We start from the raw sequence: 114,448 nt of genomic DNA, 5'->3' as shown, positions 1-114,448 counted from the left end.
CGGGTGCGCACGTCGAGCAGCCCGGTCGTGGAGGCGTTCGTGCGCTCGGCGACACGCTGCCCGGTGAGCAGCCAGCCGACGAGGTCGGGGATCAGCAGCATCCCGTCCGCGAGCCCCAGCGCGTCGCCCTCGGCCGCGAGCTGGTAGAGCGTGTTGAACGGCAGGAACTGCAGGCCGTTGCGCCGGTACAGCTCGGCGAACGGCGCCTCCGCGTGCACCCGTTCGACGCCGGCCGCGGTGCGCTCGTCCCGGTAGTGGTAGGGCACGCCGAGCATGCGGTCGCCCCGCGTGAGCGCGTAGTCGACGGCCCAGGAGTCCACCCCGATCGAGGCCAGACGCGGCTCGGCACGGAACGCCGTCCGCAGCCCGTCGAGAGCCCCGCGGTACAGGCCCAGCAGGTCCCAGTGCAGGCCGTCCGGCGTGCGGACGGGCGTGTTCGCGAAGCGACCGACGGTCTCCATCCCGATCCGGCCGCCGTCGAACCTGCCGACGATGACCCGACCGCTGGTCGCCCCGAGGTCGACGGCGGCGACGGAGCCGACGCCGCTCATCCGCTCCTCCGCGCACGACGCAGGAGCGGACCCGCCGAACCCCCGCGGCACGCCGTCACGGGACCCACGGCATCCTGCGTTGCGCGCCCGCCGGACGCCGGCCGCCGGCGGCTCATCGCAGGAACGCCTGTGCGACGCCGGAGTCGACGGGGATGTGCAGACCGGTGGTGCGGCTGAGCTCCGGGCCGGTCAGCACGTACACCGCGTCGGCGACGTTCTCGGGCACGACCTCGCGCTTGAGGATCGTGCGGTTCGCGTAGAACTGGCCGAGCTCCTCCTCCTTGATCCCGTAGGTCGCGGCGCGGTTGGCGCCCCACCCGGAGGCGAAGATGCCGGAGCCGCGCACGACGCCGTCGGGGTTGATGCCGTTGACGCGCACGCCGTGCTCGCCGAGCTCGACCGCGAGCAGACGCACCTGGTGGGCCTGGTCGGCCTTCGTCGCCGAGTAGGCGATGTTGTTCGGGCCGGCGAACACGCTGTTCTTGGACGAGATGTAGACGATGTCGCCGCCCAGCCCCTGCTGGATCAGCGCACGCGCGGCGGCCTTCGAGACGAGGAAGGACCCCTTGGCCATGACGTCGTGCTGCAGGTCCCAGTCCTTCTCGGTCGTCTCCAGCAGCGGCTTCGACAGCGACAGGCCCGCGTTGTTCACGACGAGGTCGATGCCGCCGAAGGCGAGCAGGGTCGCGTCGATCGCTGCCTGCACGCCGTCGGCGTCGGCGACGTTGGCGGCGACGCCGATCGCGACGTCGGTGCCGCCGAGCTCGGCGGCGGCGGCCTGGGCCTTCTCGAGGTCGAGGTCGGCGACCACGACGCAGGCGCCCTCGGCGGCCAGGCGCGTCGCGATGGCCTTGCCGATGCCGCTGGCGGCGCCCGTGACGAACGCGATGCGCCCCTGGTGGGTCTTGGGCTTCGGCATCCGCTGCAGCTTGGCCTCTTCGAGGGCCCAGTACTCGATGCGGAACTTCTCCGACTCGGCGATCGGCGTGTAGGTCGACAGCGCCTCCGCGCCGCGCATCACGTTGATCGCGTTGACGTAGAACTCCCCCGCGACGCGGGCGGTCTGCTTGTTGGCGCCGTACGAGAACATGCCGACGCCGGGAACGAGGACGATCAGCGGGTCGGCGCCGCGGATCGCGGGGCTGTCGTCGGTCGCGTAGCGCTCGTAGTACGCCGTGTAGTCGGCGCGGTACTGCTCGTGCAGCTCCGTGAGACGTGCGATCTGCTCGTCGGCCGACGCCGTGGCGGGCAGGTCGAGGATCAGCGGCTTCACCTTGGTGCGCAGGAAGTGGTCGGGGCAGCTCGTGCCGAGCTCGGCAAGCGCGGGCGCCTTCTCGGAGGCGAGGAAGTCGAGCACCACGTCGCTGTCGGTGAAGTGGCCGGCCATCGGCCTGTCGTGCGAGGCGATGCCGCGGATGGTCGCGGCGAGCGCGGCGGCCCGCGACCGGCGCTCGGCCTCGGGCAGCGCCTCGTAGCCGGCGCGCACCGCCCCGAACGGCTGAGCGGCGCCGTTCTCGTCGATGTAGCGCTGGGCGGTCTCGATGATCCACAGCGAGTTGCGCTCGGACTCCTCGCTGGTCTCGCCCCAGGCGGTGATGCCGTGGCCGCCGAGGATCGTGCCCACGGCCTGCGGGTTCGCCCGCTTGATCTCGGCGATGTCGAGGCCGAGCTGGAAGCCCGGGCGGCGCCAGGGCACCCAGACGACCTTGTCGCCGAAGATCTTGCGGGTCAGCTCTTCGCCGTCGGCCGCGGTCGCGATCGCGATGCCGCTGTCGGGGTGCAGGTGGTCGACGTGCGCGGCGTCGACGAGGCCGTGCATGGCCGTGTCGATGGAGGGCGCGGCGCCGCCCTTGCCGTGGAGCGTGTAGTCGAATGCGGCGACCATCTCGTCCTCGCGGTCGATGCCCGGGTAGACGTCGACGAGCGCGCGCATCCGGTCGAGGCGGAGCGCTGCCAGCCCCTTCTCGGTCAGCGTGCCGAGGTCGCCGCCCGAGCCCTTGACCCACAGCAGCTCGACCGGCTCGCCCGTGACGGGGTCGATGTCGGTGCCCTTCGCGGACGTGTTGCCGCCGGCGTAGTTCGTGTTCCTCGGGTCGGCCCCGAGGCGGTTGCTGCGCGAGATGAGGGCGGCGGCGGTGGGGTTGGTCATGGAGTCTCCCTGACGTGACGCAGCACAGACGGCCGGATGCCGTGATGTGATTTTATGTGAAATCTAACATTAGTCGACAAGAAGTGGAAGAGGCATCAGAGGATCTGCCGGCCCGACCTGCGGAACGGGGCGAGCGCCTCGTCGTCCGGATCGAGCTCGGTGATCAGGACGGAGTAGTCGGCCGACTCCAGCGCCCGCGCCACGGACCTGCGGCCGAGCTTGCTCGAGTCCGCGCACAGGACGACCGTGGTGGCGTTCGCCGCCATCGCGAGCTTCGGCTCGGCCTCCTCCGGCGACACCTCGGAGGTGCCATCCTCGGCGTCCAGCCCGTCCGCCGAGGCGAAGAAGACGTCGAAGTAGATCGAGCCCAGGCTGCGCCGGGCGATCGGGCCGACGAAGCTGCCGGTGGTCGGCTCGGCCGATCCCCCGGAGAGCACGGCGCTGACCCCGTCCACCCGGTGCAGGATCTGGAACGTCTCGACGGAGTTCGTGTAGACGGCGAGCCCGCCTCGAGGGCCGATCATCGAGGCGAGCATGCTGATCGTGGTCGACGCGTCCAGCGCGATCGTGCCGGAGTGCGGGACGAGGCGCAGGGCCTTCTCCGCGATCGCGCGCTTAGCGGAGGCGCGGATCGCGCGACGGGCGTCGAAGGGACGGGCGCGCGGCGACGCGGTGGCCCCGCCCCGCACGCGACGGATGAGACCCTCGGCCTCGAGCTCGAGCAGGTCGCGGCGGATGGTCATGCTCGAGACGCCGAACCGCTCGGCGGCCGCCTCGATCATGACGCCCTCGGGCGCGCCCGCGAGTTCGACCAGCTCTTCGCGACGACGCTGAGCGTCGAGGTTGCCCGTGAGACCCATGAGAGGAAATCTATCCAGAGCGCGAGACCCACCGATGTGAGATCGTGTGAGATATGGCGATCTTCGTATACTGACCGTGTGAAGTCCCTGGCGGCGGAAGAGCGGTGGAACTGGCTTCTTGCGCGCCTCAAGGAGTCGAAGGCGATCTCTCTCACGGATGCCGCGCAGTCGCTCGGCGTCAGCGAGATGACCGTGCGCCGCGACTTCACCGCGATGGAGGAGCGCGGGATCGCCCGCCGGGTGCGGGGCGGCGCCGTGTACAGCGGACCAGTGAGCTTCCACGGCCGAGAGCGTTCGCACGCGGAGGAGAAGTCGCTGATCGCGGCGAAGCTGCTGCCGCTCGTGCCGGCGAGCGGCGTCATCGCCATGGACTCCTCGACCACGATGAACCGGCTCGCGCAGGAGATCGTGGGGACCGACGACCTCACGGTGGTGACGAACGGCCTCTCCACCTTCCAGGTACTGCAGGACAGGCCGGGAGTGACGGCGATCCTCACGGGCGGGGCGGCCGACCGCCGATCGGATTCACTCGTCGGCCCCGTGGCCACGGCGTTCCTGGAGAGCATGCGGTTCACCAGCTTCTTCGCCTCCGCCGCGGCCGTCGACGACCGCGCCTGCTACGAGGACACCCTGGAGGAGGCCGAGCTCAAGCGGGCCTTCGCGCGCTCGTCGGCGCACATCGTGATCGGGGTGCACGCCGAGAAGCTCGACGGCACGGCCACGGCCGCCTCCGTGCCGCTCGCCAGGGTCGCCGCCCTCGCGACCGAGCTGGATGCCGGCTCTCCCGAGCTCGCGCCGTACGCGCTCGCGGTTCCGACGCTCCTCTGAGCGGCGTCGATCCGGACGTCGCGACGTCGACGCCCCCTCGCGTGGTTGTTTTCACACACCAGTTGACACGATCTAACTTTATCGAACATTCTTGATCCGAACCAATCGGCACGAAGGAGTGTTCATATGGCCGCGCGGAGCCCGAATCCGACCCACACCGTGGTCACCCGATGAGCGTCAGGGAAGACGCTCTCCCCGAGAGCTCGCCGATCGACGTCACGCTGTCGGACATCACGAAGCTCTATCCCGGCGTCACCGCGCTCGGCGGGGTCTCGCTCGACCTCCGCGCCGGCGAGGTCCACGCCATCGTCGGCGAGAACGGCGCAGGCAAGTCGACGCTCATCAAGGTGCTCGCCGGGGCCGTCGAGCCCAGCGCCGGCTCGATCGTCGTCGACGGCGAGTCCCACGACAGGCTCACCCCCGCGCTCGCGCAGGACCTCGGCATCGCCGTGATCTACCAGGAGTTCACGCTCGTGCCCACCCTCAACGCGGCGGAGAACGTCTTCCTCGGGCACTATCTGCTGCGCGGTCCGGTGCTCGACCGCAAGCGCATGTATGCGAAGGCGGAGCAGCTGTTCGCCCGCCTCGGCGTGACCATCGACCCGCGCGAGCTCGTCGGCGACCTCACCACCGGCTATCAGCAGATCGTCGAGATCGCGAAGGCCCTGTCGCGCAACGCGCGGCTGCTCATCATGGACGAGCCCTCGGCCCCGCTCACCGCCGCCGAGGTCGAGGCCATGTACAAGGTGGTCGACGCCCTGCGCGCCGAAGGGATGACGATCGTCTACATCTCGCACCGCATGGAGGAGATCTTCCGACTCTCCGACCGGGTGTCCGTCCTGCGCGACGGCCGTCACATCGCCACGAAGCAGACCTCCGAGACCACCCGGCGCGAGCTCATCGGCCTCATGGTCGGCCGCGAGCTGACCGAGGGGTACCCCACGAGGGACTTCGAGCCGGGCGAGGTCACGCTGCGCGTCGACGGCGTCTCCGGCAACGGCGTGCGCGGCATCCGCTTCGAGGCGAGGGCGGGAGAGATCCTCGGCTTCGCGGGGCTCATCGGCGCAGGGCGCACCGAGCTCATGGAGCTGCTGTTCGGCGCGAAGCGCATCGAGGCGGGCGAGGTGACGCTGCATGGACGCTCGGTCGTCTCGCGCTCGCCGATCCAGGCGATCGGCAACCGCATCGCGCTGGTGCCGGAGGACCGCAAGCGCCACGGCCTGGTGCTTCCCTTCAGCATCGCGGAGAACATCACGCTGCCGCTGCTGAAGAAGAGGCTGTCGCGCGGCACCGTCGTCTCGCCGAAGGCCGAGCGCGACCTCACCGCCGCGTACATGGCCGACCTGCGCATCAAAGCGCCGAGCGGCGCCGAGATCGTCGGCAACCTCAGCGGCGGCAACCAGCAGAAGGTCGTGCTCGCGAAGTGGCTCGCGACCGACCCCGAGGTGCTGATCTTCGACGAGCCGACCCGCGGCATCGACGTCGGAGCCCGGGCCGAGATCTACCTGATCATGAACCGGCTCGCGGCGGCGGGCAAGACGATCCTGATGATCTCGTCCGACATGGAGGAGCTGATCGGCATGTCCGACCGCGTCGTCGTGCTCCGAGAAGGCAACCAGGAGGGGATCCTCCGCAAGACCGAGATCACCCAGGAGACCGTCATGGCCCTGGCCGCGCAAGGAGAGCCCGAATGAAAATCGCACTGCCCAGGATCAAGGACATCGGCATCGTCCTGGTGCTCGTCGTCCTCATCATCGCGTTCAGCCTGCTGACCCCGAACTTCCTGGATCCGAGCAACATCTTCAACATCGCGCGCCAGGTGGCGACGCTCGGCATCGTCGCGGTCGGCTTCTCGTTCGTGCTGATCACCGGTGGCATCGATCTGTCGGTCGGCTACCAGATCTCCCTCAACGTGGTCGTCACCGGGACGCTCATGGCCCAGGTCGGCCTCCCCTGGTACGTGGCATGTCTCGCCGCCCTCGCGCTGGGCACGCTGATCGGTGTCGTCAACGGCCTCATCATCACCCTCACCGGCGTCGCGCCCCTCATCGTGACCCTGTCGATGATGATGATGCTCAACGGACTGAGCTATCTGATCTCCAAGGGGCTGCCGATCTTCGGGTTCCCGGCGGAGTTCTCGCTGCTCGGCCAGGGCGCGGTGTTCGGCATCATCCCCATCTCGCTGTTCTTCCTCATCGCGGTCTGGGGCGTCGGCCTCTTCATCCTCAACAAGACGTACATCGGTCGCTACTTCTACGCGATCGGCAACAACGTCGAGGCGGCGCGGCTCTCGGGCGTGAACACCCGGCGCACCCTGATCCTCGTCTACGCGCTGTGCGGCTTCTTCACGGCGATCGGCGCGATCCTGCTCCTCTCTCGGCTCAACTCGGCCCAGTCCGCCACCGGCGCCGGGTTCGAGTTCAGCGTGCTGACCGCGTGCGTGCTCGGCGGCATCAGCGTGATGGGCGGGCGAGGTCGTCTGTTCGGCGCGTTCATCGGCGTCCTCATCGTCGGCGTCCTCGACAACGGGCTCGTGCTGATCAACGTGAGCGAGTACGTGCAGCTCCTCATCAAGGGCGCCATCCTCCTCATCGCCGTGATCTACGACGCGATGTCGAAGAGCTCCTCCGGGCGGCGCAAGCAGATCGGCGGCGTGCCGATCACCGTGCCGACCGTGCCCGCCCCCACCTCCTGACATCCCTCCGGCGGTCGCACCAAGGACGGGCGACCGCACCCGACACAGTAAGGAACCACCATGAACAAGCTCGGCAAGATCGCCGCGGCCGCCGGCGTCGTCGCTGCGCTGCTGCTCTCCGGCTGCAGCGCCGTCTCCCCCACCGGTCCGGGCGGCGGCGACGCCGTCTCGACGGAAGGCGACCGGAGCGTCGGCATCACGTTCTCCGACCTGAGCAACCCCGTGTGGGCCGAGCTCGTGCAGGAGGCGGAGTCGTACGGCGCGGACGAGGGCCTCAGCGTCACGTACGTCGACGCCCGCAACGACGCCGCCGCGCAGGTGACCCAGATCGAGAACTTCATCCAGCAGGGCGTCTCGACGATCATCATCTGCGCGGTCGACGCCAACGCCCTCGTCAACGTCACCAAGAAGGCGCAGGACGCCGGCATCAAGGTCGTCGGCTACACGCAGGTGCTCGAGAACTACGACGCCCAGTACCTGGTCGACGCCTACAACACCGGCTACGCGAACGGGGAGGCGGCCGCCACCTGGATCAACGACAACTTCGACGCTGACGAGACCGTGCAGTGGGCGCTGATGGACCTGCCCCGCTTCCCCGAGATCATCGACCGGGCGAACGGCATCAAGGAGGCCATCGCCGAGCTCGCGCCCAACGCCGAGCTCGTCGCGACGGCCCCGGCGCTGACCGCCGAGGACGGCGTCGCGAACGCGGAGAACTTCCTGCAGGCCAACCCCGACCTCAAGGTCATCGCCACGATCGGCGGCGGCGGCGCCGTCGGCGGCAACGAGGGCGTGAAGTCCGCGGGCATCACCGACTTCGACTCGTTCGGCCTGTTCGGCATCGACGCGACCGAGAACGAGATCCAGAACATCATCAACGGCGACCCGCAGAAGACGTCGATCAGCCTCGGCGGCGGCAAGGCCCACGGCCGCGCCCTGGTCGACATCACGGTCGACCTGCTCGCAGGCGAGGACGTGGAGAAGGACCAGTACATGCCGATCGAGGTCATCGACAGCTCCAACGCACAGGACTACTACGACGAGATCTACGGCGGCTGACGCTGCGGTGGCCATCCGCACGAGCGGGTGGCCACCCCGTCGTCCCCCATGAATGCCGCGGCACCCGCCGCGACGGAAAAGGACCTGCACCATCATGATCCGAGTGCTCGCCGCGGGCGACCGCTTCATCCGCGCCTCTCTCTTCCGGGCAGAGCTCGAGCAGGCCCTGCCCGAGGGCATCGAGGTCGTCGAGACCGAGTTCGGCTGGCCCGACGTCCCGTTCGGACGGGTGGCCGAGGTGGACGAGGCCTCGGGCACGGAGGACGAGCTCATCGACGCCCTGCGGGGCTCGACCGCGATCGTCACCCAGCTCGCGCCGCTCACCGAACGGGTGATGGATGCCGTGCCCGAGCTGCGGTTCATCGGCGTCTCGCGCGGCGGGCCCACCAACGTCAACGTCGAGGCGGCGCGTCGGCGCGGCATCCAGGTCGCGAACGTGCCGGGACGCAACGGCGTCGCCACCGCCGAGATGACGATCGGCCTGTCGCTCGCCCTGATGCGCCGCATCCCGCTGGCCCAGGCGAGCATGATGGCGGCGACCTGGCGCGGCGACCTCTATCGCTCGGACGCCGTCGGCCGCGAGGTCGCGGGCTCCGTGATCGGCCTGCTCGGGGCGGGCGCCGTCGGCTCCCACGTCGCGAAGACCTTCGCGGCGATGGGCGCGCACGTGCTGGTGTTCGATCCGTATCTCCCCGCCGGGCGCCTGGATGCGAGCATCGAGCAGGTGGCGACCGCCGACGAGGTCTTCCGCCGCAGCGACCTCTTGTCGGTGCACGCCCGCCTGACGCCCGAGACCGCCCGCATGGTGAATACCGATACGCTCGCGCTCATGAAGCCGGGCGCCCTCCTCGTCAACGCCGCCCGCGGCGGGCTGGTCGACTACGACGCCGTCGCCGCCTCGATCGAGGCCGGCCGACTCGGCGGCGCCGCCTTCGACGTCTATCCGGAGGAGCCGGTCGACTTCGGCCACGCCCTGTTCCGCCTCGCGAAGGACGGCCGCGACGTGGTCGTCACCCCGCACATCGCGGGTGCCAGCCAGGAGACCGCGGTCCGCGCGGCGCGCGGCGTCGCCGAGGAGCTGCGTCGCTTCCTGCGCGGCGAGCCGGCGATGAGCCCGCTCACCGACGGCGCCCGAGCGGCGCAGCCGTGAGAACAGCGCTCCTGGGCATCGACGCGGGCACGAGCTCGGTCAAGGTCGTCGCGATCGATCTCGAAGGGCACCGCATCGCCGACCGCTCGGTGGCGTATCCGACGAAGACCGACGGCGCCGGCGCCGAGCAGGACGCGACCCTCTGGTGGCAGGCGCTGGGCACCGCGCTCGCGGCCGTCGTGCCCGGTCTCGACGTGCTCGCGGTCGCCGTGACCTCGCAGGCGCCGACGCTCGTCCCCGTCGACGCCGCCGGGCAGCCGACGGGGCCGGCGCTCACCTGGCTCGATCGCCGTGCCGCGGACGAGGCCGCCGGGATCGCCGCGATCGTGCCGGGCTCCCGGAACGGCGCCGACCCCTTCTTCGGCACGGCGAAGCTGCTGTGGCTGGCCGAGCATCGCGCGGAGTCGCTCGACCGGGCCGATGCGGTGCTGTCCGCCAACGGCTTCCTCGTGCGGCGTCTGTCCGGGGCGTCGGTTCTCGACGACACGACCGCGTCCCTCATGCAGGGCTTCGACGAGGAGTCGGCGGACTTCCCGGCGGCGCTGCGCGACGCGGTCCCCGCGCTGTCGCTGCTGCCGACGCTGGTGCGACCCGGCGACGTCGTCGGCGCGGTGACCCGCGCGGCGTCCGCGGAGACCGGGCTCCCCGTCGGGACGCCGGTCGTCGCGGGAGGCATCGACGCGATCGGCTCGGCGCTCGAGGCCGGACTGCTCGCCCCGGGGGACCCGCTCGTCGACATGACCGGGTTCTCCAGCGTGACAATGCTCGCCGTGCCGCGCGGTGCGACGGTGCCCGGCTTCATCCATTCCCGCCACTGCGTGCCCGACGTCGACCTGCTCATCACGGCTCAGGTCACCGCCGGCGCCACGATCGACTGGGTCAACGGCCTCGACCCCGCCCACGACCTCCGCGCGGCCGACCGCATCCTCGCCCGCCCCCGCCCCGGTCGCGTGACCATGGTCCCGAGTCTCGCCGGAGAGCGCACGCCGACATGGAACGCCTCGGCCCGCGGCGTCCTCGCCGGCATCGACCTGTCGACCGACGGCACCGACCTCATGCTGGCGGCGATGGAGGGCAACGCGCTCGCCCTCGCCCGAGACGTGGACGCCATGCGCACAGCCGGCTTCACGATCGATCGCCTCATCAGCACCGGAGGCGGCGCATCCTCCGACGCCTGGTTGCAGATCAAGGCCGATGTCCTCGGGATCCCCGTGTTCCGGCCGGCGAGCGGACACGGCGCCGCGCAAGGCGCGGCGATGCTCGCCGGTGTCGCGACCGGGCGGATCGACACGTTCGCGTCGCTGCGCGGCACGTCGTCGTCCATCGAGGCCGAGTTCCGACCCGACCCCCGCACGCACGAGGCCTACGCCGCCGCCCGCATCCGCTTCGAGGAGCTCGTCGTCGTGAGCTGACGGCGACCGCTCGGGAGGAGAGCCGGGTCGGTCCGCGCCGTGCAGGCCGCTCGCGTCGTCCGCGGACGAACGGCGGACGGGGCCGGCGCACGCGCGCCGGCCCCGTCCGATCCCGCGGGTGAGGGTCCGCGGATCAGAGGTTCGCGGGCACCTCGGTCGCGGGCGGCACCCGGCCCCCGTATCGCTCGTGCTCGATCTCCTCGAGGGTGCGCCCCTCGGTCTTCGGCGCCCAGATGGTGCCGATGAGCATGGCGGCGACCAGAAGGCCGAGGATGATCAGCCCGAGCACCGCGAGGCCGGTGCTGTCGAGCAGGATCGGGAAGACCAGGCTGAGCAGGCCCACCATGACGCGCGCCAGCATGAACAGCATGCCCTGGGCGCTCGCGCGGTAGCGCGTGGCGAACAGCTCGGCCGTCCAGAGCCCGTAGAACGCCTGCGCGCCGACACCCGCCGAGATGCCCCACGCGATCGCGAAGAACAGGGCCGTGCCGAGGCCGGCCGGGCCGTAGATCATGACGACCCAGGCGATGACTCCCAGCAGCGCTCCGCCGAAGTACAGCCAGCGACGGCTGACGCGGTCGCCGTATCGCATGAAGCCGAAGTAGGTCGCGAGCGCGGTCAAGGACCACAGCAGCACCTGCAGCAGGTTCTGCTCGGTCGCGTCGGTGAGACCCGCGGCTTCGTACACGCGCGGCTGGAAGATGCCCGCCTGCCCGGCCACCGTGTTCCACAGGCCGTAGACGCCGAGGAGGAACAGCAGCGCCGTCCAGTTCTTCGGCTCCTTGAGCAGCCCGACGATCCCGGAGAAGAACGACGGACGCGCGCCCGTGGCGGCCGCGGCCTCGCGGTCCTCCTTCCAGCGACGGGACTCGGGCAGCCCGCGCCGCACCCACCAGGTGATGGCGGCGATGACGAAGAGGTGGGCGAAGATCAGGCGCGATCCGACGAGCCCCAACGGCTCGACCAGCACGGCCAGCAGGAAGCCCACCGCGGGACCGACCGACCACGCGAGCTGCGCGGTGCCGACGTGCGCCGCACGGTGCTCCGTCGGCGCCTCCTCGGCGATGTACGTCCACGCGGCGGGCACGCCGGCGCCGACCGCGATGCCCATCAGGATCACGCCCGCCAGGAGCACGCCGACGTTGCCGGAGAAGGTCACGAGCAGCGCGCCGACCATGAACACGATGAGGTCGTACGTGTAGATGAACTTGCGCCCGTAGCGGTCGCACAGCGGGCCGCCGATCGCGGCGCCGATGGCCGAGCCGAAGGCGTTGGCCGACAGCGCGGCGATCACGCCGACGATGCCGCTGTCGAAGCCGAAGGCCTCCTGCCACAGCGTCAGGCTGGTGGCGAGGGCGATGATGGCGCCCGCCTCGATGTAGTTGGACATGGCGACGGCGATCGTCGCCTTCCAGGCGCTGAGAGTGCGCCTCTGCGTCGTCTGGCTGCTCATCGGGTCAGGCACCCCATCCTGCCTGCGTGCCGCCGACGCGCTCCGACGCGATCCGCGCCTGGTAGCCCGACTCGAGCTGGGCCCGCATCGGATCGGCGGGCAGGCCGCGTCCCTCGCGCCACTCGGCGAGGGCGGGGCGGACGTCGGTGTAGAAGGCGTCCATGAACACGGCGTTGGCGGCGAGGACGTCGCCCGAGGTCTGGGCGGCGCGCAGCGCGTCGGCGTCGACCAGCAGCGCGCGGGCGGTCATCTCCTGCACGTTGAGCACCGAGCGGATCTGGCCGAGGATCTTGTCCTCGACGTTGTGGCACTGGTCGAGCATGAACGCCACGTCGGGGTTGTTCAGGCCGCCCCCGCGGATCACCTCGAAGACGATCCGGAAGAGCTGGAACGGGTCGGCGGCTCCCACGATCAGGTCGTCGTCGGCGTAGAAGCGCGAGTTGAAGTCGAACGAGCCGAGCTTCCCGAGGCGCAGCAGCTGCATCACGATGAACTCGATGTTCGTGCCGGGCGCGTGGTGGCCGGTGTCGAGGCAGACCATCGCGCGGTCGCCGAGGGCGCTCACCTGGGCGTAGGAGGTGCCCCAGTCCGGGACGTCCGTGTGGTAGAAAGCCGGCTCGAAGAACTTGTACTCGAGGACGAGGCGCTGCTCGCCCGACAGACGCTCGTAGATCTTCGCGAGCGACTCGTGGAGGCGGTCCTGGCGGCCGCGCAGGTCGGCCTGGCCGGGGTAGTTGGATCCCTCGGCGAGCCAGATCTTGAGGTCGCGCGAGCCGGTCGCGTCCATCACGTCGATGCACGCGAGGTGGTGGTCGATCGCCTTCCGGCGCACCTGCGGATCCTCGTGTGTCAGGGCGCCGAACTTGTAGTCGTCGTCCTGGAAGGTGTTGGAGTTGACCGTTCCGAGGCTCACGCCGAGGTCCTCGGCGTGAGCGCGCAGGGTCCCGAAGTCGTCGACGAGGTCCCACGGGATGTGCAGCGCGACCGACGGGGCGAGCCCGGTGAGCTCGTTCACGCGCGCGGCGTCGGCGATCTTCTCGAACGGATCGCGGGGGGTGCCGGGCGTGCCGAACACCTTGAAGCGGGTGCCGGAGTTGCCGAACGCCCAGGAGGGCAGCTCGATCGCCTGCTTCTCGAGGGCGGACAGGACGTCTGCTGACAGGATGCTCACGGTGAGGCCTTTCTCACAGCGGGGCGGCGTGCCCCGGTCGGTGCGGTCGGTGCGAAGCGGATCAGGACGCCGCGCGGGCGGCGGCGAGCTGGGTCTCCAGGTGGAAGACCTCGGGATGGGTCTGCGCGGCCTGGTCGGGCCGGCCGTCGAGGCCGATGAAGAACGGGGCCATGGACGCCTCCCAGCGGGCGGCGACCTCCGAGCGGGCGAGGTAGGCCTGAGAGGCCGCGTCGTCGTCGGTCTCGTAGGTCCCGACCAGCAGGCCGTCGCCGAGGTGGAAGATCGAGTACCCGCGTCGGCCCGAGGCGGCGATCTCCTCCAGCATCTCGGGCCAGATCGGATCGTGGCGCTCGAGGTACCCGTCGAGCGATTCGGGCTTCACGCGCAGGGTGAAGCACACGCGCTGGCTCATCGTCGACTCCTCCTCGGGTGTGGAATGAATCGTTTCATATGACTCGCGACTCCGCAACACCGCCCCCCGCACGACCTCAGAGCGGGACGACGACCTGACGCTGCAGGTGCGCACGCACGCGCGCGGCCATGTCGAACGCTCCGCCGGACAGCAGCCACTGCACCTGCAGCCCGTCCATGAGCGCCGTCACATCGCGGGCGGCCTCCGCCGGCTCGGCGGCTTCGGCGGCGAGCTCGCCGGCGGCGCCCGCGTCTCGGAAGGCGGTCTCGAGCATCCCCAGGACCGACGCGTAGCGGTCGACGAAGTAGGCGTGCGCAGGGTGATCCGCGCCCGTCGCCTCGGCGGACAGGGTGCAGTGCAGCTCGACCAGGCCCGGCACCGTCTGGTTGTACGCGGTCAGCTCGACGAGACCCCGGAGCAGCTCGACGCCCTTCCGCGTCTCGGCGTCGAGGAAGTCGCGCGACAGGTCGTCGCGCCTCTCGAGGATCGCCGCGAGCAGCGCCGCCTTGGAGTCGAAGTGGTGCAGCAGACCGCTCATGCTGATGCCGACCTCGTCCGCGATCCGCTGGATCGAGCCGGCCCGGTAGCCGTGCGACGCGAAGACGCGGACGCCCGCCTCGAGGATGCGGCGTCGCCGCTCCTCTCCCTTGGCATACCTGCCTCGCACCGCGGTGGACATGAGGTCGACCGTATCGCGGAGCCGTCCCGGCGGAGGAAATGAAACGTTCCACGAAAACAGTGCAGCTACTCTGTTTTCGTGCTAGCGTCGGCGCCGCACCATCGCCGGCGGAGCCGCCGGCTCTCACCGCTGGAGGACGCAGATGTCGCTTGCACACCCACGGATCGCCACGCTGCGCGTGGGCGGTCGCGGCGCCCCGCGTCATGTCGCCGACGCCGCGCCGCGCGTCACCTGGACCGTCGAGACGACCGCCCCCGGGTGGCTGCAGGCCTCCGCGTCGCTCGAGCTGCGGCGCCCCGACGGCCGCATCGAGCACGCCGAGCTGCCGGACGGGCGCAGCGCGCTGGTGGCATGGCCCTTCTCGCCGCTCGGCGCCTACGACGCGGCGCAGCTGCGTGTGACGGTCACCGGGCAGGACGGCGAGCGCATCGGTCCGAGCGGGTGGCTGTCCGTCGAGACCGGCCCGCTGTCCGGGGCCGACTGGCACGCCCCCTTCATCGCCGCCGCCGACGACCTCTCGGACGGCGAAGACGCGGACGTCTCCGTCGCCCGTGGCGCGAGCGGGCCCGACGTGCGCGCCGACCTCCTGGAGGAGGACGCCGACCGCCGCGTGAGCCGCTTCCGACGCGAGTTCGCCGTCCCGTCGCCGATCGTCCGCGCCCTGCTCTCGTACACGGCGCACGGCATCGTCGAGATGCTGATCGACGGGCACGTCGTCGTCGACGACCAGCTCGCCCCGGGCTGGACCTCGTACGCGGACCGCCTGCTTTTCCGCACCGTCGACGTGACGGACCGCCTGGGCGCCGGCGAGCACGTGCTCGGAGCGCAGGTCGGGCCGGGCTGGCACGCCGAGCACTTCGGCTTCGACGGCGACTTCCGCCGCACATGGCACGGCAGACGCGCCCTGAGCGCGCAGCTGCGCCTCGAGTACGCGGACGGCAGGCACGAGACCCTCGTCACCGACGACCGCTGGGACGCGACGATCGCCGGCCCCACCCGGTTCGCCAGCATCTACCAGGGCGAGCGCTACGACGCACGGCTCGCGGACGACGGCCTGCAGCCGGGCGCGGCCCTTCCGGCGGCGAGCCGGGCGGTCGTGGTCGGGGCAGATCCCTCCCGCCTGCGGCCGGCCGGGCTGCCTCCCGTGCGGGTCACCGAGACCCGCACGGTGGAAGCGGTGATCCCCGACGCGTCGGGTGCGCCGATCCTCGACTTCGGACAGAACCTCGTCGGCCGGCTGCGACTGCGCCTTCGCGGTGCGGCCGGCACCGAGGTCGCGATCCGTCATGCGGAGGTGCTCGAGGACGGGCGTCTGGGCGTCCGACCGCTGCGCTTCGCCGCCGCGACCGACCGGTACGTCCTGCGGGGCGACCCGGACGGCGAGGAGTGGGCTCCGCGTTTCACGTTCCACGGCTTCCGCTACGCGCAGATCACGGGCCTCGACGCGGATTCCGTCGACGCCGTCGCCGAGGTCCTCCACACGGATCTGCAGCGGACGGGCTGGCTCGCCACCGGCGTGCCCGCCCTCGACCGGCTGCACGAGAACGTCGTGTGGGGCGCGCGGGGCAACTTCGTGTCGATCCCGACGGACTGCCCGCAACGCGACGAGCGGCTCGGCTGGACCGGCGACATCCAGGTCTTCGCCCCCACGGCCGGCTACCTCTTCGACACGAACGCGTTCCTGTCCTCGTGGCTCGAGGACCTCGCCGCCGACCAGGCCCGCATCGGCGGCGTCGGGCCGCTGTACGTGCCGCTGATCGATCAGGACCTCTTCCCTCCGACGCCGATCGCCGCCTGGGGCGATGCGGCGACCATCGTCCCGTGGTCGATGTGGCAGCAGTTCGCCGACGACGCCACCGTGGAGCGCCAGTACGAGAGCATGCGCGCGTGGGTCGATGTGGTGCACGAGCAGGCCCCCGACGGCCTCTGGGAGGAGGGCATGCAGCTCGGCGACTGGCTCGATCCGTCCGCCCCGCCGGACCGCCCCTTCGAGGCGCAGACCGATCCTCACCTCGTCGCCACGGCCTACCTCTTCCACTCGGCCTCGCTCGTCGCCGAGGCCGCGGTGCTCCTGGGACGCTCGGAGGACGCGTCGGCATACGGTGAGCTGGCCGCCCGCGTGCGCGACGCGTTCCTCGACCGGTACGTCGACGGCGAGGGACGGATGACCTCCGACAGCCAGACCGCCTACGCCCTCGCGATCGTCTTCGGCCTGCTGCCGGACGGGCTGGTGCCGGCGGCCGGACACCGGCTGGCGGCGATCGTCGAGCGGGGTGCGCACCGCATCGGCACCGGGTTCGTCGGGACCCCGATCGTCTGCGACGCCCTGACGCTGTCGGGCCACCGCGCCACCGCACAGCGCATGCTGCAGACCGATGAGGCGCCGAGCTGGCTGTACCCCGTGTCCATGGGCGCGACGACCGTCTGGGAGCGCTGGGACTCGATGCTGCCCGACGGGACGATCAACCCCGGCGACATGACGTCCTTCAACCACTACGCGCTCGGAGCGGTCGCCGACTGGCTGCACCGCGACGTCGGCGGCATCGCGCCGCTCGCCCCCGGTTACCGCCGGGTGCTCGTACGGCCCCGCGCGGGCCTCACCTCGGCCGCCTCGGCGCGCTACGACTCCGTGCACGGCACGTTCCGAGTCGAGTGGGAGGCGATCGAGCCCGCTGCCGGCGAGCTGAGCGCTCTGCGCGCGACCGTCACCGTGCCGCCCAACACCACCGCCGTGATCGACCTGCCGGGGTCCGACCCCGTCGAGGTCGGGTCCGGCACCCATCGCTTCGGCGCCTGACGCGCCGCCGCTTTCCCGTTCGAAGGAGAACCCGATGTCCCCCAGCCCTCGCACGGCCCGCCACGCCTGGTGGGTCGCCTTCCTCGCCGGCATGGTGTCGTACCTCGACGCCGGCGCCATCGTCACGACCGGCACGGCCCTGGTGATCTACAAAGAGGCCTTCGGGTTCTCCCCGGACCAGTACGGGCAGCTGTCGGCGCTGCTGACGTTCTCGATCGCCATCGGCGCGGTCGTCGGCGGAAACCTCGGCGACCGCTTCGGCCGTCGGCGCATCTTCGTGCTGACGCTGTCGCTGTTCATCGTGGGCGCGGGCCTGCTGGTGGGCGCCCAGGGCACGGAGTGGCTGTACCCGGGCATCGTCCTGCTGGGCTTCGCCGCCGGCGCCGACCTGCCCGTGTCGCTGGCGATGATCGCCGAGGTCGCGCGCGACTCCAACCGCGGCAAGCTCGTCTCGTTCTCGCACCTCCTGTGGATGGTCGGGATCGTGGCGGTCCTGGGCCTCGGCACGGCGTTCGGCGACCTCGGCACCGTCGGCGCCCGCATCCTCTACGGGCACCTCTTGGTCGTCGCGGCGATCGTGCTGGTGCTGCGCCTGCGCCTGCCGGAGTCGCAGGCCTGGCAGCAGAGCCAGACGCTGGCCGTCATCGAGCCCGGCTCGCGCGGCGCGGGCGCCTTCCGGGCCCTGCTCACGCCGCGCTACCTCGCCGCGCTCGCGGCGACGGCGCTCTTCTACTCGCTGGTCAACATCGCCGCGAACATCAACGGACAGTTCGGCGCCTACCTGTACGTCAACGTCGCGGGCGTCTCCGTGTCCACGTCGTCCGCGGTGAGCCTCGTGACCGTGTTCGTCAGCCTCGTCGCGGTCTTCTTCATGATGAGGGTCGTGGACGGGCGCAACAGGCTCCGGTGGTTCGCCGTCATGGCGGTGGTGAGCCTCGTGGCCTTCCTCGTCCCGGCGCTCGCGGGCGTGTCGCTCGCGACCCTCGTCGTCTTCGGGGTCCTGTATGCGATTGCGGGGGCCGTCGCGGGCGAGCCGATGTACAAGGTGTGGTCGCAGGAGCTCTTCCCCACGGCCCATCGCGCGACCGCCCAGGGCATCACCATCGCCTTCACGCGCATCGTCGCGGCGATCGTGGCGCTGTACACGCCGGGGCTGATCGACGCGGGCGCGTCCATCATCTTCTACGTCATGGCCGCCACCAGCGCGGTGGCCTTCGCGATCGGCCTGCTCTGGATCGCGCGCCTGCCGAAGGCCACCGACGACGATCCGGCTCTGCGGGACGACGACGAGGAAGACGACGAGCTGGCCGCTCCCGCGGCCCGCTAGGAGACGAGGACCCACCATGACCCGACCCGCCGATTCCATCCCCGCCGCCGTCGCCGCACGCGCGGTCGCCCCGATCGACGCCGCACGCCTCGGCGAGCTCGTCGGCCGTCTCTCGCTCGACGAGAAGGTCCGCCTGGTCACCGGGCGCGACTTCTGGACGACCTGGCCGATCGAGCACATCGGCCTGCGGGCGATGACGCTGTCCGACGGCCCGAGCGGGGTGCGCGGCCCCGTATGGGACGAACGATCCCCCTCCCTCAACCTGCCGTCGGCGACCGCGCTGTCCGCGACATGGGACCTCGACGTCGCGTGGCGCTACGGCGCGGCCGCCGCTGCAGAGGCCCGGCGCAAGGGCGTCGACGTCGTCCTCGGCCCGACCATCAACCTGCACCGCACGCCGACGAACGGGCGCCACTTCGAGGCGTTCAGCGAGGACCCTCTGCTGACCGCCCACCTCGCCGCGGCGTATGTCCGGGGCGTCCAGCAGAACGGCGTCGCCGCGACCCCCAAGCACTACGTCGCCAACGACTTCGAGCGCGAGCGCTTCACGGCCGACGTCCGCGTCGACGAGCGCCCGCTCCGCGAGCTGTATCTGCGCGCGTTCGAGGACGCCGTGCGGAACGCTCGCGCGTGGGCGCTGATGAGCGCGTACAACTCGATCAACGGCTCCACCGCCACCGAGAGCCCGCTCCTGCACGCGCCGCTCAACACGGAGTGGGGCTTCGACGGCGTCGTGGTCAGCGACTGGACGGCCGTGCGGTCGGTGGAGGCCTCGGCCGCAGCGGACCAAGACCTCGAGATGCCCGCACCCGGTGTCTGGGGCGACGCCCTGGCCGCCGCCGTCCGGGAGGGTCGCGTCGCCGAGTCGGCGATCGACCGCAAGGTCACGCGCATCCTCGGGCTCGCCGCGCGCGTCGGCGCCCTGGAGGGCTTCGAGCCGGTCTCCGTCGCGCCGACGTGGCGCGAGGACGGCGTCGGCTTCGCCCGCGAGGCAGCCGCCGAGGGCATGGTGCTGCTGCGCAACGACGGCGTCCTGCCCCTGGCGGCGCCGCTCGCACGCGTCGCGGTGATCGGCGACAACGCCGTGCGTGCGCGCACGCAGGGCGGCGGCAGCGCCACCGTGCTGCCCGAGTCGGTCACGACCCCCCTCGACGGGCTGCGCCGCGCGCTGCCGGACGCGGAGGTGGACTACCGGGTGGGCGCGCTGGCGCAGAGCGGTGTCGCGGAGTTCCCACTCGCGCAGATCCGCAATCCCGCGACCGGCGAGCCCGGGGCGCGCGTGCGCCTGTTCGACGCGGCCGGCACGGAGATCCACCACGAGGATCGCCGGGCGACGTCGCTCGTCTGGTTCGGCGGGGAGGCGCCGGTGGCGCGAACCGCGTCGATCGAGCTGCACACCGTCTATACCCCTGTGGAGACGGGCGCGGTGCGGATCGGCTTCGGCTCGGTCGGTCTCGGCCGCGTGCACCTGGACGGCGCGCTGGTGCACGAGGCGGACGTGTCCGCGGAGGGCGACGACCTCGGCGCCGCGCTGCTGCAGCCGCCGAGCTCCACGGTGGAGGTCGACGTCGTCGCAGGTCGCCCGATCGACGTGCGCGTCACCCTCGCCCGGCATGCCCCCGGGACGGGAGACCTGGACGGCGCCATGGGCCTCGACATCGGCTGGGAGCCCGCGGGCGTCGACGCCGACGCCCTGATCGCCGAGGCCGTCGACGCGGCCGCCGCCGCCGACGTCGCCGTGGTCGTGGTCGGCACGGGCGCGAAGGTCGAGTCGGAGGGCTTCGACCGCGAGTCGCTGGCGCTGCCCGGCCGTCAGGACGACCTCGTGGCGGCGGTCACCGCGGCGAACCCGCGCACCGTCGTCGTGGTCAATGCGGGGGCGCCGGTGCTGATGCCCTGGCGCGACGACGTCGCCGCCGTCCTCGTGGGATGGTTCGGCGGCCAAGAGTTCGGCAGTGCCCTCGCGGACGTCCTCGTCGGCCACGCCGAGCCCGGCGGGCGTCTGCCGACCACCTGGCCGGTCTCGGAGGCCGACGTCCCGATCCTCCACGCGGACGTCGTCGGCGGACGCGTGCGGTACGACGAGGGCGTGCACATCGGGTACCGCGCCTGGCAGCGCGCCGGCTCGCGGCCCGCTTACGCCTTCGGCTCGGGGCTCGGCTACACCACCTGGCAGGTCGAGGACGCACGGCTGAGCGATGCGTCCGTCGCGCTGGACGGCGAGGTCGCCCTTGAGGTCACGGTGACCAACACCGGTGATCGCGCCGGGAAGCACGTGCTCCAGGTCTACGCGCGACGAGAGGCCTCCGTGGTCGATCGTCCCGCGTCGTGGCTCGTCGGCTTCGCGACGGTCCGAGCGGAGCCCGGTGAGAGCGCGACGGCGAGGATCGTCGTCGCCGGCCGCGACCTCGCCCATTGGGACGACGGATGGCGCCTCGAGGCCGGGGAGTTCGTGCTGGCGGTCGGCTCCTCCGTCGAGGTGACCGTGCGCGACCTCGTGGTCACGGCGCGCGCCTGAGCATCCGGCCGGCCGGCCGCGCGGTTCAGATCCGTGCGGCCAGCCAGTCGAGCTGGGCGCGACGCTGGAACGCGCCGCCGCCCTCATGGTCGTTGAAGGGGTAGACCTCGATCGCGCGGTCCTCGCCGCCCCATGAGTTGTAGGCCGAGAACACGGTCGACGGCGGGCAGATCACGTCCATCAGGGCGACCGAGAACAGAGCCGGCACGGTGATGCGTCGCGCGAAGTTCACGCCGTCGACGTAGCTCAGCGTGCGGTACACCCGCTCCTGCAGGCCGCGATGGGTCGCGAGATGGTTGGCGATCTCGCGATACGGCATGGCATCGGTGATCGTCGTCGCGCGCGGGAACGCGCAGAGGAACGGCACGTCGGGCATCACCCCGGCCACCGGCACGCCGGCCGAGGTGGCGAGGGCGGTCGCCGCGATCGCGATGCCGCCTCCCTGGCTGGCCCCGGTGACGTACAGCGGGACGTCCGGGGCGAGCGCGGCCCCGAGCTCCCGAGCCGTCTCGATCGCGCGGAACGCGTCGGCGAACACCCGCCGGTAGTAATACGACGCCGGGTCGTCGATCCCCTGCGTCATCTTCCCCGGCGCGGACGGTCCGGAGCCGTGCGGGTCGGCCGTCGCTCCGGGGCGGCTGTGATGCCAGCCCTGGCCGCGGGTGTCGACGTACAGGTGCGCGTAGCCGGCCAGCGGCCAGGCGCCGACCTCGTGGGGCAGGCCCCGACCGCCGCTGTAGCCGAGGAACTCGACCACCACGGCTCGCGGCGCCGTGCCCGAGGGGACGTGCCACCAGGCCCGGATCTCGTCGCCCGCGAAGCCCGAGAAGACGACGTCGCTCGTCTCGACCAGGCTGAGCCCCGTGTCGGTGCGCTCGACGCGCGGCTCCCATGCCGCCGCACGGGTCTGCGCGATCGTGTCCGCCCAGAACGCGTCGAAGTCGGAGGGCTCGGCCACGTCGGCGCGGTACTCGCGCAGCTGGTCGAGGGGCAGGTCGAACAGGGCCATGGGTGCGGGCGCTCCTTCCGGGCGGCTCGTGCCGCTCCATGGACGAACGTAGCGTGCGGCGGGGCACGGGGCGCGCCCGCCCCGCTGACGGCCGCGGACGCGACCCGCGGCTCGCCGTCGGCGGCACGCGCGCCCCCGACCGTCGGACGCCGGTAACGTCGAGCGCATGGGCGTGAGCATTCGCGATGTGGCGACGCGGGCCGGCGTCTCCGTGGGCACGGTGTCGAACGTCCTCAACCGCCCGGAGTCGGTTCCCGTCGCGACGCTCGACCGGGTGCGCTCGGCGATCGCCGAGCTCGGCTACGTGCGCAACGAGGCGGCAAGGCAGCTGCGGGCGGGCAGGTCTACCACCGTCGGACTCGTCGTGCTCGACGCCCGCAACCCGTTCTTCACCGACGTCGCCCGCGGCGCTGACGACGCGGCGGCCGAACGCGGTCTCTCCGTGCTGCTCGGCAACAGCGACGAGAGTCCCGAGCGCGAGCTGCGTCTGCTGTCGCACTTCGAGGAGCAGCGGGCGCACGGCGTCCTGATCTCGCCCATCGCCGACGACGTGCGGCGCCTCCACGAGCTGCGGGACCGCGGGATCCCGGTGGTCCTCGTCGACCGCGCCGTCTCCGGCAGCGGCTTCTCGTCCGTGGCGGTCGACGACGTGCTCGGCGGCGAGCTGGCGGCTCGGCATCTCGTGCAGACGGGCCGCAGACGGATCGCGTACGTGGGAGGCCCCGCCGGCCTGCGGCAGGTCGACGACCGCGAGCAGGGCGCACGGCGCGCCCTCGACGGCGCCGACGCGGCGTTCGAGGTGATCCCGGTCGGATCGCTGACGGTGGCGGACGGCCGCGCCGCGGGCGAGCTGATCGCCGGGCGGGCCGAGGCGCACCGCCCCGACGCGGTGTTCGCCGCCAACGACCTGATCGCGCTCGGCGTGCTGCAGGCCCTCACGATCGCCGGCGTCGCGGTGCCCGGCGACATCGCGCTGATCGGCTACGACGACATCGACTTCGCCGCCGCGGCGGCCGTGCCGCTGTCGTCCATCCGTCAGCCCAGCCACGAGATCGGCGCGACGGCGCTGTCGATCCTCGCGGAGGAGGCGGACGATCCGACCCTGCCGACGCGCGAGGTCGCGTTCGACCCCGAGTTGGTCGTGCGCGCCTCGACCGCGTCCTGAGCGGCTCGGCGGCCGGCGTCAGAACACGGGCGCGACGAACTCGACGCCGCCGCGCGAGACGATCGTCGTCCCGTCGAGCTCGACGCGCTCGTTCGGCACGAGCTCGAGATCCACCGACCCCGTGGGCAGGTCGAGCGAGCCCCGCACGGGCCCCGCGCCGACCCCCACGACGGCCCGCACGACGCCGGATGGGTCGCACACCGCCCGCCAGCCGCGCGGGAACGCGCACGCCGGCCGCCCGCCGCGGAGCACCTCGACGCGCTCGTCGTCGGCCACGAGCTCCCACTCGACGCCGTCGATCACGCGTCCGTACGCCACCGCGTCCGCCGCGGCGCCGTGGTCGAGCCGCGTGGGCGCGAGCCCGGTCGCCCAGACCTCGCCGTCGGGCCGGGGAAGAAGCCCCGCGTACCGCTCGATCGCGTCGAGGAACCACAGGATCGACGGCGAGTAGACCTCCGTGAAGCCCGCGTCGCCCGACCACGGGTCGAGGCACTGCGGGAAGCGCTCGGCCACGCCCAGCGCCGCGAGGACGGGCTGGGACACCGTGGCGAGCTCGGCGACGTGCCCGTGATGCTCGAAGGCGTGCGGCGCGCGCAGCTGGGCGAGGAAGTTCACCGGACCGCCCCACGAGTTGCGGGACGCGTCGTGATCGAAGCGCGGGTCGTCCATCGCGATCGTCGTGAAGCCGTAGTGCGCGAGGAACTTGCGGGTGTTCATGAGGTATCGCCGCAGGCTCTCGGCGAAGAACGGCTCGTCGCCGACCTCGTCGGCGAGCACCCGGGCCAGGACGTCCCCCTGCACGCGCACGAGCCGGCCGTGCCGGTCGCGGTCGTAGAAGAAGCCGTCCTCGTCGTCGAAGCACTGGGCGTAGAGGGCGTCTCGCGACCGCCGTGCCGCCTCGCGCCACGGCTCGGGGTCTCCCCCGAGCTCGGCGTCGATCAGCGCGAGGTAGTCGCGCTGGCAGGCCACGTTCGCCGTGAGGTCGGGGGCCACGTAAGGCAGCAGCGGCGCCTCCGGATCGCAGAGGCGGGCATCTCCCCGGAACGCGCGGTCGGGGGCGAACCAGAACCGCGGCGAGAGGTCGTGGCCGGTGTCGAAGGTGCAGAACGCCTCCACGCCGCCCGTCCCGCGGGTGTCGCGGTACTCCCCCAGCCACGCGTCGTAGCGCGCCATGGCGTCGCGCATCGTCTCGAGGAACCCGGGGTCCCTCCGGCCGGTGAGCAGATGGTGGTTCCACACCACGCGCGCCAGCGGCGTGACGATCTGGATCTGGCTGAAGGCCGGTCCGTCCGCCGTGACCTTGTAGGGGATCATGCCGTCCTCGCGCTGATGCCGCGCGAACAGCAGCAGGGTGTCGCGCGCGATCTGCGGCGCGAAGCGGCTCAGCACCTCGGCGTTGATCGTGCCGGTCGACTCGATCCAGGCACCCCAGTACACGCCGCCCTCGTTGAGCACCGGCCGCCCGCCGGCCGCCGGGTCGTCGAGGGCGCGGACGCACTGGCTCAGCTCGGCGAGCGCCGTGTGCCAGCGCTCCTCGAGCGGGCCGCCGACGGCCGCGAAGCGCACGCCCGTCGAGGCGAGCTCGCCCCCCAGCGCCGTGTCGGACAGCCCCGCCCTCTCGACCGGGTCGCCCTCTCGCAGGCGCTTCAGAGCCTCTTCGGTCGCGGTCATCGCGTCCTCTCCTCTCAGGGAAGCGGGCGGCCCCAGGAGGGGCTGCCCGCGCGCTCGTCACCGAGCGATTCGAGATCCGAGCAGGTTACTGGAGCGCCGCGCCCAGCTCGGACACCCACTGCTCGCCGGCCTGCTCGGGGGTGAGCCGCCCGAACAGCACCTCGGACTCCATCCGCTGCGACAGCTCGTTCATGCTGGCGCCGCCGGCGGGCTGCGGCGGCGCGACGACCCCCTCCTCGAGCACGACGTCGACGTACTCCGCCGCCGTCTTGCTCGGTCCGTCGAGGGCCGGCTCGACCACCGCGAGGGCGTCGGGGTTGAACGGGACGCCTCGTGTGTCCAGGATCAGCTCGAGCGCGGACGGCTCGTGCAGGAACCAGTCGACCAGCATGGCCGCCTCGGCCGGGTGCTCGGTCGCGGCGTTGATCGCCCAGAACGCGGAGGGCAGCAGCGCCACTCCGGAGATCTCGGTCGACGTCGGGGGCAGCATCATCTGGACGTCCCCCGCGTCGGCGTACGCGCTCATAAGATTCGAGTAGCCGAAGGTGATGGCCGCCTGGCCGAGCGTGAAGGGCTGCTGGTCCGGCGGCAGCTGCCAGTTGGCGGTCACGACCGAGGCGTCGGGCAGGCCGCCGCCGTCCTGCAGCTGCTTCTCGATCTCGTACCAGCCCGCCATCTGCTCGGCGTCGACCCCCAGCTGGCCGTCCCAGTCGTACATGCCGACCTCGCTCACCTGGCTGGCGTACGTGCCGATGATGTCCTGGATGCGCAGGTCGAGACCGTAGATCTGCTGACCCCCGTCGGTGGTCAGGCCCGCGCTGCCGATCGTGTTGGCAGCCTCGATGAGGTCCTCCCACGTCCAGCCGGCCTCGGGGACCGGCACGCCGGCCTGCTCGAAGACGTCGAGGTTGACGAAGGCGGCGGTCGCGTTGCCGCCCGTCGGCAGACCGTAGAGCGTGTCGTCGACGACGGCGTTGGTCAGCGAGAAGTCGGGGTACTCGGACGTGTCGAGGTAGTCGCTCACGGTCGAGAGGTCGAGCAGCGCGCCGAGCGAGCCGTACTCCTGCGGCTTGGCGCCGCCGAGGGCGAACACGTCGGGCGCGGTGTCGCCGCCCGCGCCGAAGTCGGTCGCGAGCCGGTTGAACAGGTCGTCGGGGGCGCCGACGGGCGTGGTGGTGACGGTGATGTTCGTGTGCTCGGCCTCGAACGCGTCGATGATCTCGCCGAACAGGGCGGCGCGCGAGTCGTCGCCCCACCACGACATCTCGAGCGTGACCTCCTCGTTCGGGTCGGCGGTCTGCGCCGTGCCGCCGCCGTTGGAGCAGCCGCTCAGGATCAGCGCGCCGGCGGCGAGCGAGCCGAACGCCATCAGGGACACGCGGGTGCGGGAGCTACGCATCATTGCGCCTCGTTTCGGGTCGTGGCGGCCGGCATCGGCCGCCGTTGTTCCGGTTGCAGGACGGAAGGGACGCCGCCCGGCGCGGTCGCCCCCGGGTTCGGAGAAACCGCTTTCACGGAAAGTAGCATCGCGGGTCCGACGATGTCAACGACGCACCCTCCGCCTCACGCGCGCGGCGCGGCGGAGGAGTCGCGGAGCTCCAGCCGGGGCTGGAACACCACGTCGTGGCCCGGCTCCTCGCCGCGCAGCAGCGCATGCATGCGACGCCATGCGACCACGCCGAGATCGGCGTGCGGCACAGAGGCCGTCGTCAGGGCGGGCGCCACATACTGCGCCAGCGGGATGTCGTCGAAGCCCGTCACCGAGATGTCGTCCGGCACGCTCACGCCGAGCTCGCGCAGGCCGCCGATCAGCCCGATCGCGACGAGGTCGTTGAACGCGAGGGCGGCCGTCGCGCCGCTCTGCCTCACGTCCCCCGCCGCAGCGCGACCGTCGTCGGATCCGGCGCCGGCGGGCACGCGGTCGACCCGCACGTCCGGGTGCTCGTCCGAGAAGTCGCTCAGCCCCGCCTCGCGGTAGGCGTTCGACGCGCTGCGCTCGGGGCCGTACACGTAGGCCAGGTGTCGGTGCCCCAGCTCGTACAGGTGCCGGGCGATGGCGTAGATGCCCGTGCGGTAGTCGATGGACAGCGACGGCGACGCCACCTGCGTGGCCACGCGGTTGATGAGCACGAGGGGCTGCAGGCGGTCGGCCAGGTCGAGCAGCTGCTCCTCGGGCATTCGCGGCGCGCACAGCACGATCGCGTCGGTGCGGCGGCGGATCTCGGCCGCCAGCAGCGGCTCGTCGCTCGGCGACTCTCCCGAGTCGGCGACGAGCACGCGATAGCCGTCGCGCGCGGCGGTCTTGCTGAGACCCGCGAGCACCGACTGGAAGGCGGGGTTGGCGAGATCGGGCACGACGAAGGCGATCGCCTGCGTCTGCCCCAGGGCGAGGCTGCGCGCCAGCGGGCTGGGGGCGTAGGACAGCGCGGTCGCCGCGTCCCGCACCCGTTCGGCCACCTCGGGGTCGCCGGCGAAGCGGCCGTTCATCACGCGGGAGACGGTCGCGGGGGACACGCCGGCACGCCGCGCGACATCGGCGATCGTCACGCTCGCGCGATTCGCGGCCATCCGAGTCCCCTCCCCCGCCGCGTGATGACGCGGCACAGCCCACCATATCCACGATCATTTGACGGATCGGGTGCGACGTGCTGATAATCGGATCATCCGTGAAACCGCTTTCACGACATTGACGAGGAGGTCACGTGAGCAGTCTCGGCGAACTGCGCAGCATCGCGCTGTCGCGGCGCAAGGGCGCGCCACGCGTCCGGGAGAAGCACCCGGACAGCAAGGCGGCCCTGATCTTCCTGCTGCCCTGGATCATCGGCGTGCTCGGCCTGACCATCGGCCCGATCGTCGCGTCCCTGTACCTGTCCTTCACCGACTACAACCTGCTGCAGCCGCCGGTGTGGTCGGGGTTCGACAACTTCACGAGGATGTTCGCGGACGCACGCTTCTGGAACTCGTTCCGGGTGACGGTCGTCTACGTGATCGTCGGCGTCCCGCTGCAGCTCGCCCTCGCCCTCGGACTGGCGATCCTGCTCGACAAGGGGATGCGCGGACTGTCCTTCTACCGCTCGATCTTCTACCTGCCGTCGCTGCTCGGCGGCTCGGTCGCCATCGCGATCCTGTGGCGCCAGGTGTTCGGCAAGGAAGGCATCGTCAACGGCTTCCTCGCGTGGTTCGGCATCGAGGGCCCCGGCTGGATCGGGCACCCCGACTTCGCGCTCGGCACGCTGATCATCCTGCACGTGTGGACCTTCGGCTCGCCCATGGTGATCTTCCTGGCCGGACTGCGGCAGATCCCCGACATGTACTACGAGGCCGCCTCGATGGACGGCGCCGGTCGCGTGCGCCAGTTCTTCTCCATCACGTTCCCGCTGCTGACGCCGGTGATCTTCTTCAACCTCGTGCTGCAGATCATCTTCGCCTTCCAGTCGTTCACACAGGCCTACGTCGTCTCCGGCGGCACCGGCGGGCCGAGCGACTCGACCATGTTCTTCACCCTCCTGCTCTACAAGGAGGCCTTCACGGAGCTCGACATGGGCTATGCGTCGGCGATGGCATGGTTCCTCGTGATCGTGATCGCCGCCTTCACCGCGTTCAACTTCTGGCTTTCCAAGTTCTGGGTGTTCTATGACGACTGAGACCGAGACCCTGCTCCGCCCGGACGCCCGCCCGCTGCGGCGACGCGCCGGCACGGACGACGCCCTGCGGATCCTGCGCTCGATCGGCAAGCACGCGCTGCTGATCGCGGTGTCGATCCTCATGATCTACCCGCTGCTCTGGCTGGTGGTGTCGAGCTTCAAGCCGAACGCGGACATCTTCCGCGACCTCAGCCTGTTCGCCACGAACCTCACCACGGAGAACTACGTCAACGGGTGGAACGACCTGCAGCACCCCTTCGGGCAGTTCCTGCTGAACTCGGCGATCATCGCCTTCGGCGCGATCGTCGGGAACCTGCTGTCGTGCTCCATGGCGGCGTACGCGTTCGCCCGGCTGCGGTTCCGCTTCAAGGGACTCGCGTTCGCGCTCATGCTCGGCTCGATCATGCTGCCCTTCCAGGTGCTGCTCGTGCCGCAGTTCATCATCTTCAAGGAGCTGGGCTGGCTGAACACGTTCCTGCCGCTCATCGCGCCGAAGTTCCTGGCGACCGAGGCGTTCTTCATCTTCCTGATGGTGCAGTTCATCCGCGGCCTGCCGAAGGAGCTCTTCGAGGCGGCGCGCATCGACGGCGCCGGTCACTTCCGCAGCTACTTCCAGATCACGCTGCCGATGATCGTCCCCTCGCTCGCGACCACGGCGATCTTCACGTTCATCTGGACATGGGGCGACTTCTTCGGTCCGCTGATCTACGTGCGACTGCCCGAGCTGTTCCCCGCCTCGCTGGCGCTGAAGGGCTTCCTCGACGCGCAGTCCGCCTCGGACTACGGCTCGATGTTCGCGATGAGCGTCGTCTCGCTCGTGCCCCTGTTCCTCGTGTTCCTGTTCGGCCAGCGGTTCCTGATCAGGGGCTCCGCGACGTCCGGCATCAAGTGATCACCCCTCACCCGATCGGAAGCCCTCCCGCATGACCCGCCTCCGCTACGCCCTCGTCGGCGCCGGATCCCGCGCCCAGATGTACCTGAACGCGATCGCGACCACCCACGCCGACGCCGCAGAGCTCGTCGCCTGGACGGACACGAACCCCGGTCGCCAGGAGTGGTCGCTCGCGCAGCACGTCGGCCTCGGCCGGCCCGTCCGTTTCGAGCCCGACGGCCTGGGCGACGCGATCCGGGACCACCGGGTGGACCGCGTCGTCATCACGTCGCCCGACTTCACGCACGCCGACTACATCGTCGAGGCGCTCGAGGCCGGAGCCGACGTGGTGGTGGAGAAGCCCCTCACCACCAGCGAGGAAGGCGTGCGCCGCATCGCCGAGGCCGCCGAGCGCACCGGCCGTGACGTCACCATCACGTTCAACTACCGGTACTCGCCCCGCAACAGCGAGCTGAAGCGCGTGATCGCGTCGGGTGAGATCGGCGAGGTCACGAGCGTCCACTTCGAGTGGGTGCTCGACACCGCTCACGGCGCGGACTACTTCCGTCGCTGGCACCGCCTCAAGGAGATGTCCGGCGGCCTCCTGATCCACAAGTCGAGCCACCACTTCGACCTCGTGGGCTGGTGGATCGCGGACGTCCCGACCCGCGTGTACGCGTCGGGCGGGCTGCGCTTCTACGGCGCGGAGAACGCCGCGCGCCGCGGCATCGGCCCGCGTCCCGAACGCGGCACGACCGACTCGCCGCTGCGGGACCGGTTCAGCCTCGACCTGCGCACCGACCCCACGTGGAAGGGCCTGTACCTCGACCAGGAGCAGCACGACGGCTATCTCCGCGACCGCGACGTGTTCGACGAGGGCATCACGATCGAGGACAACCTCGCGCTCGTCGTCGACTACGCACGCGGCAGCACGATGTCCTACTCGCTCAACGCCCACTCGCCCTGGGAGGGCTACACGGTCGCGGTCAACGGCACGCTCGGCCGGGCCGAGCTCACCGTGATCGAGCGCGGGTCTGTGCTCGTCGACGAGGAGGGCCGCACGGTCGTCGACCCGAGCGCCCGCCCCGACCTGGTGGCCGACGACTCGCAGCGGCCGGTCGGCGAGCGGCTCGTGGTCCAGCGGCACTTCGAGGCCGCCCGCGAGGTGCCGATCCCCGAGGGCACCGGCGGTCACGGCGGCGGCGACGCCGTCCTGCTGCGGGACGTCTTCGAGGGCGGCGCGGGCGGGTCGGACGCCGATCCGCTCGGGCGGACGGCCGACTGGTCCGACGGCGTGCGGTCGATGGTCGTGGGGCTCGCCGGGAACCGCTCGCTGGCCACGGGGCAGGCGGTGAGCATCGCCGATCTCGACCTCGGTGCGGCGGGCGCCGCGCTGGTCGCCCCCGCCGGCGAGGCGTCGTCGTGAGCACGATCGTCGTCACGGGCGGTTCCGGCCGTCTCGGCCGCAGCGTGGTCCAGGTGCTCGCGGATGTCGGGCACGACGTGGTCTCGCTCGACCGCGTCGCCTCCCCCGGCCTTCCGTCGCGACAGGTCGAGCTCGACCTGCTCGACGCCGAGGCGACGCGCGAGGCCGTCGTCGAGATCGCGCCCGACGCGGTGGTCCACCTGGCGGCGATCGCGGTGCCGGGGTCGCGCCCGGACGCCGAGATCTTCGACGTGAACACGCGGCTCGCCTGGAGCGTGCTGGAGGCGGCGCTCGCAGCCGGCGCCGCACGATTCCTGGTCTCGTCCAGCCCCACCGTGCTCGGCTACGGCTCCCCCGGCTGGCGGCCCGAGTCGCTGCCGCTCGACGAGACGCACCCCGCCGCCCCGTGGAACGGCTATGCGGCGTCGAAGCTCGCGATCGAGGAGATCGTGCAGATGGCCGTGCGGCGGCACCCGGAGGTCCGCTTCGGCGTCTTCCGGCCCTGCTACGTGATCGCGCCCGAGGAGTGGCACGGGGCCCCGACCCAGCAGGGGCACACGGTGGCCGAGCGGCTCGCCGACCCCGCGCTGTCCGCCGTCGCGCTCTTCAACTACGTCGATGCCCGGGACGCGGGCGAGTTCGTGCGCGCCTGGCTGGAGCACGCGTCGGAGCTGCCGAGCGGAGAGACGTTCCTCGTCGGCGCCGCCGACGCGCTGATCGACGCCCCGACCGCCGAGGCCCTGGCGACGCACGTCCCGGCGGCAGCGGGAGCGGCGGCGTCGCTCGCCGGCACCGCCCCCGTCTTCTCGAGCGCGAAGGCCGAGCGCCTGCTCGGCTGGCGCGCGCGCCGCAGCTGGCGCACCGAGCTGCATCCCGTCGCGGCCGGCCGGGAGGCCGCCGATGTCTGAGCGCGCCGCTCCCGTCCCCGCGCTCCGCGCCGTGGAGACACGGCTGATCCGGATCCCGCTGGCGCGCCCGTGGGGCGCCGATGTGACGGACCTCCGGGTCATCGCGGTGACGGTGCACGATGCCGACGGCGGTGTGGGCCACGCGTTCACGTGGACGCCGACGATCGGCGGCACGGCGGTCAAGGCCCTGCTCGACGACGACCTGGTGCCGGCGGCGATCGGCCGCCCCGCCGATCCCGGCGTCTGGCACGACCTGTGGCGGCACGTCCACGAGGCCGGCGGCGGCGGCGTGACGACGATCGCGCTCGCGGGCCTCGACCTGGCGCTGTGGGACCTGCGCGCACGCCGCGCCGGGGCTTGCGTGACGGACCTGCTCGGCCGCCGCCACGACCGGCTGCCCGCGTACGGCAGCGGCGTGAACCTGCACTACCCGATCGACGAGCTCGTCGCGCAGGCGCGGCGCTGGGTCGCCGCGGGGTTCCAGGCCGTGAAGATCAAGGTGGGAAGCCCCGACCTCGGCCGCGATCTCGAGCGCGTCGCGGCCGTGCGCGCCGTGCTCGGCCCCGATCGCCGTCTGATGGTCGACGCGAACCAGCGCTGGGATCTCGAGACCGCGGCGCGCTCCATCCCCGCCCTCGCCGAGTACGGCATCGACTGGATCGAGGAGCCGCTGCGGGCCGACGACCTCGCCGGGTACCGCGCCCTCCGCGCCCGCATCGACGTCCCGGTGGCCGCGGGCGAGAACCTCCACACGGTCCATCGGTTCCGCGACTTCCTGGACGCCGGGGCGCTGGACGTCGTCCAGCCGAACATCGTGCGGGTGGGCGGCATCACGCCGTTCCTCGAGATCGCCGACCTCGCGCGCGAGCGGGGGGTCGAGCTCGCGCCGCACCTGCTGCCCGAGCTGTCGGCGCAGGTCGCTTACGCCCTGCCGGAGACGAGCTGGGTCGAGGACGTCGAGGACGCGGGCTTCGCGACGCTCGGCGCGCTGGTGGAGCCGAGCGGGGTGACGATCGCGGACGGCTGGGCGAGCGGCGGGCCCGCGCTCGGCCTCGGCCTGCGCTTCGCCTGACGCGCGCGCCGCCTCAGGCGCGCGGGGTAGCGCGAACCGGTGCCGAAGCGCCCTTCCGAACGCCGATAAGGGCGCTCTCGCACCGATATGCGGCGGCGTGGCAGCGCGGCCGGCCTCAGGCGAGCGGGTCCGCCAGCAGCGGCTCGAACGCCGCCTCCGCCGCGCCGATCAGCAGGCGGTCCGCCCCGAGCGCCGCCGCGCGGATCGCGAGGCGCTCCGCGGGCGCGGCGAGCGCCTGCGCGCGGACGGCCCCGAGCAGTCCGTCCGGATCGTGGTCGTGCAGGATCGCGAGGAACCCGCCGAGCACGATCATCGACGGGTTCAGCACGTTCACGGCGTTCGCGAGCGTCGCCGCGAGGATGCGCCGCTGCCGGTCCACCTCGGCCGCGACCGCCGGATCGTCCGACGCGGCGAGGGCGCGCGCCAGGGCCTCGTCGTCGGCGGACGGCACGGCGCCCAGGCCGACGGCCTGCCGCAGCCGCGCGCGGTTGACCTCGTCCTCGACCACCCCGTCCGGGGTGCGCCGCTCGGCCGGGTCGACGATGCTCGGCCGGTTCTGGCCCCATTCCCCCGCGTAGCCGTCAGCGCCGCCGATCGCGGTGCCGTGCAGGATGAGCCCGCCGCCGATCCCCGACGAGCCGCCGTTGAGGTACACGACGTCCGCATGGTCGCGCGCCGCGCCGAAGAGCCGCTCGGCTCGGGCACCCAGCGAGGCGTCGTTGCCGACCGCGACGCGAAGCCCCGTCGCCTCCGCGATCCTCTCCCCCACGCGTTCCTCGCGCCAGCCGAGATGCGGCGCGAGCCGCACGACGCCGTCCTCGGCGCGCACCAGGCCGGGGACCGCGACGCCCACGCCGACGACGCGGCAGCCGCGCAGCTCGCCCGCCGTCCACTCCCCGGTCACGCGCGCCACGGCCGCGGCGACGTCGCGCGGGTCGAGCGCTCCGCGCACGGCCTCGCGCACCCGCGCGCGCACCCGGCCGCCGAGGGTGACCGCGCCGATCTCGACGGCGTCGACCTCGGGGTTCACCGCGATCGCGAGGACGTCCTCGCTGGGCGCGACGATCGGGGACGGCCTGCCCACGCGCCGGGTCGGGTCGGGCTCGCGCTCCACGACGAGCCCGCCCTCCGCGAGGGTCGAGACCAGGTCGGAGACCGTCGACCGGTTCAGGCCGGTCTCGGTGGTGATGACCGCGCGCGAGCGGGGGCCGCGGTGGTGGACGAGCCGCAGGATCTCGCCGAGGTTCGCCCGGCGCACCCCCTCGACGCTGGTCGCCCTCATCGTCATCCCCGTCATCGTCCGTCCGCTGCCCGACCCACGCTATCGACCGGCGGGCGCCCCGCCCGCACGACGCCCCGACGACACGGCGTCATGCCCCGCGTCACGCGGGTGTCGTCGGCGCCGTGCACGGCCCGGCGTCAGCCGAGGGTCACCGCCGTCATCCGCGGGTCGTCCGGCGTCACCGCGTGCACCCCGCCCGTCAGCGTCACGACGGCGCGGGGCGTCGCGGCTCCCTCGAGGGCACGGCCGCGACGGCGCTTCTCGTTCGAGATCGCGCCGCCGGTCGCCTCGTCGGCGTCCGCCGCGCGCGCGGACGCCTCGGCGTGGGCGCCGGCCCACACCTCGACGTCGCCCGGCTCGACCACGCGCACCAGGTCGCGCCCGGTGAACGACAGCCGCTGCGCGGGCACGTCGAACGTCACGCGACGCGACTCCCCCGCTCCCAGCGCGACGCGCGCGTAGCCGAGCAGCTGCGCCACCGGCCGGGTGACCGACGCGACGACGTCACGCGCGTAGAGCTGCACGACGTCCACGCCGTGCCGTTCGCCGGTGTTCACCACCGTGACGGAGGCCCGGAAGCGGCCGTCGGTCGCGGCCTCGCTGTCGACCTCGAGGCCCTCGTAGGCGAACGACGTGTACGAGAGCCCGAACCCGAACGGCCGCAGCGGGGTCGGATCCGTCGAGGTCACGTCGGACGGCCCCCCGAGGATCGGATGCAGGTAGCTGTACGGGGCCGAGCCGGACGAACGGGGCAGGCTCACCGGCAGACGGCCGGACGGCGTCGCCGCGCCGGAGATCACCGCGGCGATCGCCGGCCCGCCCTCCTCGCCCGGGAAGAACGCCTGCAGCACCGCTGCGGGCCGCGCCGTCGCATCGCCGTCGAGCGCCCATGAGACGGCATAGGGCCGTCCCGTGAGCAGCACCATCACGACGGGCGTCCCGGTGGCGACGACCCGCTCGACGAGCTCGCGCTGGACGCCCGGCAGCTCGAGCGACTCGACGTCGTTGCCCTCGCCCACCGTGCCGCGTCCGAACAGGCCCGCCTGGTCGCCGACGACCACGACGGCCACCTCGGCCCCCGAGGCGACCTCGACGGCGGCGTCGAAGCCCGACCTGTCGTCGCCCTCCACGTCGCACCCCGCCGCGAAGTCGATGGCGGCGTCCGGGAACGCGGTCGCCATCGCCTCGCGCACGGTCGGGATCTCGAACCCGATCTCGTGGTCGGGGTGGTGGGCGAGAACGTGGTTCGCGAACGAGTAGCACCCCTGCAGCGCCGCCGCGCGGTCGGCGTTCGGACCGATCACGGCGATCCGCCGCGCCGCCGGCGCCAGCGGAAGGGCGTCCTCGTTGGACAGCATCACGACCGACTCGGCCGCCACGCGGAACGCGATGTCTCGATGGCGCGCGGTGTCGAGGTCGACCGTCGCGGGCGGCTCGTCCGCGAAGGCGCCCGGATCGAGCAGGCCGAGCTCCTCCTTCTGCGCCAGCGCGCGCAGCACGGCACGGTCGAGGTACGCCTCGTCGAGCTCGCCCGACCGCACGCGCTCGACGAGCGGCGCGAGGTAGGCGTCTCCCGACGGCAGCTCGACGTCGATGCCGGCGCGCAGCGCGAGCGCCGCGGCCTCTCCGCGGTCGGCGGCGACCGCGTGCATCACCTCGAGGAACGCGACGGCGAAGTAGTCGGCGACCACCACGCCGTCGAACCCCAGCTCGTCGCGCAGCAGGGTCGTCAGCAGCTCCGGGCTGGAGGCTACGGGCACCCCGTCGATCTCGGCGTAGCTGTTCATGACGCTCTTCACGCCGCCGTCGCGGATCGCCATCTCGAACGGGGGCAGGAACACGTCGGCGACCTCCCGCGGCCCCGCGTGCACGGGCGCGTGGTTGCGGCCGGCGCGCGAGTTCGAGTACCCCAGGAAGTGCTTGAGCGTCGCGTGCACCCCCGTGGACTGCAGGCCCCGGACGTAGGCGGTGCCGACCGTGCCGACGAGATACGGGTCCTCGCCGATGCACTCGTCGACGCGCCCCCAGCGGGGGTCGCGCACGACGTCGAGCACGGGCGCGAGCCCCTGATGGATGCCGAGCTCGCGCATCGACTCGCCGATCGCCTCGCCCATCTCGGCGACCGCCTCGGGGTCGAACGTCGCCCCCCACGCGAGCGGAGTGGGAAACGTCGCCGCCTTCCACGCCGCCAGCCCCGTGAGGCACTCCTCGTGCACCAGCGCCGGGATGCCGAGCCGCGTCTCGCTCTGGAGGCGCCGCTGCTCGTTCCACAGCCACGCCGCACGCTCCGCGGGGTCGACCGGGCGGGTGCCGTAGACGCGCGTGTAGTGGCCGATGCCGTCCTTGGTGATGTCGGCGAGCGAGCGGCCCTCCTTGGCCGAGCCCATCTCGTCCGCCATGGGCGCGACCAGCTCGCCGCCCTGGTCGAGCCAGTATCCGACGATCTGCGCGGCCTTCTCCTCGAGCGTCATCTGCGCGAGAAGCGCGGCGACGCGGTCCGAGACGACCGGGCGGGCGGGGGCTGCGGGGGTGTCCGCGGTCATATGCGTTCTCTCCAGAGATCTGTGGTGGGCGCGTCAGCCCTTGACGGCGCCCTGCAGGCCGTTCACGATGCGCTTCTGCATGGCGAGGAAGAACACCAGGGCGGGGATCATCGCCAGCGTCGTGAACGCGAACACGCCGGCGGTGTCGGCGGAGTGCTCGGACGAGAAGTCGGCGACGCCCAGCGGGAGCGTCTTCATGTCGCTCTGCAGCAGCAGCAGCGGGAGCAGGTACGAGTTCCATGATCCGACGAACGCGAGCACTCCCACGGTCACCATGCCGGGACCGGACAGGGGCAGCAGGATCCGCCAGAAGAAGCCGATCCGGCTGGTGCCGTCGAGCATCGAGGCCTCCTCGAGCTCCTTGGGCAGCGCCATCAGGAACGGACGGAGGATCACGACGGTCATCGGCAGCGCGAACGCCGCCTGCGGCAGCGCGACGCCCCACCAGGTGTTGCCCATGCCGAAGTTCTGGGTGAGCAGGATGAACAACGGCACGATCGCGACCGTGGCCGGGAAGAGCAGGCCGACGACGAACACCATGAACAGCACCTCGCGGCCGCGGAACTCGTACCGCGCCAGCGGATAGGCCGCCATGATGCCGAAGACCACGACGATGGCCGTGGTGATCACCGCGATGACCGTCGAGTTCAGGGTGTAGCGCCAGAAGGGCGAGTCGGGCGCCAGCACGCCGGCGTAGTTCGTGAACACCCAGGGGTCGGGCATCCCGGCCGGCGTGGCCGCCAGCTGCGCGTTCGTCCGGAAGCCGCCCAGCACCCCGTACAGCACGGGGCCGAGGGTCACGGCGACGACGACCAGCGAGATCCCGTAGACCAGCGGGTTCCCGCCGGAGTAGCGTCCGTTCCGTCCGCGGCGGGCGGGCTTCGCGCCCCTCGGGACCGTCAGTGTGCGGGTCTGGCTCATGACCTCGCCCCCTTCCTCGTGCCGCGGCGTTCGTCGTCGGGTCTCGTGTCGCGGCTCAGGATGAAGCGCTGGTAGGCCACGGCCAGCACGAGCGCCACCACGAACAGGACCACCGACGCCGCGCCGGCGATGCCGAAGTTCTGGCTGCGCGTGCCCTGGTCGATCAGGAAGGTCGCCATCGTCGTCGTCGAGTTGGCCGGACCGCCCTTGGTGAGGATCCAGACCATGTCGAACAGCTGCAGCGAGCCGATCATCGACAGGAACGCCCACGTGCGCATGGTGGGGCCGAGCAGAGGGATCGTGATCTTGCGCTGCACCTGCCACCAGGAGGCGCCGTCGAGCTGGGCCGCCTCGTAGAGGTCCTCGGGCACTCCCTGCAGGCCGGCGAGGAAGAGGATCACGGCCAGGCCGAGGTACTTCCAGGTGAGGACGATCAGCACGGTCCACAGCGCGAGGTCGGGGGTGCCGAGGAACCCCTGGGGCGGGCCGGAGAGCCCCAGCGCGGCGAGGACGGTGTCGATCACGCCGTACTGCGGCTGCAGCAGCTGGAACCAGACGACGCCCGCGATGACCTCGGCCAGCACGTACGGCACGAAGATGATGGTGCGGAGGATCCCCTGGCCCCACATCCTGCGGTTGAGCAGGAGAGCGATCGCGAGCCCGAGCGGGAGCTGCAGCAGGATCGACCCGACCATGATCACCAGGTTGTGGACGAGGGCGTCCGTGAAGACCTGGTTGGTCAGCACCGAGATGTAGTTGCCGAGGCCGACGAAGTCGACCATCGGCCCGAAGCCCCGCCACTTGTACAGCGACATCTGCACCGCGGTGATGATCGGCCACACCACGAACAGCACGAAGAGGGCGAGCGCGGGCGCCACGAAGAAGGCGATCTCCGCGCGCTTGCGCCACCTCGCGGCGCTCGCGGGCCCGCGCCGTCCGCCCGCGGCGGCACCCGCCGCACGCGGAGGGCGTGCGGCGGGTGCGACCGTGCGGGAGGGCGTCGCAGGCGAGGCGGCCACCGCGGCGGCCCGGTCGTCTGCCACGCCGCTCACTCCGCTTCGGCGGCCGACTGGATCGCGTCGACGATGTCCTGCGGGCCGGCCTGCCCGGCGAAGACGAGGGCGATCGCGTCGTTCATCGCGTTGCCCACCGACTGGCCGAGACGGGTGTCGAGGTACAGCTGCGTGTTGCCGCCGCCGTCGCGCACCGGGATCAGCTGCGCGAGCGTCTCGTTGGCGAGCGAGCCGGTGGCGGCGGGGTTCGTCGGCAGACCCATGTCCAGCTCGGCGAAGCCGATCTGCACCTCGTCGGACAGCAGGTACTGCGCGAAGTCCACGGCGGCCTCGGGCGCTCCCGTGGAGACCGACCACGCGTCGCCGCCGCCCATCTGGTCGTTCGGGTCGCCGGCCTGCCCGTCGAAGGTCGGGTAAGCGAACCAGCCGAGGAACGACGGCACCTTGCCGTCCTCCGTCAGACCGCCGGCCACGCCGGGCTCCCAGTGCCCGGCCAGCTCCATGGCGACCTTCCCGGTCGCCAGCAGGCCCGACGCCGACGTGGGGCCCGACTGCGCGGGGGTGCTCAGGAAGCCCGCGTTGAAGGGCTCGGTGGCGATCGTGTCCTCGAGGTCCTCGCCTGCCTTCAGGAAGCACGGGTCGGAGTAGTCCTTGTCGGCGACGGCCGCCTCGACGACGTCGAACGTGCACTCGCGGACGACGTTGTAGTACCAGTAGTGGGCCGCGGGCCACTTGTCTCCCGCGCCGACCGAGATCGGGGTGGTGCCCGCGTCCTTCAGCTGGTCGATCCAGCCGGAGAACTCCTCGATCGTCGGGTTCTGCGAGACGTCGGTGATGCCGGCGGCCTCGAAGAGGTCCTTGTTGTACCAGAAGCCGACGAGGCCCATCGAGTACGGCAGCGCGTAGACGCTGTCGTCCACGGTGTACTGGCCGGTGAAGGCCGAGATGGTCTCGATCGTGTCGGCGGCGTCCTCGGTGAGGTCGCGCACGAGCCCGCCCTCGACCTCCGCGCGCAGCTCGCCGCCGCCGCGGCTCATGTAGACGTCGGGGATCTGGTCGTCGTTGCCGCCCTGGAACGCCGCCTGCAGCTTGGTGAGCATGTCCTCGTGCTGCATGGCCTCGACCTGGACGGTGATGCCGGGGTTCGCGTCCTCGAAGTCGGCCGCCACCTGGTCGTAGTAGGCCTTGCCCTCGCCGGTGTTCGAGTTGTGCCACCAGACGATGGTGTCGCTGTCGCCGGACGAGCCGTCGCCGCTGCCGCCGCCCGTCGAGCCGGTGCCGGCGCAGCCGGCGAGCGCGAGGCCCGCGGTGAGCGCGACGGCGGTGGCTGCCAGCCGTGTCCTGGATGCGTTCATGGGCGTTTGTCCTCCTCATCGAGTCGCGCACCGCCCGGGTCGGGGTCGCCGGTGCCTCCGGTGCGTCGCGTCGACTTTGTCACCGGTCGCAACAAATGTCAATCGTTATCGATAACGTTTTCCATACGGCGGCCCGCCACGCGTCCGGAAGCCGCGGCGAGCGCTAGCCTGGGGACTCATGACGACCACCGGCCCCCTCCGCACCCCGCGCAGCAGGGTCACCATCCGCGACGTCGCGCTCGCGGCGGGGGTCTCCGTCGCCACCGTCTCCAAGGTGGTCAACGGGCGGGACGGGATCGCCGACGCGACCAGCGAACGCGTCCTCGGCGTGGTCGCCGACCTCGGCTACGAGAGCTCGCTGGTCGCGACGTCGATGCGGCGCCGGCGCACCGGCGTCGTCGGGGTGCTGGTGGCCGAGTTCGAGCCCTTCGCGCTGCAACTGCTGCAGGGCGTGTCGGAGGCCCTCCAGGGCACGGACTACGACGTCCTGGCGTATGCGGGCAGCGTCTCCGAGGGCGACCACGTCGGGTGGGAGAGGCGCTCGCTGTCGCGGCTCGGCGGGACGCTCATCGACGGCGCGGTCGTCGTCACGCCGACCGTCGCCGTGCCGACCTCCGTCGTGCCCGCCGTGGCGATCGACCCGCACACGGGCCCGGCCGGGCCCGCCACCGTCGACACCGACAACCTCGCGGGCGCGCGCCTGGCCACCGAGCACCTGCTGTCCCTCGGCCACCGTCGCATCGGTCACCTGCGCGGGCGCGGCGACCTCGTCTCGGCGCAGCTGCGCGAGCGCGGCTACCGGGAGGCGCTCGCCGACGCGGGCATCGCGTTCGACGAGCGGCTGGTGGCCGAGGGCGGGTACCGCCGGGCGGAGGCGGCCGTGGCCGCCGCCGCGCTGCTGTCGTCGGATGAGCCGCCCACCGCGGTCTTCGCCGCCAACGACCTCTCGGCGATCGAGACGGTCCGCATCGCCACGGAGCGCGGGCTGCGCGTTCCCGACGACCTCTCGGTCATCGGCTTCGACGACATCCCCGACGCGACCGCCTGCTCCCCCACCCTCACGACGATCCGTCAGCCGCTGCACGAGATGGGGGCCGCCGCCGTGCGCACCCTGCTGGACATGCTCTCGGGCGGCGAGGGCGGCCACGTCCGGATGCCCGCCGAGCTCATCGTGCGCGAGTCGACGGGCGCGCCCCGGGCCTGACCGTCCGGTCCGGTCATCGGACGGCGGGCGGCCGACCCCGCCGTGGGCACGCGGCCGCCGCCGTCCCGCTAGCCTGGCCGGATGCCCGATCTGACCGTCCTCGCCTGGGTGGCGCTCGCGGTCGCATCGGTCGCGGTCGGGGTGTCGAAGGCCGCGCTGCCGGGCGCCAACACGCTCGCGATCGCCCTGTTCGCGACGGTTCTCCCGGCCAAGGAGTCGACGGGCGCCCTGCTGTTGCTGCTGATCGTGGGCGACGGGTTCGCCCTCTGGCTGCACCGACGGCATGCCCGGCTCCGCGCGCTGCTGCCGCTCATCCCCGCCGTGGTGGCCGGCCTGGCACTGGGGGCGGTGTTCCTCGCCTTCGCCTCCGACGTCTGGACCCGCCGCACGATCGGCGCGATCCTGCTGCTCGTGATCGGCGTCACGCTCTGGCGCCGGCGACGGGCCGCGGGAGGCGAGGAGGCCGCTCCCGCCGGACGCGTGGCGGCGGCGACCTACGGCACGCTCGGCGGATTCACGACGATGGTGGCCAACGCCGCCGGTCCGGTGATGTCCATGTACTTCCTCGCGGCGCGGTTCCCGATGCGGCAGTTCCTCGGCACCGCCGCCTGGTTCTTCGCGGGCGTGAACCTCGCCAAGGTGCCGTTCTCGCTGGGCCTCGGCATCATCGACGCGTCCACGCTGCTCCTCGATCTCGTCCTGGTGCCCGGGGTCGTGGCCGGCGCGCTGCTCGGCCGTGCGCTGCTCGACCGCCTCGACCAGCGCACGTTCGAGCGGATCGTCATCCTGCTCACCGTGACGGGCGCGCTGTACCTGCTGCTGGCCTGACGCCGGCGGGTCGCCGAGAATACAGCTCTGCTCCGAGAATGCGTGTGCCGCACGCATTCTCGGAGCAGAGACGGATCGTCGCGGATCAGCGGCGGTGCGCGGCGAGCAGCCCCCGCAGCCAGAGCCCGCTGTCCTTCACGATCCGCTCCTGGGTGTCGTAGTCGACCCGCACGATGCCGAACCGCTTGGAGTAGCCGTACCCCCACTCGAAGTTGTCGAACAGCGACCACACCATGTAGCCGCGCAGGTCGACGCCGCGGTCCATCGCGCGCCGCGCGGCGGCGAAGTGTTCTCGGAGGTAGTCCGCGCGCGCCGCATCGTGCACGCGCGCGGCCCCCGCGCCCACCTCGACCTCGTCGGCGAAGGCGGCGCCGTTCTCGGTCACCATCAGGGGCAGCGCCGGGAACTGCGCGGACAGGGACACCAGCAGCTCCTCCAGCCCCTCGGGCGCGATGTTCCAGCCCATGTCCGTATAGGGGCCGGGCTGGGCGAGGAACTCCACGTGCTCGCTGCCCGGCCACGCCGACCCGGCGGCGTCCTTGTGCCCGTCGTTGCTCTCGCGGTCGCCCCGGCCGTCCCACATCCGCACCGTGACGGTCGAGTAGTAGTTCACCCCCAGCAGGTCGATCGGCTGGCGGATCAGCGCGAGGTCGCCGTCGCGCACGAACGCCCAGTCGGTGACCCCGGCGGTGTCCTCCAGGAGGTCGGCGTCGTACCGCCCGCTCAGCATCGGGGACGTGAAGGCGCGGTTGGCGAGGGCGTCGACCCGCCGACGCGCCTCCTCGTCGTCGCCCCGGATCACGTGGAAGTTCAGCGTGACCGACACGTCGGGATCGCTCGTCGCCGCGCGGCGGATCTCGGGCACGGCCAGGCCGTGGGCGAGGTTGAGGTGATGCACCGCGGCGAGCGCCGCCGCGGGCTCGGTCCGGCCGGGCGCGTGCGAGGCCGAGCCGTAGCCGAGGTAGGCGGAGCACCACGGCTCGTTGAGCGTCGTCCACGCGTCCACGCGATCGCCGAGCGCGCCGGCCGCGGCCGCGGCGTACTCGGCAAACCGCAGGGCCGTGTCGCGGTTCGCCCAGCCGCCGTCGTCCTCCAGCTCCTGTGGCAGATCCCAGTGGTAGAGGGTCGCGATCGGCTGGATGCCCCGGTCGAGCAGCCCGTCGACGAGGCGCTCGTAGAAGTCGAGGCCGCGTCCGTTCACCGCGGAGCCGCCGTTCGGCATCAGTCGCGACCACGAGAGCGAGAACCGATAGGCCTGCAGGCCGAGCCCGGCCATCAGGTCGAGGTCGGACTCGAGGCGGTGATAGTGGTCGCAGGCCACGTCGCCCGTGTCGCCGTTCCAGGTGCGGCCCGGCGTGCGGCTGAAGGTGTCCCAGATCGACGGCGTGCGTCCGTCCTCCGCCGCCGCGCCCTCGATCTGATAGGCGGCGGTGGCGGATCCGATCAGGAACTCCGGCGGGAAGACGAGGGATGGGTCTTCGCGGCTCATCGGACGTCTCCCCCGGTCGGGACGACGTCGACCGCGTCGGCGTCGTCGGATGCCAGGCCGATCACGGCCGAGCCGGCCCGCGCGTACAGCGGCAGGCTGTCGAAGCCGTGGCGCTCACGGCGCCAGCCCCCGCCCTCGACCGTCTCGCCGGTGAGCAGGCTCGTCCACCGCCCCTCCGGCAGGTACAGCTCCACGTCCCCCTCCGCGGTGAACACGGGAGCCACCAGCAGGTCGGGGCCGAGCAGGTACTGCCGGTCGAGATGCGCCGCGCCCGGGTCGTCCGGGAAGGCCAGCGCCATGGGGCGCATCACCGGCACGCCCGTGGCCGCCGCCTCGTCGCCGGCGGCCACGAGGTAGGGGCGCAGCCGGCGCTTGAGGGTCGTGAAGCGCCGCAGCACCGAGACCGCGCTCTGCGGGTCGGCCTCGTCGCGGCCCTCGGCCTCGTCGAACAGCCACGGCACGCGATAGGTGTCCGAGCCGTGCAGGCGGCTGTGGCTCGAGAGCAGGCCGAAGGCCACCCAGCGCTTGAACACCGCGGGGTCCGGCAGCCCCTCGAAGCCGCCGATGTCGTGGCTCCAGTGGGCGAAGCCGCTGAACGCGAGCGAGAGCCCGCCGCGCAGCGTCTCGGCCATCGACGCGAACGACGAGGTGCTGTCGCCGCCCCAGTGCACGGGCATGCGCTGCCCGCCCGCTGTCGCGGACCGGGCGAAGACCACGGCCTCGCCCTCCCCGCGCTCCTCGCGCAGCACCTCGAAGACCGCCTCGTTGTAGAGCTGCGCGTACAGGTTGTGCATCCGCTCCGGGTCCGAGCCGTCGGCGTAGACGACGTCGAGGGGGATCCGCTCGCCGAAGTCGGTCTTGAAGCAGTCGACGCCTTGGCGCAGCAGCCGGCGCAGGTGCCCCTGGTACCAGGAACGCGCGTCGGGGTTCGTGAAGTCGACGAGCGCCATGCCCGCCTGCCACAGGTCCCACTGCCACACCGAGCCGTCCGGCCGGCGCACGAGGTAGCCCTCGCGGAGCCCCTCGTCGAACAGCGGCGAGCGCTGCGCGATGTACGGGTTGATCCAGACGCAGACCGCGAGCCCCCGCTCGTGCAGGCGCGCGAGCATGCCCTCCGGGTCGGGGAAGACCCGCGGGTCCCACTCGAAGTCGCACCAGCCGAAGTCGCGCATCCAGAAGCAGTCGAAGTGGAACACCTCCAGCGGGATGTCGCGCTCCGCCATGCCGTCGATGAACGACGTCACCGTCGCCTCGTCGTAGGACGTCGTGAAGCTGGTGCTGAGCCAGAGACCGTAGGACCACTCCGGGAGCGTCGGCGGGCGCCCGGTCAGCGCGGTGTAGCGCTCGAGCACGGCGGCGGGATCCTCGCCCGCGAGCACGAAGTACTCCAGCGTCTCCCCCGCAGCCGAGAACTGCACGCGCTCGACGGCCTCCGATCCGACCTCGAACGAGACGTGACCGGGGTGGTCCACCAGCACGCCGTAGCCGCGGTTGGTGACGTAGAAGGGCACGTTCTTGTAGGCCTGCTCGCTGGACGTGCCCCCGTCGGCGTTCCAGATGTCGACGGCCTGACCGTTCTTCACGAGCGGACCGAACCGCTCCCCGAGGCCGTAGACCAGCTCGCCCACGCCGAGCCCGAGCTGCTCGTGCACGTACGCCGCGGCGGGTGTCGTGTCGGTGCCGGCACGGGCGTTGCCGACGATGCCGGGATCGACCTGGGCGCCCGGGGCGATCCGCATGTAGCCGAGCGACTTCTCTCCGCTCGACGTCAGCAGCCGTCCGGTGGCGGTGTCGCGGAACTCGAGGCTCCACGGCGCGCCCCGACGGATCACGGCGGTGACGTCGCCGCTGACGAGCCGCCCCTCCTCGCCGTCCACGACGACCTCGCCGTGCCCCTCCTCCGCGCCGACCAGGTCGAAGCCGCGCTCGTCGCGTCCGCCCCGGTGGTGCTCGATCCGCACCCCGATCACGCCCGCCAGGGGCGAGGTCAGCGTCACCGTCAGCACCGGACGGTTGAGGGTGTCACCGCGCCGCTCGACGACCTTCGTCGGCACCAGCGCGACGAGCGCGCGTCCCTCCGCCCGCAGCTCGAATGCCTCCCGCCCGTACAGCGCGTCGACTCCCGGGCGCAGCTGCCAGAATCCATCCGTGAACTTCATGCTTACTTGACCGCTCCTGCCGTGATGCCGCGCGCGAGGGTGCGCTGGAAGATGAGGAAGAACACGAGCGTCGGGATGAGCCCGAGCAGGGCCGAGGCGCTCGTCGTGGTGACGTCCATCAGCCGGTCGCCCTGCAGCACGCTGATCGCGACCGGCACCGTCTGGTTCGCGTTCCCGATCAGGAACGTGAGCGGGATCAGGAACTCGTTCCATGTCCAGATGAAGAAGAACACCATCAGGACGCCCAGGGTCGGCCGGCTCACCGGCACGATCACCTGCCACAGCGCCCGCCAGCGGCCCGCGCCGTCGAGTGAGGCCGCCTCGAGGATCTCCTTCGGGAAGGTGCCGAACACGCTCGCCAGCAGATAGGTGCCGAACGCGCTCTGGATGACCACGAAGGTGATGATCACCGCCCAGACGTTGTCGTACAGGCCGACCGCGCGGAACAGCGTGTACAGCGGGTACAGCAGCACCTCCTGCGGCAGCATGTTGGCCAGCAGGAACACGAGGATCAGCGGCACCCGGCCGCGGACGCGTCCGATCCCGATCGCGAACGCGTTCAGCACGGAGACGACGACGGCGAGCACCGCCACCGTGCCCGAGATGAAGAAGCTGTTCCAGAGCTTCTGCGGGAAGTCGACCCGCTGCCAGAAGGCGGCGATGCCGTCGAAGTAGAGGCCGGTGGGCAGCTGCAGCGGGCCGCCGGTGGCGTAGTCCTGCGGCGACTTGAACGAGTTGATCAGGATCACCAGGAACGGGAACAGCACGACCAGGGCCGTGATCGCGACGATCGCGAGCACGATCCAGTCGCCGACCGTGCGGCGGCGGCGATTGCGGGGCGCGGCGCCCCGGGTGACGATGGCGGTGGTGGCGCTCATCAGCGCTCGCTCTCCTTCCGTTCGGCGCGGTTCTGCGCCCAGACGAACAGGACGGACACGACGACGATCACGACCGTCAGCGCCGTCGCGATGGCGGCTCCGTAGCCCACCTGCTGGCTCTGGAAGAACTGGCTGTACGAGTAGTAGCTCGGCACGATGGTGGCGAAGTTCGGACCGCCGCCCGTGAGCGCGTAGACCGGCCCGAACACCTTCAGGGCCGCGATGGTGCACGTCAGCGCGACCACGAACACCTCGGGACGGATCATCGGCAGGGTGATGGCGGCGAAGCGGCGGAACCATCCCGCGCCGTCGATCTCGGCGGCCTCGTACAGCTCCGGGTCGACGCGCTCGAGCGCGGCCATGAAGATCACGACCGGATAGCCGATCTGGATCCAGACGAGGACCACCATGATGCTGCCGAGCGCCGTCTGCGGATCGCCGAGCCAGCTCCCCGCGAGGCCGCCCAGGCCGACCGCCTGCAGGATGGTGTTGAGCGCACCGTTCTCCGGCCGCAGGATCCAGCCGATCACGATCGCCGCGATCACCGACGGCAGGATCTGCGGCAGGTAGTAGGTGGCCCGCAGGAACGACGCGGTCCGCCCGCCGAACTTGCGGCCGATGACGTCGAAGAGCGCCGCGGCGACGACCAGGCCGAGCAGCGTCGGCACGATCACCATCGCGAGGATCATCGCCACGCTGTTGCGGAACGACAGCCAGAAGCGCTCGTCCTGGAACAGCCGCGTCCAGTTGTCCAGCCCCGTCCACCGCGGCGCGATGATGCCCCGGTAGTCGGTGAAGCTCAGGTACACGTTCCAGACGAGCGGCACCAGGATGATGATGGTCAGCAGGGCGAGGCCCGGCACCAGATACCACCAGTAGCTGCCGCCGGACAGGAAGGGCATCCCGTGGCCGTCGCCGCGGCGACGGGCGGCGCCCGCCGTCACGATCGCCCGGGTGGGGCCCTGCGCGTCCGGCGCCGGGGTCTGCAAGGTCGTCATGTTCCCTCCGGCCACGGCGGGGTCGGCGAGGACCCCGCCGTGGCGGCTCGATCGTGCGGTCAGCGGACGCCGGCGGGCAGGCCCGCGTCGTAGTCGGCGCCGAGCTGCTCGTTCGTCTCGGCGGGCGTGAGGGTGCCGTTCACGAGGCCCTGCAGCCCCGCGTTGAGCTCGTCGTAGAACGTCGGCGTCGGCCAGTCGGGGTAGAACGCCAGACCGTCGCGGTCGAGCAGCGTGTTGAAGTTCGCGATCAGCTCCTCGCTCGACTCGTTCGTGAGGTCGGCGGCGTCCGCCGCGACGGGCACGCCGCCGTTGTCTCCCATGAGCGCCTGGATCTCCGGGCGCAGGGTGATCTCGATGAACTGGTAGGCGAGGTCCTTGTCGCCGGACGCCGCGGGCACGACCCACAGGTTGCCGGACGAGCCCGGAGACATCTCCGCGCCGGGGAAGAGGAAGGTCGCCCAGTCGTCCTGCGCCTCGTCGAGGAACCGCCCGTACCACCAGCTGCCGGAGAAGAACATCGGGTACGTGCCGTTGATGAACCCGGTGCCCGCGTCCTCGGCGGCCAGACCGGTGGCGTCGCCGGAGATGAAGCCCCTGTCGACCCAGTCCTTCACGGTCTCGGTCGCGTAGGCGGTCTCGGGACCGGAGAAGTCCACCGGGTTCTCGTAGAGCTGGTAGTCGTTCACCCACTGCCGGTCGGCCTGGCTCAGCGCGAGCTGGTACCAGAGCTGGCCGAGCGGGTACTCCCCGGCGGCCTCCGCCAGCGGCGTCACGCCCTCGTCGACGAACGCCTGCATGACCTCCTCGAGCTCCTCGAGCGTGGTCGGCACCTCGAGCCCGTACTGCTCGAACATCTCGGTGTTGTAGAAGAACTGCACGTACTCGCCGTAGGTCGGCACGCCGTACCAGCTGCCCGACCCCATGACGCCGTTCTCGTCGTAGCGCGCGGTGGTCTGGAGGGAGGGCGCGAGCTTGTCGTCCCAGCCGTACTCGGCCACCGCGTCGTCGAGGGGCTCGAGCAGCCCCTGGCTCGAGAGCAGGCCCGCCGTGGCGTTGCCCTTGTTGTATTCGAGGAGGTCCGGGGCCTCGTCCGAGTTGAGCACCTGGCTCGCCGTCTGCCGGATCTGCTCGAAGCTGCGCTCCTCGAACTCGACCGTCGCGCCGGTCTCCTCCTCGAAGACCTCCATCGCCTCGGCCCAGGCGATGCCCATGGCCGAGTTGTCCCCCTCGTAGTGCCACAGCGTGAGCACGTCGTCCGACTCCTGCGCCGCGGGGGCGCTGCAGCCGGCGAGGGCGCCTCCGGCGAGCGCGAGCGCTCCGGCGGCGGCGAGGGTTCGCCGAGTCTTCATCTTCTACCTCCTTGTAGTGGGCTTCGCCCGATGGTCGCGGTGGTCCCGCGTGTCTGTTCGGTTGTGGGGTATGGGTCCCGTTGATGTCGAAGCGCTTCGACGATGGGCGCGCGAGCGCGCCTCGGCTCACCGCCGCGGGGCGGACACCGACCCCCTGTCGACGTACTCCGGCGCGAGCAGCTCGTGCCCGCCCGCCCCGCCTCCCCCGACGTTCGCCAGCGCCGACTCGACGGCGATCCGGCACATGCGCTCCAGCGGCAGGGTGATGCCGCTGAGCGGCACCGCGAGGTCGGCGGGGTCGTAGCTCGCCGCGGCCGCGACGAGCGACAGCTCGCCCGGCACGTCGACGCCGCGCTCGGCGAGGCGCCTCTCGGCCTCCTCCACCACGGGCTCGTTGGAGTGGAAGATCACCGCCGTCACACGCGGCTCCCCGTCGAGCAGGGCGTCGATCGCCCGTGCACCCGAGCCGCGCTCGACCTCGGCCCACTGCCGCACGAGGCGCACGCCGCGCGCACTCGCCGCGGCGTCGAGCCCGTGCTCGAAGCGCGCGAGGAAGCCCTGCCGACGGTCGAGGTAGCCGTGCGGATGCCCGATCATCCCGACCACGCGATGGCCGGCGTCCGCGAGTCGGTCGAGCGCCATGCGCGCCGCGGCGTCGAAGTCGAGGTCGACGCAGGCGAGGCCGTCGGCCTCGTCGGGCACGCCGATGAAGGCGGCGGGCACCCCGAGCTCGCGGATGAGAGGCACCCGCTCGTCCCGCTCGGACACCCCCATGGCGACGACGCCGTCGACGAGCGAGCTGTCCGCCACGCGACGGATGCCGCTGGTCTCGTCGTCGGTGGCGAGCAGCAGCACGTCGTACTCGTGCTCGCGCGCGACCTGCACGACGGCGGTCACGAAACGCATGTGGGTGGGCAGGTGCCCGTCGGAGTGCAGCGGCGCGCTGAGGGCGAGGATGTGGGTGCGGGCGCCGGCGAGCATGCGGGCGCCGGCGTGCGGCCGGTAGCCGAGATCGCGGATGGCGCGGTCTATGCGCTGCCTGGTCGTCTGCGAGATCGTGCGCTTGCCGGAGAGGGCGTACGACACGGTGCTGATGGACACGCCGGCGGCCTTGGCGACCTCGTTGATCGTGACCATGTGCGTCCTCGCAGCCGGGAGGCGCTCCGGAGGCGAAGCGCTTCGATTGGTTCGGGGCGACTATAGGCACCCGCGGCCGCGGGCGCAAGCACGACCTGCGCGCAGCTCCCGCCCGAGCACCCGCCGTCTCGTTGCACGCGAGCGGTCGGCTTGATATGTTTTGCTCTGCAACAATTCACCGACGACGCTGAAAGCGGGCACCACCCATGTCGCTCACCCCCACCAAGGACGACAAGTTCTCCTTCGGCCTCTGGACCATCGGCTACAACGGCACCGACCCCTTCGGCGGCCCGACCCGCCCGGCGCTCGACGTCGTGCACGCGGTGGAGAAGCTCGCCGGGCTCGGCGCCTACGGCCTCACCTTCCACGACGACGACCTGTTCGCCTTCGGCTCCACCGACGCCGAGCGCCAGACGCAGATCGACCGCCTCAAGGGCGCGCTGTCCGACACCGGCGTCGTCGTGCCGATGGTGACGACCAACCTCTTCAGCGCCCCGGTCTTCAAGGACGGCGGCTTCACCTCCAACGACCGCCAGGTGCGTCGCTTCGCCCTGCGCAAGGTGCTGCGGAACCTCGACCTCGCCGCCGAGCTGGGCGCCAAGACCTTCGTGATGTGGGGCGGGCGCGAGGGCGCCGAGTACGACTCCGCCAAGGACATCCGCGCCGCCCTGGAGCGCTACCGCGAGGCCGTGAACCTGCTCGGCGACTACGTCACCGACAAGGGCTACGACATCCGCTTCGCCATCGAGCCGAAGCCGAACGAGCCCCGCGGCGACATCCTCCTGCCGACCCTCGGCCACGCGATCGCCTTCATCGACTCGCTCGAGCGCCCCGAGCTCGTCGGCCTCAACCCCGAGGTGGGCCACGAGCAGATGGCCGGGCTGAACTTCGCCGCCGGCATCGCGCAGGCGCTGTACCACGGCAAGCTGTTCCACATCGACCTGAACGGCCAGCGCGGCATCAAGTACGACCAGGACCTCGTGTTCGGGCACGGCGACCTGCACAACGCGTTCGCGCTCGTCGACCTCCTCGAGAACGGCGGCCCCGGCGGGGTCCCCTCCTACGACGGCCCGCGCCACTTCGACTACAAGCCCTCGCGCACCGAGGACGAGACGGGCGTGTGGGACTCCGCGTCCGCGAACATGCGCACCTACCTGCTGCTGAAGGAGCGGGCCGCCGCGTTCCGCGCCGACCCCGAGGTGCAGGAGGCGCTCGCGGCCGCCAAGGTGCTCGAGCTCGGCCAGCCCACGCTGAACGACGGCGAGTCGTACGACGACCTGCTCGCCGACCGCTCGGCGTTCGAGGACTTCGACGCCGACGCCTACCTCGGCGGCAAGGGCTTCGGCTTCGTCCGCCTGCAGCAGCTCGCCACCGAGCACCTGCTCGGCGCGCGCTGACGGCCCCCGTCGGTCACCGCCGACCCGCCGCCGCCCCGTCCCGGGACGGCGGCGGGTCGCATGATCAGCCCATCGGAACAGGAGGAGCGATGACGCTCGTCGCAGGAGTCGACAGCTCGACGCAGAGCTGCAAGGTCGTGATCCGCGACCTCGAGTCGGGCGAGGTCGTCCGCACCGGGCGCGCCTCGCACCCCGACGGCACCGAGGTCGATCCCCGGCACTGGTGGGACGCGCTGCAGGCGGCCATCGCCGACGCCGGCGGGATCTCGGACGTCGCGGCGATCGCGATCGGCGGGCAGCAGCACGGCATGGTGGCGCTCGACGCCGACGGCGCGGTGATCCGCCCGGCCCTGCTGTGGAACGACACGCGCTCGGCCGGAGCCGCCGCGGACCTGACCCGGGAGGTCGGCGCCGAGGAGTTCGCCCGGCGCACGGGCGTCGTGCCGGTCGCGTCGTTCACCGCCACGAAGCTGCGCTGGCTCGCCGATGTCGAGCCCGATCGGGCCGCCCGGGTGGCCGCCGTCGCGCTGCCGCACGACTGGCTGACGTGGCGCCTGCGCGGCTACGGTCCCGCGGCGCCGGAGGCGGACGCCTCGCCGCTCGGCCCCGTGCTGGGCGAGCTGGTGACCGATCGATCGGACGCCAGCGGCACCGCGTACTTCGACGGCGAGAGCGGCGAGTACGACCGCGACCTGCTGTCGCTCGCGCTGCGCCGGGACGCCTCCGACGTCGTGCTCCCGCGCGTGCTCGGCCCGGCCGAGTCCGTGCGCGGCGGCGCCGGGTCGCCGGCGGCCGGACTGGTGGTCGGCGCCGGCTGCGGCGACAACGCCGGCGCCGCGCTCGGCCTCGGCGCCGCGTCGGGCGACGTCGTGGTGTCGATCGGCACCTCCGGCACGGTGTTCGCCGTCACCGACGCGCCGGTGCGCGACGCCTCCGGGACGGTGGCGGGCTTCGCCGACGCGTCGGGGGTGTTCCTGCCGCTCATCGCGACGCTCAACGCCGCGCGCGTGCTCGACCGCATCGCCCTCCTGCTGGGCGTCGATCACGACGAGCTCGGACGGCTCGCCCTCGCCGCCGAGCCCGGCGCCGCCGGGCTCGTCCTGCAGCCCTACTTCGAGGGCGAGCGCACCCCCAACCTGCCCGACGCGACGGCGACCCTGTTCGGGATGACGCTGGCGTCGACGACGCGCGAGAACCTCGCACGCGCCGCCGTCGAGGGCATGCTCGCGGGCCTGGCCGACGGCCTCGACGCGGTGCTCGACGCCGGACGCGCGCACGGGGTGGCCGCGGAGCGCATCCTGCTGGTCGGGGGCGCGGCCCAGAACCCGGCGGTCGCCGCCATCGCCGCGCAGGTGTTCGACGCGCCGGTGGTCGTGCCGGAGCCCGGCGAGTACGTCGCCTCCGGCGCCGCGGCGCAGGCGGCGTGGGCCCTCACGGGCGAGCGCCCCGCCTGGCCGGTCGCCCTGACCGCGCAGCCGCCCCGCGACACCCGCCCCGTGATCCGCGAGCAGTACGCCGCCCACCGCTGAGCGAGAATCCCTCTTCGCGCCGAGAATGCAGCGATCGCACGCATTCTCGGCGCAGGAACGGATTGTCAGCGGATCGCGGCTGTCACGCGCTCCACGAAGCCGACGTAGGACGCGGGGTCGTCGTCCGCGGTGACGGCGCGCAGCACCACCTCGTCCACGGCATCGAGATACTCCGCGACACGGTCGCGGAGGAGGTCGTCGGGACGGGCGACCGTGTCCATCGGCCCGAAGCCCAGGCGCGCGAAGTTCGCGCCGTAGGACGGGATCCCCGCGTAGCGGGCCGCCTCCGCCTCGACACGGCGCACCCCCTCCGCGTCCACGGCCGTACGCACATACAGGACGACGCGCCCGCTCGCGTCCGACGCACGATGCTCGGCCGCCTGCTGCGCGGCGGCCGCGGGCGTGAGCCAGTTCAGCACCACCCCGTCCGCCTCCTCGGCTGCGAGACGACGCATGCGGGGGCCGAGCGCCCCCACGACGACCTCGCCGGCGCCGCCCGCGCGCAGCTCGTCGACGGCGCCGCGCACCAGGCCGAGGACCCCGGTCCGGGCGGCGCCCGAGCCGATGCCGAGGACGAGCCGCTCGCGCGGGATGCGCAGGCGGCCGAGCTCGTCGAGCAGCTCCGCCGCCGGACGACGATCGACGGGGATCACGCCCGTCGCGACCCGCAGCCGCGTCGTGGCCGCCGCGGCTGCGGCGGCGACCTCGAGCGCGTCGTGCCCCGGCGTCTCGTTGACCCACAGCGCGCCGAGCCCCGCGTCCTCCATCAGAGGCGCGATGCGGCGGGCGACGTCGGCGCCCACGGCGGCAGCGATCCCGATGGACACCCGATGCAGTTCCATGCGTCGATCCTGGCACCTCGCGGCGACCCTGGCGGTAGCGTGACCCGCATGGAGCTCACGCCCGCCGAAGCGCGGCGCGCCCGCCTGTCCGCCCAGCTGCTGCGCGGCTCCGAGCTGTCGCCGGTGGAGGTCGTCGCGCGAGCGGTCGCGCTTCAGGGGCAGGATCTGCCGGCAGTCCTCCGCGCGATCGCGATCCGGTCGCGACCCGGCACGGGCGTCGAGGACGTGCGCGCCGCCTTCGACGCCGGACGGCTCGTCCGATCCTGGCCGGTGCGCGGGACCCTGTTCGCGACGACCCCGCGCGACCTCGGCGCGATCCTGGCGCGCACGGGCGAGCGGACGCTCCGGTCCACCGCCCGGCGCCGCGAGCAGCTCGGCCTCGACGACGCGACCCTCGACCGCGCCCGCGGCATCCTGGGAGACGCGCTGCGGGAACGGCCGCGCACGCGCTCGGAGGCGCTCGAGCTGTGGGAGGCCGCGGGCATCCCGACGCGCGGCGGCCGCGGCTACCACCTCCTGTTCCACCTCGCGGTGGGCGGCCTGATGCACTGGGGGCCGTTCTCGGGCCAGGAGCAGCTGCTGACGCTCACCCCGGCCGCGGAGCACGACCCGGAGCCCGGCCTGGACGGTCTCGCCCGCCTCCTGCGCGGCTACGTACGGGCTCGCGGGCCGGTGACGGCCGACGACGCCGCGTGGTGGTTCAAGCTGCCGAAGACCGAGCTGCGACGGGCGGCGGCGCTGGTGGACGACCTCGTCGTCACTTCTGTGGCGGGCACCACGGCATGGTCGCTGGAGCCGCCCGAGGCGCCGAAGCCCGTGGAGGCCCCAAACGTCACCCTGGTGCCGGGCTTCGACGAGTGGATCCTCGGCTACGCCGACCGGTCGCTCGTCGCGAGCTCCCGGATGATGGCCGCGCTGGTGCCGGGCGGTAACGGCGTGTTCCGCCCCGCGGTGCTCGTCGACGGCGTCGTCGTCGGCTCCTGGCGGATCCCCGCCGCCCGGTCCTCGGCGGGTCGCCAGCCGGTGCTCGAGCTCGTCGAGCGCACCGACGCCGCCACGCGCCGGCGGATCGACCGCGCCCTCGCGGACTGGCCGCACGTCTGATCCCCTCGGCCGCGGCTCCCGGCGCGAGGCCCGGCCGGGAGCGGGCCGGCGCTACGGCAGCACGGCCTGCCCGATGGGGCCCGGGTTGTGGGCGACCTCCCAGCGGTAGCCGTCCGGGTCGGCGAAGTATCCGGAGTAGCCGCCCCACTCGCGTCGCCGCGGTTCAGCCACGACATCCGCGCCCGCGGCGCGCGCCTCGTCGATCACGGCGTCCACACGGGCCTCGCCGTCGACGTTGTGCGCGAGGGCGATCGGCGGAGTGCCGTCCGCCGCCACGGGCCCGAGCTCGTGCTCGGCGGCGGCACGGTCCCACAGCGACAGGATGACGCGGTCGGCGACCCTGAGCATCAGCACCTCGCCGGCGACGTGCAGCTCCGGCTCCCAGCCGAGCCCGTCGACGTAGAACCGGCGGCTGGCCTCGACGTCGGCGACGACGAGGGTGACGAAACTGATGCGCTGCTCCATGTGGCCATGCTGTCACGCGCCGCCGGCGCGCAGGGCCGCGGGGGGGGGGGGGGGGGGGGGGGCGCGCGCCGGGGGGGCGGCGGCGGGGGGGCGGGGGGGGCCCTTGGTGCCCCGCGCGGCGGCCGCGCGGGGCGGCGCGGCCGGACCGCACCTCCCCGTCACGAGGTGCGGTCCGGCCGCGTGCGGATGTGCCCGCCCGCTGCCCCCGCGTCAGGCCGCGGCGGCCATCTCCTCCGCGACCGAGACGACGAGGCCGCCTGCCCGGGACGCCTTGTCGAGCGAACCCGTGTCGAGCGGACCCGCGTCGAGGCGGACCGTGCCGCCCTCACCGAGCGCGCCCGTGACGAACAGGTCGGCGATGCGGTCGTCGACCTCGCGCTGGATCAGGCGACGCAGCGGCCGGGCGCCGTACTCGGGCTCGTAGCCGTGCTCGGCGAGCCAGTCGATCGCCGCGTCCGTCGCCTCGAGGGTCACGCCGCGAGCGGCGAGACGCGCACGCGTCGCGCCGAGCATCAGCCCGACGATCTCGCGCAGCTGCGCACGCTCGAGCTTGCGGAACAGGACGATCTCGTCGATGCGGTTGAGGAACTCGGGCCGCATCGACTCGCGCAGCCGGCCCATGACGCGGGCCCGCAGGTCCTCGTCGTCGAACTCGCGCCCGCCCGACGTGAACCCGATGGCCCCCGCCCTCGAGGCGAGGAACTCCGAGCCGAGGTTCGACGTCATCACGATGACCGTGTTGCGGAAGTCGACCGTGCGGCCCTGCCCGTCGGTGAGGCGCCCGTCGTCGAGCACCTGCAGCAGCAGGTTGAACACGTCGGGGTGCGCCTTCTCGATCTCGTCGAACAGCACGATCGAGTACGGGTTGCGGCGCACGCGCTCGGTCAGCTGTCCCGCCTCGTCGTAACCCACGTATCCCGGAGGGGCGCCGACCAGGCGCGCGACCGTGTGGCGCTCGCCGAACTCGCTCATGTCGAAGCGCACGATCGCGCCCTCGTCGTCGAACAGCCGGCCGGCCAGGGCCTTCGCGAGCTCGGTCTTGCCCACGCCCGTCGGGCCGAGGAACAGGAACGAGCCGACCGGACGACGGGCGTCGCCCATCCCGGTGCGACTGCGGCGGACCGAGCGGGCGACGGCGGCCACCGCGTCGTCCTGCCCGATGACCCGCTCGTGCAGCTCGTCCTCGAGGGTGACGAGGCGCTCGCGCTCCGTCTCGGTGAGCCGGGCGACCGGGATCCCCGTGGCCCTGCTCACCACGGCGGCGATCTCGGGTTCGTCGACGACGGCCGGAGCGCCCTCGGAGGAGGCGTTCGCGATGCGCTGCTGGACCTCGCCCAGCTCGTCGCGCAGACGGGAGGCGTCCTCGTAGCGCTCGGCGGCGACGGCCGCGTTCTTCTCGGCCTCGACCTGGGCGAGCCGCTCTGTCAGCTCGCCCAGGTCGGCCGGCGCACCGAGCCGCAGGCGCAGCCGCGCCCCCGCCTGGTCGATCAGGTCGATCGCCTTGTCCGGCAGCACCCGCTCGGTGAGGTACCGGTCGCTCAGCTCGACCGCGGCGCCGAGGGCGTCGTCGGTGAACGTCACGCGGTGGTGCTGCTCGTAGGCCGAGCGGAGGCCGCGGAGGATCTCGACGGCGTCCGGCACAGAGGGCTCGCCCACGCGCACGGGCTGGAAGCGGCGCTCGAGCGCGGCGTCCTTCTCGATCGTGCGGTACTCGCGCAGTGTGGTCGCGCCGACGAGGTGCAGCTCGCCGCGCGCGAGGCGCGGCTTCAGGATGTTGCCGGCGTCCATCGCGCCCTCGCCGCTGCCGCCCGCGCCGACCACGGTGTGGATCTCGTCGACGAACAGGATCACGTCGTCCCGCTGCTCTGCGACCTCGTCCATGGTCTGGGTGAGCCGCTCCTCGAAGTCGCCGCGGTAGCGGGTGCCCGAGAGCATGGCGGCGAGGTCGAGGGCGATCACGCGCTTGTCCCGCAGCTGCTCCGGCACCTCTCCGGCGACGATCGCCCTGGCGAGCCCCTCGACCACCGCGGTCTTGCCCACACCCGCCTCGCCGACGAGCACGGGGTTGTTCTTGGTCCGCCGAGAGAGGATCTCGATGGTCTGCTCGATCTCGTCGGCCCGTCCGATGACCGGATCGAGCAGTCCGTCGCGGGCGCGCTGAGTGAGGTCGGTGCCGTACCTGCCGAGCATGCCGCCGGCGGCGGCCTCGTCCTCGGACGGCCCCGTCGCACCCTCCGAGGCGGCGGCGACGGTCTCCCGCACGCCCTGGGTCAGCGCCTCAGCGGTGACCCCCGCGGCCGACAGGATCTGCCCGGCCGGCGTGTCCTGGGCGAGGACGAGGGCGAAGAAGACGTGCTCGGGATCGATGTAGGTCGATCCCGACGCGCGGGCGACCTGGAAGGCGTGGAACAGCGTGCGGTGCACGGCCGGCGTGATGACGGCGCCGTCCGAGTCCGCGCTCGGTCCGGCCTGCGGCAGCCGCTGCTCGGAGGCCGCGATCACGGCGGCACGATCGGCACCCACGCGCGAGATCGCCTCTCCCACCGCGCCGTCGTCCGCGAGAACGCGCAGCACATGGAGCGCGTCCAGCTCGTGCTGTCCGCGGCCGAGCGCGTAGCGTCCGGCGCCCTGCAGCAGTTCCTGCGTGCGCGCGCTCAGGTATCGGCTGAGGTCGACCGAGCGCGCCGCTCGAGCTCGTTCGCCCTGCAGGTAGCGGGCGAGGAACTCGTCGAACGCGTTGGGGCCGGTTCCGTCGAACGGGGTGTCGGGCATCGCCGCATCTCCTCCTGAAACTTGCGTGGAGTGATATCAAGTCCGTGAACTTGAGTCACACGATATCAACTTCAACCAGGACCGGGACGGACTATTCCCAGGAGTTCTCATGCCTCACAGTCCGAGGTATCGGATACCTTGAGCTGCGAGGCATGAAGAGAGGGAGGACCATGCGCATCGACAAGGACCTGGTGGCGGCATCCGCCACCCCGCTGGTGCTCGGCATCCTGGCCGAGGGCGAGCTCTACGGATACGCGATCCTGAAGCGGGTCGGCGAGCTCTCCGGCGGGCGGATGTCGTGGAACGACGGAATGCTCTACCCCCTGCTGCACCGCCTGGAGCGCCTCGGCCACGTGTCGTCGTCCTGGGGCGTCTCCGAGAGCGGGCGACGCCGCAAGCACTACGCCATCACCGCAGCGGGTCGGGAGGCGCTCGCCGACCGACAGGCGCAGTGGTCCGTCGTCGTCGACGCGCTGCGCAGCGCCTGGGACGGCCACGCCCCCACGGTCGCGGGAGCCCCCGCGTGACCGCCGCGCAGGCGGCGCCGACGCCGCAGTCCGATCCCCTCGACGCGCAGATCGCCCGCTGGCGCGGCTACGTGCAGCGCCGCCAGGCGATCTCGGCCGCCGACGTGGAGGAGCTCGAGGACCACCTGCGCGCGCAGATCGACGAGCTCGCCGCCCGCGGGCTCGATCACGACGAGGCGTTCCTCGTCGCCATCCGCCGCCTCGGCGACATCGACGCGATGTCCGGCGAGTACGCGCGCGAGCACTCCGACAGGCTCTGGAAGCAGCTCTCCCTCTCGCCCTCCGCCGGCCCCGCGGCCGGGCGGGGGCGGCGGGAGGGTGCGGTGGCGATCGCCGCGGGGCTGGCAGCCGGCATCGCGCTCAAGGTCGCGCTCACGGTGACGGGACTGACCTTCGACGGCCTGCCCGACGAGGCCGCCGCGGGAGCGATGCTGCGCACCGCGTCGCTCTACGTCGCGCCGTTCCTGATCGCCTATCTCGCCTGGAAGAGACGGCTGTCGCCGCCGGTCACGATCGGCGTGGCCGGAGCCGTCACCGCGCTGGCCGTCGCCCTCGCGGTCGTGCCGTTCCCCCTGGCGTTCGGGCAGCTGTCCGTCCTCAGCGCGCTGCACGCCCCGATCGTGCTGTGGGCCGTCGTCGGCGTGGCGTACATGGGCGGACGCATCCTCTCGGGCGACCGCCGCATGGACTTCGTGCGCTTCACCGGCGAGTTCGTCGTGTACTACGCACTTCTGGCACTCGGCGGCGGGGTTCTCCTCGGCCTGACCGCCGCGGTCTTCTCGCTGGTCGGAGCGGACGTCTCCATCGCCTACGTCGACTGGATCCTGCCGCTGTGCGTGCCCGGCGCGGTCCTGGTGGCGGCATGGCTCGTCGAGGCGAAGCAGCAGGTGATCGAGAACATCGCGCCGGTCCTGACGCGGGTGTTCACGCCCCTGACGCTCATCATGCTGGTCGCCCTGCTCGCGGTCCTCGCGACGGCCGGCACGCTCGCCGAGGTGGATCGCGGCCTGCTGATCCTCATGGACGGGGTGCTCGTGCTCGTGCTGGCGCTGTCGCTCTACTCGGTGTCGGCGCGCGATCCGCTCGCACGCCCCGATTGGTTCGACGGCGTGCAGCTCGCCACGATCCTCGCCGCGATCGCCGTCGACGCGATCATGCTGGCGGCGATGATCGCCCGCACGGCGGAGTTCGGCTTCAGCGCGAACAAGACGGCCGCGATCGGCGTGAACGTCCTGGTGCTCGTGCATCTGGCCGGCCACGCCTGGCTCACGGTCTCGTCGTTCCGGGGGCACGCCGGCTTCGCGCGGATCGCGCGCTGGCACACCGGCTATCTGCCCGTCTACGCGGTGTGGGCGCTCTTCGTCACGGTCGCCTTCCCTCTCCTGTTCCCCGGTACGTGACGTCCGGCCGCTCCCGCGCGCGCCTATCCTTGGACGCGTGCGGGAGTTCTGGCGGGGCATCACGACGCTTCTCGACGGCTTCCGCTGGTGGCGTCGCCGTCCCGGCATCATGGCGGCCGGGCTGATCCCCGCCGGCATCGTCGGCCTGGCCCTCACCGCCGCGCTGGTCGCGATCGCGTTCGGCGCGCCGCACCTCGCGACCGCCGTCACCCCGTTCGCCGACTCCTGGGACCCGATCTGGTCGAGCCTGCTGCGCACGGTCGTCGGGCTGGCGGTGGTGGGCGGGACCGTCGTGCTCTCGGTCGCCGTCTTCACGGCGCTGACGCTCGTCGTGGGCGAGCCGTTCTACGACCGCATCTGGAGGTCGGTGGAACGGGAGACCGGCGGCGCCGTCCCGGATCACCCCTACGGCATCGTCAGCGCCGCCCGCGACGCCGTCAGCCTCTTCGCGCGCGGCGTGCTCGCCGCGCTCGGCGCGGGGGCCGTCGGACTCGTGCCGTTCGTGGGCGCGCCGGCCGCCGCGGTGACCGGCGCGCTCCTGAACGGCCGCGTGATCGCGGACGAGCTCGCCTCGCGCGGGCTGACCGCGCGCGGCCTCGACGCGCCGGCGCGCGCCGCTCTGGTGCGCGGGCATCGCGGCCGCGTGCTCGGCTTCGGCGTGGCCGTGCACGTCTGCTTCCTCGTGCCGTTCGCGGCGGTCGTCGTCATGCCGGCCGCGGTCGCCGGAGCCGCGCTGCTCGCCCGACATCTGGCGGGCGAGGCGGACGCGGGGTAGGGAGCGCGTCCCGCTCCCACGAGCGAGGACGGCGGGTCAGCCCTCGGGGTGACGGTCGCCCGCGGCGAGCGCTCCGCGGCCTTCGGCCCGGTTCGCCTCGCGGGCGGCCAGGAACAGCAGCACCAGTGCGACCAGGGCGGGGACGCCCAGCGCCAGGGCGGTGCCGAGATGCGGATACGCGCCCGTGAGGGCGCCTCCGGCGACGGCGAGGACCAGGAGCTGGGTCACGATGCCGCCCGAGCGTCCCCAGGAGCGTCCGGCCCAGGTCGCGGCGGCGAACGCCGCGATGGCCGCGGCCCCCACCACCGTCAGGACGATGAGCGCGATCGCGCTCACGGCGGACGTGGTGTCGTGCCCCACCAGGGCGACGATCTGCCAGCCGGCGAGCGCGAGGACGCCGACGGCCTCCAGGGCGACGACTGCGGCGGCGATCCGGGCGACGGTGCGGGGCACGAGGCTCTCCTCACGGCGGGACTCCGTCGGGCGTGCGCGGTCCGTGCTCGGACTTCGTCGCCAAAACCCTTGACCTGGGGCCCCAACTGTATGACGATTGTTAACGGCATGTTTCCCACGACGTGGTGGGGTGGCGGGCTCAGGCTCGCTTCATGACCAGCGTATCCGACCCGAACGGACACGCTTCTCACCCTCGACAACGGGCGCGGTGCGCTCGCTCGAACCCCACCACACTGCGAGGAGCATCACCATGGATTGGCGCGACAAGGCGGCCTGTCTGACAGTCGACCCGGAACTCTTCTTCCCCGTCGGCAACACCGGCCCGGCGGTCGACCAGATCGAGAAGGCCAAGTCGGTGTGCGCCCGCTGCACCGTCACCGAGGTCTGCCTCCAGTACGCCCTCGAGACCGGTCAGGACTCGGGCGTGTGGGGCGGCCTCAGCGAGGACGAGCGTCGCGCGCTCAAGCGCCGCGCCGCCCGCGCCCGCCGCGCAGGCTGACGCGCCTCGTTCCGGGCCCCCGCGACGAGCGGAGGAGACGGAACCTGCGCGATCCGAGATCCCGCATCACCGCAGTACGCATCATCGCAGTACCCACAGCAGCGAAGAGGCGCCTCCCCCGCTCGGGAAGGCGCCTCTTCGCACGTCCGGGGCCCGTCAGCGCTTGATCCACTTCAGGGGGATCTCGATGAGCACCTCGGTGCCGGCCCCGATCTCGCCGCCCGCGGGCGGCTCGTTCCCCGCCAGCGTCCGCCAGTCGATCGAGCCGCTGAGCTCGCCCTGGATCAGGGTGCGCACGATCTGGGTGCCGAGCCCGCGGCCGACGGTGCCCTCGGGCAGGCCGCTGCCCGAGTCGCGGACACGGACGAGGAGCCGCTCCTCGTCGCGCTCGGCGATGATCTCGACCTTGCCCTCCTGCCCCTTCAGCCCGTGCTCGACGGCGTTGGTCACGAGCTCGGTCAGGGCGAGGGCGAGGGGCGTGGCGTACTCGCTCGGCAGCACGCCGAACTTGCCGATCGAGTGGGTGTGGGCGAGCGTGTTCGGCGCGGCGGCCACCTCGGCCACCAGACGCAGCACCCGGTCGAACACCTCGTCGAAGTCGACGTTCTGCGACAGCCCGCTCGCGAGCGTGTCGTGCACCACGGCGATCGCGGCCACCCGCTGCATCGCCTGGGTCAGCGACTCGCGCGCCTCGTCCGACGTGGTGCGCCTCGCCTGGATGCGCAGCAGCGACGCGACCGTCTGGAGATTGTTCTTCACCCGGTGGTGGATCTCGCGGATCGTCGCGTCCTTCGTCAGCAGCTCCTGCTCCTGGTGACGCAGCTCCGTCACGTCGCGGCAGAGCACGATCGCGCCCGTGCGGTGGCCGTGGTCGCGCAACGGGATGGCCCGCAACGAGACCGTGACGCCCCGCGCCTCGATGTCGGTGCGCCATGGCGCCCGACCGGTGACGACCACGGGCAGGGACTCGTCGGTGTCGCGCGACGCGGGCAGGATGCGGCTGGTGACCTCCGCCAGCGACTCGCCCTCGAGCTCTTCGCCGAACCCGACGCGGTTGAACGCCGACAGGGCGTTGGGGCTCGCGAACGTCACGATGCCGTCGACGTCGAGGCGGATCAGCCCGTCGGCCGCGCGAGGTGCGCCGCGGCGCGGCCCGGTGGGCGCCGCCAGGTCGGGGAAGTCCGCCGTGGCGATCATGCGGAAGATGTCGTCGGCGCAGTCGTTGAAGGTGATCTGCTGACGCGACGGCGTGCGCACGTCGCCGAGGTTCGTGTGGCGCGTGAGCACCCCCAGGACGCCGCTCTCGCCGTCGAGGGCGCGCATGATCGGCACGGCGCGCACGCGGGTCGGGGTCTCCTCGAACCACTCGGGGCTCGACGAGTCGACGATGGCGGCCGACTGGAACGCCTCGCGCACCTGCGCCTGCCACTGCGGACGGATCCGCTCCCCCACGATGTCGCGGTAGAAGAGGGTCGCAGCGCCGCCGGGGCGGGTGTGCGCGACGGCGACGAACGAGTCGTCGGCGGTCGGGACCCACATCACGATGTCCGCGAAGGACAGATCGGCGAGCAGCTGCCCGTCTCCGGCGACGCGGTGGAGCCATTCGACATCCGCCTCGCTCGCGATTCCCTGGGCGTAGACGAGGTCACTGAGGGTCGACACCGCACCAGCTTAGTGCCCGGCGGGGGCGGCCTGCGCGGCGACGGGGCGCCGTCGCCGCGCGGCCGCACGTCCGACCGGCGATGCGCCGGCGCCCGGACGCAGCCCTGCCGCGATCCGGCGCACCGCCTGGGCGAGCGAGGACCGCGGCGCCACCTCGGCGACCGGGCGCGCCGCGAGAAGCGCCGCATCCGCGGCCCGGCGGTCGTCGGGGACGAACGACACGTCGGCGATCCCCGAGAACCGCTCGAGCGCGCGCCGCACCTGGCCGCGCGGGTCGACGCCGAGCGCGCTCGCGCGCACGCGGTTCACCAAGACTCGCACCGGGGTGCGCCCGATCGCCTGCCGGAGCTCGGCGTGCGCCCGTACGAAACGCGCGAGACCGACCGGATCCGCTCCCGCGACCGCGACCACGACGTCCGCCTCCGCCAGCGCGGCGAGCGTGGCCGCATTCCGACGAGGCCCGTCGAGGTCGCTGACGATCTCCTCGTCGGTCTCGAGCGACGAGGAGACGTCGACGACCACGACGTCGGCCCACGCCCGGATCGCGCGCAGCGCCGCGCTCAGGCGCGGTGCCGAGAGCTCGGGCCAGCGGGAGGCGCGGTTGATGCCGGTGAGGACGTCGACACGACCGGCCGGGTCGCCGAGGGGCGTGCTGACGCGCAGCAGCTCGCCGGCGTCGAGAAGCCCGAACTCCGCCTGTCGGCAGGCCGCGGCCAGGCCCGGGCTCTCGTCGGCGAGGCCGAGCGCGATCGCGACCGACGGCGACCTGCTGTCCGCGTCGACGAGCGCGACGTGGTCTCCGGCGCGGGCGTGCTCGACGGCGAGCCCGATCGCGAGCGTGGTGCGACCGGGCGCGCCGTCGGGGCCCCACACCACGATCACCCGCCCCTGCGCGGCTGTCTCCTCGGCCTCGGCGTCGAGCCGCGGGCCGGCGGCGGCCTCGACGATCCGCCATCCGGGCGCGTCCGGAGCAAGCGGCTCCCCGATGCCGAACGCCCGCGCGGCCCGCACGTCGGCGGGGCGATCGGCGAGCAGCACGATGCGCACCCCCAGCCGGTCGCACTCGCCGACGAGGGCGGAGGTGAGGGCCCGCGGAACGGCCAGCACGAGGGTGTCCGCCTGCCGAAGCGGCTCCGCACCGCTCCACGCCGCCGCTCCGGCTTCGGCGAGCGCGTCGGGTTCGATCGACGAGACGCCCGCGACACCCGCGTCCCGGAGCTCCTCCGAGATGCGCTCGGTGTCGCCGGGCGCCGCCGCCACGAGCGCGATCACCCCGCGTCCTCCGTGGTCTCGCTCTCCGTCACGTCCTGCGCCGGCTCGCCGGCGGGATCGCTCCCGGCCCCGTCCACGGCCTCGGCGGCGCTCAGCGCGCCGCCTGCGGCGGGCACCGTCGAGAGCGCGGAGCCCGCCGCCACCGCGGCCAGCACCGCGGGCACGTCCGCTCGGTCGACGACGAGCTCGAGCGATGCGCCGGCGGTCACCATCACGCCCTCCTCGCGAGTGACGCGAGCGACGACCGCGTCCGCGACCAGCACCCGCGGCGTCTCGAACGTGCCGGGCTCGGCGGCGGGCGTCTCCCACAGCTCGACGAGCGCGCCCCGCTCGACTCCCGCCGGCACGTCGACCGAGCTGCGCACCACGACCGCCGTGCGCGTGCTGCGGTCGCTGTCGCCGACGGCGGCGGACGGGAGCAGCTCGCCCGCGCCCACCGCTCGCAGGACGACGAGCCCGTCGCCGAGGTCGTCGGGGGCGAGGTACGCGTCGCCGGCCTTGCCAAGCGCGACCTCGACGACCGACACGTCCGCCGCCGTGACAGGCTGGCCGGGCACCAGCGTGTCGGCGGCGGCCAGCACCGCGACGGTCTGACGGGCGGCGCCCACCACGAACCAGACGCCTGCGATCGACGCCGCGACGAGGCCGACGCCGATCACGAAGCGGGCATCGGCCCAGAACCCCCTCCGCCTCGATCGCGCGAGGGGCGTCACCGGACGATCCGAGATGCTGCTCATGCGGGCCATGGTGGCAAAAGGGGCGGCCCGGCCTCGGCAGTTGTCCACAGGTGGGTCCGAGCGAGCGGGTGGCGCTCGCACCGGCGCCCATAATGGGGGCATGGACGAGGATCTCGCGCGCCGTCACGTGCCGCCCGCGCAGGTCGCGGAGCTGCTGGGCATCGACGTCGACGAGGTCGTCGAGCTGGTGCAGGAAGGGCGGCTCCGCGGCGCCCGCGTCGGCTCTCCGGCGCGCTGGCGCATCGAGCGCGAGAGCGTGGCCGACTACCTGGACGCGCAGGCCGAGGAGGCACGTCGGATGGCGCTGTGGCGGCAGTCGAACGCCGCGAGCTTCCCCGAGCTGTGGGGACGCGGGCGCGCCTGATCTCCGCTCAGAGCACCGGGACCCCGGCCGACGCGTCGATGCGCACCCACGCCACCCCGCCCAGCGGCAGCAGACGGTAGCCGCGCACCTCCGCCGCCCTCCGCGGCGAGCCCGCGTCGTGCAGGGCGAGGTCGAGGTGGTCGGCGCCCACCCGGTCGATCGTCCCCGCGAGCACACGCGTGGTGTCCTCGACCCTCGTGCCGCCCGTCAGCCCGATCGTCACACCGACGCGACGTCGCGCGAGGTCGCGCAGCGCGAGGGCGAACGTCACACGGGCGGCCAGACGGTCGGCGCCCTCCGACGGTCGGGCGCTGCGCAGCAGATCGCCGTGCGAGCACCGGATCGCCAGGATCGCGGCCAGGGGGATCAGCGACAGCCGCCGACCGCCCGCATCCGGCACGGCGACCCAGTCGGCGCCGACCGCGGCCGGCCGTCCCTCCACGACCGCGCCGTCCGCGAGCTCGAGGAGCACCCCGCCCTCTGCGTCGCGGACGAGGCCGCCGAGGCGGGTCCTCAGGTCGACGCGAGCGAGCCGGAGCCGCTCCGCCTCCGACTCGAGAGCGGCCCGCTCGGCCTCCCATTCGGCGGCGAGCTGATCCTCCAGGTCGTCGAAGAAGCGGTCCCATCGCACGCGGCGAGTGTAGGACCGACGCCCGCCGGCCCGCGCGATCCGTCCACAGGCCGTGACCGCAGCAGAGGCAATCGGATTGCTCTCCACGGACATACGTGCCGTCTCGGGAGCGCCACTGAGCGGGTGGTGGACTTTCGTTCCGTCCCGAAGACTGGGAGAAGTGGGGGTCCCGATGTCTCAGCCACCGTCAGCAGCGCCGTCAGACGGCAGACCGCTCCGCACGCTCGCAGACGTCGAGGAGCACTTCGCCCCGCAGCACGCGCCGACCGCCTCGCTGCCCGACCCCGAGCCGCTGCTCACCGCCCTCACCCGCGGGGTGCTGGAGGTGCTCGCGGGCGTCCGTGAGCCGGAGCAGCTCGCGCGATGGCTGACGGACGAGCCGTATCGCTCCCTGGTCACCCGTGCCGCGCTGGCCGTCCGTGCCCGCAGCGCGCGCCGCGCACCGGCCATGCGCCCGGTCTACGCGCTCCGCTCGATCCGGCACTCCTCCCCCGCCGACGGAGTCGTCGAGGCCGTCGTGGTGGTCGAGACGCCGCAGCGCACGCGAGCCGTCGCCCTCCGGCTCGAGGGCATCGACCGTCGCTGGCGCGCCACCAGCCTCTCGGTGCTGTGACGCGGGCTCGGCTCGTGCGGCCTACTGCTTGTACGAGCTGAGGAAGTTGCCGAGCCGCTCGATCGCCTCGCTGAGCACCCGAGCCTCGGGCAGCGTGACCACGCGGAAGTGATCCGGCACGGGCCAGTTGAAGCCCGTCCCCTCGACCAGCAGGATGTGCTCGGCGACCAGCAGGTCGTAGATGAACCGCTTGTCGTCGTGGATCTCGTGCACCTCGGGGTCGATCCGCGGGAACTCGTAGAGCGCGCCCTGCGGCTTCACGCTCGTGATGCCCGGGATCGAGACGAGCTTGTCGTGCGCGACGTCCCGCTGCTCGTGCAGCCGGCCGTCGGGCGCGATCAGGGCGTCGATCGACTGCACCCCGGTGAGCGCCGCCAGCACGGCGTGCTGCGCCGGGACGTTCGCGCACAGGCGCGTGGAGGCGAGCAGCTGCACCCCCTCCAGGAAGCCCTTGGCGTGGTCCTTCGGGCCCGTGATGACGAGCCAGCCGGAGCGGTAGCCGGCCACGCGGTAGGTCTTCGACAGCCCGTTGAACGTGAACACGAGCAGGTCCGGCGCCACCGTGGCCATCGGCAGGTGCACGGCGCCGTCGAAGAGGATGCGGTCGTAGATCTCGTCGGACAGCACCAGCAGGGAGTTCTCGCGCGCGATCTGGGCGATGCCCTCCAGAGTCTCGCGCGTGTACACCGCCCCGGTGGGGTTGTTCGGGTTGATCACGACGATCGCCTTCGTCTGCGGCGTGATCTTCGCGCGGATGTCCTCGAGGTCGGGCTGCCAGCCGTTCTGCTCGTCGCAGAGGTAGTGCACGGGCGTGCCGCCCGAGAGGCTCGTCATCGCCGTCCACAGCGGATAGTCGGGTGCGGGGATCAGCACCTCGTCGCCCTGGTCGAGCAGCGCCTGCATCGTCATCGTGATGAGCTCGCTGACGCCGTTGCCGAGGTACACGTCGTCCGGGTCGACCGCGGGGAAGCCCGGCGTCTGCTCGTAGCGGCTGACGATCGCGCGACGCGCGGGCAGGATGCCCCGGCTGTCGCTGTAGCCGTGCGCGTACGGGATCGCCTCGATCACGTCGCGCACGATCTGGTACGGCGCCTCGAAGCCGAACGTGGCGGGGTTGCCGGTGTTCAGCTTGAGGATCGTGTGCCCGTCGGCCTCGAGCCGCGTGGCCTCCTCCAGGGCGGCGCCCCGGATCTCATAGAGGACGTTGCGGAGCTTCGAGGACTGGTCCAGCGTGCGCAGGCGGCCTCCGCCGGGCTGCGAGAGGGACGGGACAGGGGTGGTCATCGCCCCAGGATATGCCGCCCTGCAGCGGTCCACGCGCGCATGCGTGGACCGCTACGGGTCAGCGGCCCTTCTTCTTGCCGGCGCGACGCTGCTCGCGGTTCTGGGGCGCGGCCGGCGCCTCCTGAGTCGCGGCGTCGGCCGCCTGGCCGAACGCGCTGGCACCCGCGGCGGGCCCCGCCTGCGGCGCGGTCGTCTGCGTCTGGGCGGCGCGGCGCTCGCGGTCGGTGGCCGCCTTGTTGACCTGTCCGCGGTCGTTGCGCACCTCGACCTCGCCGGCGTCGTTCGGCGCCGAGTACTCGAGCTGGGTGTCGGTCGGCTGGTCGGAGAGCCCCTTGGCCTCGACCTGCAGATCCTCGTGCACGTGATCGCCGTGGTCCACGCGGCGCACCTGCACGTCGAGGTTGAAGAGGTAGCCGACGGCCTCCTCCTTGATCTGCCCCATCATGGTCTGGAACATCGAGTAGCCCTCGCGCTGGTACTCGATGAGCGGATCGCGCTGCGCCATCGCACGCAGGCCGATGCCGTCCTTGAGGTAGTCCATCTCGTACAGGTGGTCGCGCCAGCGACGGTCGAGCACCTGGAGGACGACGCGTCGCTCGAGCTCGCGCACCGCCGCCTCGCCGAGCGTCTCCTCGCGCTTGCCGTAGGCGATCTTCGCGTCGCTCAGCAGCTCGCGCTTGAGCCCCTCGGCGGTGATGCCGCCCTTGCGGCCACCGGCCTCGGCGACCACCTCGTCGATCGTGACGCCGACGGGATAGAGCGTCTTCAGCTCGGTCCACAGCGCGTCGAAGTCCCAGCTCTCGTTGTGGCCGCCCGCGGTGTGCTCGTCAACGACGGCGGTGATCGCGTCCTCGATGAAGTGCTGGACGCGACCGGCGATCTCGTCGCCCTCGAGGATGTGGCGGCGATCCGAGTAGATCGCCTCGCGCTGGCGGTTGAGCACGTCGTCGTACTTCAGCACGTTCTTGCGCGCCTCGGCGTTGCGCGACTCGATCGCGGCCTGGGCGTTCTTGATGAGGTTCGACACGAGACGCATCTCGATGGCGACGTCGTCCGGGAAGTCCGTGCGGGCGAGCAGCGCCTCGGCGGCCCCCGACTGGAAGCGGCGCATCAGGTCGTCCTCGAGCGACAGGTAGAAGCGGCTCTCGCCGGGGTCGCCCTGACGTCCGGCGCGGCCTCGGAGCTGGTTGTCGATGCGTCGCGACTCGTGGCGCTCCGTGCCGAGCACGTAGAGGCCGCCGACCTCGACGACCTTCGTCGCCTCCTTCGCGACCTCGTCGCGCATACGCTCGAAGACGGGGGCCCACTCGGCCTCGTACTCCTCCGGCTCGGTGCCCGCCGGGTCGAGCCCCTTGCTCTTCATCTCCTGCACGGCCAGGAACTCCGCGTTGCCGCCGAGCATGATGTCGGTTCCACGGCCCGCCATGTTCGTGGCGACGGTCACCGACCCCAGGCGTCCGGCGCGCGCGACGATCTCGGCCTCGCGCGCATGGTTCTTCGCGTTCAGGACCTCGTGCTTGATGCCCTTCTTCGCGAGCAGGCGGGAGAGGTACTCGCTCTTCTCGACGCTGACCGTTCCGACCAGCACCGGCTGGCCGTTCTCGTGCCGCTCGGCGATGTCCTCCACGACCTGCGCGAACTTGCCCTGCTCGGTGCGGTAGATCAGGTCCTGCTTGTCCTTGCGGATCATCGGCTTGTTCGTCGGGATCGGGATGACGCCGAGCTTGTAGGTCGACATGAACTCGCCGGCCTCGGTCTCGGCCGTTCCGGTCATGCCCGAGAGCGTGTCATACAGGCGGAAGTAGTTCTGCAGCGTCACCGTGGCGAGGGTCTGGTTCTCCGCCTTGACGGGCACGCCCTCCTTCGCCTCGATCGCCTGGTGGATGCCCTCGTTGTACCGGCGGCCGACGAGGATGCGCCCGGTGTGCTCGTCGACGATCATCACCTCGTCGTTCATCACGACGTAGTCGGTGTCGCGCTTGAACAGCGCGAGCGCCTTGATCGAGTTGTTCAGGAACGAGATCAGCGGCGTGTTCGCCGACTCGTAGAGGTTGTCGATGCCGAGGTAGTCCTCGACCTTCTCGATGCCCGCCTCGAGCACGCCGACGGTGCGCTTCTTGATGTCGACCTCGAAGTCGACGCCCTCCTCGAGGGTGCGGGCGATCTTCGCGAACTCGACGAACCAGCGGTTGGCCTCGCCCGACGACGGGCCGGAGATGATCAGCGGCGTGCGCGCCTCGTCGATCAGGATCGAGTCGACCTCGTCGACGATCGCGAAGAAGTGCCCGCGCTGCACCAGGTCGTCCTTGCGCCAGGCCATGTTGTCGCGCAGGTAGTCGAAGCCGAACTCGTTGTTGGTGCCGTAGGTGATGTCCGCCGCGTACTGCTCGCGGCGCACGGCCGGCGTCTGACCCGACACGATGACGCCCGTGGTCATGCCGAGGGCGCGGAACACGCGCCCCATCAGCTCGGCCTGGTAGGACGCGAGGTAGTCGTTGACGGTGATGACGTGGACGCCCTTGCCAGCGATCGCGTTGAGGTACGCGGGAAGGGTGGCGACGAGGGTCTTGCCCTCACCGGTCTTCATCTCGGCGATGTTGCCGAGATGAAGCGCCGCGCCACCCATGATCTGCACGTCGTAGGGCCGCATGCCGAGCGTGCGCTTGGCGGCCTCGCGGACTGCGGCGAAGGCCTCCGGCATCAGGTGGTCGAGGGTCTCGCCCGCCTCGAAGCGGGCGCGGAGCTCGGCGGTCTCGCCGCGCAGCTCCTCGTCCGTGAGCTGCGTGTACTCCTCCTCGAGGGCGCTGACCGCCGTGACCACATGCTGGAGGCGCCGTCGGACGCGTCCCTCACCGGCGCGGAGCAGCTTCTCGAAGGGGTTGGCCACGTGACATCTCCTCATCAGGGCGGCGTCGTCGGTTCGGCGGACGCCGTGCACCGCCGTCCGGCGGCAGGCATACGGAGCCTATGTTATCCGCCCGTGACCTATGCCGCGGCTGTGCGAGGGGCTCGGCCTCGCGTCCCGCTGGGCCATCGTGCACGAGCGACGCGTGTGCCGGTCAGTCGAAGCACGGCGGCAGGTGCGCGTCGTCTCCGCTGTGCATCAAGACCATGCCGGTTCCGCCGTCGCTGGATGCCATGAGCGTGAGCCACGTCCCGCCGCCGGGGACAACCCAGCGGTCACCGCCGAAGCGATCCTGTTCGGGCTCCCCGTACGCGGCCGCCACCTCGCCGGGAGAGCTGTCGACCGAAATGCCCTCTCTGGTGCGGGGGAGGGAGGACGGCTCGAGCGACGTGGAATCGTCGGTGAGCCGGATCGCGACGATGGCGCCGTCCTCCGCGGTGACGATCCAGTTGCCGTCTCGATCGAGCGAGCTCGTGGAGCACCCCGGGTAGGAGTCCTCCGGGACGCCCATCCCCTGCTCCGCGAGGAGCGACGCCGTCTCCGTCAGGCTGGCGCCGAGGCGCAGCGGTCCCGCCCCGTCCGGCGTGAGGGTCCACGTCGTCGGGTCGTCGACGTCCCAGTCCGGTTCCCCTGTCGCCGGCGGCTCGGTGGGTGCCGCGCTCCCGGTCGGGGTGGGTTCGACGCTCTCGGTCGGGGTCGGGGCCGTGACACGGTCCTCTTCGGAGAGGCCGCTCAGCAGGGTCGCACCCCCGAACGCCGCGGCGACGATCGCGACGGCCGCCGCTGCGGCGAGCGCGATCGTACCGACACGGCGGGCGGGCATGACACGTCCGCCCCGCGGCGCGGGGGCCCCACCTGCGACCCGCGCGGGGGCGCTGCGCGGGCGCTCGCGCTCGGCCTCGGCCGTCAGCGACGCGCGGGCGGCGGCGAGCTCGGTCGCGGTGGGGCGCGGCACGTCGCGCCCCAGGTCACGCACGAAGCGAAGCGAGTCCATCGCTGTCCTCCTCGGAGTCGGGGCGGGTGGTGATCCCGTCGGCGCGCAGACGGCGCCGGATGCGGTTGAGGCGCGACCACACCGTGCCGACCGGCACGTCGAGCGCGGCCGCGATCTGCTCGGTGCTCAGGTCGCCCCACGCGTGCAGCAGCAGCGTGTCGCGATCGGCGGCGCTCAGGCGACGGATCCTCGGCACGAGCCGCCGCAGCCGCGACACGGCGTCCGCCCGCTCGGCGGCGGCGTCGATGTCACTCACCGCCGTCTCGACCGCCAGCGCGGCGGACGCCTGGAGCGCGCGCCAGCGCCGGGCCTCGGCAGCACGCGCCTTGTGGGCGAGGCGCGTCGCGATGCCGAGCAGCCACGGCAGCGCCGAGTCGCGGGTCAGGTCGTAGTCGGCGCGCCGGCGGAACGCGACGAGGAACGTCTCGCTCAGCACGTCGTCGCCGGCGTCCACGCCCACGAGCCGCCGCGCGTAGTGCCCGACCGCGACGGCATGGCGGTCGAACAGCGCGGCGAACTCGCTCGGCCGGGCGAGCGAGAGCCGGACGATGTCGGAATCGGTGGTCACGATCGGTATTGCCCCTACGGCGCATCCTCCTTCACGTCGCCGACGATCCGGCATCCCGGGCGTGTCGCGCGGCACCACGACGCGCCGCGACCGGATCGTTGCATCCGCGCCGTCGTCCGGTATTCATGTACTCGGAATATATATACGGGGAAACCCCGGGAAGGAGACGCGATGAGCGTCCGCCAGAGCCTGCTCGCGATCCTGGACCAGGGCCCCTGCTACGGCTATCAGCTGCGCGCCGAGTTCCAGCGCCGCACGGGATCGACCTGGCCGCTCAACGTGGGGCAGGTCTACAACACTCTCGAGCGCCTGGAACGCGACGGCCTGGTCGCGCGCGGCGACGCCGACGACCAGGGTCACGTCTTCTGGGAGATCACGGCGGAGGGCCGCGGCGAGGTCGCCTCCTGGCTCGGCCTCCCCGTCGAGCCGGGCAGGGGTGCCCGCGACGACCTCGCGATCAAGGTCGCGCTGGCGGCCACGCTGCCCGGCGTCGACCTCGGGGCCGTCATCCGGACGCAGCGCGACGCGGTGACGCGACGACTGGAGCGGCTGCGGGACACGCAGACCGCCGAATCCGACCGGGCGGCGGACGAGGGCCCCGAGCAGCTGGCGCGCGCTCTCGTGATGGAGTCGATGGTGCTGCAGGCGGAGGCCGAGGCCGCCTGGCTCGACCGTGTCGAGCAGCGCGTCGCCGCCCATCCGGGGCACGCCGTGGCTCTGGGGCTGTCGTCGGAGCGTCCCCGGCGGGGCCGGCCGGCGAGGGCCACGGCCACGGCGCGGGCGTGATGGGCGTGAGGCGCGGTCTCCCGCGGCTCGCACGGCCATAGGATCGACCCATGGCCGGATTCTGGGGCAGGCGCAAGCGCGAGGAAGAGGCGGCGCAGCAGGCGCAGGACGACGACCTCGCCCGCCGGGCACGGACGGCGCTGGTCGCCGCCGACGAGCGGATCCGATCGACGTCCGACGAGCTCGAGTTCGCCGCCGCCGAGCTCGGCGAGACCGCGACCGGGCCGCTGCGGGAGGGCATCACGGCGGTCCGCACGCACATGGCGGAGGCCTTCCACCTGCACCAGCTGAACCACGACGAGATCCCCGACACCGCCGACGAGCTGCGCACCCGCAACGCACGCATCGTGCAGCTGTGCGAGTGGGCGGAGGACGTCCTCGACGAGCGCACCGAGGCGCTCCGCGAGCGGATCGCGACCGTGCGCCAGGCGCCGCAGGTCATCGAGCGGGTGCGGACGGACGTCGAGCGACTGCGCGCACGACTGCCGCAGACGCGCGACACCGTGGCCCGCCTCTCCGGCCGCTACAGCGACGCGGCGCTGCACCGCGTCGCGGCGAACCCCGACGAGGCCGAGCAGCTGCTCGACTTCGCGCTGCACAGCGCCGACGTGTCCGCGCGCCGGCGCGAGGCACGCCGCGCCGAGGAGGCCAACGTCGCTCTCGAGACCGCCACCGAGGCGGTGCGGCGCGCGGGGACGATCATCGACGGCGTCGAGGACTTCGAGATCGAGGCGCTGCGCGCGCAGTCGACGCTCGCCGAGGTCGTGGCCGACTCCCGCCAGGACATCGTCGCGGCGCGCCCCCTCATGCAATCCGGCTCGCCGCACAGCGCCGAGGTCACCGAGGCGGTCGCCGACCTCGAGGCGGCTCTCGCCGCCCTGCCCGGCCCCGGCACGGCCAGCGACCCGTTCGCCGACCTCGCCGCCCTGCGCGACGCCAACGCCGCCCTGGACACCGTGGTCGACAAGGCGCGGCGTCGCGCGGAGCGGCCCCTGCCGTCGATCGAGCAGGTGCGTCACGCCGTCGACGCCGCCGACCATGCGATCGCGGTCGCGCACAGCGTGATCGCCGGGCATCGCGGCTGGATCGGCGCCGATGCGCGCACGCGCCTCGCCGAGGCCCAGCGGCTGCGCCCGGACGTCGACCCGCTGCTGTCGTCCGAGGAGACCCGCGAGGAGGCGCTGACGCTCGCGCGCCGGGTGCAGCAGCTGGCGAACGAGGCCCTGCAGGCGGCGCAGCGAGACATCGACTCCGGTCGGCCGGACGGCGACGACTGGGGCGGGTCCGGGTGGGGCGGCGGACCGGGATGGGGCGGCGGCCGCGGCCGGCCGCGCACCGGTGGCGGCGACATCCTCGGCCCCGTGGTCGGCGGCCTGCTGCTCGGCGGCCTGCTCGGCGACCTCTTCGACTGACGGCGCGGGGGCTCTGCCCGCTCGCCCGGCACGGTGTGCACGACGCGAGGACGGACGGTGCCGATCCCGGCGCGTCGCGACGGACGACCGACCTCCTCTTTCGTCGCGCCCGCGGCCGGCCGGCTACGCCCCTGCCGCGATCCCGCCGGGGATCGCCGCGAGCAGCTCCCTGGTGTAGTCCTGCTGCGGCGAACGGAAGATGCTCTCCGGCGTGCCCGACTCCACGATGCGCCCGCGCTGCATCACGTGCACCTCGTGGGAGATCATGTTGACGACCGCGAGGTCGTGGCTGATGAAGAGGTATCCCAGCCCGAGCCGACGCTGCAGGTCGACGAGGAGCTCCAGGATCTGCGCCTGCACCAGCACGTCGAGCGCCGACACCGCCTCGTCCAGCACGACCAGCTCCGGCTCGACGGCGAGGGCGCGCGCGATCGCGACGCGCTGCCGTTGTCCGCCGGACAGCTCGTGCGGCAGGCGTTCGGCGAGATCCGCCGGAAGCGCCACCTGGTCGAGCAGCTCGCGCACGCGCATCCCGCGCGAGCGGCGGTCGCCGATCCGGTGGACGCGCAGGGGCTCGGCGATCGAGTCGGCGATCGTGTAGCGGGGATCGAGCGATGCGAACGGGTTCTGGAAGACGGGCTGCACCGTCCGCCGGACGGCGAACAGCTCGCGCCGCCCCATGCGGGCGAGGTCCTTGCCGCCGACGCGGATCGTGCCTTCGCTCGCCGTCTCGAGGCCGAGCAGCATCTTCGCCGTCGTGGACTTGCCCGACCCCGACTCCCCCACGATCGAGACCGTGCGTCCGCGCGGGATCGCGAAGGTGACGTCCCTGGCTGCCCAGAACTCCTCGCCACGTGCGCGACCGCGCAGCCGATAGCTGCGGCCGACGGCCTCGACGCTGACGAGCGTCTCGGGCTGATCGTCCGGCACCCCGCCCGCGTCGATCAGCGGCGTCGTCGCGAGACTCGGGGCCGCGGCGACCAGTCTGCGCGTGTAGTCCTCGCGCGGGGTCTCCAGGATCGCACCGGCCGGCCCGGCCTCCACGAGCTCCCCGCGGAACATCACGAGCACGCGGTCGGCGCGCTCCGCGGCGAGGGCGAGATCGTGGGTGATGAGGATCACGGAGGTGCCGCTGTTCCCGGTCAGCTCTCCCAGCCTGTCGAGGATGCGCCGCTGCACCGTCACGTCGAGCGCGCTGGTGGGCTCGTCCGCGATCAGCAGCCGCGGCTCGCACGCGAGGCCCATCGCGATCAGGGCCCGCTGCCGCATGCCGCCCGAGAACTCGTGCGGATACTGGTCGACGCGCCGCTCGGGCTCCGGGATGCCGACCATGTCGAGCAGCTCCAGGACGCGAGCGCGGCCGCCGGGCCGGCCGTGCACCTGCAGCGCCTCGAGGATCTGCGCGCCCACCGTGTGGACGGGGTTGAGGTTCGACATCGGGTCCTGCGGCACCAGCCCGATGCCCGCACCGCGCAGCGCCGTCATCTCGCGCTCCGAGAGGGTCGTCAGCTCGCGCCCGTCGAAGTCGATGCTGCCGGCGGAGATGCGCCCGTTGCCCGCGAGAAGCCGGTTGATGCTCGCCGCGACGGTGGACTTTCCCGATCCGGACTCGCCCACGATCGCGACCGTCTCGCCGGCCGCGACGTCGAACGAGACGCCCTTGACGGCCTCGAAGGGGCCGCCGGGCGTGGAGAACGACACCCGGAGGTCCCGCACGGACAGAAGAGGGGCGGTCATGGTCGGGCTCCCGTCGTCGAGGGGTGGAGAAGATCGTCGGCGCGCGCCATCGCCTCGCGCCACAGCGTCTCGGAGGCGACGAGCCGCTGGCGGACGGGCGCGGGGCGGCCGTGCAGCCGGTTGGTGAGCAGCACCGCACGGACCGCCGGATCGGCGTCGGTGGCGGCCGCCGCGGCGACGAACGTGCCGGTGAAGCCGCTGTGCCCGACGAACGTTCGCGGCCGTCCGCGCCAGGGCAGGCGGTAGATCATCACGCCCTGGCCCTGCCCGTCGTCGAGCTCGGTGGAGAGGGCGCGCACACTGTCGTCACCGAGACCGTGCGCCAACGGATCCGCGAGCACGCCCGCGATCGCCATCAGCCCGGCGGCGTCCCCGAACCACCCCGCGTGTCCGGCGGCACCGCCGAAGGCGTGGTACGCGTTGCCGTCGGCGACCTCGCCGCGCAGCGTGCGGGTGCGCCAGCCGAACCCGTCGGTCGCCAGGCCCACGGGATACGGCACCCCGCTGCGCACCATCTCGCGTTCGATGGCGTCGCCGTCGGGCCCGGCCGCGGCAGGCGAGCCGGGCGCGGCGGCGGCCGGCGCGACGGTCGTGGCGCCGAGCGGATCGAGCACGAGGCGGCGGACGGCCTCGGTCAGCGGTGCGCCCGTCGCCCGGGCGATGACGGCTCCGAGCGCCTGCATCCCGATGTCGGAGTAGTGCCGTGCCGCTCGCAGCGGATATCGACGTGGCAGCCTCAGGCCTGCGGCCACGGGGTCCTCCCGCGCGTCCGCGACGAGGTACAGCGGCCACCACTCGGTCAGTCCGGCGCGGTGTCGCATCAGGTCGTCGACCGTCGCGTCCACGGCCGCGCCCGCACGGGCGCCGAGGACCGCGCCGGCGGTGGTGTGGTCCGTCAGGGAGCCGTCGTCGATCAGCCGACGCAGCGCCAGCGTGGTCAGCGTCTTGCTCACGGAGGCGAGGTCGAACGCATGCGAGGGCGTCATCCTCTCCCCCGTGCGCAGGTCCGCGGCGCCGGCGGCGGCGACGTGCGTCTCGTCTCCCTCCGAGAGGGCGAACACGGCGCCGGGAGGCGCGTGTCCGTCCGGCCGCTCGGCGACCACCGCCTCGGCGACGGCGTCCCAGGCACTCATCGCCGGCTCCTCCTCGGTCCGCGGATGCCCAGGCCCGGCCGATCGTCGAGGACGACGCGCTCGCCGTCGTACCGTGCGCCGCCGTCGACGGGCGCCCCCGCCTGCCAGAGCCCGGCATCGAGGTCGTGCACGCGGCCCGGCAGCGTGACGGCCAGGTGGGCGGCCGCGGTGATGCCGACGACGGTCTCGAGCATCGAGCCGATCAGGACGTCCGTGCCCGCGTCACGCGCGGCATCGATCAGCTCGCGCGCCGCGAAGATTCCTCCGGTCTTGGCGAGCTTGACGTTCACGAGGTCGGCGGCGCCCGCGCGCACGAGCTCCCGCAGGTCGCGGAGGCTCCACACGGACTCGTCGGCGAGGATCGGCGTGCCGACGGCGCGCGTCACGCGCGCGAGCGCCGCGACGTCCTGCGCGGGCGTCGGCTGCTCCACCAGCTCGACGCCGAGTCCGTCTTCCTCCCAGCCGCGGATGAGCCGGATGGCCTCGTCCGCGCTCCACCCCTGGTTCGCGTCCACGCGCAGCCGGACGTCCGCCGCGGGTCCGCGGCGCAGGGCTCGGAGCACGCGGTCGTCGGCCGCGGCGTCGGTGCCGAGCTTGACCTTCAGCACATGGAATCCCGCGGCGACGTGCTCCCGGGCGTCGGTGAGGACGGTCGCCTCGCCCACCGCGGACAGCGTCATGTCCGTCGTCGTCTCGCGCGCCGAGCCCGGCTCGAGCAGGCGGTGGACGGGGACGCCCGCCGTCTGGGCGGCGAGGTCCCACAGGGCGGCGTCGACCGCCGCCTTCGCGGCGGTGTTGTGCGCGACCGCCCCGGCGAGCGCGGGCCCCCACGCTCCCGGCTCCGTCGCCGGCAGCCCCACGAGGGCCTGCGCGATGGGTCCCTCGACGACGGCGCGGGCGCCGTCGGCGCTCTCGCCCGTCACCCGCCAGCTGAGCGCCGCCTCGCCCCAGCCGACGCGACCGTCGGCATCGGAGACGCTCACGATCGCGGCGTCGAGCGTCGTCGCGCGGCGCACGGCGGTCACGAACGGGCGCCGCAGCGGCACGCTGACCGCCTGCGTCCGGATCTCCGCGATCTCAGCCATCCGCGGCCGCGTCCTCGTCGGCGGCGACCACACGCAGACGCTGGGGGGCCGGGCGGGGCGGGGGCAGCTGCAGGGGCCGGTCGCCCGGGGTGAGCGAGCCCAGCACGCGCGGCGACGACGCTCCCGTCGCGCTCGGCAGCGCCCCGGGCGCCCCGTGCCAGGACAGCCACCCGATCAGCGCCATCAGGACGGCCTCCTTCTCGTCGGCGCCGAGGCCGATCAGGTCGCTGCGTCCCACGCGGGTCGCGGGCAGCGCGCGCGCCAGCCCGTCCATGAGCGCCGCGTTGTGCACGCCGCCGCCGGAGACGTGCAGCTCCGCCGGGTCGAGCGGGGCGAGCGCGTCGGCGATGGTCCGCACCGTCAGCTCGGTGAGCGTGGCCACCAGGTCGGCGCCGTCGATCTCCCGCCCGGCGCGGGCGAGGGCGTCGTGCACGTAGGCGAGGTGGAACAGTTCCTTGCCCGTGCTCTTCGGCGCCGCCAGACGGTAGTACGGCTCACGCAGCAGCCGGGCGAGCAGGTCGTCGTCGACGCGTCCGCTCGCGGCGATCGCGCCACCGGCGTCATAGCCGGACGGATGCAGGCCGCGCTCGCGGACCACCGCGTCGATCAGGGCGTTGGCGGGCCCGATGTCCCACGCGCGAGGATCGCCGTCCCCGACCACGGTGACGTTCGAGATGCCGCCGAGGTTCAGGGCCGCCACGGGCCTCCCTCCGACCGCACGGCCGGCGAGCACGAGCTGATCGAGGGTGGAGGCGAGCGGCGCTCCCTGCCCGCCGGCGACGATGTCGCGGATCCGCACGTCCGACAGCACCGCCGAGCCCGTGGCCTCGGCGATCCATGCGGGCTGGCCGAGCTGCAGGGTGCCGAGCACGCGGCGTTCGCGGACCCAGTGGTAGACGGTCTGACCGTGCGAGACGACGAGGTCGACGCCGTCGCCGAGCTCGCTGACGGCCGCGTCGGCGAAGGCCTGGCCGATCAGCGTGTCGAGCTGCGCGACCTCCTCGAGCGTCGTCGGCGCGGGCGGCAGCGCGTCCACGAGCCGCGAGCGGAGGGCGTCCTCGTACGGCACGGACGCCTTCGACACGACCGTCGCGACGAGGCCTTCGCCGTCGTCTCGGAAGTCGACGACGGCGACGTCGATGCCGTCGTGGGACGTCCCCGAGATCATCCCCATGACCCTCATCGCGACGCCCTCCCCTCGTCGTCGAGCGCCGCGCGGAGCCGGCCGCCCGCCGCGTCGAGCGCCGCACGCGCGGCGTCGATCGGCAGCCCGCGGCGGATGGCGACCACCGCCACCGGCACGGAGTATCCGGACTCCTCGAGTCGGGCGCGTGCGACGTCCTCCGCGACACCGGCGACGCGGGAGACGATGCGCTCGGCCCGCACGCGCAGCTTCGCGTTCGACGCCCGCACGTCCACCATGAGATTGCCGTAGGTCTTGCCGAGGCGCACCATCGAGATCGTCGAGAACATGTTCAGGACGAGCTTCTGGGCGGTGCCCGCCTTCAGCCGCGTGGAGCCGCTGACGAGCTCGGGGCCTGTGATCACCTCGATGCCGTGGTCGGCGGCGCGGCTCAGCTCGGTGTCGGCGTTGCAGGACAGGCCCACGCCCAGCGCCCCGCGCTCGCGCGCCCGCGTCACCGCGCCGATGACGAAGGGGGTGCGGCCGCTCGCGGCGATGCCGACGACGGAGTCGAGGGGCCCGACACCTGCCTGGTCGATCGCCGTCGCGCCGGCCGCGGCGTCGTCCTCGGCGCCCTCGATCGCTTCGACGATCGCGCGCGGGCCGCCGGCCATGATCCCGATGACGCGGTCTCGCGTGGAGAAGGTGGGCGGGATCTCGGACGCGTCGAGCACGCCGATCCGTCCCGGCGTGCCGGCGCCGACGTAGAACAGCCGCCCGCCGCGCAGCATCCGATCGGTCACGGCCTCGATCGCGGGGACGATCTGCGGCAGCGCGTCGCGGACGGCGAGCGGGACGCCCCGGTCGGCCTCGTTCATGAGCGCGGCGAGCTCGGCGACGCCCAGCGTGTCGATGTCGGCGTAGCGGGGATCGGCCGCCTCGGTGGTCAGCGAGTCCAGTGTCGCCACGGTTCAGTGTCCTTTGCGGTTGGGGTCCAGGGCGTCGCGCAGCCCGTCGCCGAGCAGGTTCAGCCCGACGATCAGAAGGATCAGCACGAGCCCCGGACCCGCCATGGTCCAGGGGGCGGCGACGACGAGCGTCTGCGCGTCGAAGACCATCGAGCCGAGGGACGCGGCGGGCGGGGGCGTGCCGAAGCCGAGGAAGCTGAGCGACGCCTCCGTCAGCACCGCCCACGACAGCGACAGGGTGATCTGGACGATCAGGATGCCGGTGATGTTCGGCAGCACGTGACGAAGCATGATGCCGGGCGCGCCCATGCCCGTCGCCCGGGCGGCGCTGACGTAGTCGATCTCGCGCAGGGAGAGGACCGGCCCGCGGGTCACGCGGACGAAGATCGGCGTGTAGACGACCGCGATCGCGATCGCGACGGTGAACCAGGTGCGCGAGAACACCGACGCCAGGGTGAGCGCGAGCAGCAGCGGGGGGAACGCGAAGAGCACGTTGGTGACGCCGCCGATGACGCTGTCGCCGAGCCCGCGCAGATAGCCGGAGACGAGGCCGCCCGCGACGCCGACGACCGCGGCGAACGCGACGGCGACGATCGACACGAGCGCCGAGTTGACGACGCCCGACGCGACCCGGGCGAGGACGTCGCGCCCGAACTGGTCGGTGCCCAGCCAGTGCGCGCCCGACGGCGGCTGCAGGCGCGAGGCGGTGTCCTGGGCGGCGGGGTCGCCCAGGAGGCCGGTCGCGGACGCGATGGCGAGCAGGGCGAACGCGACCACGAGGGTCAGGCCCACCAGTCCGCTCGAGCTGCGCAGCAGCGGGGCGAGGGCGCGGAGGCCGGCCCGGCTGGGCGCCATGGGCGCGGCGACGGCGACGGTGTCGCTCATGCCGCACGCACCCGCGGGTCGATCCTGCGGTAGAGCAGGTCGGTGAGCAGGTTGACGATCACGAACAGCAGCGCGATCACGAGCACGGTGCTCTGCACGACGGCGAACTCCTTCTGGTTAATCCCCAGCAGCACCTGCCGCCCGATGCCGGGCAGCGAGAAGATCTGCTCGACGACGACGGCCCCGCCGAGCAGGTAGCCGAACTGCATGCCGGTGATCGTCACGATCGGCACCAGGGCGTTGCGGAGCACATGCCGCCACTGCAGGCGACGCGGGGGGACGCCCTTGGCGCGCGCGGTGCGGACGAAGTCGAGCGAGCGCACCTCGAGGACGGCGGTGCGGGTGGTGCGCATGACCGGCGCGGCGATGCCGAAGCCGAGCACGAACGCCGGCAGCGCCATCTGCGCGAGGTTGCGGGCGGGGTCCTCCCACAGCCGCGCGAACCCGAGGCCGTTCGGGTTGAAGCCGAACGACTGGGCGGCCACCGCGAGCAGCGTGGTCGCCAGCAGGAACGCGGGCACTCCGAGGCCCGCCAGCCCCACGCCCTGGCCGATCCAGTCGCGAACGGCGCCCGGCCGCGACGCGGAGAGCATGCCGAGCGGGATGCCGATGACGAGCGCGAGGAGGATCGCCAGCACGGCGAGCTCCAGGGTGACCGGCAACGCGAGCGCCGTCATCTCGAGCACGCTCTGCTGGGCGCGCGCGGAGAAGCCGAGGTTGCCCGTGACGACCGCGCCGAGCCAGGTGAAGAACTGCACGACGAACGGCTGATCCAGTCCGTAGTAGGCCTCGAGCGCCGTGCGCTGCTCGGGCGACAGGGCGGCCGCCTCGGTGCCGTAGGCGGCGGTGATCTGGTCGCCCGGCAGTGCTCGGAGCATCAGGAAGACGGCCACGGCGACGCCGAAGAGCGTCAGGAGCGCGCTGCCGAGACGACGGGTCAGCGGCGAGGCGAGGAAGCGATGCATGTGTCTCCTCCGCGCAGGCGGGCCGGAGAGATCCGGCCCGCCTGGGTGCGGGCTCAGTCGATGGTGACGTCGCGCAGGTTCTGCAGCGACCCGTTGGACATGGGCACGAACCCGGAGACGCCCTCGGCGGTCGCGGTGTAGTTGTAGGCCGTGAAGAGCCACACCCACGCGGCGTTGTCCTCGAGCTCGGCGGCGACCTCGTCGTAGATCGCCTTGCGCGCGTCCTCGTCGGTCTCCGCCTTGCCCTGCGCGAACAGCTCGTCGAGCGTGTCCGAGCTGTACCCGGCGACGGGGTTCAGGCTGCCCGTGCTGGTGAAGTACCGACCGTACGAGGCGTCGGGGTCCGGCTGTCCGCCGTTCAGGGCGACGGCGAGCTCGAAGTCGGCGGCGACCCAGCGGTCCACGTACGACCCCGACTCGAGCGACTCGATCTCGAGGGTGATGCCGGCCTCGGCCAGCTGGGCCTGCAGGTTCTCCGCCTCGGCGACGGAGGTCGAGTAGCCGTCCTGGTTCACGATCGCGCGGAGCGTGAGCCCGTCCTCGTACCCCGCCTCGGCGAGGTGCTCCTTCGCGGCGTCCACGTCGCCCTCGGGGCAGGGCCGCGCGGCCGGGTCCGACCGGAACGCCGGCGACGTGATGGGCCCGGTGATCTCGCCGGCGCCGAGCGCCGCCGTGTCCAGCACCTCCTGGCGGTCGATCGCGCAGGCGATCGCCAGCCGGACGTCCACGTCGTCCAGGGGAGCCACGCGGCTGTTGATCTGCAGCACGTGGTAGCTCAGCTGCGGCGTCTCCGCCACGGTCACCGATCCGCCGATCGTGTCCGCGACGAGCTTGTCGTCGAACACGGCCATCTGGACGCTGCCCGCCTGCAGGGCCGACACGATCGCCGACTGGTCCGGGATGACGCGGAACTCGACCGTGTCGATCTCGGGCTCGCCGTCCCAGTACTCGGGGTTCGCGGCGAGGGTGAGCGACTGGTTCGGCGTGCGCTGGTCGAGCACGAACGCCCCGGTGCCGTTCGGCTCGGTCTCGAGCGCCGCGAGGTCGGCGTCGGACGGCAGGATCGCCGTGGTGATGACGGCGAGCTTCGAGAACAGCGCGGCGTCCGGCGCGGACAGGGTGAGCTGGACCGTCGCGTCGTCGACGGCCTCCACGGTGTCGACCGAGGCGAGGTTCGTCGCCGACACGGCGGCCGTCTCCTCGTCCTTGATCGCCTCGTAGGAGGCGACCACGTCCTGCGCGTCGAAGGCGCTCCCGTCGGCGAACGTGACCCCCTCGCGCAGGTGGAAGGTCACGGTCAGGCCGTCCTCGCTGGTGTCCCAGCTCTCGGCGAGGCCGGGAACGACCGTGAGGTCGTCGTCGAGCTCGGTCAGCGTCCCGTAGAGGTTCTGCAGCACGTTGGATGCCTGGAACTGGGTGCTGGTCCACGGCAGCAGCGTGTCGACGTCGGCTGTGACCCCGACGACGAGGCTCTTCGGCGCGTCCGGATCGCCGCCCGACGAGCCGGAGGGCGCGCAGCCGCTCAGGGCGAGGGTCGTCGCTGCGACGAAGCCGAGCGCGCCGACGACCGCGCGAGGACGGGTGACTGTCTTCATGGGTGCTCCTGATCGGGACTAGCGGCGTCATTGCCGACCGCTGGGTGTGGGGACGTCGTCAAGTATTTACGCATAATGTTTCATGGAAGTAAATAACTACCAAGCGACCTCCGATCCATTACCGTTGACCGCATGACCGGACAGCCCGGCGTGGCCGACCGCACGCCTCCCCGACCGCTGCTCTCGAGGATCCACGGCGTGCTCGGGGCGACGCCGCCCTCCGAGAGACGCCTCGCAGAGTCACTGCTGTCCGACCCCGAGGGCTTCGCGACGCTGAGCATCAACGAGGCCGCGGAGGCGGCCGCGACGTCGACGACGACCGTGGTGCGGTTCTACAAACGGCTCGGGTACACGCGGTTCAAGGACCTGAAGCACGACCTCGCGCAGGAGACGCTGCGCGACCGCCTGCTGACCCGCGACCTGCCCGCGGAGGCCTCGGACGTCGCCCGGGACGACACCCTCGAGCAGGTCGTGGCCAAGGTCGCCCGCGACGAGACGCTGTCGATCAGCGACACCGCCGACGTGCTCGACACCACCGCGCTGGCGCGGGCGGTCTCGGCGATCTCCGGGGCACGGCGCGTCGACATCTTCGGCGTCGGCGCCAGCGCCGTCGTCGGGATAGACCTGCAGCGCAAGCTGAGCCGCATCGGCCTCAGCGCGATCGACTGGCCGGATGCGCACACCGCCTGGACCTCCGCGGCGATCCTGGGCGAGGGCAGCGTCGCCGTCGCCATCTCGCACTCCGGCCAGACCACGGACACCGTGGAGTTCCTGCGCCTGGCGCGCGCCGCGGGCGCCGCCACGATCGCGATCACGAACGTGACCGACTCGCCGCTGACCCGCCATGCGGAGGTCAGCCTCTACACGGCGGCGAGAGAGACGTCCTTCCGCTCCGGTGCGCTGGGCAGCAGGATCGCGCAGCTGATGGTCGTCGACTGCCTCTTCATCGGGGTGGTGCAGGCCGACTACGCCCGCTCCGTCTCCGCCATCCGCTCGACGTACGACGCGGTGCAGAGCAGGGCCGTGCGCGGCTGACTCGGACGGCGGGACGACGCCGACGTGCCGCGGCCCCGCGGCCATGGCGAAGGGCCCGGCCGATCGACCGGGCCCTTCACGATAAGGGTCTAGGAAGCGAGCTGCTCCGTCTCCGGGGGCGCGCTGGCGGTCAGCGAGATGACGCCGTAGTCCCAGCCTCGGCGCCGGTAGACGACGCTCGGGTGATCGCTGCGGGCGTCGATGAACAGGAAGAAGTCGTGTCCGACCAGCTCCATCCGGTCGACGGCCTCCTCGACGGTCATCCATTCGGGCTCGAACGTCTTCGTGCGGATGACGACGGGCGTGTACTCGTCCTCGTCCTCGCCATCGGCCGCCACCGGGACCTCGCCCGTCGCGACGGCCTGGATGACGTCGGCCGGCGCCGGCTGCACGTCGATCCCGGTGAGCGATCCGGAGCCCTTCTCGTAGTGCGCGCCGCGGGGATGCAGACGCCCGGTCACCCGCTTGTCCTTCGCGCGGCGCAGCTGTTCGGTCAGCTTGTCGAGCGCCAGGTCGAGGGCGACGAACTTGTCGCTGGCGCAGGCCTCGGCCCGCACCACCGGCCCCTTGCCGGCCACCGTCAGCTCGACGACATCGTCCTCCATGCGGCCATTGCGATGGGCCTGATGCGTGACCTTCACGTCGAGACGCAACGCGCGCGGCGCCAGTCCGGCGATCCGCGCGCTCTTCTCGTCGACCACAGATCGGAAACGGTCGGTGATGCCGACCCCGACTCCGGAGATGTTCGTTTCCATCGTGCCTCCCTGTCCGGTCCGCCCGGTCACCGGCACTCGTCCGGATGAGCGGACCTGGTCGCGACCCCCGGGCTGGACCCGGGGTTGTGATGCCCTACCGTAGACCGGCGCGCGGCCGGTGTCACGCACTATTTCCCGCGTGTGGCGAGGACGGCGTCGCAGGCCGTCGAAGCGGCGTCGCCGCGATCGTCGCGGCTCCCCGCACGCGGGCGCCGGCGGCCTCGAGCGCCCGGCGCGCCTCCGCCAGCGTCGCCCCGGTCGTGACGACGTCGTCCACCAGCACCACGTCGAGCCCCGCCGCCGACTGCCGCGCACGCATGCTGCCCGAGACGTTGCGCGACCGCTCCGCGCGGCCGAGCCCGCGCTGGTCCGAGGTGCTCCGCGTGACCACGAGCAGCCGTGCGACGCGCACACCCGCACGGCGCGCCACGAGCTCGGGGACGCGGTAGCCGCGGCGCCGCATCGCCGCCGCGGAGGTCGGCACCGGCACCGGCACGACGGGGCACCCGGCCGCGGCCGCCGCGGCGCGCAGGGCGTCGCGCAGAGAGGGCGAGAGGCGCCGGGCCAGATCGGTCCGCCCGTGCTCCTTCAGCGCGCGCACAGCGCCCGCGCAGGCCCCGTCGAACGCCAGCCCGCTCCAGACGCGCATCCCCGCGACATCGCGCGCGCTGACCGCGGGGGCGAGCGCGGCGCGGCAGTCGGCGCAGACCGCCACCGCGTGCAGCCCGCAGCCCGCGCACCGCACCGGCAGCAGCAGCGCCAGGGCGCCGGCGCAGGCGTCCCACAGCACGCGCGGCCATGCGGCGACCGATCTGTCCTCCACGCCGACAGCCTGACGAACGCGCCGGTCCGGGCGGTCGCGTCCGGGCGCGCCGGGGAGGGATCGCACGATCGGGCGGCCTGGGGACGAGCGGCGCCCGCCCGTGGAAGCCGAGGTCAGTCGGACGGCGTCTGCGGGGTGCCCATCTGCGTCGCGATGACCGACACGTCGGCGCCCGTCGCCTGCCACGACGAGCCGCGGCGCATGTACACGGTGCCCTCGTCGTCGAGCAGCCTCACCGAGGAGTCCTGGGTGCCGAACTGGATCGACACCACGCCCGACGGCGCGGTGCTGCGCTCGGCGGGGCCGCCCACCTGCTGCTCGATGACCGTCGTCGTCGAGCCGTCCCCCGAGACGATGCCGATCCGGCCGTCCTCGATCCAGGACACCGCGATGCCCGGCTCGGTCAGCTGCGTCACGCGCATCGCCTCGCCGAGACCGGTCGGCTTGCCGGTCCGGTCGCGGCGCACGCTCGAGACCACCGCCAGGTCCTGCCCGCCCGAGGAGACGAGCGCCGCGAGCCGCGAGCCGTCCCGTGACATCGACATGGCGGTGATCGTCGACGCGCCTCCCCACGCGCCCTGGATCGCGAACGGCTCGAGCTCCGGCGCCCAGGCGATGAGACGCTCCGGGTCGTCCTCGGCCGCGGTCCAGATGTAGCCGAACGGATCGATCGCGGGGTCGATGAGCCCCTCGCGCTCGTCGTCGACGTGGTCGGTCTGCCCGTCCGACGTGAGCCGGTGCACCCGGCCGCTGCTCTGCAGCACCGCCGCGACCTGCTGGTCCCGGGAGACCGCGATCGAGTCGATCGAGCCCTCCATGTCCTCGACCGTGTCGCTCAGGCCGTCGATGCGCGTCAGCTCCGAGCCGGACAGGAAGCCGAACTCCCCCGACCGCAGCACGAGCGCCCGCGAGTCGGGTCGCGTCTGCGCGACCGAGACCGCGTTCGCCTGCAGCGGTGTCTCGTCGTTCTCGATCGTCAGGCTCACGCTCTGCACGCCGCTGTTGGTCAGGCTGGCGTTCAGCTGCGCCATCATGCGCCCGCGCGCGGTGCTGTCGGCGCCCGCCGCGACGTCGTTGAGCTGCACGTGCGCGACCTGGTCGGTGTCGACAGGGACGGAGCTCTCCGCGAGGTCGATGTCCTGCGAGAACGCGCTGGCGACGGAGCCCGCCAGCCATGGGCTCGGCGCGCCGTCCACCAGCTCGCGCACGATGTAGGTGGCCGTGTTGCCGCTCGTGGGGAACCAGCGCACGTCGGGCACCAGATACGTCCACGTCGGGTCGAAGTACGCCAGCGTGTGATCGCTGTAGATGGAGGCGAAGCTCTGCCGGTCCAGCACGATGCCGTCGGGCGCCTCGACGATGCGCCACTCGCCGTCCTCGCGCTGCGCGAGCCGGAAGGGCAGCTCGACGGTCCCGGTCGCCGACGTCGTGTAGGTGCCGTGCTCGTCCACGGTCGCGGTGGGGTCGATGGTCACCGTCACCGCGTCGTCCACGACGCGGTACTCGCGCGAATCGGCGCTGTCGACGAACACGCCGCTCTGCGGCTGCCAGTCGCGCGCGAGGTCGCCGTCGAGGTAGAGCCGCGCCGTCTCCCAGCTGTCCTGCGGCGAGATGGCCGCCTCGACGAAGCCCGTCACGATCTCCTCGGGCGAGGCACCGGCCGTCGGCGCCCCCGCGTAGAACTGCGGGTCCGGCCCCTCGGCCGCGTCGCCGGGCGCGATCCCGGCCGTCACCGGGCCCGACAGGGGCAGGCCCGTGCAGCCGGTGAGCGCGAGCAGCAGAGCCAGCCCGGCCGAGGCGGCGCGCACGCGGCGCGCGCGGGACACGGTCATCGCGTTCCCTCCCTGTCGGCGCCCGACGCGTCCTGGGGGCCGCCATCGGCCGTCGCCGCGTCGATCTCCGCCAGATCGCTGAGGTCGACCGTGGTGATCGGCTGCGTGACGCCCAGGGAGGCCGTCAGCGGGTCCTCCCCCGGCTCCAGCGGCACGGGCGACGAGCCGTCGAGGCCGCTCTCCTGCCGCGGGAGGGTGAGGACGAAGTTCGTGCCGCCGCCGAGCTCGGACCAGACGGCCAGCAGCCCGCCGTGCAGCTTGGCGTCGCCGAGCGCGATCGACAGGCCGAGCCCGGTGCCGCCGAGCGTGCGCTTGCGGGACGGATCGGCGCGCCAGAACCGGTCGAACACGCGCTCGGCGTCCTCGGAGGACATGCCCATGCCGAAGTCGCGTACGCCGACGGCGACCGCGGTCGGGCTGCTGTCGACCGTCACGACGACCGGGCGCCCCTCGCCGTGCTCGATCGCGTTCCCCAACAGGTTGCGGAGGATCCGTCGGACGCGGCGCGGGTCCATGTCCACCGGCGAGTAGCCTCCGGGGGCCACGAATCGCAGCTCGGTGCCGTGCTGATCGGCGACCTGCCGCATCGACTCGGTCACGTCCTCCGCGAGGTGGGCGAGGCTCGTCGCCTCCAGCTCGAGCTGCACCGAGCCCGCGTCGTAGCGGCTGATCTCGAGCAGATCCGTCAGCAGCCCCTCGAACCGGGCGACCTGGGCGTGCAGCAGCTCGGCCGCGCGCGCCGTCGACGGGTCGAAGTCGCCCCGCTGGTCGTGGATGATGTCCGCCGCGAGACGGATGGTGGTCAAGGGCGTGCGCAGCTCGTGCGAGACGTCCGAGACGAATCGCTGCTGCACGAGCGAGAGCTCGGCGAGCTCCTGGATCTGCGACTCGATGCTGTCAGCCATGGCGTTGAACGAACGACCGAGCGTGGCGAGCTCGTCCTCGCCGTGCACCGGGATGCGCACCTTCAGGTCGCCCGCGGCAAGACGGGCGCTCGTGGCGGACACTTCGACGATGGGCGTCGAGAGCGTCCGCATCACCACCCAGAGGATGGCGACCACGATCAGCACCATGGCGATGCCGGACGCCCACAGCGTCCGCTCGACGAAGTTCAGGGTGTCGGTCTCCTCCGCCAGGTCGTAGGCGAGGTAGATCTCGTAGGGCCCGACGTTCGGCACGTTCAGCTGCTGGCCGACGATGATGCCGGCGACCTCGTCGCCGTCGGCATCGGCCATGCTGATCGACTGCCACCACTGCGAGTCGGGCGTCGTCTGGACGCGCTCGCGCAGGCCCGACGACACGGCCTCCGCCGCCAGCCCGCCGAAGCCGAAGTCCGGCGGCGCGAGCGGCACCGACTCGTCGTCGATGCGGAAGCCCGCGATCTGCTCGGTCGAGGCGAGGCGGACGATGTCCCGGCTCACCGAGTTCCACAGCTGCTGCATCTGCGCCCGGCTGCCGGCGATCTCGGAGTGGTCGAGCGTGTCCTTGGCCTCCTGCACGGCCCGCGACGCGTCGGCGAGCACCTCGTCGCGGCGCGTCTGGAACAGGTCGTTCTGGATGGCCAGCGCCATCCAGAGGCACGCCACCGTGATCGTCAGCGCGGTGAGGGCCGTGGTGATCAGGATCGTGCGGAACTGCAGGGAGCGGTTCCACAGCTGCAGCGCGGCGGCCGGCCACGTGCGCGGCGACCGCCATGCGAACAGCACCTGGGCCGCGGCGGAGGGCATGGCTAGGACGCGGCGACGCCCGAGACCGCGCCGGCGCGATAGCCGACGCCCCGCACCGTCGTGACGATCTTCGGGTTGTCCGGGTCGAGCTCGATCTTGGCGCGCAGTCGCTGCACGTGGACGTTCACCAGGCGCGTGTCCGCCTTGTAGTGGTAGCCCCACACCTGCTCGAGCAGCTCCTCCCGCGAGAACACCTGCTGGGGCTTGGACGCGAGGGCGACGAGCAGCTCGAACTCGAGCGGCGTGAGGCCGATCGGGCTCTGCCCGCGACGCACCTCGTGCGCGGCGACGTCGACCGTGAGGTCGCCGATGCGCAGCACGTCGTTCGGCACCTCGGGAGCGGGCCGCAGGCGGGTGCGGATGCGCGCCACCAGCTCCTTGGGGTTGAAGGGCTTGACCATGTAGTCGTCCGCACCGGCCTCGAGCCCGGTCACCACGTCGGTGGTGTCGGCACGCGCCGTCAGCATGATGATCGGCACGCCCGACTCGGCACGGATCTCGGCGCAGATCTCGATCCCGTCCTTGCCGGGCAGCATCAGGTCGAGCAGCACGAGGTCCGGACGCTCCTGGCGCCACATGTCGACGGCCAGCTCGCCGTCCGCGCAGAACACCGTCTCGAAGCCCTCCGTGCGCAGCACGATGCCGATCATCTCGGCGAGCGCGGTGTCATCGTCGACGACCAGGATGCGAGCGGTCATGTGTGCGAAGATCCTTTGCCTCGAATCCGCGACAGAGCAGTGGCTGCCCGCCGTGCGGCGGGCGATCAAGCACAAAGCCTAGGTCATGTCGGCCGAATGACGGACGCGCCGCGCTGCCCGCGCGACGGCTTCGGTAACGTGGGAGCCGTACGCGCAGCCGGCACCCGAGGGGGATCGATGTCTCAGACGACGACGTGGCGGCCGGCGCCGCGCCCGGGACTGGTCCCGCTCTACCCGTTCGGATTCGGCACCGCGCTGGGGCGCGCGTTCAGCGCGTTGCGCGGCAATCCGAAGGTGCTGCTGGGCTTCGCGGTCGGGGTGCAGGCGCTCGCGTCGTTCGTCGGCGTGGTCGTGATCGGCGCGGTCACGGCGCTGTCGTTCTCGCGCCTCGACACCGTCGACCGCTACTCGGACGCGTACGACGCGATCCTGGCCGGTTCGACGGCCCTCTCCATCGTCGTCACGCTGGTCGTCACCCTCGCGCTGACGGCGCTGAGCGTGATCGTGCAGGGTCTCGTGGTCGCGGAGGTCTCGCGCGCGGTGGTGGGAGAGCGCGGCACGCTGCGCATGCTGTGGTCCATGGTGCGGCCCGCGTTCTGGCGCCTCACCGGCTACTTCGCGCTGCAGCTCGCCGCCGTCCTGCTCGCGACGGCGATCGTGGTCTCGCCCGTGCTGATCGCCGCGGCCACCGGGCAGTGGGGCCTCGCCTTCATCGCCCTGCCCCTGCTGCTGGGGATGATCCCCCTGTGGCTCTGGCTCGGCACCAAGCTCTACCTCGTGCCGTCGGCGATCGTGCTGGAGCACGCCGGGCCGATCGCCGGCATCCGCCGGTCGTGGACGCTGACGATCGGGCGCTTCTGGCCCACGTTCGGCGTGATGGTGCTGATCTCGCTCATCATGGGCATCGCGTCGAGCCTGGCGTCGTCCCCCCTCCAGCTCGTGTCGACCTTCCTCCCCGCGGTCCTGTGGCCCCTGGGGACGAGCGGCTCCGACGCCGCCCCCGCGGTGGCCGTCACGATCGCGCTCTCGCTGCTCGGCGCGGCCCTGCAGCTGCTCGTCTCCGCGATCGGCACGATCGTGTCGGGCACGGGCGGCGCGCTGATGTACGTCGACGCCCGGATGAGGCGGGAAGGACTCGACCTGCGGCTCCAGGCGTACGTCGAGCAGCGGGAGCTGGGCTCCACGGCACAGGCCGACCCCTGGGCGTACGACCCGTCGCACGCCGCCCCGGCCCGTCCGTATGGAGCGACGCCGCTCCACCCGGAGTATCCCGCGTACCCCGGCCCCCAGGGGTACCCGCACCAGCCGGGATACCCGTCGCCGGCGCCGCAGGGCTACCCGGCTCAGCCGGGCTATCCGCCCGCCCAGCCGGGATACCCGCCTGCCCCGTCCGGCTACCCGCCCGCCTCTCCGCAGGCGCAGCCCGCCTCTCCCCCCGCCCCGCCGGCCTACGCCGCCCCGGGGCAGGTCCCGCCGCACAGCGCCCCGACACCGTACCCTTCGGCACCCTTCCCGCCGGTGCAGTCGCCCTACCTGCCCCCGCCGGCGTCTGCGGCCGGGAGCGCGGGAGGCGCGGACGCCCCCGCCCCCGGGCCCGACTCCTCCTCGGGGTCGGACGGCGGGTCGTGATCGCGGCGCTCCTCACGGGTATCGCGCTGCACGCCGGCGTCGTCGACCCTGACCGCGACGAGGCGCGCGAGTGGGCCGAGCGCGAGCTCGCCGACCCCGCGTACGACACCGCAGAGCCGACGCCCTTCGACCGGATCGCGCAGGCCATCGGCGATTTCCTCGACGACCTGCTCACGCCGAGGGGCGAGCTGGACTGGAACCCCGCGCTCGCAGTGGGGATCGTCGTCGTCGTGATCGCTCTCGTGGTCGCCGCCGTGCTGATCTGGGGCCGGCCGCGTCTGGCGCACCGCGCGGCGGAGCGCTCCGCCCTGCTGTTCGGCGACCAGGAGTCGCGCTCGGCCGCCGAGCTGCGCGCGGCGGCCGAGACCCATGCCGGCGCCGGCGAGTGGGACGAGGCGATGGTGCTGCGCTTCCGTGCGCTGGCGCGCGGGCTCGAGGAACGCGGCATCGTGGACGCCCCGCCCGGCACCACCGCCCGAGGGCTGGCTCAGCGCGCCCACCACCCGTTCCCCGGCCACGTGTCGGGGCTGGACGCGGCGGCACGGGGCTTCGACGACGTGCGCTACCTGCGACGGCACGGCACGGCGGAGCTGTACGCCGCGGTCGCGGGGCTGGACGACGAGCTCGCCCGCACCACGCCCGCCCGCGCGCCCGAGACGGCCGGCGCATGGTGACGCCGGCGACGCCCGGGGGGCGGGCCCCCGACGCGACGCTCCCCGCACGCCCGCGGGAGGACGCCGTCGCCGACCCGTTCGCGAGCGATCTGTCCGATCGGCGCCGCCGGCGCCGCACCGTGCTCGGCTGGGGCGGGCTCGTGCTCGTCCTCGTGGTGCTCGCCGCCCTGGTGGCGCTCTCCGCGGCCCGGGACTGGACGCCGCGGCCTGCGCTCGACCCCGAGGGGCCGGGCCGCGACGGCGCCCGCGCGATCGCGAACATCCTCGTCGCCCAGGGCGTCGACGTCGTGCCGACCACCCGCCGGGAGGAGACGCTCTCCGCGCTGGACACGGCGGACGGCGGGACGACCCTGGTGATCACCGACACCTGGTATCTCTCCGACGAGGACCTGCTCGAGCTGACGGCCGCGGCAGAGGACGCCGTCGTCCTGGATCCGCGGGGCACCGTCGTCGACCTGTTCGTCCCCGGCGCCTCGCACGCGGGCTACGGCAGCGCTCCGACCGATCCGGGGTGCGACCTGCCGACCGCGCAGCGTGCCGGGCAGGTCGTGCCCGGGCGGGCGTTCACCGCGCCCGCCGGCGTCACCGGGTGCTATCCCGTGGGCGACGGATTCGCCCTGCTCAGCGTGCCGCACGACGAGGCCGGAGCCGAGGGGACCGTGACGCTGATCGACGGCGTCGAGCTGTTCGGCAACGCCCGCCTCGCCGAGGAGGGCAACGCCGCGCTCGGCCTCGGGCTGATCGGCACGCACGACCGGGTGGTCTGGTACGTGCCGTCGGCCCTGGACGCGGACGCCGTCGCGGGCGCGCCCACGCTCGGCGACCTCGTGCCGCCGTGGGTCACGCCGGCGATCGTGCTGCTGATCGCCGCGGCCGTCGCCGCCGCGGTGTGGCGCGGACGCCGGCTGGGCCCGCTCGTCGCCGAGCGCCTGCCGGTCACCGTGCGAGGGAGCGAGACCCTGGAGGGCCGCGCACGCCTCTACGCCCGCGCCGCCGATGCGGCGCACGCCGCCGACCTGCTGCGCGACGGCGCCGTGGCGCGCATGGCGCGGCGCCTGGGCCTGGCGTCGGGAGCCTCCGAGGGCGAGACCGCCGACGCCGCGGCCGCCCGACTGGGCGCCTCCGCGGGCGACGTCCGCGCGATCCTCGGCCTCCGCCCCCGCACCGACCCCGAGCTCGCGGAGTTCGGCGCGCGCCTGCGCGACCTCGAGACCGCCGTCGACGCCGCCGTGCACTCGGCGGCCGAACGCCCCGCCTGACCGCCCGCCCCGAGAGGAACACCCATGGAGACCATCGACGATCCCGACGCGCTGCGCGAGGCGATGAACCGCGTGCGGCTCGAGGTGGCCAAGGCCGTGGTCGGCCAGGAGGGCGCCGTCAGCGGGCTGCTCATCGCGCTGCTCGCGCGCGGGCACGCGCTGCTGGAGGGCGTGCCCGGCGTCGCGAAGACCCTGATGGTGCGTTCGTTCAGCCGCGCCATCGGCCTGGACACCAAGCGCATCCAGTTCACGCCCGACCTCATGCCCGGCGACGTCTCGGGATCGCTCGTCTACGACGCGAAGTCCGGAGAGTTCGAGTTCCGCGAGGGCCCCGTGTTCACCCACGTGCTCCTCGCGGACGAGATCAACCGCACCCCGCCGAAGACCCAGGCCGCGCTGCTGGAGGCCATGGAGGAGCGCCAGGTGTCGGCGGACTGCGTCACCCGCCCGCTGCCCGACCCGTTCCTGGTGTGCGCGACCCAGAACCCTGTCGAGCACGAGGGCACGTACACGCTGCCCGAGGCCCAGCTCGACCGCTTCCTGATCAAGCTGCTGATCGACGTCCCGGGCCGCGACGCGGAGGTCGCCGTGCTGCGCCGTCATGCCGACGGCTTCTCGCCGCGCGGTCTCGAGGGCGTCTCCCCCGTCGTGTCGGTGGACGAGATCCGCGCCGCGCAGCGCTCCGTCGCGGAGGTGACGGTCACGGACGACGTGCTGGCGTACGTCGTCGACCTGGCCCGCGCGACCCGCCAGAGCCCGTCCGTGCAGCTGGGCGCCAGCCCGCGCGCCGCCACGGCCCTGCTCGCCGCGTCCAAGGCGTGGGCGTGGCTGGGCGGCTACCCCGCCATCACCCCCGACCACGTGCAGGCGATGCTCGTGCCCGTCTGGCGGCACCGGCTGCGGCTGCGCCCGGACGCCGAGATCGAGGGCGTGTCGGTCGACGCCGTGCTGGGGTCCGTCGCGCAGCAGACCCCCGTCCCGCTCTGAGCGAGCGCCGCCCGCCCTCATGTACGTCACCGGACGCCTCCCCTGGATCGTCGCCGCCGGCCTGATCCCGCTCGTCCCGCTCACCGCGCTGGGAGCGAGCCCTTGGCTCGTGCTGCTCGCCTGGCTCGCCCTGTGCGCGGCGCTCGTGGCCGCCGATGTCCTGGCAGCCCCGGATCCGCGCGTGCTCGCGATCGATCGCTCGTTCGGCACGACGGCTCCGGGAGTCGCGCGCGTGCGCCTCGGCGAGCGCCTCGAGGTGCGCGTGCGCGTGGTCAACCGCGGCGCGCGGCGGGTGCGGGCGACGGTGCGCGACGCGTGGCAGCCGACGGCCGGCGCCCCGCGAGACCGGCTGCGCCTCGACGTGCCGCCGCGCGAGGCGCGCACCGCGGTCGTGCCGCTGCTGCCGAGGCGGAGGGGCGAGCTGCGCACCGAGTTCCTCGCCGTCCGGTCCGCCGGGCCGCTCGGCATCGCCGGCGTGCAGCGACGGATGGACGCCCCCGGATCCATCCGGGTGCTGCCGCCCTTCCACTCGCGCCGCCACCTGCCCTCCCGCGTGGCGCGCCTGCGCGAGCTCGACGGCAACACGAGCGTGCAGGTGCGCGGACAGGGCACGGAGTTCGACTCGTTGCGAGAGTACGTCCGCGGCGACGACGTGCGGTCGATCGACTGGCGCGCGACCGCACGCGCGGGCACGACGATGCTGCGCACCTGGCGACCCGAGAGGGACCGCCACGTGGTGATCCTCGTCGACACGGGACGCACCGCGGCGACCCGAGTGGGGGACGAGACCCGCCTGGAGGCCGCCTTCGAGTCGGCCCTGCTGCTGGCGGCCCTCGCCTCGCGCGCCGGCGACCACGTGCACCTCGTGGCGTTCGACCGGGTGCTGCGGGCGCGGGTGACCGGCGTCGACGGCACCGCGCTGCTGCCCGCCCTGGTCGACGCCCTCGCCCCCGTCGAGGCGCAGCTCATCGACACCGACTGGGACGGCGCTCTCGCGCAGGCACGGGCGCTGGCGCCCCACCCGTCCCTCCTCGTCGTCCTGACCGCGCAGGAGGCGCCCGAGGCGGCCCGCGGCTTCCTCGGCACGCTGCCGCAGAGCGTGCGCACCGGCACCGTCGTGCTCGTCGGCACCGCGACCGACGCCGCGCTCGAACGCACCGCACGGCAGGGAGGCTCCTCGGACGACCTCTACCGGGCCGCGGCGGCGGAGGCCGCGTTGCGCACAGCGGGCGGGGTCACGCGCGCGATCGTCCGCGCGGGCGCCGAGGCGCTCACCGCCTCGCCCGACGACCTGCCGCCCCGGATCGCCGACCGCTACCTCGCGCTGAAGGCCGCAGGGCGTCTCTGAGGGTGATCCCGTGCGACACCGCGTCACAGTGCTTGCCGGGCACGTATGCCGCTGGCACCATGCGGGGTGAGACACGTGTCCAGGAGGGGGAACCCAGATGTCCGATCCGAATCCCGAGAGCCCGATCGAGCCCGCCGAGCTCGCGCACACGCCGCCCGCCGCGCCCGCCACGAGCGCGAAGCTGGTGGCCGAGGCGTTCGGCACGCTGCTGCTGGTGTTCGGCGGCGTCGGCACCGCCGTCTTCGCCTCGAACCACTTCACCGACGCCCCCGCGGCCGTCTATTCCACGGTCGCGCTGGCGTTCGGCCTCACCGTCGTCGTCGGGGCGTACGCCTTCGGCCCGATCTCGGGCGGCCACTTCAACCCCGCGGTGACGCTCGGTCTCGCGGCCGCCGGACGCTTCCCGTGGCGCGAGACGGGCGCGTACATCGTCGCCCAGGTCATCGGCGGAGCCGTCGCCACCACGCTGCTCGTCCTCATCGGGCTGTTCGGTCCCGCCGGCTGGCTGAGGACGGCGCAGGACGCCGGCTTCGCGAGCAACGGCTGGGACAACCTGTCCCCCGCCGGTTTCGGCCTGCCCGCGGCGATCATCGCCGAGGTGGTGCTCACGGGCCTGTTCGTGCTGATCATCCTCGGGGTCACCCACCCGACCCGGGGCACGCCGCTCGCCGGCCTCGCGATCGGCCTGAGCCTCGCGCTGATCCACTTCATCAGCATCCCGATCGACAACACGTCGGTGAACCCCGCCCGCTCGATCGCCGCGGCGATCTACGGAGGGGGCGAGGCGCTCGCGCAGCTGTGGGTGTTCATCGTCTTCCCGGTCGTCGGAGCGCTGCTCGCCGGCGTCGCCTACCGCGCGCTCTTCGACGGCACCCGGGACTGACCGGCGCGCGCGGGCGACGCGCGTCAGCCCGCGACGAGACGCGGGGTGCCCGACTCGTACTCGGTCAGGTCGCCCGTCTCTCCCGCGCGTGCCGCTCGCCGCCCCAGCACGAGCATCCAGAACAGCAGCACGCCCAGCGCGAGCGCGCCGAGCCCGATCTTGAGCCACCAGGGCCACGGCTGCCCCGTCACGAAGCCCTCCACGACGCCGGAGAGCGCCAGCGCGAACACCAGACCGATCGCGACCGTGGCGAGGGCGCGCCCCTCCTGGGCCAGCGCCTCCCCGCGCGTGCGCGCGCCCGGCGCGACCCACGCCCAGAACACGTGCAGCCCGGCGGCGCCCGCGACGAAGATCGAGGTCATCTCGAGCAGCCCGTGCGGCAGGATGTAGAGGATCATCACGTCGAGACGCCCGTACACCGTCATCACGGCGGCGGCCACGCCGAGGCCGACGGCGTTCTGCACGAGGATGTACACCGGGTAGAGGCCCGTCACGCCGAACAGCACGCACTGCACGGCGATCCAGGCGTTGTTGGTCCACACCATCCCCGCGAACACCGCGGCGGGGTTCTCGGTGTAGTACTCGGTGAACTCGTGCTCGGCGTACTGCTCCAGCTGCGCCTCGCTGCCGAGCGTCGCCACGAGCGCCGGGTCTCCGGCGATCCAGGCTCCGGAGACCGCGACGACGGCGATGAAGCCGAGCGCGATCGCGAGGGTCGTCCAGCGGACGCGGTACAGCGCGGCGGGCAGCTGATGCAGGAAGAAGCGCGGCAGCTGCCTCAGCACGTTGTCGGAGGCGCCGGTGAGGGCGAGTCGCGCCCGCGCGAGGATCGTGGAGACGTGGTCGCCGTGCGGCGTGCGCCCGGCCGACGTCTTGATGTCGGCGAGATCGGCCGACGCGGCCTGGTAGCGGGCGACGAGCTCGTCGACCTCGCCGCCGGTGAGGCCGCGCCGCTTGGACAGCTCGTCCAGCCGAGCCCACTCGTTCCTGCGGGCGGTCGCGAGCGCATCGAGGTCCACCTGATTTACTGTACGCATGTCGTCCGGTGCCGTCTCGGGTCATCCCCCCGCCGCGTCGGCGCGAGGGGCAGCGGTCGTCGCCGACGACGAGGTCCTCACCGGCGAGGCCGTCGCCCTCGACGTCCAGCCGATCGGGCTGATCCTCCGGGTCGCCGGCGCGGCGATCGACGTGGTCCTCACCCTCGTGGTCTACGTGACGCTGGTGCTCCTGATGGTGCGGCTGCTGGCGTCGGGCGCGCTCGATCAGAACGTCATGCAGATCCTCTCCATCGTGCTCGCGGTGCTGCTGCTGATCGTCGTGCCGACGGTCGTCGAGACCGTGTCGCGCGGACGCAGCCTCGGCAAGCTGGCGGTCGGCGGACGGATCGTGCGTCTCGACGGCGGCGCGATCTCGTTCCGGCACGCCTTCATCCGCGCGGTCACGGGCGTGCTCGAGGTCTACCTCACGCTCGGCGCGCTGGCCCTGCTGGTGGGCGTGTTCAGCCCGCGCTCGCAGCGCCTCGGCGACCTGGTGGCAGGCACGTACGCCGAGCGCACCCGCACCCCGCGGCTCGTCCCCGGCGGCGTCGTCCTGCCCCCGGGGATGGAGGCGTGGGCGGCCATCGCCGACGTCGGCCGATTGCCCGTCGCCCTGGCGCGACGCATCGCCCAGTTCGTCGCCGGCGCCGGCGCGATGCACCCCGCCGCGCGCGCCCGGGTCGCGGAGGAGCTCGCGGCGCAGACCAGGCCGCACGTCGCCCCGGTGCCGCCGGTGGACGCCGAGACGATGCTGCGCGCCGTCGTCGCCGTGCGTCGGGGACGGGAGCTGCACGCCCTGACGTCTCGGGCCGAGCGCGTCGCCCGCCTCTCCCGGTGAACCGGGATCGAGCCGGCGCTCAGGACGCGCGGAGCGTCTCGTGGCGCACGACGGTCCAGCCCTGCGGCACCGACAGGCGGTCGGTGTGGATCGCGCAGAGGTCGTGCGCGTGCGGGTCGTTCGCCGCGCCCAGCGGACCCAGCGCGGCCATCTGGTCGCGGTAGTCGTACGTCAGGGTGGTCACGGCCTCTCGGGCACAGCCGACCTTCGAACAGACTCTCTCACGCATCGCCCCCACGATAGGCGGCGCGGCTGGTCGCACCGGCCCGCCTCGCCGGGCGGCGCGGGATCCGCCGGACCGCCGACCGGGCCGCACCGCGCGACGTAGGCTGGTGCCATGGCGATCTTCGGACGGGCCCGGCGCCCGGCGCCGCGCGGCCGGGCCGCCCGGCACGGCCGACACGGACGCGAGGGACGCAGTCCGGTCGTCCGCCCGCCGCTCCCCCCGATCGACACCCGCGTCGAGCGCTTCGACATCGCCGTGGGAGCGGCCGCGGAGTACCTGCGGAGCGCGTGGCCGGAGCTGCGCGAGGTCAGCTTCGAGATCGGCCGCCTGCCGCGGGCGACGGACGACGACGGCATCCCCCGCTGGTCCGTCGATCAGGAGGCCGGACGGATCGTGCTCTACCGGATCCCGATCGAGCGCCTCGGCCGCCTCCACCGCGTCGACGAGCCGCAGCGGCGCATGATGATCGAGGGCGAGGTGTTCCGCGCGGCGGCCGAGTACCTCGGACGCGACCCGTGGGACCTCCGTCCCGAGCGCTTCCGCTTCTTCTGAGCCGGGCGCGAGACCGCACCTTCCGCGCGAGACAGTGGCCGCCGGACGCGGTGCCGCACAGCAAGCGCGGTCTCGCACAGCGAGCGCGGTCTCGCACGGCGAGTGCGGCGTCGCCGTGCGGGGAAGGGACGGGCGCCGACCTACGGGTACACGACCACCGGCTGGGGGCGAGCGGCATCCGGCCAGACCGCGATCGCCGCGAGCGCCGATTCTCCGGCGAAGCCGAGCGCTGCGTGCACCGGGGCCCCGCCGGGATCGATCGTGTACAGGCGGTCCTCGTCGACGTCGAGCGTGACGGCGTCGCCCGCGGGGACCACGACGTCCTCGGGGTCGTCGCCGTAGCCGGCGACGCTCACGGTCACGTCCTCCTCGGCGGGGTTCACGATGCTCAAAGTCGGCTCCGGCCCCCGCGGCACCGCCACGAGCGTCTGCTCCGAGATCGCAGGCGCCGGGGTGTGCCACGCGTAGTCGTCGCCCGCGCCGAACCCGGTGGTCTGCCACACCGCCGCCACGAGCGGCTCCTCCGCGGTCACGGCGACGGTGTAGTCGCCCTCGTCGAGGCCCCCGAGGTCGACGTCGACGGGCGTGCCGCCCACGAGCTCGACCGGCGGCTCCGGCTCGCGGTCGGAGTCGGCGTCGCCGGTCTCCGAGACCGTGATGGTCGCGGTCGTGTCGACCTCGGACAGGAGGCGCACGATCGTGGAGGCGCCCTCGGCGCCGGACACCTCGCCGACGATGCGGAGGCCCGGGACGATCTGCGTCAGCGCCGGGCGCACCGCCGACTGCGTGTCCACGCCGCCCGGGTCGAGCGTGCGGACGAGGCTCGACTGCAGGCTCGCCCTCACGGGAGCGCCGGTGGCCGTGACGCGCAGCACGGGCTTCTGCTCGCCGCCCGCGATTCCCGCCAGCGGGATCGCCAGCTGCGTGCGCGCCGGGATCGGGATCGCGGCTGCGGCGGGAGGGGTCACGGCGCCCGTGACGCCGTAGACCGTGACCTGGACGGTGGCCGCCACGTCACCCGGGTTCGCGAGCAGCAGGATGCCCGTCGAGCCGGTCGCGACGTCGCCGCCGACGATCCACGACTCCATCTGCGGCGGCCGGCATGCCGACGCCGTGAGTCCCGAGACGTCGGACGCGGACGGCTCGGCGGAGACGGCGGCAGCCGCCGAGACGGGCTGACGCCCGTCCGGATCCTGGAGGTACCGCGTCGCCGCGCCCTCCTCGGACACGTCGGGCTGGGCGATGGCGTCGGCGACCGGCTCGCCGCCGAGGTCGTTGCCGACGGTGGTGCGGACGGGAGCCGCCACCGACAGCCCGTCGGCCTCCTCCGCCGTGCGGCCCAGGGCCAGCACGGGGCCGTCACAGGCCAGCACCGTCTCCGCCGGGGCCGGTGTGACCTCGAGGACGGGCGGCTCCGAGGCCACCGACGGCCACGGGAGCGCGGCGGTCGCGACGACGGCGACGACCGCCCCGGCCGAGACGAGGGCGCCGACGAGCACGCGGGCTCCGGCGATGCGCTGGGCGACGGTGATCCTCATCGGTTCCCCTCCTCGTAGCCGCGGCCGACGACCCGGGGCGTCCGCCGCACCTCGCGACGGGACGCGGCGGTGGGAACGGCGAGCAGCAGCGCCACCAGGAGGGCGCCCAGCTGCGACATCGCGATCCCCTGCACCGTCGCCCGCTCCGCAGCGGTCAGCTCGGCGCGCGGCTCCGGATCGGCGTCGAGCCGCCACAGCACGCCCTTCGCGGTCTCGCCCACGCGCACGAAGCCGGCGCGCTGGTCGATCGCGGTGATCGCCTCGAGACGGCGCGTGCGCGAGGCGTCGGTCTCCGCGTCCGCCGTGCTCTCGAGCAGGACGAACCGCACGCCCAGCTCGCTGAGCCGACGCGGCACGTCGCCGGCGCTCGCCGACACCAGGTCGCTCGTGAGCTCGGCGATCCGCACGTCCGCATCGGAGGCCCCCGGCTCGGTGGCCTGCAGCGTCGACTGTCCGCCGAGCGTCTCGGTCGCACCCCACACCACCCGCACGGCGAGACCGCCGTCGGGCTGGGCCGTCAGGACGAACGTGCCGAGGTCGCGCTCGTCGGCGGCACGCGCGGTCACGTAGGCGGGCAGGGTCGAGGCGGGGCCGTTGGTCAGCTGCGCGTCGTCCCTGGCGACGGCCGTCAGCGCCGGCACCGCGACGACGGCCACGCACACCGTGGCGAGCACCGCGGCCCCGCGCGCGCCGGAGCGCAACGGGATCCCGGCGTCGAGCGTCACGGCGGCGGCCGCGACGACGCCCAGCCAGGCGAGGCTCAGCGCCGCGCCCGGCCACACCGGCACGGACGAGGAGTCGATCGCGGCGACCTGCACGCCGGCGATGAGCTGCGCGCCCGCCAGACCGGCGGCCGCGATCACCACGGCGCCGATTCCGGCCCGCCAGCGGGGGGTGAGGGGCGCGGCCAGCGCGAGCAGGCCCAACGGGGCCAGCAGCACCGGCGCCCAGGACGCGATCGCCGCCGGGTCGGAGACGCCGAGCCAGCCGAGCAGCGCGCCCCAGCCGGCAGGGTCGGCGGTCGGGATGCCCAAGGCGAGCAGCAGGGGTCCCGCGGCGTCCGAGCCGGCCCACGGGCGTCCCGGATCGGCGAGCAACGCCCACGGCGTCCCGCGCATCAGCTGGGCGTGGACGAGCGGGGCGAAGACGACCGCAGACGGCAGCACGAGCCACAGGACGCGGGCGGCGCCGCGACGGACGCGGAACGCGAGCGCCAGCAGCAGGGCGATCGCCCACAGCACGGCGAGCGCCGGCGCGAGGGACGGCGCACACGCCAGCACCGCGATCAGCACGATCGAGCCGGCGCCGGACGCACCCCACGAGCGGTGCGCGACCGAGGCGGCGAAGAACAGCCAGGGCAGCAGCAGATGCAGCAGCACGGCCGCCGGACGCCCGTCCACCAGCGCCGCGAGGAACGTCGGGGCCAGGGCCCACAGGACGCCGACCGCGACGCGCACGCCCGACCTCTCCGTCACCCGCGTCGCGGCGAACCACCCGCCGAGCACCGCCAGCGGCAGGGCGAGCACCCAGACGAGCACGAGGGCGTACGAGGGCCGGCCGGGCCAGAGCGATCCCAGCGCCGCCAGCAGCGCGGAGAACGGATCGGCGACCGACACGACGTCGTCGCCGAGGGAGCGCAGGCCGTAGGCGGCCTCGGCCCACAGCCCGGACACGGTCTCGTGCAGCGGCAGCAGTCCTCCGCCGCCCAGCACTGGCCACGCCAGCAGGGGGAGGAACGCGATCACGCCCACGACGAGCGCGGCGAGGACGGCCCACGCGCCGCCGCCGGAGAAGAAGCGCAGCTCGCGGCGCACCACCGGCTCGCCCCCGCCCGGGTCGTACCGCTCCCGCAGCTCCGCGTTCGTCGCCCGCAGCGGCGCGATCTGCGCCCACGAGCCGCTGCGGAAGGCGCGGATGCGTCCGCGGGAGCGCGCCGCGGCGGGCAGCCGCACGAGGACGGTGAGCGCGGCGGCCCACTCGGCGGGCACACGGGCAGGGGCCTTGGCCACGAGGTGCAGGAACGACCGCCAGAGCGCGAGCGGCAGCAGCGACAGCCAGGACAGAGGCACCGCCCAGGCGGGGGCGTAGGCGAGCCGCCGGTGCAGCTGCGCGGTGCGCACGGCGTAGGCGCGAGCCATCGGGCGCCGGGACAGCCCGGCCATGCCCGCGACCGGGGCGTGCAGGCGCGCGCCGGGGGCGAGCGCGACGCGGCGCCCGCCGAGACGGGCGCGCACGCCCATGTCCAGTCCCTCGTCGGCGCCGGCGAGCGCCGGGTCGGGCAGGAGGTGCGCGCGGGTCTCGGCGCGCAGCAGCACGCCGCGGACGTCTGCGCCGAGCACGTCGTCGTCGGCGTCGTGCTGCCCCTGGTCGTACTCGCCGTTCGCGAGGGGGACGGTGCGCCCGAGGCGGGTCATGCTGACGCCGAGGGAGACGATCTGCGACGGGTCGGCGGCGTCGACGACCTTCGGCGCCGCGATCGCCACGGAGGGCGCGCGCTCGAGCGCGGCCGACAGCGCCGCCAGCGCGCCGGGCTCGGGGGCGGTGTCGTAGGCGAGCAGCCAGACCGCACGCTCCTGCGGCACGCGCGCGGCGCCGAGCCGCACCGCCGTCGCGAAGGAGGTGCCGGCCGGGGCCTCGATGGCCCCTTCTGCTCCGGATGCGTCGATCAGGCTGCGCAGGCGGTCGGCGGATCCGCACACGACGATGGTGAGCGCGTCGACGGGGCGCGTCTGCGCGCGCAACGCGTCGAGGGTGCGCTCGAGCTGGGCAGCGGCCTGGGGGGTGGACCGCGCGACGAGGATGGCGTGAACTGCGGGGGGCATGTCGCGGCAAGCCTAGGTCGGCGACTCACTCGTCCCGACAGCACGCGCCGGGAAGCCGGAGATACCTGCTCCGGCGGCGTCAGCCGGCGGCGCGCTTGAGCTTGCGGCGCTCGCGCTCGCTCAGGCCGCCCCAGATCCCGAATCGCTCATCGTTCTGCAGCGCGTACTCCAGGCACTGGGCGCGCACGTCGCACGAGGTGCAGATGCGCTTCGCGTCGCGGGTGGAGCCGCCCTTCTCGGGGAAGAAGGCCTCGGGGTCGGTCTGCGAGCACAGCGCGTCGGTCTGCCACGAGAGAGCCGTGTCGTCGTCCGACTGCGGCGTGCGCACACCGGGCACGCCGAGGTTCACCGGATCGACGAACCAGTCCTCAGGTACGCCGGAACGGTACTGCGATCCTGTCATTTCGCTCTCCCACCCCTTCTCGGCCCCCCGAGGGCGACTCTGTCGTGGGAGTAATTACACCCGTGTGATTACGAAAGATCAAGTCGCAGATCGTAAAGCCTCAACCGCCGCATGAAGCTTCATTGACCCGCCTCGGCGTGTCGCGCCGTCATATCGCGCGGTGACGCCCGGGCGCGTCAGACGGCGAGGCCGGGCTGCGCGACGAAGGCCTCTCCCCGACCGGACACGCGGACCTCGGACTCGTCCGGCGTCACGAAGGCGGCGCGGCCGGGCGCGAGCTCGAGCGAGTCGGAACGGCCGGTCACGGTCACCGAGCCCGCGGTCGCCAGGACGATCATCGGGCCGGCGGGGCGGATCACGGTCTCGGTCGCGCCGGGCACGCGGGCGCGCAGCAGCTGGAAGTCGGGCACGTCGGCCGGGAACGCGTCGACCCCGCGCGTGCCGTTCTCGGCGGCCACCGGCAGCACGACCGGCACCGGCCCCGTCGCCGGATCGAGGATCGCCAGGAGCTCCGGCACGTCGATCCGCTTCGGCGTGAGACCGCCGCGCAGCACGTTGTCGCTCGCGGCCATCAGCTCCACGCCGAGCCCCGAGACGTAGGCGTGCAGCATCCCGGCGCGCAGGAAGACGCTCTCGCCGCGGTGCAGCACGACGAAGTTCATCAGCAGGGCCACCACGACGCCCGGGTCGCCCGGATACCAGGAGGCGATGCGGCGCGCGTTGGCGAGCTCGGCGGCGAACTCGGTCGACTGGGCGTCGGCGAGCGCGGCGATGATGCCGTCGACGACGTCGCGCGCGTCGCCGGAGAGCAGCCAGCCGATCGCCACGGCGAGCGCCGGCGGGTCGGTCAGGCGCTCGCGCAGCGGCTCCGCGGCATCGCCGAGGACGCCGAGCAGCCGGCGGCTCGCCTCCAGGTCGCGCAGGCCGCACAGCGCCTCGAAGCGGTCGGAGAGCGCGACGATCATCTCCGGCTTGTGATTGTCGTCGGCGTAGTTGCGGGGCGCGTCGTCAGGCAGGTCGCCCTCCCGCCCGAACCCCTCCTCCGCCTGGCGCTTCGAGGGGTGCACCTGGATCGACAGCACCGACGAGGCGGCGAGCAGCTTGAGCAGGTACGGCAGGCGTCCGGTCACCCCGACCGCCGCCCCCTCCTGCGCGATCCACTCGTCGAGCGTTCGGCCGGTCCCGTCCTCCACCTCCGACGGGTCGGAGGGGTGGTCTCCGTACCAGATCTCGGCCTCGGGGCGCGCCGCGACGGCGCGCCCTTCGAGGGCTGCCAGCAGCGAGCGCGAACCCCAGGCGTAGTCGCGCGGGACGTTGGAGAGCGGTACGAGCACGGACCAAGGGTATTCCGCGCCGGCGCTGTAACCTGGACGACACGATGGCGCAGATCTCGCGGTACACGGTTCGCACCCCTCCCGAGGCTCCGGAGAGGGAAGGCACGTCGCACCTTCTCCTGAAGGCGTATGCCGCATTCGTCATCTTCTCCGCGTTCGCCCACTCGATGTGGTGGAACCTGATCGGGGGCGCGGGCGCCGTCGGCGTGCTCGTGCTCACGACGGCGGCGACGCTGGCGATCTGGATCCCCCGCCTGCGTCGCGTCGGGCTGCCGTGGCGACGACTTCCCTGGCTCGCTCTCGCCTACACCGCGTGGGCGCTGGTGTCGGTGCTGTGGTCGGGCTGGCCGGGCGCGACGCTGATCACCTGGCTGCTGCTCGCGGCGGGGACGCTGCAGGGCGTCTTCCTGGCCCATGTCCTCACCTGGCACGAGCTGCTGCGAGCGCTCGACATCGCGCTGAAGTGGGTCATCGGGCTGTCTGTGGCGATCGAGCTGTGGGTCGCCCTGATCCTCCGCGCTCCCCTGCTGCCGAACTTCGTCTCCCCGCCCGACGGCTTCGACCCGCAGTGGTACTGGGTGCGCGGACAGCTCTTCGACGCGCTCATCGGGGATCGGATCCAGGGCATCGTCGGCAACGCCAACTACCTCGGCATCCTCTGCGTGCTCGCCTTCGCCGTCTTCGCCGTCCGGCTGGCGACGCATCCGCCGCACGCCGCGATGCAGATCGTCTGGATCGCGGCGACGGCCGTGCTGTTCGTGCGGTCGGGCTCGGCCACCGCGCTGGGCGCGTTCGCAGCCGCCTTCGTCGTCCTGCTCGCGGTGCTCGTGATGCGACGCGCGCGCACCCCCGGCGAGCGCAGCCGCCGATACCTGCTGTTCGCGGGCGTCGCCGCGGTCGGCGCGGTGCTGGTCATGCAGCTCTGGGACCGCGTGCTGGGCATGCTCGGCCGTGACGACTCCCTCACGGGGCGCGACGAGATCTGGTCCACCGTGTGGGGGCGGGCGATCACGCACCCGGTGCACGGCAACGGCTTCGCGAGCCCCTGGGTGCCGTGGGACCCGGCCTTCGACGGGTGGATCGTCGACCACGGCCTGTCGGTCTTCCATGCGCACAACATGTGGCTCGACGTCTTCTTCCAGCTGGGCGGCATCGGCGTCCTGCTGATGTTCGGCGTGTACGCGGCCCTGGTGTGGCGCTCCTGGTTCTTCGCGATCGACCGGCCCCGCTGGGACCTGGACGCGAACCGCCCGTACTCGCCCGTCTCGATCCTGGCGCCGCTGGCGGCGGCGATGCTCCTGGCGCAGGGGCTGACGGAGTCGGGGCCCATCATGCTGTGGGGCTGGACCCTCGCCGTCGCCCTGTCCTTCAAGATCAAGCTCGCCCCGTTCGTCGGGGTGGGCGCCGACGCCCCGGCTCTGGGGAACGCCGCGCGATGACGGCCTCCGGCGACGCCACGCCGGTCCGGGTCCTCCGGCTGCTGCAGTCCGCCGAGCTCGCGCGGGCGTTCGCGCTCGCCGCCCTCGCGACCGCGTTCTCGGCGTTCGCGATCGGCCGGATGGCGGGAGAGGCGACGCTCGTCACGATCGTCGCCGGTCTCGACGCGCTGGGCATCGCGATCCTGGTCGCCCGACGCGATGAGCTGACGCCGCTGCGCTTCGCGCCCACCAGCCTGCTCGCCTTCCTCGCGTGGACGCTCGCGAGCGTCGTGTGGTCCTTCGACAAGACGTCGACGCTCGCGGGGTGGCTGGGACTGGTGGGCTGGGGCCTGATCGCGCTCGTCATCGGCCACACCCGGGACGCCCTGCAGACCGTGCGCGCGCTGGGCGACGTGCTGCGCTGGATGCTGGCGCTCTCGCTGGCGGTCGAGATCCTCGCGGGCGTGCTGCTCGACATGCCGTTCCCGTTCCTCGGCATCGCCGGGGATCTCGCGCACGGAGGCCCGGTGCAGGGGCTGTTCGGCACGCGCAACATGCTCGGGTTCGTGGCGGTGATGGCGCTCGTCACGTTCGCGATCGAGTGGCGCACCCGTTCCGTCCCGCGGGGCCTGTCGGTCTTCTCGCTCTCCCTCGCGGGCCTGCTCGCCGTGCTGTCCGCCTCGCCGACCGTGCTGGTCCTCGCCGTGGCGGTGCTGACCGCGACGGTCGCGCTGATCGTGGTGCGTCGCGCCCAGCCGTCGCGTCGGCGCGCGACGCAGTGGACGGTCGGCGCGGTCGTGGCGGCGGTGCTGGGCGCGTGCTACCTGCTGCGCCACCGCATCATCCGGCTTCTCGACGCCGCCTCCGACTTCTCCACGCGCGCCGACCTGTGGAACGAGATCCTCGACTGGCTGCGGCCGCGTCCCGTGCAGGGCTGGGGGTGGCACGGCACGTGGCACGACGGCAGCGGCGGGGGCGCGCCGTATCCGCTGAACGTCATCAACTTCGTCCTGGACGACCGTCATCTCTCGGCTCTGAACGCCTATTTCGACGTGCTGATCCAGGTCGGCTGGGCGGGCCTGCTGCTGTTCGGCGGCATGTGCGCCGTCGCGATGGTGCGATCCTGGCTCGTGGCCGGCGAGCGCCGCTCGGTCGTCCACGCGTGGACGCCGCTCATGCTCGTCACGCTGCTCGTCGACTCGATGTTCGAGAGCTTCACCCTGCACGGCGTCGGCTGGCTGATGCTCGTCGTGTGCGCCGTGCGCGCGGGGCAGTCCCGCTCCTGGCGGGATCGGCTGCGGGACATGGTCGATGGGGGCGCGTCACAGGATCCGCTGGCGCCCACAAGGTAGGCTCGTCTGCGGCGGTCCGCCGGCGCGATGCGCCCGGCGCTCCGCCATGGACCACGGTCCGGCGACGCCGGTTCCCCTGTCCTCACTGCCTGTTCCTCGGCCGGCAGGCCGCTGACTCGTTCGGAGCCCGCCCTTGGTACACGTCCTCCAGAACGTGGTCTTCCCCCTCGACCGCGACCCCGACCTGCTGCCGCTGTACACCGACCCCGACACCTGGTCGGTCGTCGACCGCGAGGCCGTGCGCGTCACCGACCTGGGGCACCTCGGAGACGTGCTGGGGCGCAGCAGCGTCCGCGTCCCCGCCGGCAGCCGCGTGTCGTTCGCCACGTACTTCAACGCCTTCCCCGCGTCGTACTGGCAGCACTGGACGGGCGTGCGCTCCGTGCGCCTCGCCGTGCGCACCACCGGGCCGGGGACGGTCATCGTCTACCGCTCGAACGGCGCGGGCGTCGCGCAGCGCATCGACAGCGCGCACGTCGGCGGCGACGCCGAGTCGGCCTTCGACGTGCCGCTGACGCAGTTCAGCGACGGCGGGTGGGTGTGGTTCGACATCGTGGCCGAGGCCGAGCCGGTCATCCTGCGCGGCGGCGAGTGGACGACGACGCACGAGCCGGCGCGCTCGGGCAAGGCATCGCTCGGCATCACGACGTTCAACAAGCCCGACTACTGCGTCGAGACCCTGACGGCGCTCGGCGAGGCACCCGAGCTGCTGGAGTTCGTCGACCGCGTGTTCCTGGTCGACCAGGGGACGGACAGGGTGCGCGACCAGGACGGCTTCGCCGCGGCCGAGAGGGCGCTGGGCGATCAGCTGCAGGTGATCGAGCAGCCGAACCTCGGAGGCTCCGGAGGCTTCTCCCGGGCGATGCTCGAGACGCTGGACCGTCCGGAGAGCGACTTCGTGCAGCTGCTCGACGACGACGTGCGCATCGAGCCGGAGTCGATCCGCCGCTCGATCGTCTTCGGGCGCTACGCCACGACGCCGATGCTGGTCGGCGCGCACATGTTCGACCTGCTCGACCGGCCCCGCCTGCACGCCTGGGCCGAGGTCGTCGACGACGCCCCGTTCATGTGGCGCAACCTCTTCCAGGACCGCATGCCGCACGACTTCCGGCGCTCGAACCTGCGCCAGACGCCGCTGCTGCACATGCGGATGGACGCGGACTACAACGGCTGGTGGATGTGCCTCATCCCGACCGCGGCGCTTCGCGAGGTCGGGCTGTCGCTGCCCGCGTTCATCAAGTGGGACGACGCCGAGTTCTGCCTGCGCGCACGCGAGGCGGGCTTCCCGACGGTCTCGCTGCCCGGCGTCGCCCTGTGGCACGTGTCGTGGGTCGGCAAGGACGACTCGATCGACTGGCAGGCGTACTTCCACGCCCGCAACCGCATCGTCGCCGCGCTGCTGCACTCCCGCTCCCCGCTCGGCGGCACGCTGCTGCGCCACAGCCGCCGCGTCGACCTGAAGCACCTGATGATGATGCAGTACTACCCCGTCGCCCTGCGGATCCGGGCCCTGCAGGACGTCCTGCGCGGCCCCGCGCACCTGGTCGAGAACCTCCCGACGGCGATGCCCGCCGCGCGAGCCCTCGCCGGCCGTTTCCCCGAGACCGTGGTGCACCGCGATCCCGAGACCGTGCTGCACTCACGGCACGGGCGGCGCGTGTTCGCCCCGTCGCCGGACTTCGACAGCCCGACCGGGCTGCGTCTGCGGCTCTTCACCGCGAAGACGCTCCTGTCGCACTTCCTGCGCCGGCCCGATCCCGCCAACCTCGAGACGCCCGAGGTCGAGTTCGGCAAGCACGACGCCCACTGGTGGCGGCTGCCGCTCTACGACAGCGCGCTGGTGAGCGCCGCCGACGGCTCCGGGAAGAACGTCTACACGCGCGACCGCACCCTGTTCCGCCGGATGCTGTGGGACTCGGTGCGGCTGCACGCCCGCCTGCGGCGCGAGTGGCCCCGCCTGTCGCAGCTGTACCGCGCGGCGCTCCCCGAACTGGTGTCGCAGGAGAGCTGGCGCGGCGTCCTCGGGCTTCCCTCACCCGACGCGAGGCCGGCGAAGACGCGAGACGGAGAGAGCAAGTGAGCGATTTCGACCCGACCTCCGCGACCATCGTCGTCGTCACCTACAACCGCTCGCACCTGCTCTCGAGCCTCCTCGAGTCGGTCGTGCGGATGGACCCGAAGCCCGGGCATGTCGTCGTGATCGACAACGCCTCGTCCGACGACACGACGGCCGTGGTGGAGTCGTTCCGCGAGCGGCTCGGCAGCGAGCTGGTCTACCGCCGTCTCGACGAGAACACGGGCGGAGCGGGCGGCTTCAGCGCGGGCATGGAGACGGCGTACGAGCTGGGCTCCACGTGGATCTGGCTGATGGACGACGACGTCGAGGTCCTGCCCGACGGCCTCGCCCGCATGGGGGCCTGGACGCCGCGCTTCCGCAGCATCCAGGGCCGTCGGTACGACTACGACGGCAGCGAGTTCTACTGGCAGTACCGCGTTTCCGTGCCGCTGGGCATCCCGATCCCGTTCGCCCCCGCCGACTTCGACGCGTCCGGCTACCGCGACATGAACTCGGGCTGCTTCGAGGGGATGTTCATCCATCGCGACGTCGTCGCCCAGATCGGCCTGCCCGACCCCCGCTTCTTCATCTACTGGGACGACACGATCTACGGGTGGCTCGCGTCGCGCGTCACCCCGGCGGCGATCGTGAACGAGTTCGTGCTGCGTCGCACGCGCGAGATCAAGCAGTGGGACATGGGCGTGCGGCACTTCAATGCCTCCAGCGACATGTATCGCTACTACATCCTCCGCAACCGCGGCATCATGCGTCATTACTACGCCGCGCACGGCGCCTACCGGCCGGTCGCCTTCGCCATCGGCACCGCCGCGACCTTCGCGAAGGAGATCCTGCGGCTCGCGTTCGTCGAGCGGAAGATCACGCGCGCCGGCTGGTCGAACCTGTGGCGCGGCCTGCGCGACGGGAGGGCCCTCGCGCGCGACCGCTCCTGGCGCATCATGCAGCCGCTGGCGCCCGCCCCGCGAGGGAACGGCTGAGCCCGTGCTGACGATCGCCGACGACGCGGTGGTCGACCCGTCCGTGCGACTGCTGCACCGCGACGGCGACCGGGACATCGCGATCGGCGCCCGCACCCGCATCTACCGCGGCACGGAGATCCTCGGGCCGGTCGACATCGGCGACGACGTCTTCGTCAACCGCGACGCCTACATCCGCCCCGGCGTGCGTCTGGGCGATCGCGTCAACCTCGGCCCGTTCGTGCGGCTCATCACGGACACCCACGAGATCGGCGGCCACGACAAGCGCGCAGGGGCGGTGCGCCACGATCCCATCGTGGTCGGCGCCGGCACCTGGATCGGCGCCGCCGCGACCGTCGTCGCGGGCGTCACGATCGGCGCCGGCTGCATCGTCGCCGCCGGCGCCGTCGTCACCTCGGACGTGCCGGACGACACGCTGGTCGGCGGCGTTCCCGCCACCCGGATCCGCCGGCTGCGCTGAGCCCCGCCGTCACGGCTCCCGGCTGCGGGCCTGCCAGGACGCGGGCACGAACATCAGCCCGGCCGCGAACACCGACCCGTAGATCATCGGGATGATGTAGCGCGACAGCGCGATCGGGCTCGCGACGAGGAAGGCGAGCGTCACGAAGAACGGCACGAGCGCGAGCGCGTGCCAGGGGCTGCGCCGGCGCAGCACGAACACCAGCGCGATCAGCGGGATCCACGACGAGTACAGCGCCTTCGACGAGATCAGGTTGCCCTCGTTGAAGGCGATCGTGAGGTCGTTCACCGCCGTCCGGGCGCCGTCCAGGGCGCTCGGCTCGTACAGCGCGCCGGCGATCTGCTCCACGTCCTCGCGCGTGGTCGTCTCGAGGCTGCGCGACGTCCAGAAGTCGACGTACCCGTCGAGCGACAGGGTGTTCTGGAACGACAGCCGCGTGACGGGTGCGAAGTACTCGTACGTGTTGGCGGCGGTCGCCGACAGCGCCGTGCCGGGGTAGCGCACGAGCTGCGCCAGCCACACCCCCAGGTAGTCGAGCTTCTGCTGCGTGGTGGCGTCGACGTCCCAGCGCCCCTTCACGCTGTCCGACCGCGTCGCGACATACGCCTCGGCGAGGCCGTCCCAGCGCAGCACCTCGTCGATCGCCTGGATCTCGTCGTCGGGGATCTCGTCGCCGTGCTCGGCGGCGATGCGCGCGGTCTGCTGCACGAAGACCGTCATCATGTCGGCGGAGGTGCCCCGCTCGATCCCCAGCGCGGGCAGCACCAGCATGGGCCACACCACGCTCGTGAGCGCGACGACGGCGGCGGCCGCCAGGGCGATCCGCACGCGCAGACCCCGGGACGCGACGACGATCAGCACGACGACGCACACCGCAACGAGGTACACGTTGGTGCGCTTCGACAGCACCAGCAGCAGCGTCACCGCGATCGCCGCCGAGGCGACCCACGGCCGCGCCAGCACCCGTCCGCGCGTGCGCAGCGCCTCGGCGAACAGCACGAGGAACGGCATCCAGAACACCGCGGCGAACGCGTCCTTGCTCATCACCGAGGGCGCCATGACGAACGCCGGCAGCACCGCGACGGCCGCGGTCAGCGCCCAGCGCGCCGTCGAGGGCAGACCGAGCCGCGAGAGGTACGCGAGGACCAGGCCGATGCCGAGCGCCGTCGCCGCCTCCTGCAGCAGCAGGTATCCGAACAGGCCCCAGCGGTCGTCGCCGAGCGCGGCGCCGAGGTCCCAGAACCATCCGAACACCATGGTGTCGAACCACGGGTGGTGGTCGCGCTGCTCCTGCAGGCCGAG

General features: G+C 72.8%; 96 protein-coding genes (2 of these 96 running past the window's edge). 42 read left to right on the top strand and 54 right to left on the bottom strand.

Annotation, left to right across the window (positions count from 1 at the left end; genetic code table 11):
• The 3 genes from K5S26_RS01980 to K5S26_RS01970 all read right to left on the bottom strand — a co-directional run.
• Positions 1-551, bottom strand: partial view of a rhamnulokinase gene (locus tag K5S26_RS01980; RefSeq protein ID WP_221855475.1) — the start only. It extends 880 nt beyond the left edge of the window; 551 of the gene's 1,431 nt are visible here — the first part of the coding sequence; the start codon lies at positions 549-551; its stop codon lies off the left edge, out of view.
• 112 nt (positions 552-663) lie between these two features.
• Positions 664-2,700: a bifunctional aldolase/short-chain dehydrogenase gene (locus K5S26_RS01975; RefSeq protein WP_221855473.1), complete on the bottom strand. Its 2,037-nt coding sequence runs from the start codon at positions 2,698-2,700 to the stop codon at positions 664-666.
• 95 nt (positions 2,701-2,795) lie between these two features.
• Complete coding sequence (locus tag K5S26_RS01970; RefSeq protein ID WP_221855471.1) at positions 2,796-3,560, bottom strand: DeoR/GlpR family DNA-binding transcription regulator; 765 nt, start codon at positions 3,558-3,560, stop codon at positions 2,796-2,798.
• Between the two features lie 78 nt (positions 3,561-3,638).
• Here K5S26_RS01970 and K5S26_RS01965 point away from each other — a divergent pair, with 78 nt between their 5' ends.
• The 6 genes from K5S26_RS01965 (at position 3,639) to K5S26_RS01940 (ending at position 10,704) form a co-directional block, all read left to right on the top strand.
• Complete coding sequence (locus tag K5S26_RS01965; RefSeq protein ID WP_221855470.1) at positions 3,639-4,388, top strand: DeoR/GlpR family DNA-binding transcription regulator; 750 nt, start codon at positions 3,639-3,641, stop codon at positions 4,386-4,388.
• 170 nt (positions 4,389-4,558) lie between these two features.
• A complete protein-coding gene (locus K5S26_RS01960) occupies positions 4,559-6,082 on the top strand; it encodes a sugar ABC transporter ATP-binding protein (RefSeq protein ID WP_221855469.1) in 1,524 nt (507 codons plus the stop codon).
• Positions 6,079-7,083 (top strand): ABC transporter permease, encoded by a 1,005-nt coding sequence (locus K5S26_RS01955; protein ID WP_221855468.1) that lies wholly within the window; start codon positions 6,079-6,081, stop codon positions 7,081-7,083. Before K5S26_RS01960 ends, K5S26_RS01955 begins: the two co-directional genes overlap by 4 nt.
• Positions 7,084-7,143: 60 nt before the next feature.
• Positions 7,144-8,142 (top strand): sugar ABC transporter substrate-binding protein, encoded by a 999-nt coding sequence (locus tag K5S26_RS01950; protein ID WP_221855467.1) that lies wholly within the window; start codon positions 7,144-7,146, stop codon positions 8,140-8,142.
• Between the two features lie 94 nt (positions 8,143-8,236).
• The gene (locus K5S26_RS01945) at positions 8,237-9,292 is read left to right on the top strand and encodes a 2-hydroxyacid dehydrogenase (protein ID WP_221855466.1); all 1,056 of its coding nucleotides are present in this window, start codon (positions 8,237-8,239) and stop codon (positions 9,290-9,292) included.
• Positions 9,289-10,704: a xylulokinase gene (locus tag K5S26_RS01940; protein WP_221855465.1), complete on the top strand. Its 1,416-nt coding sequence runs from the start codon at positions 9,289-9,291 to the stop codon at positions 10,702-10,704. The genes K5S26_RS01945 and K5S26_RS01940 overlap by 4 nt, the downstream gene beginning before the upstream one ends.
• A 133-nt stretch (positions 10,705-10,837) precedes the next feature.
• Here the strand turns inward: K5S26_RS01940 and K5S26_RS01935 are convergent, their stop codons facing one another.
• The 4 genes from K5S26_RS01935 to K5S26_RS01920 form a co-directional block, all read right to left on the bottom strand.
• Positions 10,838-12,157, bottom strand: coding sequence for an MFS transporter (locus tag K5S26_RS01935; RefSeq protein ID WP_221855464.1), 1,320 nt, complete (start codon positions 12,155-12,157; stop codon positions 10,838-10,840).
• Positions 12,158-12,161: 4 nt separating this feature from the next.
• Entirely contained in the window at positions 12,162-13,328 is a 1,167-nt protein-coding gene (gene rhaI / locus K5S26_RS01930) for an L-rhamnose isomerase (protein ID WP_221855463.1), read from the bottom strand.
• A 61-nt stretch (positions 13,329-13,389) separates the two neighbouring features.
• Positions 13,390-13,740 carry an L-rhamnose mutarotase gene (locus K5S26_RS01925; protein WP_221855462.1) on the bottom strand — a complete coding sequence of 117 codons (351 nt, stop codon included), beginning with the start codon at positions 13,738-13,740 and terminating at the stop codon, positions 13,390-13,392.
• A gap of 76 nt (positions 13,741-13,816) precedes the next feature.
• Positions 13,817-14,419, bottom strand: a complete 603-nt coding sequence (locus tag K5S26_RS01920) for a TetR/AcrR family transcriptional regulator (RefSeq protein ID WP_221855460.1) — start codon at positions 14,417-14,419, stop codon at positions 13,817-13,819.
• 142 nt (positions 14,420-14,561) lie between these two features.
• Between K5S26_RS01920 and K5S26_RS01915 the strand changes: the two genes are divergently transcribed.
• The 3 genes from K5S26_RS01915 to K5S26_RS01905 are packed head-to-tail and all read left to right on the top strand — an operon-like array spanning position 14,562 to position 21,061.
• Complete coding sequence (locus tag K5S26_RS01915; RefSeq protein ID WP_221855458.1) at positions 14,562-17,216, top strand: alpha-L-rhamnosidase; 2,655 nt, start codon at positions 14,562-14,564, stop codon at positions 17,214-17,216.
• Between the two features lie 34 nt (positions 17,217-17,250).
• On the top strand, positions 17,251-18,543 hold the full coding sequence (locus K5S26_RS01910; RefSeq protein WP_221855456.1) for an MFS transporter: 1,293 nt from the start codon (positions 17,251-17,253) through the stop codon (positions 18,541-18,543).
• A gap of 16 nt (positions 18,544-18,559) precedes the next feature.
• Entirely contained in the window at positions 18,560-21,061 is a 2,502-nt protein-coding gene (locus tag K5S26_RS01905; protein ID WP_221855454.1) for a beta-glucosidase family protein, read from the top strand.
• 25 nt (positions 21,062-21,086) lie between these two features.
• Here K5S26_RS01905 and K5S26_RS01900 read toward each other — a convergent pair whose 3' ends face one another.
• Entirely contained in the window at positions 21,087-22,070 is a 984-nt protein-coding gene (locus tag K5S26_RS01900; protein ID WP_221855452.1) for an acetylxylan esterase, read from the bottom strand.
• 166 nt (positions 22,071-22,236) lie between these two features.
• Here K5S26_RS01900 and K5S26_RS01895 point away from each other — a divergent pair, with 166 nt between their 5' ends.
• Complete coding sequence (locus K5S26_RS01895) at positions 22,237-23,235, top strand: LacI family DNA-binding transcriptional regulator (RefSeq protein WP_221855450.1); 999 nt, start codon at positions 22,237-22,239, stop codon at positions 23,233-23,235.
• Positions 23,236-23,253: 18 nt separating this feature from the next.
• Here the strand turns inward: K5S26_RS01895 and K5S26_RS01890 are convergent, their stop codons facing one another.
• The 3 genes from K5S26_RS01890 to K5S26_RS01880 all read right to left on the bottom strand — a co-directional run bounded on the left by K5S26_RS01890 (position 23,254) and on the right by K5S26_RS01880 (position 27,474).
• Complete coding sequence (locus K5S26_RS01890) at positions 23,254-24,906, bottom strand: MGH1-like glycoside hydrolase domain-containing protein (protein ID WP_221855448.1); 1,653 nt, start codon at positions 24,904-24,906, stop codon at positions 23,254-23,256.
• Positions 24,907-24,991: 85 nt separating this feature from the next.
• On the bottom strand, positions 24,992-26,308 hold the full coding sequence (locus K5S26_RS01885; protein ID WP_221855447.1) for an ABC transporter substrate-binding protein: 1,317 nt from the start codon (positions 26,306-26,308) through the stop codon (positions 24,992-24,994).
• Positions 26,309-26,469: 161 nt separating this feature from the next.
• Positions 26,470-27,474 (bottom strand): LacI family DNA-binding transcriptional regulator, encoded by a 1,005-nt coding sequence (locus K5S26_RS01880; RefSeq protein WP_221855445.1) that lies wholly within the window; start codon positions 27,472-27,474, stop codon positions 26,470-26,472.
• A 134-nt stretch (positions 27,475-27,608) separates the two neighbouring features.
• Between K5S26_RS01880 and K5S26_RS01875 the strand changes: the two genes are divergently transcribed.
• The 5 genes from K5S26_RS01875 to K5S26_RS01855 are packed head-to-tail and all read left to right on the top strand — an operon-like array spanning position 27,609 to position 32,827.
• The gene (locus tag K5S26_RS01875; RefSeq protein WP_221855443.1) at positions 27,609-28,550 is read left to right on the top strand and encodes a carbohydrate ABC transporter permease; all 942 of its coding nucleotides are present in this window, start codon (positions 27,609-27,611) and stop codon (positions 28,548-28,550) included.
• Positions 28,540-29,442 (top strand): carbohydrate ABC transporter permease, encoded by a 903-nt coding sequence (locus K5S26_RS01870; protein WP_221855442.1) that lies wholly within the window; start codon positions 28,540-28,542, stop codon positions 29,440-29,442. Before K5S26_RS01875 ends, K5S26_RS01870 begins: the two co-directional genes overlap by 11 nt.
• Positions 29,443-29,473: 31 nt before the next feature.
• Entirely contained in the window at positions 29,474-30,847 is a 1,374-nt protein-coding gene (locus K5S26_RS01865; protein WP_221855441.1) for a Gfo/Idh/MocA family protein, read from the top strand.
• Positions 30,844-31,755 carry an NAD-dependent epimerase/dehydratase family protein gene (locus K5S26_RS01860; RefSeq protein ID WP_221855440.1) on the top strand — a complete coding sequence of 304 codons (912 nt, stop codon included), beginning with the start codon at positions 30,844-30,846 and terminating at the stop codon, positions 31,753-31,755. Before K5S26_RS01865 ends, K5S26_RS01860 begins: the two co-directional genes overlap by 4 nt.
• Positions 31,748-32,827, top strand: a complete 1,080-nt coding sequence (locus tag K5S26_RS01855; protein WP_221855439.1) for a mandelate racemase/muconate lactonizing enzyme family protein — start codon at positions 31,748-31,750, stop codon at positions 32,825-32,827. The genes K5S26_RS01860 and K5S26_RS01855 overlap by 8 nt, the downstream gene beginning before the upstream one ends.
• A 115-nt stretch (positions 32,828-32,942) precedes the next feature.
• On the opposite strand, the gene K5S26_RS01850 is transcribed toward K5S26_RS01855, so the two are convergent.
• The 5 genes from K5S26_RS01850 to K5S26_RS01830 all read right to left on the bottom strand — a co-directional run bounded on the left by K5S26_RS01850 (position 32,943) and on the right by K5S26_RS01830 (position 39,941).
• Positions 32,943-34,115 (bottom strand): ROK family transcriptional regulator, encoded by a 1,173-nt coding sequence (locus K5S26_RS01850; RefSeq protein ID WP_221855438.1) that lies wholly within the window; start codon positions 34,113-34,115, stop codon positions 32,943-32,945.
• Between the two features lie 131 nt (positions 34,116-34,246).
• Positions 34,247-36,652, bottom strand: coding sequence for a beta-xylosidase/alpha-l-arabinosidase (locus K5S26_RS01845; RefSeq protein WP_221855437.1), 2,406 nt, complete (start codon positions 36,650-36,652; stop codon positions 34,247-34,249).
• A 33-nt stretch (positions 36,653-36,685) separates the two neighbouring features.
• Entirely contained in the window at positions 36,686-37,573 is an 888-nt protein-coding gene (locus K5S26_RS01840) for a carbohydrate ABC transporter permease (protein WP_221855436.1), read from the bottom strand.
• On the bottom strand, positions 37,570-38,616 hold the full coding sequence (locus tag K5S26_RS01835) for a carbohydrate ABC transporter permease (protein ID WP_221855435.1): 1,047 nt from the start codon (positions 38,614-38,616) through the stop codon (positions 37,570-37,572). The genes K5S26_RS01840 and K5S26_RS01835 overlap by 4 nt, the downstream gene beginning before the upstream one ends.
• A 5-nt stretch (positions 38,617-38,621) precedes the next feature.
• Positions 38,622-39,941 carry an extracellular solute-binding protein gene (locus K5S26_RS01830; protein ID WP_221855433.1) on the bottom strand — a complete coding sequence of 440 codons (1,320 nt, stop codon included), beginning with the start codon at positions 39,939-39,941 and terminating at the stop codon, positions 38,622-38,624.
• A gap of 178 nt (positions 39,942-40,119) precedes the next feature.
• On the opposite strand from K5S26_RS01830, the gene K5S26_RS01825 reads away from it, so the two are divergent.
• Together K5S26_RS01825 and K5S26_RS01820 are read left to right on the top strand one after the other, a co-directional pair.
• Positions 40,120-41,145 carry a LacI family DNA-binding transcriptional regulator gene (locus K5S26_RS01825; protein ID WP_221855431.1) on the top strand — a complete coding sequence of 342 codons (1,026 nt, stop codon included), beginning with the start codon at positions 40,120-40,122 and terminating at the stop codon, positions 41,143-41,145.
• An 81-nt stretch (positions 41,146-41,226) separates the two neighbouring features.
• Entirely contained in the window at positions 41,227-41,973 is a 747-nt protein-coding gene (locus K5S26_RS01820) for a sulfite exporter TauE/SafE family protein (protein ID WP_221855429.1), read from the top strand.
• 85 nt (positions 41,974-42,058) lie between these two features.
• Here the strand turns inward: K5S26_RS01820 and K5S26_RS01815 are convergent, their stop codons facing one another.
• The 6 genes from K5S26_RS01815 to K5S26_RS01790 form a co-directional block, all read right to left on the bottom strand.
• Positions 42,059-43,462 (bottom strand): GH1 family beta-glucosidase, encoded by a 1,404-nt coding sequence (locus K5S26_RS01815; protein ID WP_221855428.1) that lies wholly within the window; start codon positions 43,460-43,462, stop codon positions 42,059-42,061.
• Complete coding sequence (gene yicI, locus K5S26_RS01810) at positions 43,459-45,621, bottom strand: alpha-xylosidase (RefSeq protein ID WP_221855426.1); 2,163 nt, start codon at positions 45,619-45,621, stop codon at positions 43,459-43,461. The genes K5S26_RS01815 and yicI overlap by 4 nt, the downstream gene beginning before the upstream one ends.
• Positions 45,622-45,623: 2 nt before the next feature.
• Positions 45,624-46,499, bottom strand: a complete 876-nt coding sequence (locus K5S26_RS01805; protein ID WP_221855424.1) for a carbohydrate ABC transporter permease — start codon at positions 46,497-46,499, stop codon at positions 45,624-45,626.
• Complete coding sequence (locus tag K5S26_RS01800) at positions 46,499-47,401, bottom strand: carbohydrate ABC transporter permease (protein ID WP_221856000.1); 903 nt, start codon at positions 47,399-47,401, stop codon at positions 46,499-46,501. Before K5S26_RS01800 ends, K5S26_RS01805 begins: the two co-directional genes overlap by 1 nt.
• A 155-nt stretch (positions 47,402-47,556) precedes the next feature.
• The gene (locus K5S26_RS01795) at positions 47,557-48,846 is read right to left on the bottom strand and encodes an ABC transporter substrate-binding protein (RefSeq protein WP_221855422.1); all 1,290 of its coding nucleotides are present in this window, start codon (positions 48,844-48,846) and stop codon (positions 47,557-47,559) included.
• Between the two features lie 126 nt (positions 48,847-48,972).
• On the bottom strand, positions 48,973-49,983 hold the full coding sequence (locus tag K5S26_RS01790; RefSeq protein WP_221855420.1) for a LacI family DNA-binding transcriptional regulator: 1,011 nt from the start codon (positions 49,981-49,983) through the stop codon (positions 48,973-48,975).
• A 206-nt stretch (positions 49,984-50,189) separates the two neighbouring features.
• On the opposite strand from K5S26_RS01790, the gene xylA reads away from it, so the two are divergent.
• Entirely contained in the window at positions 50,190-51,380 is a 1,191-nt protein-coding gene (gene xylA, locus K5S26_RS01785) for a xylose isomerase (RefSeq protein ID WP_221855418.1), read from the top strand.
• Positions 51,381-51,469: 89 nt separating this feature from the next.
• Positions 51,470-52,909: a xylulokinase gene (locus tag K5S26_RS01780; RefSeq protein ID WP_221855416.1), complete on the top strand. Its 1,440-nt coding sequence runs from the start codon at positions 51,470-51,472 to the stop codon at positions 52,907-52,909.
• 65 nt (positions 52,910-52,974) lie between these two features.
• On the opposite strand, the gene K5S26_RS01775 is transcribed toward K5S26_RS01780, so the two are convergent.
• Positions 52,975-53,751 (bottom strand): LLM class flavin-dependent oxidoreductase, encoded by a 777-nt coding sequence (locus K5S26_RS01775; protein WP_221855414.1) that lies wholly within the window; start codon positions 53,749-53,751, stop codon positions 52,975-52,977.
• 48 nt (positions 53,752-53,799) lie between these two features.
• On the opposite strand from K5S26_RS01775, the gene K5S26_RS01770 reads away from it, so the two are divergent.
• On the top strand, positions 53,800-54,855 hold the full coding sequence (locus tag K5S26_RS01770) for a winged helix DNA-binding domain-containing protein (RefSeq protein ID WP_221855412.1): 1,056 nt from the start codon (positions 53,800-53,802) through the stop codon (positions 54,853-54,855).
• Between the two features lie 51 nt (positions 54,856-54,906).
• Here the strand turns inward: K5S26_RS01770 and K5S26_RS01765 are convergent, their stop codons facing one another.
• Complete coding sequence (locus K5S26_RS01765) at positions 54,907-55,320, bottom strand: VOC family protein (RefSeq protein WP_221855410.1); 414 nt, start codon at positions 55,318-55,320, stop codon at positions 54,907-54,909.
• Between the two features lie 210 nt (positions 55,321-55,530).
• Positions 55,531-58,092, bottom strand: coding sequence for an ATP-dependent Clp protease ATP-binding subunit (locus K5S26_RS01760; RefSeq protein WP_221855408.1), 2,562 nt, complete (start codon positions 58,090-58,092; stop codon positions 55,531-55,533).
• A gap of 170 nt (positions 58,093-58,262) precedes the next feature.
• Here K5S26_RS01760 and K5S26_RS01755 point away from each other — a divergent pair, with 170 nt between their 5' ends.
• Genes K5S26_RS01755 through K5S26_RS01745 form a run of 3 tightly spaced genes read left to right on the top strand, consistent with a single transcriptional unit; the run spans position 58,263 to position 60,794 of the window.
• Complete coding sequence (locus tag K5S26_RS01755) at positions 58,263-58,619, top strand: PadR family transcriptional regulator (RefSeq protein WP_221855406.1); 357 nt, start codon at positions 58,263-58,265, stop codon at positions 58,617-58,619.
• Entirely contained in the window at positions 58,616-60,019 is a 1,404-nt protein-coding gene (locus K5S26_RS01750; RefSeq protein WP_221855404.1) for a permease prefix domain 1-containing protein, read from the top strand. The genes K5S26_RS01755 and K5S26_RS01750 overlap by 4 nt, the downstream gene beginning before the upstream one ends.
• Before the next feature lie 37 nt (positions 60,020-60,056).
• Positions 60,057-60,794, top strand: coding sequence for an EI24 domain-containing protein (locus tag K5S26_RS01745; protein WP_308122716.1), 738 nt, complete (start codon positions 60,057-60,059; stop codon positions 60,792-60,794).
• Positions 60,795-60,830: 36 nt separating this feature from the next.
• Here K5S26_RS01745 and K5S26_RS01740 read toward each other — a convergent pair whose 3' ends face one another.
• Entirely contained in the window at positions 60,831-61,247 is a 417-nt protein-coding gene (locus K5S26_RS01740; protein ID WP_221855402.1) for a histidine kinase, read from the bottom strand.
• 250 nt (positions 61,248-61,497) lie between these two features.
• On the opposite strand from K5S26_RS01740, the gene K5S26_RS01735 reads away from it, so the two are divergent.
• Positions 61,498-61,746: a WhiB family transcriptional regulator gene (locus tag K5S26_RS01735; protein ID WP_029152980.1), complete on the top strand. Its 249-nt coding sequence runs from the start codon at positions 61,498-61,500 to the stop codon at positions 61,744-61,746.
• Between the two features lie 156 nt (positions 61,747-61,902).
• On the opposite strand, the gene K5S26_RS01730 is transcribed toward K5S26_RS01735, so the two are convergent.
• Genes K5S26_RS01730 through K5S26_RS01720 form a run of 3 tightly spaced genes read right to left on the bottom strand, consistent with a single transcriptional unit; the run spans position 61,903 to position 65,417 of the window.
• Entirely contained in the window at positions 61,903-63,408 is a 1,506-nt protein-coding gene (locus K5S26_RS01730) for a sensor histidine kinase (protein WP_221855400.1), read from the bottom strand.
• A 9-nt stretch (positions 63,409-63,417) separates the two neighbouring features.
• On the bottom strand, positions 63,418-64,680 hold the full coding sequence (locus tag K5S26_RS01725; protein WP_221855398.1) for a nucleotide-binding protein: 1,263 nt from the start codon (positions 64,678-64,680) through the stop codon (positions 63,418-63,420).
• On the bottom strand, positions 64,677-65,417 hold the full coding sequence (locus K5S26_RS01720; protein ID WP_221855397.1) for an SAF domain-containing protein: 741 nt from the start codon (positions 65,415-65,417) through the stop codon (positions 64,677-64,679). Before K5S26_RS01720 ends, K5S26_RS01725 begins: the two co-directional genes overlap by 4 nt.
• Before the next feature lie 100 nt (positions 65,418-65,517).
• On the opposite strand from K5S26_RS01720, the gene K5S26_RS01715 reads away from it, so the two are divergent.
• Positions 65,518-65,781, top strand: a complete 264-nt coding sequence (locus tag K5S26_RS01715; protein ID WP_221855395.1) for a helix-turn-helix domain-containing protein — start codon at positions 65,518-65,520, stop codon at positions 65,779-65,781.
• Between the two features lie 7 nt (positions 65,782-65,788).
• On the opposite strand, the gene K5S26_RS01710 is transcribed toward K5S26_RS01715, so the two are convergent.
• The gene (locus tag K5S26_RS01710; protein ID WP_221855394.1) at positions 65,789-66,412 is read right to left on the bottom strand and encodes a hypothetical protein; all 624 of its coding nucleotides are present in this window, start codon (positions 66,410-66,412) and stop codon (positions 65,789-65,791) included.
• A gap of 172 nt (positions 66,413-66,584) precedes the next feature.
• On the opposite strand from K5S26_RS01710, the gene K5S26_RS01705 reads away from it, so the two are divergent.
• Positions 66,585-67,025 (top strand): Rv3235 family protein, encoded by a 441-nt coding sequence (locus K5S26_RS01705; protein WP_221855392.1) that lies wholly within the window; start codon positions 66,585-66,587, stop codon positions 67,023-67,025.
• 21 nt (positions 67,026-67,046) lie between these two features.
• Here the strand turns inward: K5S26_RS01705 and K5S26_RS01700 are convergent, their stop codons facing one another.
• The 4 genes from K5S26_RS01700 to K5S26_RS01685 form a co-directional block, all read right to left on the bottom strand.
• On the bottom strand, positions 67,047-68,309 hold the full coding sequence (locus tag K5S26_RS01700) for a pyridoxal phosphate-dependent aminotransferase (protein WP_281427076.1): 1,263 nt from the start codon (positions 68,307-68,309) through the stop codon (positions 67,047-67,049).
• 58 nt (positions 68,310-68,367) lie between these two features.
• Positions 68,368-71,196, bottom strand: a complete 2,829-nt coding sequence (secA, locus tag K5S26_RS01695) for a preprotein translocase subunit SecA (protein WP_221855391.1) — start codon at positions 71,194-71,196, stop codon at positions 68,368-68,370.
• A gap of 172 nt (positions 71,197-71,368) precedes the next feature.
• Positions 71,369-72,208: a hypothetical protein gene (locus K5S26_RS01690; RefSeq protein WP_221855389.1), complete on the bottom strand. Its 840-nt coding sequence runs from the start codon at positions 72,206-72,208 to the stop codon at positions 71,369-71,371.
• A complete protein-coding gene (locus tag K5S26_RS01685) occupies positions 72,183-72,776 on the bottom strand; it encodes an RNA polymerase sigma factor (protein WP_221855387.1) in 594 nt (197 codons plus the stop codon). Before K5S26_RS01685 ends, K5S26_RS01690 begins: the two co-directional genes overlap by 26 nt.
• A 171-nt stretch (positions 72,777-72,947) precedes the next feature.
• On the opposite strand from K5S26_RS01685, the gene K5S26_RS01680 reads away from it, so the two are divergent.
• Positions 72,948-73,562: a PadR family transcriptional regulator gene (locus K5S26_RS01680; protein WP_221855385.1), complete on the top strand. Its 615-nt coding sequence runs from the start codon at positions 72,948-72,950 to the stop codon at positions 73,560-73,562.
• A 50-nt stretch (positions 73,563-73,612) separates the two neighbouring features.
• On the top strand, positions 73,613-74,974 hold the full coding sequence (locus K5S26_RS01675; protein ID WP_221855383.1) for a hypothetical protein: 1,362 nt from the start codon (positions 73,613-73,615) through the stop codon (positions 74,972-74,974).
• Between the two features lie 123 nt (positions 74,975-75,097).
• Here K5S26_RS01675 and K5S26_RS01670 read toward each other — a convergent pair whose 3' ends face one another.
• The 8 genes from K5S26_RS01670 to K5S26_RS01635 are packed head-to-tail and all read right to left on the bottom strand — an operon-like array spanning position 75,098 to position 84,465.
• Positions 75,098-76,711, bottom strand: coding sequence for an ABC transporter ATP-binding protein (locus tag K5S26_RS01670; RefSeq protein ID WP_221855382.1), 1,614 nt, complete (start codon positions 76,709-76,711; stop codon positions 75,098-75,100).
• Positions 76,708-77,844, bottom strand: coding sequence for a serine hydrolase domain-containing protein (locus K5S26_RS01665; protein ID WP_221855380.1), 1,137 nt, complete (start codon positions 77,842-77,844; stop codon positions 76,708-76,710). The genes K5S26_RS01670 and K5S26_RS01665 overlap by 4 nt, the downstream gene beginning before the upstream one ends.
• The gene (locus tag K5S26_RS01660; RefSeq protein WP_221855378.1) at positions 77,841-78,929 is read right to left on the bottom strand and encodes a mandelate racemase/muconate lactonizing enzyme family protein; all 1,089 of its coding nucleotides are present in this window, start codon (positions 78,927-78,929) and stop codon (positions 77,841-77,843) included. Before K5S26_RS01660 ends, K5S26_RS01665 begins: the two co-directional genes overlap by 4 nt.
• Positions 78,922-80,097 carry an anhydro-N-acetylmuramic acid kinase gene (locus K5S26_RS01655; RefSeq protein ID WP_246603412.1) on the bottom strand — a complete coding sequence of 392 codons (1,176 nt, stop codon included), beginning with the start codon at positions 80,095-80,097 and terminating at the stop codon, positions 78,922-78,924. Before K5S26_RS01655 ends, K5S26_RS01660 begins: the two co-directional genes overlap by 8 nt.
• A gap of 11 nt (positions 80,098-80,108) precedes the next feature.
• Positions 80,109-81,020 carry an N-acetylmuramic acid 6-phosphate etherase gene (gene murQ, locus K5S26_RS01650; protein WP_221855374.1) on the bottom strand — a complete coding sequence of 304 codons (912 nt, stop codon included), beginning with the start codon at positions 81,018-81,020 and terminating at the stop codon, positions 80,109-80,111.
• 3 nt (positions 81,021-81,023) lie between these two features.
• The gene (locus tag K5S26_RS01645; RefSeq protein ID WP_221855372.1) at positions 81,024-81,905 is read right to left on the bottom strand and encodes an ABC transporter permease; all 882 of its coding nucleotides are present in this window, start codon (positions 81,903-81,905) and stop codon (positions 81,024-81,026) included.
• Positions 81,902-82,870, bottom strand: coding sequence for an ABC transporter permease (locus tag K5S26_RS01640; RefSeq protein WP_221855370.1), 969 nt, complete (start codon positions 82,868-82,870; stop codon positions 81,902-81,904). The genes K5S26_RS01645 and K5S26_RS01640 overlap by 4 nt, the downstream gene beginning before the upstream one ends.
• Before the next feature lie 53 nt (positions 82,871-82,923).
• Positions 82,924-84,465, bottom strand: coding sequence for an ABC transporter substrate-binding protein (locus K5S26_RS01635; protein ID WP_221855369.1), 1,542 nt, complete (start codon positions 84,463-84,465; stop codon positions 82,924-82,926).
• Between the two features lie 132 nt (positions 84,466-84,597).
• Here K5S26_RS01635 and K5S26_RS01630 point away from each other — a divergent pair, with 132 nt between their 5' ends.
• Positions 84,598-85,500, top strand: a complete 903-nt coding sequence (locus K5S26_RS01630) for a MurR/RpiR family transcriptional regulator (RefSeq protein WP_221855367.1) — start codon at positions 84,598-84,600, stop codon at positions 85,498-85,500.
• 89 nt (positions 85,501-85,589) lie between these two features.
• Here the strand turns inward: K5S26_RS01630 and hpf are convergent, their stop codons facing one another.
• The 5 genes from hpf to mtrA all read right to left on the bottom strand — a co-directional run bounded on the left by hpf (position 85,590) and on the right by mtrA (position 91,335).
• Positions 85,590-86,255: a ribosome hibernation-promoting factor, HPF/YfiA family gene (gene hpf / locus K5S26_RS01625; protein WP_221855365.1), complete on the bottom strand. Its 666-nt coding sequence runs from the start codon at positions 86,253-86,255 to the stop codon at positions 85,590-85,592.
• Positions 86,256-86,376: 121 nt separating this feature from the next.
• Positions 86,377-87,078 (bottom strand): ComF family protein, encoded by a 702-nt coding sequence (locus K5S26_RS01620; RefSeq protein WP_221855364.1) that lies wholly within the window; start codon positions 87,076-87,078, stop codon positions 86,377-86,379.
• A gap of 113 nt (positions 87,079-87,191) precedes the next feature.
• A complete protein-coding gene (locus tag K5S26_RS01615) occupies positions 87,192-88,910 on the bottom strand; it encodes an LpqB family beta-propeller domain-containing protein (protein WP_221855362.1) in 1,719 nt (572 codons plus the stop codon).
• Positions 88,907-90,637: an MtrAB system histidine kinase MtrB gene (gene mtrB / locus K5S26_RS01610; RefSeq protein ID WP_221855360.1), complete on the bottom strand. Its 1,731-nt coding sequence runs from the start codon at positions 90,635-90,637 to the stop codon at positions 88,907-88,909. Before mtrB ends, K5S26_RS01615 begins: the two co-directional genes overlap by 4 nt.
• Before the next feature lie 2 nt (positions 90,638-90,639).
• Positions 90,640-91,335, bottom strand: coding sequence for an MtrAB system response regulator MtrA (mtrA, locus tag K5S26_RS01605; RefSeq protein WP_221855358.1), 696 nt, complete (start codon positions 91,333-91,335; stop codon positions 90,640-90,642).
• 177 nt (positions 91,336-91,512) lie between these two features.
• Here mtrA and K5S26_RS01600 point away from each other — a divergent pair, with 177 nt between their 5' ends.
• From K5S26_RS01600 to K5S26_RS01575, 6 genes are all read left to right on the top strand, one after another.
• Positions 91,513-92,964 (top strand): DUF7847 domain-containing protein, encoded by a 1,452-nt coding sequence (locus tag K5S26_RS01600; RefSeq protein ID WP_221855356.1) that lies wholly within the window; start codon positions 91,513-91,515, stop codon positions 92,962-92,964.
• Positions 92,961-93,638, top strand: coding sequence for a DUF4129 domain-containing protein (locus K5S26_RS01595; RefSeq protein WP_221855354.1), 678 nt, complete (start codon positions 92,961-92,963; stop codon positions 93,636-93,638). Before K5S26_RS01600 ends, K5S26_RS01595 begins: the two co-directional genes overlap by 4 nt.
• Positions 93,632-94,897 carry a DUF4350 domain-containing protein gene (locus K5S26_RS01590; protein WP_246603411.1) on the top strand — a complete coding sequence of 422 codons (1,266 nt, stop codon included), beginning with the start codon at positions 93,632-93,634 and terminating at the stop codon, positions 94,895-94,897. The genes K5S26_RS01595 and K5S26_RS01590 overlap by 7 nt, the downstream gene beginning before the upstream one ends.
• Positions 94,898-94,921: 24 nt before the next feature.
• The gene (locus K5S26_RS01585) at positions 94,922-95,884 is read left to right on the top strand and encodes an AAA family ATPase (protein WP_221855352.1); all 963 of its coding nucleotides are present in this window, start codon (positions 94,922-94,924) and stop codon (positions 95,882-95,884) included.
• Between the two features lie 19 nt (positions 95,885-95,903).
• A complete protein-coding gene (locus tag K5S26_RS01580; protein WP_221855350.1) occupies positions 95,904-97,232 on the top strand; it encodes a DUF58 domain-containing protein in 1,329 nt (442 codons plus the stop codon).
• Positions 97,233-97,329: 97 nt separating this feature from the next.
• Entirely contained in the window at positions 97,330-98,115 is a 786-nt protein-coding gene (locus tag K5S26_RS01575) for an aquaporin (protein ID WP_221855349.1), read from the top strand.
• Between the two features lie 23 nt (positions 98,116-98,138).
• Here the strand turns inward: K5S26_RS01575 and K5S26_RS01570 are convergent, their stop codons facing one another.
• The gene (locus tag K5S26_RS01570) at positions 98,139-99,134 is read right to left on the bottom strand and encodes a stage II sporulation protein M (RefSeq protein WP_221855346.1); all 996 of its coding nucleotides are present in this window, start codon (positions 99,132-99,134) and stop codon (positions 98,139-98,141) included.
• 16 nt (positions 99,135-99,150) lie between these two features.
• Here K5S26_RS01570 and K5S26_RS01565 point away from each other — a divergent pair, with 16 nt between their 5' ends.
• Complete coding sequence (locus K5S26_RS01565) at positions 99,151-99,990, top strand: RDD family protein (protein ID WP_221855344.1); 840 nt, start codon at positions 99,151-99,153, stop codon at positions 99,988-99,990.
• Positions 99,991-100,009: 19 nt separating this feature from the next.
• Here the strand turns inward: K5S26_RS01565 and K5S26_RS01560 are convergent, their stop codons facing one another.
• The gene (locus K5S26_RS01560) at positions 100,010-100,219 is read right to left on the bottom strand and encodes a DUF3499 family protein (RefSeq protein ID WP_221855342.1); all 210 of its coding nucleotides are present in this window, start codon (positions 100,217-100,219) and stop codon (positions 100,010-100,012) included.
• Positions 100,220-100,327: 108 nt separating this feature from the next.
• On the opposite strand from K5S26_RS01560, the gene K5S26_RS01555 reads away from it, so the two are divergent.
• Complete coding sequence (locus K5S26_RS01555) at positions 100,328-100,768, top strand: metallopeptidase family protein (protein ID WP_221855340.1); 441 nt, start codon at positions 100,328-100,330, stop codon at positions 100,766-100,768.
• A 140-nt stretch (positions 100,769-100,908) separates the two neighbouring features.
• Here the strand turns inward: K5S26_RS01555 and K5S26_RS01550 are convergent, their stop codons facing one another.
• The 4 genes from K5S26_RS01550 to manA all read right to left on the bottom strand — a co-directional run bounded on the left by K5S26_RS01550 (position 100,909) and on the right by manA (position 106,865).
• Entirely contained in the window at positions 100,909-102,306 is a 1,398-nt protein-coding gene (locus K5S26_RS01550; RefSeq protein WP_221855338.1) for a DUF5719 family protein, read from the bottom strand.
• A complete protein-coding gene (locus K5S26_RS01545; RefSeq protein ID WP_221855337.1) occupies positions 102,303-105,128 on the bottom strand; it encodes a glycosyltransferase in 2,826 nt (941 codons plus the stop codon). Before K5S26_RS01545 ends, K5S26_RS01550 begins: the two co-directional genes overlap by 4 nt.
• A gap of 79 nt (positions 105,129-105,207) precedes the next feature.
• Complete coding sequence (locus K5S26_RS01540) at positions 105,208-105,531, bottom strand: WhiB family transcriptional regulator (protein ID WP_221855335.1); 324 nt, start codon at positions 105,529-105,531, stop codon at positions 105,208-105,210.
• Between the two features lie 176 nt (positions 105,532-105,707).
• Positions 105,708-106,865 (bottom strand): mannose-6-phosphate isomerase, class I, encoded by a 1,158-nt coding sequence (gene manA / locus K5S26_RS01535; protein WP_221855333.1) that lies wholly within the window; start codon positions 106,863-106,865, stop codon positions 105,708-105,710.
• 44 nt (positions 106,866-106,909) lie between these two features.
• On the opposite strand from manA, the gene K5S26_RS01530 reads away from it, so the two are divergent.
• From K5S26_RS01530 to K5S26_RS01510, 5 genes are all read left to right on the top strand, one after another.
• The gene (locus K5S26_RS01530; protein WP_221855332.1) at positions 106,910-108,304 is read left to right on the top strand and encodes an O-antigen ligase family protein; all 1,395 of its coding nucleotides are present in this window, start codon (positions 106,910-106,912) and stop codon (positions 108,302-108,304) included.
• Positions 108,301-109,635 carry an O-antigen ligase family protein gene (locus tag K5S26_RS01525; RefSeq protein WP_221855330.1) on the top strand — a complete coding sequence of 445 codons (1,335 nt, stop codon included), beginning with the start codon at positions 108,301-108,303 and terminating at the stop codon, positions 109,633-109,635. The genes K5S26_RS01530 and K5S26_RS01525 overlap by 4 nt, the downstream gene beginning before the upstream one ends.
• Before the next feature lie 133 nt (positions 109,636-109,768).
• Positions 109,769-111,715, top strand: a complete 1,947-nt coding sequence (locus tag K5S26_RS01520) for a glycosyltransferase (RefSeq protein ID WP_221855328.1) — start codon at positions 109,769-109,771, stop codon at positions 111,713-111,715.
• Entirely contained in the window at positions 111,712-112,686 is a 975-nt protein-coding gene (locus K5S26_RS01515; RefSeq protein ID WP_221855326.1) for a glycosyltransferase, read from the top strand. The genes K5S26_RS01520 and K5S26_RS01515 overlap by 4 nt, the downstream gene beginning before the upstream one ends.
• 4 nt (positions 112,687-112,690) lie before the next feature.
• Positions 112,691-113,146 carry an acyltransferase gene (locus K5S26_RS01510; RefSeq protein WP_221855324.1) on the top strand — a complete coding sequence of 152 codons (456 nt, stop codon included), beginning with the start codon at positions 112,691-112,693 and terminating at the stop codon, positions 113,144-113,146.
• Positions 113,147-113,155: 9 nt separating this feature from the next.
• Here K5S26_RS01510 and K5S26_RS01505 read toward each other — a convergent pair whose 3' ends face one another.
• A protein-coding gene (locus K5S26_RS01505) for a DUF6020 family protein (RefSeq protein ID WP_221855322.1) crosses the window boundary here: on the bottom strand, positions 113,156-114,448 show its 3' portion. The gene runs 393 nt beyond the window's last position; only the last 1,293 of its 1,686 coding nucleotides appear in the window; its start codon lies beyond the right edge, outside the window; it ends in the stop codon at positions 113,156-113,158.

Source organism: Microbacterium marinilacus, assembly GCF_019753765.1.
Lineage (GTDB): Bacteria > Actinomycetota > Actinomycetes > Actinomycetales > Microbacteriaceae > Microbacterium > Microbacterium marinilacus.
This window is presented reverse-complemented; position numbering and strand designations above follow the sequence as displayed.

What these genes read in the sequence shown, in the direction of transcription:
- K5S26_RS01575 (WP_221855349.1), top strand. Translation starts at nt 97,330, where the DNA reads ATGTCCGATCCGAATCCCGAGAGCCCGATCGAGCCCGCCGAGCTCGCG.
- K5S26_RS01560 (WP_221855342.1), bottom strand. Translation starts at nt 100,219, where the DNA reads ATGCGTGAGAGAGTCTGTTCGAAGGTCGGCTGTGCCCGAGAGGCCGTG.
- K5S26_RS01780 (WP_221855416.1), top strand. Translation starts at nt 51,470, where the DNA reads ATGACGCTCGTCGCAGGAGTCGACAGCTCGACGCAGAGCTGCAAGGTC.
- K5S26_RS01585 (WP_221855352.1), top strand. Translation starts at nt 94,922, where the DNA reads ATGGAGACCATCGACGATCCCGACGCGCTGCGCGAGGCGATGAACCGC.
- K5S26_RS01960 (WP_221855469.1), top strand. Translation starts at nt 4,559, where the DNA reads ATGAGCGTCAGGGAAGACGCTCTCCCCGAGAGCTCGCCGATCGACGTC.
- K5S26_RS01915 (WP_221855458.1), top strand. Translation starts at nt 14,562, where the DNA reads ATGTCGCTTGCACACCCACGGATCGCCACGCTGCGCGTGGGCGGTCGC.
- K5S26_RS01705 (WP_221855392.1), top strand. Translation starts at nt 66,585, where the DNA reads ATGTCTCAGCCACCGTCAGCAGCGCCGTCAGACGGCAGACCGCTCCGC.
- K5S26_RS01900 (WP_221855452.1), bottom strand. Translation starts at nt 22,070, where the DNA reads ATGGCCCTGTTCGACCTGCCCCTCGACCAGCTGCGCGAGTACCGCGCC.
- K5S26_RS01530 (WP_221855332.1), top strand. Translation starts at nt 106,910, where the DNA reads ATGGCGCAGATCTCGCGGTACACGGTTCGCACCCCTCCCGAGGCTCCG.
- K5S26_RS01765 (WP_221855410.1), bottom strand. Translation starts at nt 55,320, where the DNA reads ATGGAGCAGCGCATCAGTTTCGTCACCCTCGTCGTCGCCGACGTCGAG.
- K5S26_RS01525 (WP_221855330.1), top strand. Translation starts at nt 108,301, where the DNA reads ATGACGGCCTCCGGCGACGCCACGCCGGTCCGGGTCCTCCGGCTGCTG.
- K5S26_RS01895 (WP_221855450.1), top strand. Translation starts at nt 22,237, where the DNA reads ATGGGCGTGAGCATTCGCGATGTGGCGACGCGGGCCGGCGTCTCCGTG.
- K5S26_RS01850 (WP_221855438.1), bottom strand. Translation starts at nt 34,115, where the DNA reads ATGACGATGAGGGCGACCAGCGTCGAGGGGGTGCGCCGGGCGAACCTC.
- K5S26_RS01770 (WP_221855412.1), top strand. Translation starts at nt 53,800, where the DNA reads ATGGAGCTCACGCCCGCCGAAGCGCGGCGCGCCCGCCTGTCCGCCCAG.
- K5S26_RS01865 (WP_221855441.1), top strand. Translation starts at nt 29,474, where the DNA reads ATGACCCGCCTCCGCTACGCCCTCGTCGGCGCCGGATCCCGCGCCCAG.
- K5S26_RS01925 (WP_221855462.1), bottom strand. Translation starts at nt 13,740, where the DNA reads ATGAGCCAGCGCGTGTGCTTCACCCTGCGCGTGAAGCCCGAATCGCTC.
- K5S26_RS01545 (WP_221855337.1), bottom strand. Translation starts at nt 105,128, where the DNA reads ATGCCCCCCGCAGTTCACGCCATCCTCGTCGCGCGGTCCACCCCCCAG.
- K5S26_RS01680 (WP_221855385.1), top strand. Translation starts at nt 72,948, where the DNA reads ATGAGCGTCCGCCAGAGCCTGCTCGCGATCCTGGACCAGGGCCCCTGC.
- K5S26_RS01910 (WP_221855456.1), top strand. Translation starts at nt 17,251, where the DNA reads ATGTCCCCCAGCCCTCGCACGGCCCGCCACGCCTGGTGGGTCGCCTTC.
- K5S26_RS01760 (WP_221855408.1), bottom strand. Translation starts at nt 58,092, where the DNA reads ATGCCCGACACCCCGTTCGACGGAACCGGCCCCAACGCGTTCGACGAG.
- K5S26_RS01890 (WP_221855448.1), bottom strand. Translation starts at nt 24,906, where the DNA reads ATGACCGCGACCGAAGAGGCTCTGAAGCGCCTGCGAGAGGGCGACCCG.
- xylA (WP_221855418.1), top strand. Translation starts at nt 50,190, where the DNA reads ATGTCGCTCACCCCCACCAAGGACGACAAGTTCTCCTTCGGCCTCTGG.
- K5S26_RS01825 (WP_221855431.1), top strand. Translation starts at nt 40,120, where the DNA reads ATGACGACCACCGGCCCCCTCCGCACCCCGCGCAGCAGGGTCACCATC.
- K5S26_RS01885 (WP_221855447.1), bottom strand. Translation starts at nt 26,308, where the DNA reads ATGATGCGTAGCTCCCGCACCCGCGTGTCCCTGATGGCGTTCGGCTCG.
- K5S26_RS01565 (WP_221855344.1), top strand. Translation starts at nt 99,151, where the DNA reads ATGTCGTCCGGTGCCGTCTCGGGTCATCCCCCCGCCGCGTCGGCGCGA.
- K5S26_RS01755 (WP_221855406.1), top strand. Translation starts at nt 58,263, where the DNA reads ATGCGCATCGACAAGGACCTGGTGGCGGCATCCGCCACCCCGCTGGTG.
- mtrA (WP_221855358.1), bottom strand. Translation starts at nt 91,335, where the DNA reads ATGACCGCTCGCATCCTGGTCGTCGACGATGACACCGCGCTCGCCGAG.
- K5S26_RS01775 (WP_221855414.1), bottom strand. Translation starts at nt 53,751, where the DNA reads ATGGAACTGCATCGGGTGTCCATCGGGATCGCTGCCGCCGTGGGCGCC.
- hpf (WP_221855365.1), bottom strand. Translation starts at nt 86,255, where the DNA reads ATGGAAACGAACATCTCCGGAGTCGGGGTCGGCATCACCGACCGTTTC.
- mtrB (WP_221855360.1), bottom strand. Translation starts at nt 90,637, where the DNA reads ATGCCCTCCGCCGCGGCCCAGGTGCTGTTCGCATGGCGGTCGCCGCGC.
- K5S26_RS01645 (WP_221855372.1), bottom strand. Translation starts at nt 81,905, where the DNA reads ATGAGCGACACCGTCGCCGTCGCCGCGCCCATGGCGCCCAGCCGGGCC.
- K5S26_RS01820 (WP_221855429.1), top strand. Translation starts at nt 41,227, where the DNA reads ATGCCCGATCTGACCGTCCTCGCCTGGGTGGCGCTCGCGGTCGCATCG.
- K5S26_RS01655 (WP_246603412.1), bottom strand. Translation starts at nt 80,097, where the DNA reads ATGATCTCGGGGACGTCCCACGACGGCATCGACGTCGCCGTCGTCGAC.
- K5S26_RS01715 (WP_221855395.1), top strand. Translation starts at nt 65,518, where the DNA reads ATGGACGAGGATCTCGCGCGCCGTCACGTGCCGCCCGCGCAGGTCGCG.
- K5S26_RS01815 (WP_221855428.1), bottom strand. Translation starts at nt 43,462, where the DNA reads ATGAGCCGCGAAGACCCATCCCTCGTCTTCCCGCCGGAGTTCCTGATC.
- K5S26_RS01660 (WP_221855378.1), bottom strand. Translation starts at nt 78,929, where the DNA reads ATGGCTGAGATCGCGGAGATCCGGACGCAGGCGGTCAGCGTGCCGCTG.
- K5S26_RS01975 (WP_221855473.1), bottom strand. Translation starts at nt 2,700, where the DNA reads ATGACCAACCCCACCGCCGCCGCCCTCATCTCGCGCAGCAACCGCCTC.
- K5S26_RS01630 (WP_221855367.1), top strand. Translation starts at nt 84,598, where the DNA reads ATGACCGGACAGCCCGGCGTGGCCGACCGCACGCCTCCCCGACCGCTG.
- K5S26_RS01830 (WP_221855433.1), bottom strand. Translation starts at nt 39,941, where the DNA reads ATGAACGCATCCAGGACACGGCTGGCAGCCACCGCCGTCGCGCTCACC.
- K5S26_RS01790 (WP_221855420.1), bottom strand. Translation starts at nt 49,983, where the DNA reads ATGGTCACGATCAACGAGGTCGCCAAGGCCGCCGGCGTGTCCATCAGC.
- K5S26_RS01550 (WP_221855338.1), bottom strand. Translation starts at nt 102,306, where the DNA reads ATGAGGATCACCGTCGCCCAGCGCATCGCCGGAGCCCGCGTGCTCGTC.
- K5S26_RS01805 (WP_221855424.1), bottom strand. Translation starts at nt 46,499, where the DNA reads ATGAGCGCCACCACCGCCATCGTCACCCGGGGCGCCGCGCCCCGCAAT.
- K5S26_RS01580 (WP_221855350.1), top strand. Translation starts at nt 95,904, where the DNA reads ATGTACGTCACCGGACGCCTCCCCTGGATCGTCGCCGCCGGCCTGATC.
- yicI (WP_221855426.1), bottom strand. Translation starts at nt 45,621, where the DNA reads ATGAAGTTCACGGATGGATTCTGGCAGCTGCGCCCGGGAGTCGACGCG.
- K5S26_RS01800 (WP_221856000.1), bottom strand. Translation starts at nt 47,401, where the DNA reads ATGCCCTTCCTGTCCGGCGGCAGCTACTGGTGGTATCTGGTGCCGGGC.
- K5S26_RS01945 (WP_221855466.1), top strand. Translation starts at nt 8,237, where the DNA reads ATGATCCGAGTGCTCGCCGCGGGCGACCGCTTCATCCGCGCCTCTCTC.
- K5S26_RS01855 (WP_221855439.1), top strand. Translation starts at nt 31,748, where the DNA reads ATGTCTGAGCGCGCCGCTCCCGTCCCCGCGCTCCGCGCCGTGGAGACA.
- K5S26_RS01670 (WP_221855382.1), bottom strand. Translation starts at nt 76,711, where the DNA reads ATGACCGCCCCTCTTCTGTCCGTGCGGGACCTCCGGGTGTCGTTCTCC.
- K5S26_RS01540 (WP_221855335.1), bottom strand. Translation starts at nt 105,531, where the DNA reads ATGACAGGATCGCAGTACCGTTCCGGCGTACCTGAGGACTGGTTCGTC.
- K5S26_RS01720 (WP_221855397.1), bottom strand. Translation starts at nt 65,417, where the DNA reads ATGAGCAGCATCTCGGATCGTCCGGTGACGCCCCTCGCGCGATCGAGG.
- K5S26_RS01950 (WP_221855467.1), top strand. Translation starts at nt 7,144, where the DNA reads ATGAACAAGCTCGGCAAGATCGCCGCGGCCGCCGGCGTCGTCGCTGCG.
- K5S26_RS01845 (WP_221855437.1), bottom strand. Translation starts at nt 36,652, where the DNA reads ATGACCGCGGACACCCCCGCAGCCCCCGCCCGCCCGGTCGTCTCGGAC.
- K5S26_RS01880 (WP_221855445.1), bottom strand. Translation starts at nt 27,474, where the DNA reads ATGGCCGCGAATCGCGCGAGCGTGACGATCGCCGATGTCGCGCGGCGT.
- K5S26_RS01665 (WP_221855380.1), bottom strand. Translation starts at nt 77,844, where the DNA reads ATGAGTGCCTGGGACGCCGTCGCCGAGGCGGTGGTCGCCGAGCGGCCG.
- K5S26_RS01795 (WP_221855422.1), bottom strand. Translation starts at nt 48,846, where the DNA reads ATGAAGACTCGGCGAACCCTCGCCGCCGCCGGAGCGCTCGCGCTCGCC.
- K5S26_RS01675 (WP_221855383.1), top strand. Translation starts at nt 73,613, where the DNA reads ATGGCCGGATTCTGGGGCAGGCGCAAGCGCGAGGAAGAGGCGGCGCAG.
- K5S26_RS01615 (WP_221855362.1), bottom strand. Translation starts at nt 88,910, where the DNA reads ATGACCGTGTCCCGCGCGCGCCGCGTGCGCGCCGCCTCGGCCGGGCTG.
- K5S26_RS01955 (WP_221855468.1), top strand. Translation starts at nt 6,079, where the DNA reads ATGAAAATCGCACTGCCCAGGATCAAGGACATCGGCATCGTCCTGGTG.
- K5S26_RS01905 (WP_221855454.1), top strand. Translation starts at nt 18,560, where the DNA reads ATGACCCGACCCGCCGATTCCATCCCCGCCGCCGTCGCCGCACGCGCG.
- K5S26_RS01870 (WP_221855442.1), top strand. Translation starts at nt 28,540, where the DNA reads ATGACGACTGAGACCGAGACCCTGCTCCGCCCGGACGCCCGCCCGCTG.
- K5S26_RS01920 (WP_221855460.1), bottom strand. Translation starts at nt 14,419, where the DNA reads ATGTCCACCGCGGTGCGAGGCAGGTATGCCAAGGGAGAGGAGCGGCGA.
- K5S26_RS01970 (WP_221855471.1), bottom strand. Translation starts at nt 3,560, where the DNA reads ATGGGTCTCACGGGCAACCTCGACGCTCAGCGTCGTCGCGAAGAGCTG.
- K5S26_RS01600 (WP_221855356.1), top strand. Translation starts at nt 91,513, where the DNA reads ATGTCTCAGACGACGACGTGGCGGCCGGCGCCGCGCCCGGGACTGGTC.
- K5S26_RS01690 (WP_221855389.1), bottom strand. Translation starts at nt 72,208, where the DNA reads ATGGACTCGCTTCGCTTCGTGCGTGACCTGGGGCGCGACGTGCCGCGC.
- K5S26_RS01635 (WP_221855369.1), bottom strand. Translation starts at nt 84,465, where the DNA reads ATGAAGACAGTCACCCGTCCTCGCGCGGTCGTCGGCGCGCTCGGCTTC.
- K5S26_RS01555 (WP_221855340.1), top strand. Translation starts at nt 100,328, where the DNA reads ATGGCGATCTTCGGACGGGCCCGGCGCCCGGCGCCGCGCGGCCGGGCC.
- K5S26_RS01700 (WP_281427076.1), bottom strand. Translation starts at nt 68,309, where the DNA reads ATGACCACCCCTGTCCCGTCCCTCTCGCAGCCCGGCGGAGGCCGCCTG.
- K5S26_RS01640 (WP_221855370.1), bottom strand. Translation starts at nt 82,870, where the DNA reads ATGCATCGCTTCCTCGCCTCGCCGCTGACCCGTCGTCTCGGCAGCGCG.
- K5S26_RS01840 (WP_221855436.1), bottom strand. Translation starts at nt 37,573, where the DNA reads ATGAGCCAGACCCGCACACTGACGGTCCCGAGGGGCGCGAAGCCCGCC.
- K5S26_RS01590 (WP_246603411.1), top strand. Translation starts at nt 93,632, where the DNA reads ATGGTGACGCCGGCGACGCCCGGGGGGCGGGCCCCCGACGCGACGCTC.
- K5S26_RS01935 (WP_221855464.1), bottom strand. Translation starts at nt 12,157, where the DNA reads ATGAGCAGCCAGACGACGCAGAGGCGCACTCTCAGCGCCTGGAAGGCG.
- K5S26_RS01735 (WP_029152980.1), top strand. Translation starts at nt 61,498, where the DNA reads ATGGATTGGCGCGACAAGGCGGCCTGTCTGACAGTCGACCCGGAACTC.